Source organism: Ensifer sp. LC11 (assembly GCF_001695835.1).
GTDB lineage: Bacteria > Pseudomonadota > Alphaproteobacteria > Rhizobiales > Rhizobiaceae > Ensifer.
Genome location: NZ_MBSO01000004.1, coordinates 54,292 through 167,834, shown reverse-complemented (window position 1 = coordinate 167,834; position 113,543 = coordinate 54,292). Strand labels below are relative to the sequence as shown.

Annotated in this window: 107 protein-coding genes, 1 tRNA gene and 1 other RNA gene (2 of these 109 only partly in view); 61 read left to right on the top strand and 48 right to left on the bottom strand. The window is 63.0% G+C overall.

All coding sequences use genetic code 11. The annotated features are described in order from the left end of the window. The 6 genes in view from BBX50_RS03565 to BBX50_RS03540 are tightly spaced (at most 56 nt apart) and all read left to right on the top strand, a layout consistent with a single transcriptional unit that may run on beyond the window. Nucleotides 1–105: the final stretch of a type II and III secretion system protein family protein gene (locus BBX50_RS03565; protein WP_065773946.1), read on the top strand. The gene continues 1,431 nt to the left of window position 1, outside the view; only the last 105 of its 1,536 coding nucleotides appear in the window; its start codon lies off the left edge, out of view; the stop codon is at nt 103–105. A gap of 56 nt (nt 106–161) precedes the next feature. After that, a complete protein-coding gene (locus BBX50_RS03560; RefSeq protein WP_065773978.1) occupies nt 162–854 on the top strand; it encodes a CpaD family pilus assembly protein in 693 nt (230 codons plus the stop codon). Between the two features lie 18 nt (nt 855–872). After that, nucleotides 873–2,162, top strand: coding sequence for a CpaE family protein (locus BBX50_RS03555; protein ID WP_065773945.1), 1,290 nt, complete (start codon nt 873–875; stop codon nt 2,160–2,162). Nucleotides 2,163–2,183: 21 nt separating this feature from the next. Next, nucleotides 2,184–3,650: an ATPase, T2SS/T4P/T4SS family gene (locus BBX50_RS03550; protein WP_065773944.1), complete on the top strand. Its 1,467-nt coding sequence runs from the start codon at nt 2,184–2,186 to the stop codon at nt 3,648–3,650. 8 nt (nt 3,651–3,658) lie between these two features. After that, nucleotides 3,659–4,669 carry a type II secretion system F family protein gene (locus BBX50_RS03545; protein WP_065773943.1) on the top strand — a complete coding sequence of 337 codons (1,011 nt, stop codon included), beginning with the start codon at nt 3,659–3,661 and terminating at the stop codon, nt 4,667–4,669. Nucleotides 4,670–4,678: 9 nt separating this feature from the next. Next, the gene (locus tag BBX50_RS03540) at nt 4,679–5,665 is read left to right on the top strand and encodes a type II secretion system F family protein (protein ID WP_065773942.1); all 987 of its coding nucleotides are present in this window, start codon (nt 4,679–4,681) and stop codon (nt 5,663–5,665) included. 204 nt (nt 5,666–5,869) lie between these two features. Here BBX50_RS03540 and BBX50_RS03535 read toward each other — a convergent pair whose 3' ends face one another. Further along, nucleotides 5,870–6,694, bottom strand: a complete 825-nt coding sequence (locus tag BBX50_RS03535; RefSeq protein WP_065773977.1) for a tetratricopeptide repeat protein — start codon at nt 6,692–6,694, stop codon at nt 5,870–5,872. A gap of 131 nt (nt 6,695–6,825) precedes the next feature. On the opposite strand from BBX50_RS03535, the gene BBX50_RS03530 reads away from it, so the two are divergent. From BBX50_RS03530 to BBX50_RS03520, 3 genes are all read left to right on the top strand, one after another. Then, nucleotides 6,826–8,217, top strand: coding sequence for a M17 family metallopeptidase (locus BBX50_RS03530; RefSeq protein ID WP_065773941.1), 1,392 nt, complete (start codon nt 6,826–6,828; stop codon nt 8,215–8,217). Between the two features lie 95 nt (nt 8,218–8,312). Next, nucleotides 8,313–8,663 carry a MarR family winged helix-turn-helix transcriptional regulator gene (locus BBX50_RS03525; RefSeq protein ID WP_065773940.1) on the top strand — a complete coding sequence of 117 codons (351 nt, stop codon included), beginning with the start codon at nt 8,313–8,315 and terminating at the stop codon, nt 8,661–8,663. 10 nt (nt 8,664–8,673) lie between these two features. Next, entirely contained in the window at nt 8,674–9,528 is an 855-nt protein-coding gene (locus BBX50_RS03520) for an NlpC/P60 family protein (RefSeq protein WP_065773939.1), read from the top strand. Nucleotides 9,529–9,579: 51 nt separating this feature from the next. Here the strand turns inward: BBX50_RS03520 and BBX50_RS03515 are convergent, their stop codons facing one another. The 5 genes from BBX50_RS03515 to BBX50_RS03495 form a co-directional block, all read right to left on the bottom strand. Beyond that, on the bottom strand, nt 9,580–10,539 hold the full coding sequence (locus BBX50_RS03515) for a glyoxylate/hydroxypyruvate reductase A (protein ID WP_065773976.1): 960 nt from the start codon (nt 10,537–10,539) through the stop codon (nt 9,580–9,582). A gap of 9 nt (nt 10,540–10,548) precedes the next feature. After that, entirely contained in the window at nt 10,549–12,177 is a 1,629-nt protein-coding gene (locus tag BBX50_RS03510; protein ID WP_065773938.1) for an ABC transporter ATP-binding protein, read from the bottom strand. 8 nt (nt 12,178–12,185) lie between these two features. Beyond that, nucleotides 12,186–13,331: an ABC transporter permease gene (locus BBX50_RS03505; RefSeq protein WP_065773937.1), complete on the bottom strand. Its 1,146-nt coding sequence runs from the start codon at nt 13,329–13,331 to the stop codon at nt 12,186–12,188. Further along, nucleotides 13,331–14,413 carry a microcin C ABC transporter permease YejB gene (locus BBX50_RS03500; protein WP_065773936.1) on the bottom strand — a complete coding sequence of 361 codons (1,083 nt, stop codon included), beginning with the start codon at nt 14,411–14,413 and terminating at the stop codon, nt 13,331–13,333. Before BBX50_RS03500 ends, BBX50_RS03505 begins: the two co-directional genes overlap by 1 nt. A 183-nt stretch (nt 14,414–14,596) precedes the next feature. Continuing rightward, nucleotides 14,597–16,453 carry an extracellular solute-binding protein gene (locus BBX50_RS03495; protein ID WP_065773935.1) on the bottom strand — a complete coding sequence of 619 codons (1,857 nt, stop codon included), beginning with the start codon at nt 16,451–16,453 and terminating at the stop codon, nt 14,597–14,599. Nucleotides 16,454–16,663: 210 nt separating this feature from the next. Here BBX50_RS03495 and mepA point away from each other — a divergent pair, with 210 nt between their 5' ends. The 6 genes from mepA (at nt 16,664) to BBX50_RS03465 (ending at nt 22,855) form a co-directional block, all read left to right on the top strand. Then, complete coding sequence (gene mepA, locus BBX50_RS03490; protein ID WP_065773934.1) at nt 16,664–17,734, top strand: penicillin-insensitive murein endopeptidase; 1,071 nt, start codon at nt 16,664–16,666, stop codon at nt 17,732–17,734. 104 nt (nt 17,735–17,838) lie between these two features. After that, nucleotides 17,839–18,225 carry a methylglyoxal synthase gene (locus BBX50_RS03485; protein ID WP_065773933.1) on the top strand — a complete coding sequence of 129 codons (387 nt, stop codon included), beginning with the start codon at nt 17,839–17,841 and terminating at the stop codon, nt 18,223–18,225. Between the two features lie 167 nt (nt 18,226–18,392). Continuing rightward, nucleotides 18,393–19,412, top strand: coding sequence for a glucokinase (locus BBX50_RS03480; protein ID WP_065773975.1), 1,020 nt, complete (start codon nt 18,393–18,395; stop codon nt 19,410–19,412). 112 nt (nt 19,413–19,524) lie between these two features. Then, nucleotides 19,525–21,345 (top strand): ABC transporter ATP-binding protein, encoded by a 1,821-nt coding sequence (locus tag BBX50_RS03475; RefSeq protein WP_065773932.1) that lies wholly within the window; start codon nt 19,525–19,527, stop codon nt 21,343–21,345. Nucleotides 21,346–21,366: 21 nt separating this feature from the next. Then, a complete protein-coding gene (dapB, locus tag BBX50_RS03470; protein WP_065773931.1) occupies nt 21,367–22,185 on the top strand; it encodes a 4-hydroxy-tetrahydrodipicolinate reductase in 819 nt (272 codons plus the stop codon). A gap of 34 nt (nt 22,186–22,219) precedes the next feature. After that, the gene (locus BBX50_RS03465) at nt 22,220–22,855 is read left to right on the top strand and encodes a 2,3-bisphosphoglycerate-dependent phosphoglycerate mutase (RefSeq protein WP_065773930.1); all 636 of its coding nucleotides are present in this window, start codon (nt 22,220–22,222) and stop codon (nt 22,853–22,855) included. Nucleotides 22,856–22,975: 120 nt separating this feature from the next. Here BBX50_RS03465 and BBX50_RS03460 read toward each other — a convergent pair whose 3' ends face one another. Both BBX50_RS03460 and BBX50_RS03455 read right to left on the bottom strand, forming a co-directional pair. Further along, nucleotides 22,976–23,863: a bifunctional helix-turn-helix domain-containing protein/methylated-DNA--[protein]-cysteine S-methyltransferase gene (locus BBX50_RS03460; protein WP_065773929.1), complete on the bottom strand. Its 888-nt coding sequence runs from the start codon at nt 23,861–23,863 to the stop codon at nt 22,976–22,978. Nucleotides 23,864–23,970: 107 nt separating this feature from the next. Next, a complete protein-coding gene (locus BBX50_RS03455) occupies nt 23,971–24,468 on the bottom strand; it encodes a DUF2244 domain-containing protein (RefSeq protein ID WP_065773928.1) in 498 nt (165 codons plus the stop codon). A gap of 22 nt (nt 24,469–24,490) precedes the next feature. Here BBX50_RS03455 and nth point away from each other — a divergent pair, with 22 nt between their 5' ends. Further along, the gene (gene nth, locus BBX50_RS03450) at nt 24,491–25,255 is read left to right on the top strand and encodes an endonuclease III (protein ID WP_065773974.1); all 765 of its coding nucleotides are present in this window, start codon (nt 24,491–24,493) and stop codon (nt 25,253–25,255) included. 46 nt (nt 25,256–25,301) lie between these two features. On the opposite strand, the gene BBX50_RS03445 is transcribed toward nth, so the two are convergent. Further along, complete coding sequence (locus tag BBX50_RS03445) at nt 25,302–25,895, bottom strand: TetR/AcrR family transcriptional regulator (protein WP_065773927.1); 594 nt, start codon at nt 25,893–25,895, stop codon at nt 25,302–25,304. A 68-nt stretch (nt 25,896–25,963) separates the two neighbouring features. On the opposite strand from BBX50_RS03445, the gene BBX50_RS03440 reads away from it, so the two are divergent. Further along, entirely contained in the window at nt 25,964–26,392 is a 429-nt protein-coding gene (locus tag BBX50_RS03440; RefSeq protein ID WP_065773926.1) for a VOC family protein, read from the top strand. A gap of 88 nt (nt 26,393–26,480) precedes the next feature. Beyond that, a complete protein-coding gene (locus tag BBX50_RS03435; RefSeq protein WP_065773925.1) occupies nt 26,481–27,473 on the top strand; it encodes an adenosine kinase in 993 nt (330 codons plus the stop codon). A 39-nt stretch (nt 27,474–27,512) separates the two neighbouring features. Here BBX50_RS03435 and BBX50_RS03430 read toward each other — a convergent pair whose 3' ends face one another. Further along, complete coding sequence (locus BBX50_RS03430; RefSeq protein ID WP_065773924.1) at nt 27,513–28,064, bottom strand: SH3 domain-containing protein; 552 nt, start codon at nt 28,062–28,064, stop codon at nt 27,513–27,515. A gap of 182 nt (nt 28,065–28,246) precedes the next feature. On the opposite strand from BBX50_RS03430, the gene BBX50_RS03425 reads away from it, so the two are divergent. Continuing rightward, nucleotides 28,247–29,251: a D-glycerate dehydrogenase gene (locus BBX50_RS03425; RefSeq protein ID WP_065773923.1), complete on the top strand. Its 1,005-nt coding sequence runs from the start codon at nt 28,247–28,249 to the stop codon at nt 29,249–29,251. Between the two features lie 63 nt (nt 29,252–29,314). Here BBX50_RS03425 and BBX50_RS03420 read toward each other — a convergent pair whose 3' ends face one another. The 3 genes from BBX50_RS03420 to recF form a co-directional block, all read right to left on the bottom strand. Beyond that, nucleotides 29,315–29,782, bottom strand: coding sequence for a GNAT family N-acetyltransferase (locus tag BBX50_RS03420; protein WP_065773922.1), 468 nt, complete (start codon nt 29,780–29,782; stop codon nt 29,315–29,317). 62 nt (nt 29,783–29,844) lie between these two features. Then, nucleotides 29,845–30,606 carry a molybdopterin-synthase adenylyltransferase MoeB gene (locus tag BBX50_RS03415; protein WP_065773921.1) on the bottom strand — a complete coding sequence of 254 codons (762 nt, stop codon included), beginning with the start codon at nt 30,604–30,606 and terminating at the stop codon, nt 29,845–29,847. 47 nt (nt 30,607–30,653) lie between these two features. Beyond that, the gene (recF, locus tag BBX50_RS03410) at nt 30,654–31,778 is read right to left on the bottom strand and encodes a DNA replication/repair protein RecF (RefSeq protein ID WP_065773920.1); all 1,125 of its coding nucleotides are present in this window, start codon (nt 31,776–31,778) and stop codon (nt 30,654–30,656) included. A 203-nt stretch (nt 31,779–31,981) separates the two neighbouring features. On the opposite strand from recF, the gene BBX50_RS03405 reads away from it, so the two are divergent. Next, the gene (locus BBX50_RS03405) at nt 31,982–32,626 is read left to right on the top strand and encodes a DUF47 domain-containing protein (RefSeq protein WP_065773919.1); all 645 of its coding nucleotides are present in this window, start codon (nt 31,982–31,984) and stop codon (nt 32,624–32,626) included. Then, a complete protein-coding gene (locus BBX50_RS03400; RefSeq protein ID WP_065773918.1) occupies nt 32,626–33,630 on the top strand; it encodes an inorganic phosphate transporter in 1,005 nt (334 codons plus the stop codon). Before BBX50_RS03405 ends, BBX50_RS03400 begins: the two co-directional genes overlap by 1 nt. A gap of 48 nt (nt 33,631–33,678) precedes the next feature. Here the strand turns inward: BBX50_RS03400 and BBX50_RS03395 are convergent, their stop codons facing one another. Beyond that, a complete protein-coding gene (locus tag BBX50_RS03395; RefSeq protein WP_201723449.1) occupies nt 33,679–35,070 on the bottom strand; it encodes a serine hydrolase in 1,392 nt (463 codons plus the stop codon). Nucleotides 35,071–35,213: 143 nt separating this feature from the next. Continuing rightward, a complete protein-coding gene (locus tag BBX50_RS03390) occupies nt 35,214–36,113 on the bottom strand; it encodes a LysR family transcriptional regulator (RefSeq protein WP_065773917.1) in 900 nt (299 codons plus the stop codon). 143 nt (nt 36,114–36,256) lie between these two features. Here BBX50_RS03390 and BBX50_RS03385 point away from each other — a divergent pair, with 143 nt between their 5' ends. The 3 genes from BBX50_RS03385 to BBX50_RS03375 all read left to right on the top strand — a co-directional run bounded on the left by BBX50_RS03385 (nt 36,257) and on the right by BBX50_RS03375 (nt 38,742). Continuing rightward, on the top strand, nt 36,257–37,006 hold the full coding sequence (locus tag BBX50_RS03385) for an SDR family oxidoreductase (RefSeq protein WP_065773916.1): 750 nt from the start codon (nt 36,257–36,259) through the stop codon (nt 37,004–37,006). A 204-nt stretch (nt 37,007–37,210) separates the two neighbouring features. Beyond that, complete coding sequence (locus BBX50_RS03380; protein ID WP_065773915.1) at nt 37,211–37,846, top strand: DUF1326 domain-containing protein; 636 nt, start codon at nt 37,211–37,213, stop codon at nt 37,844–37,846. Between the two features lie 5 nt (nt 37,847–37,851). Then, on the top strand, nt 37,852–38,742 hold the full coding sequence (locus BBX50_RS03375) for a DUF2182 domain-containing protein (protein WP_139108553.1): 891 nt from the start codon (nt 37,852–37,854) through the stop codon (nt 38,740–38,742). 63 nt (nt 38,743–38,805) lie between these two features. On the opposite strand, the gene dnaJ is transcribed toward BBX50_RS03375, so the two are convergent. The 4 genes from dnaJ to BBX50_RS03355 all read right to left on the bottom strand — a co-directional run bounded on the left by dnaJ (nt 38,806) and on the right by BBX50_RS03355 (nt 45,212). Next, nucleotides 38,806–39,936, bottom strand: a complete 1,131-nt coding sequence (gene dnaJ, locus BBX50_RS03370; RefSeq protein ID WP_065773913.1) for a molecular chaperone DnaJ — start codon at nt 39,934–39,936, stop codon at nt 38,806–38,808. A gap of 256 nt (nt 39,937–40,192) precedes the next feature. After that, a complete protein-coding gene (dnaK, locus tag BBX50_RS03365; RefSeq protein WP_065773912.1) occupies nt 40,193–42,115 on the bottom strand; it encodes a molecular chaperone DnaK in 1,923 nt (640 codons plus the stop codon). Nucleotides 42,116–42,374: 259 nt separating this feature from the next. Next, entirely contained in the window at nt 42,375–44,630 is a 2,256-nt protein-coding gene (locus BBX50_RS03360) for a transglycosylase domain-containing protein (RefSeq protein ID WP_065773911.1), read from the bottom strand. Between the two features lie 231 nt (nt 44,631–44,861). Further along, complete coding sequence (locus tag BBX50_RS03355) at nt 44,862–45,212, bottom strand: hypothetical protein (protein ID WP_065773910.1); 351 nt, start codon at nt 45,210–45,212, stop codon at nt 44,862–44,864. Nucleotides 45,213–45,621: 409 nt separating this feature from the next. Here BBX50_RS03355 and BBX50_RS03350 point away from each other — a divergent pair, with 409 nt between their 5' ends. Together BBX50_RS03350 and BBX50_RS03345 are read left to right on the top strand one after the other, a co-directional pair. Continuing rightward, complete coding sequence (locus BBX50_RS03350; RefSeq protein WP_065773909.1) at nt 45,622–46,536, top strand: DMT family transporter; 915 nt, start codon at nt 45,622–45,624, stop codon at nt 46,534–46,536. Between the two features lie 87 nt (nt 46,537–46,623). After that, nucleotides 46,624–47,112 (top strand): hypothetical protein, encoded by a 489-nt coding sequence (locus tag BBX50_RS03345; protein WP_065773908.1) that lies wholly within the window; start codon nt 46,624–46,626, stop codon nt 47,110–47,112. 26 nt (nt 47,113–47,138) lie between these two features. On the opposite strand, the gene BBX50_RS03340 is transcribed toward BBX50_RS03345, so the two are convergent. The 3 genes from BBX50_RS03340 to BBX50_RS03330 all read right to left on the bottom strand — a co-directional run bounded on the left by BBX50_RS03340 (nt 47,139) and on the right by BBX50_RS03330 (nt 50,614). Further along, on the bottom strand, nt 47,139–48,098 hold the full coding sequence (locus BBX50_RS03340; RefSeq protein ID WP_065773907.1) for a YbhN family protein: 960 nt from the start codon (nt 48,096–48,098) through the stop codon (nt 47,139–47,141). A 477-nt stretch (nt 48,099–48,575) separates the two neighbouring features. Beyond that, entirely contained in the window at nt 48,576–49,967 is a 1,392-nt protein-coding gene (locus tag BBX50_RS03335; protein ID WP_139108551.1) for a M20/M25/M40 family metallo-hydrolase, read from the bottom strand. A gap of 203 nt (nt 49,968–50,170) precedes the next feature. Then, on the bottom strand, nt 50,171–50,614 hold the full coding sequence (locus BBX50_RS03330; protein ID WP_065773905.1) for a MarR family transcriptional regulator: 444 nt from the start codon (nt 50,612–50,614) through the stop codon (nt 50,171–50,173). 519 nt (nt 50,615–51,133) lie between these two features. On the opposite strand from BBX50_RS03330, the gene polA reads away from it, so the two are divergent. After that, the gene (gene polA, locus BBX50_RS03325; protein ID WP_065773904.1) at nt 51,134–54,142 is read left to right on the top strand and encodes a DNA polymerase I; all 3,009 of its coding nucleotides are present in this window, start codon (nt 51,134–51,136) and stop codon (nt 54,140–54,142) included. Between the two features lie 310 nt (nt 54,143–54,452). Next, complete coding sequence (gene purU / locus BBX50_RS03320; RefSeq protein ID WP_065773903.1) at nt 54,453–55,307, top strand: formyltetrahydrofolate deformylase; 855 nt, start codon at nt 54,453–54,455, stop codon at nt 55,305–55,307. Between the two features lie 53 nt (nt 55,308–55,360). Here the strand turns inward: purU and BBX50_RS03315 are convergent, their stop codons facing one another. The 9 genes from BBX50_RS03315 to BBX50_RS03275 all read right to left on the bottom strand — a co-directional run bounded on the left by BBX50_RS03315 (nt 55,361) and on the right by BBX50_RS03275 (nt 67,123). Then, nucleotides 55,361–56,005 (bottom strand): TetR family transcriptional regulator, encoded by a 645-nt coding sequence (locus BBX50_RS03315; RefSeq protein WP_065773902.1) that lies wholly within the window; start codon nt 56,003–56,005, stop codon nt 55,361–55,363. Nucleotides 56,006–56,058: 53 nt separating this feature from the next. Beyond that, nucleotides 56,059–59,199: an efflux RND transporter permease subunit gene (locus BBX50_RS03310; protein WP_065773901.1), complete on the bottom strand. Its 3,141-nt coding sequence runs from the start codon at nt 59,197–59,199 to the stop codon at nt 56,059–56,061. Nucleotides 59,200–59,208: 9 nt separating this feature from the next. After that, complete coding sequence (locus BBX50_RS03305; protein ID WP_065773900.1) at nt 59,209–60,429, bottom strand: efflux RND transporter periplasmic adaptor subunit; 1,221 nt, start codon at nt 60,427–60,429, stop codon at nt 59,209–59,211. A 257-nt stretch (nt 60,430–60,686) separates the two neighbouring features. After that, nucleotides 60,687–61,688, bottom strand: a complete 1,002-nt coding sequence (locus tag BBX50_RS03300; RefSeq protein ID WP_065773899.1) for an ATP-binding cassette domain-containing protein — start codon at nt 61,686–61,688, stop codon at nt 60,687–60,689. Nucleotides 61,689–61,700: 12 nt separating this feature from the next. Then, the gene (locus BBX50_RS03295; protein ID WP_065773898.1) at nt 61,701–62,765 is read right to left on the bottom strand and encodes a Gfo/Idh/MocA family oxidoreductase; all 1,065 of its coding nucleotides are present in this window, start codon (nt 62,763–62,765) and stop codon (nt 61,701–61,703) included. Beyond that, a complete protein-coding gene (locus BBX50_RS03290) occupies nt 62,762–63,601 on the bottom strand; it encodes a carbohydrate ABC transporter permease (protein ID WP_065773897.1) in 840 nt (279 codons plus the stop codon). The genes BBX50_RS03295 and BBX50_RS03290 overlap by 4 nt, the downstream gene beginning before the upstream one ends. An 11-nt stretch (nt 63,602–63,612) precedes the next feature. Then, complete coding sequence (locus BBX50_RS03285) at nt 63,613–64,563, bottom strand: sugar ABC transporter permease (RefSeq protein WP_065773972.1); 951 nt, start codon at nt 64,561–64,563, stop codon at nt 63,613–63,615. A 347-nt stretch (nt 64,564–64,910) separates the two neighbouring features. After that, the gene (locus BBX50_RS03280) at nt 64,911–66,170 is read right to left on the bottom strand and encodes an ABC transporter substrate-binding protein (RefSeq protein WP_065773896.1); all 1,260 of its coding nucleotides are present in this window, start codon (nt 66,168–66,170) and stop codon (nt 64,911–64,913) included. 56 nt (nt 66,171–66,226) lie between these two features. After that, on the bottom strand, nt 66,227–67,123 hold the full coding sequence (locus BBX50_RS03275) for an N-acetylmuramic acid 6-phosphate etherase (RefSeq protein ID WP_065773895.1): 897 nt from the start codon (nt 67,121–67,123) through the stop codon (nt 66,227–66,229). Between the two features lie 199 nt (nt 67,124–67,322). Here BBX50_RS03275 and BBX50_RS03270 point away from each other — a divergent pair, with 199 nt between their 5' ends. The 4 genes from BBX50_RS03270 to nagA are packed head-to-tail and all read left to right on the top strand — an operon-like array spanning nt 67,323 to nt 71,176. Next, nucleotides 67,323–68,207: an N-acetylglucosamine kinase gene (locus tag BBX50_RS03270; protein ID WP_065773894.1), complete on the top strand. Its 885-nt coding sequence runs from the start codon at nt 67,323–67,325 to the stop codon at nt 68,205–68,207. Then, nucleotides 68,204–68,968, top strand: a complete 765-nt coding sequence (locus tag BBX50_RS03265; protein ID WP_065773893.1) for a GntR family transcriptional regulator — start codon at nt 68,204–68,206, stop codon at nt 68,966–68,968. The genes BBX50_RS03270 and BBX50_RS03265 overlap by 4 nt, the downstream gene beginning before the upstream one ends. A 28-nt stretch (nt 68,969–68,996) precedes the next feature. Then, nucleotides 68,997–70,019, top strand: a complete 1,023-nt coding sequence (locus BBX50_RS03260) for an SIS domain-containing protein (RefSeq protein WP_065773892.1) — start codon at nt 68,997–68,999, stop codon at nt 70,017–70,019. Then, nucleotides 70,016–71,176 carry an N-acetylglucosamine-6-phosphate deacetylase gene (gene nagA / locus BBX50_RS03255; RefSeq protein ID WP_065773891.1) on the top strand — a complete coding sequence of 387 codons (1,161 nt, stop codon included), beginning with the start codon at nt 70,016–70,018 and terminating at the stop codon, nt 71,174–71,176. The genes BBX50_RS03260 and nagA overlap by 4 nt, the downstream gene beginning before the upstream one ends. Before the next feature lie 74 nt (nt 71,177–71,250). Here the strand turns inward: nagA and BBX50_RS03250 are convergent, their stop codons facing one another. The 3 genes from BBX50_RS03250 to BBX50_RS03240 are packed head-to-tail and all read right to left on the bottom strand — an operon-like array spanning nt 71,251 to nt 74,242. After that, nucleotides 71,251–71,976 (bottom strand): copper homeostasis protein CutC, encoded by a 726-nt coding sequence (locus BBX50_RS03250; protein WP_065773890.1) that lies wholly within the window; start codon nt 71,974–71,976, stop codon nt 71,251–71,253. After that, a complete protein-coding gene (locus BBX50_RS03245) occupies nt 71,973–72,884 on the bottom strand; it encodes an ROK family protein (protein ID WP_065773889.1) in 912 nt (303 codons plus the stop codon). The genes BBX50_RS03250 and BBX50_RS03245 overlap by 4 nt, the downstream gene beginning before the upstream one ends. Then, nucleotides 72,881–74,242, bottom strand: coding sequence for an amidase (locus BBX50_RS03240; protein WP_065773888.1), 1,362 nt, complete (start codon nt 74,240–74,242; stop codon nt 72,881–72,883). Before BBX50_RS03240 ends, BBX50_RS03245 begins: the two co-directional genes overlap by 4 nt. 230 nt (nt 74,243–74,472) lie before the next feature. Between BBX50_RS03240 and BBX50_RS03235 the strand changes: the two genes are divergently transcribed. Both BBX50_RS03235 and BBX50_RS03230 read left to right on the top strand, forming a co-directional pair. After that, complete coding sequence (locus BBX50_RS03235; RefSeq protein ID WP_065773887.1) at nt 74,473–75,210, top strand: sulfate transporter family protein; 738 nt, start codon at nt 74,473–74,475, stop codon at nt 75,208–75,210. An 80-nt stretch (nt 75,211–75,290) separates the two neighbouring features. Further along, the gene (locus BBX50_RS03230; RefSeq protein WP_065773886.1) at nt 75,291–75,500 is read left to right on the top strand and encodes a SlyX family protein; all 210 of its coding nucleotides are present in this window, start codon (nt 75,291–75,293) and stop codon (nt 75,498–75,500) included. Between the two features lie 81 nt (nt 75,501–75,581). On the opposite strand, the gene BBX50_RS03225 is transcribed toward BBX50_RS03230, so the two are convergent. The 3 genes from BBX50_RS03225 to BBX50_RS03215 all read right to left on the bottom strand — a co-directional run bounded on the left by BBX50_RS03225 (nt 75,582) and on the right by BBX50_RS03215 (nt 77,959). Continuing rightward, complete coding sequence (locus BBX50_RS03225) at nt 75,582–76,574, bottom strand: BMP family ABC transporter substrate-binding protein (protein WP_065773885.1); 993 nt, start codon at nt 76,572–76,574, stop codon at nt 75,582–75,584. Between the two features lie 372 nt (nt 76,575–76,946). Further along, a complete protein-coding gene (msrA, locus tag BBX50_RS03220) occupies nt 76,947–77,600 on the bottom strand; it encodes a peptide-methionine (S)-S-oxide reductase MsrA (RefSeq protein WP_065773884.1) in 654 nt (217 codons plus the stop codon). Between the two features lie 41 nt (nt 77,601–77,641). Then, nucleotides 77,642–77,959, bottom strand: a complete 318-nt coding sequence (locus BBX50_RS03215; protein WP_065773883.1) for a hypothetical protein — start codon at nt 77,957–77,959, stop codon at nt 77,642–77,644. A 384-nt stretch (nt 77,960–78,343) separates the two neighbouring features. On the opposite strand from BBX50_RS03215, the gene BBX50_RS03210 reads away from it, so the two are divergent. The 5 genes from BBX50_RS03210 to BBX50_RS03190 all read left to right on the top strand — a co-directional run bounded on the left by BBX50_RS03210 (nt 78,344) and on the right by BBX50_RS03190 (nt 80,939). Continuing rightward, a tRNA-Ser gene (locus BBX50_RS03210) sits at nt 78,344–78,433 on the top strand. Nucleotides 78,434–78,725: 292 nt separating this feature from the next. Then, nucleotides 78,726–79,364, top strand: a complete 639-nt coding sequence (locus BBX50_RS03205) for a class I SAM-dependent methyltransferase (RefSeq protein ID WP_065773971.1) — start codon at nt 78,726–78,728, stop codon at nt 79,362–79,364. A gap of 128 nt (nt 79,365–79,492) precedes the next feature. Further along, nucleotides 79,493–79,825: a metalloregulator ArsR/SmtB family transcription factor gene (locus BBX50_RS03200; RefSeq protein WP_065773882.1), complete on the top strand. Its 333-nt coding sequence runs from the start codon at nt 79,493–79,495 to the stop codon at nt 79,823–79,825. A 1-nt stretch (nt 79,826) separates the two neighbouring features. After that, entirely contained in the window at nt 79,827–80,306 is a 480-nt protein-coding gene (locus BBX50_RS03195) for an SRPBCC family protein (protein ID WP_065773881.1), read from the top strand. A 9-nt stretch (nt 80,307–80,315) separates the two neighbouring features. Then, on the top strand, nt 80,316–80,939 hold the full coding sequence (locus BBX50_RS03190) for a dihydrofolate reductase family protein (RefSeq protein WP_065773880.1): 624 nt from the start codon (nt 80,316–80,318) through the stop codon (nt 80,937–80,939). A gap of 148 nt (nt 80,940–81,087) precedes the next feature. Here BBX50_RS03190 and BBX50_RS03185 read toward each other — a convergent pair whose 3' ends face one another. From BBX50_RS03185 to BBX50_RS03170, 4 genes are all read right to left on the bottom strand, one after another. Further along, on the bottom strand, nt 81,088–82,017 hold the full coding sequence (locus BBX50_RS03185) for a hypothetical protein (protein WP_065773879.1): 930 nt from the start codon (nt 82,015–82,017) through the stop codon (nt 81,088–81,090). A 42-nt stretch (nt 82,018–82,059) separates the two neighbouring features. Further along, nucleotides 82,060–82,866, bottom strand: a complete 807-nt coding sequence (locus BBX50_RS03180) for a MerR family transcriptional regulator (RefSeq protein WP_065773878.1) — start codon at nt 82,864–82,866, stop codon at nt 82,060–82,062. Nucleotides 82,867–82,985: 119 nt separating this feature from the next. After that, on the bottom strand, nt 82,986–84,188 hold the full coding sequence (gene cml / locus BBX50_RS03175; protein ID WP_065773877.1) for a CmlA/FloR family chloramphenicol efflux MFS transporter: 1,203 nt from the start codon (nt 84,186–84,188) through the stop codon (nt 82,986–82,988). A 248-nt stretch (nt 84,189–84,436) separates the two neighbouring features. Then, on the bottom strand, nt 84,437–84,730 hold the full coding sequence (locus BBX50_RS03170) for a BON domain-containing protein (protein ID WP_065773876.1): 294 nt from the start codon (nt 84,728–84,730) through the stop codon (nt 84,437–84,439). A 159-nt stretch (nt 84,731–84,889) separates the two neighbouring features. Here BBX50_RS03170 and BBX50_RS03165 point away from each other — a divergent pair, with 159 nt between their 5' ends. Further along, complete coding sequence (locus BBX50_RS03165; RefSeq protein WP_065773875.1) at nt 84,890–85,834, top strand: AEC family transporter; 945 nt, start codon at nt 84,890–84,892, stop codon at nt 85,832–85,834. 208 nt (nt 85,835–86,042) lie between these two features. On the opposite strand, the gene BBX50_RS03160 is transcribed toward BBX50_RS03165, so the two are convergent. Further along, nucleotides 86,043–86,711 (bottom strand): cytochrome c family protein, encoded by a 669-nt coding sequence (locus BBX50_RS03160; protein WP_065773874.1) that lies wholly within the window; start codon nt 86,709–86,711, stop codon nt 86,043–86,045. 156 nt (nt 86,712–86,867) lie between these two features. Between BBX50_RS03160 and BBX50_RS03155 the strand changes: the two genes are divergently transcribed. From BBX50_RS03155 to BBX50_RS03145, 3 genes are all read left to right on the top strand, one after another. After that, on the top strand, nt 86,868–87,626 hold the full coding sequence (locus tag BBX50_RS03155; protein ID WP_065773873.1) for a 3-deoxy-manno-octulosonate cytidylyltransferase: 759 nt from the start codon (nt 86,868–86,870) through the stop codon (nt 87,624–87,626). A gap of 22 nt (nt 87,627–87,648) precedes the next feature. Further along, nucleotides 87,649–88,503 (top strand): prephenate dehydratase, encoded by an 855-nt coding sequence (locus BBX50_RS03150; RefSeq protein ID WP_083213522.1) that lies wholly within the window; start codon nt 87,649–87,651, stop codon nt 88,501–88,503. A 417-nt stretch (nt 88,504–88,920) separates the two neighbouring features. Continuing rightward, a complete protein-coding gene (locus tag BBX50_RS03145) occupies nt 88,921–89,058 on the top strand; it encodes a DUF1127 domain-containing protein (RefSeq protein ID WP_064817013.1) in 138 nt (45 codons plus the stop codon). Nucleotides 89,059–89,119: 61 nt separating this feature from the next. Here the strand turns inward: BBX50_RS03145 and BBX50_RS03140 are convergent, their stop codons facing one another. From BBX50_RS03140 to BBX50_RS03125, 4 genes are all read right to left on the bottom strand, one after another. Then, on the bottom strand, nt 89,120–89,488 hold the full coding sequence (locus BBX50_RS03140) for a VOC family protein (RefSeq protein WP_065773872.1): 369 nt from the start codon (nt 89,486–89,488) through the stop codon (nt 89,120–89,122). Between the two features lie 78 nt (nt 89,489–89,566). Then, the gene (locus BBX50_RS03135; RefSeq protein ID WP_065773871.1) at nt 89,567–90,274 is read right to left on the bottom strand and encodes a YafY family protein; all 708 of its coding nucleotides are present in this window, start codon (nt 90,272–90,274) and stop codon (nt 89,567–89,569) included. 21 nt (nt 90,275–90,295) lie between these two features. Continuing rightward, on the bottom strand, nt 90,296–91,276 hold the full coding sequence (nudC, locus tag BBX50_RS03130) for an NAD(+) diphosphatase (RefSeq protein ID WP_065773870.1): 981 nt from the start codon (nt 91,274–91,276) through the stop codon (nt 90,296–90,298). 2 nt (nt 91,277–91,278) lie between these two features. Continuing rightward, nucleotides 91,279–91,728 carry an HIT family protein gene (locus BBX50_RS03125; RefSeq protein WP_065773869.1) on the bottom strand — a complete coding sequence of 150 codons (450 nt, stop codon included), beginning with the start codon at nt 91,726–91,728 and terminating at the stop codon, nt 91,279–91,281. Nucleotides 91,729–91,792: 64 nt separating this feature from the next. On the opposite strand from BBX50_RS03125, the gene ffs reads away from it, so the two are divergent. The 6 genes from ffs to BBX50_RS03095 all read left to right on the top strand — a co-directional run bounded on the left by ffs (nt 91,793) and on the right by BBX50_RS03095 (nt 97,137). Further along, nucleotides 91,793–91,889: signal recognition particle sRNA small type (gene ffs, locus BBX50_RS03120), an RNA gene on the top strand. A 45-nt stretch (nt 91,890–91,934) separates the two neighbouring features. After that, the gene (locus BBX50_RS03115; protein WP_065773868.1) at nt 91,935–93,803 is read left to right on the top strand and encodes a DNA polymerase III subunit gamma/tau; all 1,869 of its coding nucleotides are present in this window, start codon (nt 91,935–91,937) and stop codon (nt 93,801–93,803) included. Nucleotides 93,804–93,840: 37 nt separating this feature from the next. Next, nucleotides 93,841–94,164, top strand: a complete 324-nt coding sequence (locus BBX50_RS03110; protein ID WP_065773867.1) for a YbaB/EbfC family nucleoid-associated protein — start codon at nt 93,841–93,843, stop codon at nt 94,162–94,164. 212 nt (nt 94,165–94,376) lie between these two features. Continuing rightward, nucleotides 94,377–94,988: a LysE family translocator gene (locus tag BBX50_RS03105; RefSeq protein WP_065773866.1), complete on the top strand. Its 612-nt coding sequence runs from the start codon at nt 94,377–94,379 to the stop codon at nt 94,986–94,988. A gap of 75 nt (nt 94,989–95,063) precedes the next feature. Beyond that, entirely contained in the window at nt 95,064–95,669 is a 606-nt protein-coding gene (recR, locus tag BBX50_RS03100; RefSeq protein WP_065773865.1) for a recombination mediator RecR, read from the top strand. 196 nt (nt 95,670–95,865) lie between these two features. Continuing rightward, nucleotides 95,866–97,137 carry a lytic murein transglycosylase gene (locus BBX50_RS03095; protein ID WP_244513273.1) on the top strand — a complete coding sequence of 424 codons (1,272 nt, stop codon included), beginning with the start codon at nt 95,866–95,868 and terminating at the stop codon, nt 97,135–97,137. A 109-nt stretch (nt 97,138–97,246) separates the two neighbouring features. Here the strand turns inward: BBX50_RS03095 and BBX50_RS03090 are convergent, their stop codons facing one another. Next, a complete protein-coding gene (locus BBX50_RS03090; RefSeq protein ID WP_065773863.1) occupies nt 97,247–98,881 on the bottom strand; it encodes an MFS transporter in 1,635 nt (544 codons plus the stop codon). 274 nt (nt 98,882–99,155) lie between these two features. On the opposite strand from BBX50_RS03090, the gene rimP reads away from it, so the two are divergent. The 12 genes from rimP (at nt 99,156) to BBX50_RS03030 (ending at nt 113,081) form a co-directional block, all read left to right on the top strand. Further along, complete coding sequence (gene rimP, locus BBX50_RS03085; protein ID WP_065773862.1) at nt 99,156–99,776, top strand: ribosome maturation factor RimP; 621 nt, start codon at nt 99,156–99,158, stop codon at nt 99,774–99,776. Nucleotides 99,777–99,821: 45 nt separating this feature from the next. Beyond that, nucleotides 99,822–101,441 carry a transcription termination factor NusA gene (gene nusA, locus BBX50_RS03080; protein WP_065773861.1) on the top strand — a complete coding sequence of 540 codons (1,620 nt, stop codon included), beginning with the start codon at nt 99,822–99,824 and terminating at the stop codon, nt 101,439–101,441. A 5-nt stretch (nt 101,442–101,446) separates the two neighbouring features. Next, complete coding sequence (locus tag BBX50_RS03075; protein WP_065773860.1) at nt 101,447–102,154, top strand: RNA-binding protein; 708 nt, start codon at nt 101,447–101,449, stop codon at nt 102,152–102,154. A gap of 105 nt (nt 102,155–102,259) precedes the next feature. Next, nucleotides 102,260–104,959 (top strand): translation initiation factor IF-2, encoded by a 2,700-nt coding sequence (gene infB, locus BBX50_RS03070; RefSeq protein ID WP_065773859.1) that lies wholly within the window; start codon nt 102,260–102,262, stop codon nt 104,957–104,959. Nucleotides 104,960–105,031: 72 nt separating this feature from the next. Then, nucleotides 105,032–105,439: a 30S ribosome-binding factor RbfA gene (gene rbfA, locus BBX50_RS03065; protein WP_065773858.1), complete on the top strand. Its 408-nt coding sequence runs from the start codon at nt 105,032–105,034 to the stop codon at nt 105,437–105,439. Nucleotides 105,440–105,447: 8 nt separating this feature from the next. After that, complete coding sequence (gene truB / locus BBX50_RS03060; protein ID WP_065773857.1) at nt 105,448–106,383, top strand: tRNA pseudouridine(55) synthase TruB; 936 nt, start codon at nt 105,448–105,450, stop codon at nt 106,381–106,383. Nucleotides 106,384–106,614: 231 nt separating this feature from the next. Then, nucleotides 106,615–108,270 carry a sensor histidine kinase gene (locus tag BBX50_RS03055; RefSeq protein WP_065773969.1) on the top strand — a complete coding sequence of 552 codons (1,656 nt, stop codon included), beginning with the start codon at nt 106,615–106,617 and terminating at the stop codon, nt 108,268–108,270. 22 nt (nt 108,271–108,292) lie between these two features. Further along, on the top strand, nt 108,293–108,643 hold the full coding sequence (locus BBX50_RS03050; RefSeq protein ID WP_201723448.1) for an SH3 domain-containing protein: 351 nt from the start codon (nt 108,293–108,295) through the stop codon (nt 108,641–108,643). A gap of 169 nt (nt 108,644–108,812) precedes the next feature. After that, on the top strand, nt 108,813–109,082 hold the full coding sequence (rpsO, locus tag BBX50_RS03045; RefSeq protein ID WP_029742369.1) for a 30S ribosomal protein S15: 270 nt from the start codon (nt 108,813–108,815) through the stop codon (nt 109,080–109,082). Between the two features lie 355 nt (nt 109,083–109,437). After that, nucleotides 109,438–111,591 (top strand): polyribonucleotide nucleotidyltransferase, encoded by a 2,154-nt coding sequence (pnp, locus tag BBX50_RS03040; protein WP_065773855.1) that lies wholly within the window; start codon nt 109,438–109,440, stop codon nt 111,589–111,591. Between the two features lie 81 nt (nt 111,592–111,672). Then, entirely contained in the window at nt 111,673–112,689 is a 1,017-nt protein-coding gene (locus tag BBX50_RS03035; RefSeq protein WP_065773854.1) for a class I SAM-dependent methyltransferase, read from the top strand. Nucleotides 112,690–112,859: 170 nt separating this feature from the next. Continuing rightward, complete coding sequence (locus BBX50_RS03030; RefSeq protein WP_065773853.1) at nt 112,860–113,081, top strand: hypothetical protein; 222 nt, start codon at nt 112,860–112,862, stop codon at nt 113,079–113,081. A 78-nt stretch (nt 113,082–113,159) separates the two neighbouring features. Here BBX50_RS03030 and BBX50_RS03025 read toward each other — a convergent pair whose 3' ends face one another. Further along, nucleotides 113,160–113,543 carry the end of an MFS transporter gene (locus BBX50_RS03025; protein ID WP_244513272.1) on the bottom strand. Its footprint extends 729 nt past the window's final position, so the window shows 384 of its 1,113 coding nt (coding positions 730–1,113); its start codon lies off the right edge, out of view; the stop codon is at nt 113,160–113,162.

Genomic DNA, 113,543 nt, shown 5'->3' with positions numbered 1-113,543 from the left:
CTCGACAGTTACTTCCTTGGCCGCGTGAACCGCATCTATGGCCGTCCGGAGGCAGCTGCGCCAGCCGGCCAGTACCACGGCAACGTTGGCTTTATCTACAAATAGGGTGGGTCATGACGCTTCGAACCGATTCCCACGTGAATTCTGAAAGGCCGAATGCCATGTCCGCGAGCCCCAGCGCTTTCATTCTGTGCACGAGCCGTGCAGCCATCTTGGCCATTGCGGGCATGCTGCTTGCAAGCTGCGGCACGAAGGACAATCTCGCGACCGGCTCCATCCCCGATGACTACCGCACCCGGCATCCGATCGTGCTTGCCGAAGGCGAGCGCAGCATCGATATCCCGATCGCTTCGGGAGACCGGCGCCTGACCCAGGGCACGCGCGACGTCATCGCCGGTTTCGCTGCCGACTATCGCAACTCGGCAAGCGGTGTCGTGCAGATCATGATGCCGCGTGGCGCGGCCAACAGCCACGCCGCGCAAGCGGCACGCAGGGAGATCCGCAGCGTTCTGGTCGCCGCCGGCGTTCCCGCCAAACGGCTGCTGGAAACGAGCTACGACGCCGGACCCTATGGCGACGCAGCGCCTGTCCGCCTGAGCTACGTGGCCATCACCGCCCAGGCCGGGCCTTGCGGCAACTGGCCGGAGGACATGACCCTCAACACGATGGAAAACAAGAACTACTACAACTTCGGCTGCGCCTCGCAATCAAACCTGGCGGCCCAGATTGCCAATCCGACAGACCTGCTTGGGCCGCGCCAGATGTCGCCGATCGACGCAGAGCAGCGTGGTCAGGTGATCAAGGATTGGCGTGGTACCGAGAAGAGTGACGGCCCCGTCATCGTCTTTAACTGATAGCGGCGGGATGAAGAGATGAGTACCATCAACTACAGGATCGAGACCGGTAACGAAGGGGACGATTCTTCCTTCGATCCGGTGCGCGCGGGCGATCTGGAGCAGGTGCGTCCGCTGCCGCGAATATCGATCCATGCGTTCTGCGAAAGCAACGGGATGCTGCAGCTGATGGAGCGTTGCGGACAGGACCGACGCATGGCGAAGGTCAGCCTGCGCATCAACAGCGGCAGCATTGATGCGGCCGCAAACATGTTTTCGACCGTATCCACACCCAATCTCATCATTCTGGAGACATCGACGGAGCCGCGGTCGCTGCTGGCGGAACTGGCCCCTCTGGCGCAGGTCTGCGACCCGAGCACCAAGGTCATTCTTGTCGGCAAGCACAACGACATCGGGCTTTATCGCGAGCTCATCCGCAACGGCATTTCCGAATACATGGTTGCGCCGGTGTCGATGCCGGAGATTCTCACCGCCGTTTCGGCAATCTTTGTCGATCCGGACGCCGAGCCCCTGGGTCGAAGCATTGCCTTCATCGGGGCAAAGGGTGGCTGCGGTTCGTCGGTGATCGCGCACAATTGTGCCTGGGGCATCTCCAGCCTGTTCACGACCGAAACCATTCTTGCGGACCTCGATCTGCCTTACGGTACCGCCAATATCGATTTCGACCAGGACCCGCCGCAGGGCATTGCCGAAGCGGTCTTTGCGCCCGAGCGCCTGGACGAGGTGTTTCTCGACCGTCTGCTGACCAAGTGCTCCGAACACCTGTCGTTGCTGGCCGCGCCTTCCATGCTCGATCGCGCCTATGATTTCGAGACCGGTGCGTTCCATCCGATCCTCGAGATCCTGCAGCGTAGCGCGCCCGTGTCCGTTCTCGACATTCCGCATCTGTGGACGGACTGGACGCGTTCGGTGCTCGGCGAGGCCGATGAGGTGGTGATCACCGCGGTTCCCGATCTGGCGAGCCTGCGCAACACCAAGAACCTGCTCGACGCCATGAAGAAGCTGCGTCCCAACGACAAGGTGCCGCACCTGGTGTTGAATCAGGTTGGTATGCCGAAACGTCCGGAGATTCCGGCAAACGAGTTCTGTGAATCGCTGGAGATCGAAGCGGCCGCCATCATTCCTTTCGACGCGGCCCTCTTCGGCAACGCGTCGAACAGCGGCCGAATGATCGCGGAGATCGACAAGAAGGCACCCGCGGCCGAGACGTTCTCCCAGCTTGCCCATCTCCTGACCGGCCGCGTGACGATGAAGAAGGCTCGGCGCGGCGGACTTGGCAAGATGCTGGCAGCACTCGGTCGGAAATAAGCAGGACGTAGGATTACGCATATGTTTGGCAAACGCGGAAACGAAGGCTTCGGCAAAGGCGGTACCCCAGGTTCCGCTCCTGCGCTGCCCGTGGCTGCTGTGCAGCCGCCGGCGATGGAACGGGCTGTTCCGGTGCTTGCCGAAACGCCGTCCATGAGCCCGAGGCCGCAGCCGGCCGCCGCGCCGCAGGCCAGGCGACGGCAGGCGCGAACGGAGGACTACTACGATACGAAGTCGCAGGTCTTTTCCGCGCTGATCGACACGATCGACCTGTCCCAGCTCGCCAAGCTCGACACGGAGAGTGCGCGGGAGGAAATCCGCGACATCGTCAACGACATCATCACGATCAAGAATTTCGCGATGTCGATTTCCGAGCAGGAAGAGCTGCTCGACGATATCTGCAACGATGTGCTCGGCTACGGCCCGCTCGAACCTCTTCTTGCCCGCGACGACATTGCCGACATCATGGTCAACGGCGCCGGCCAGACCTTCATCGAAGTCGCCGGCAAGGTGCAGGAATCGGAGATCCGCTTCCGCGACAATGCGCAGCTCCTGTCAATCTGCCAGCGTATCGTTGGTCAGGTCGGCCGTCGCGTCGATGAATCGAGCCCGATCTGCGACGCGCGCCTGCCTGATGGATCGCGTGTCAACGTCATTGCCCCGCCGCTTGCCATCGATGGCACGGCGCTGACCATCCGCAAGTTCAAGAAGGACAAGCTGACGCTGGAGCAACTTGTCCGCTACGGCTCGGTAACTGCGGAGGGTGCCGTCCTTTTGCAGATCATCGGCCGCGTGCGCTGCAATATCGTCATTTCGGGCGGTACCGGCTCGGGCAAGACGACGCTGCTCAATTGTCTGACGCGTTACATCGACGCTGACGAACGGGTCATCACCTGCGAGGATACGGCCGAACTGCAACTGCAGCAGCCGCACGTGGTGCGGCTGGAAACGCGCCCGCCGAATATCGAAGGCGAAGGCGAGGTCACCATGCGCGAGCTCATCAAGAACTGCCTGCGCATGCGCCCCGAACGCATCATTGTCGGCGAAGTGCGCGGTGCCGAGGTTTTCGATCTGTTGCAGGCGATGAACACCGGCCACGACGGGTCGATGGGAACCATCCACGCCAATACGCCGCGCGAATGCCTGAGCCGTATGGAATCGATGATCGCGCTTGGCGGCTATACGCTGCCGGCCAAGACCGTGCGCGAGATCATTGCCGGATCGGTCGACGTGATCATTCAGGCTTCGCGCCTGCGCGACGGTTCTCGTCGCATCACCCACATTACCGAAGTGGTGGGGATGGAAGGCGACGTGATCATCACGCAGGATCTCATGCGCTACGAGATCGACGGCGAAGACGCCGGCGGGCGCATCATCGGCCGCCATGTCTCGACCGGCATCGGCCGGCCGCATTTCTGGGATCGCGCCCGCTACTTCAACGAGGACAAACGCCTGGCCGCGACCCTTGATGCCATGGAAAAGAACTAGGAGCTGCGATGTTCGGGATAGACATCACCGTTCTGGCGCTGGCCGCCCTGGTTGCGGTGTCGGTGGCAGCACTTGCCTACGGCCTGTTGTTCTCGCGCATCGAAAGCGAAAAGAAGACAGAAGGCCGCGTGCGCAAGATCAGCGCGGCGGAAACAGACCACGCCAAGCTCAAGGCCGCGCGGGACCGCGTGAACGAACTGTCGAAACGGCGCAAATCCGTGCAGGATTCGCTGAAGGAGCTCGAAAAGAAGCAACAGGAGCGTTCGGCAAAGTCCTCCCCCTCCATGAAGCTACGATTGGCCCAGGCGAACCTGACGATCTCTGTGGGGCGTTTCTATGCGTTCAGCGCGCTATTCGGCGTTTTTGCCTTTCTCGTCGTCCTGATCATGGGGGCAGGCCCCGCAATCGGCGCCGGTGTCGCAGTGATCGCTGGCATAGGCGTCCCGCGCTGGTTGGTCGGCTTCCTGATCAAACGGCGCTGCAAGAAGTTCCTCGAGGAGTTTCCGAACGCGCTCGAGGTGATGATCCGCTCGATCAAATCGGGTCTGCCGCTCAATGACTCGCTCCGTCTCATTGCCTCCGATGGGCAGGAGCCGGTCAAGACCGAGTTTCGCCGCGTGGTGGAATCCCAGCAGGTCGGCTTGAGTGTCACCGAGGCCTGTGCCCGCATGGTCAACAGCATCCCCTTGCCGGAGGTGAACTTCTTCGCGATTGTGATCGCCATTCAGGCGCAGGCGGGCGGCAACCTGTCGGAAGCCCTCAGCAACCTGTCGCGGGTTCTGCGCGAGCGCAGGAAGATGAGGTCGAAGGTCAGCGCCATGTCGATGGAGGCCAAGGCATCGGCCTGCATCATCGGCTCCCTGCCATTCATCGTTGCCTTGCTGGTCTACCTGACATCGCCGGCCTACATGATGGTTCTCTTCACCGACCCGCGTGGCCACCTGATTATCGGTGGGGGCCTCTTCTGGATGAGTGTCGGCATCCTGGTAATGCGCAACATGATCAATTTCGATATCTGAGGGGCGTCGATGAGCACGGGCCTGATCAAGACACTGACCGATCCGAACGTCATCGTTGCCGTTTTGGTCTCGCTTGCCGTGCTTGCGACCTTCTATTCGCTCGTCGTGCCGTTCTTCGAGCGTGGCGATCTCGGAAAACGGATGAAGTCGGTTGCGAGCGAGCGGGAGCAGATCCGGGCGCGCGAACGCGCGCGGCTCGCCGCCGATATGCAGAACGGCAGGGCAAGTCTGCGCGGACAGAACAATGCTTCCATCCGCCAGATCGTCGAACGCCTCAACCTGCGTACGGCCCTTGTGGACGACAAGACGGTCAACCGGCTGAAAATGGCCGGCTTCCGTTCGCAAAACGCCCTCAACACCTTCCTGTTTGCGCGTTTCTGTCTGCCGTTCCTCTTTCTGCTTGTCGCGCTCATCTACATCTTCGTTCTCGGCAACTTCGCCGACAAGCCACTGATGGTGCGCCTCTTCTTCGCGATCGGTTTCGCCTATGTGGGTTTTTACGCGCCGAACATCGTCGTCGCCAACGCCGTCTCCAAACGCCAGACATCGATCCGCCGTGCCTGGCCGGATGCGCTGGATCTCCTCCTGATCTGCGTTGAATCCGGTGTATCGATGGAATTGGGGATGAAGCGCGTCGCCGATGAAATCGCGGCCCAGTCGCAGCCTTTGGCGGAAGAGCTGGTGCTGACGACAGCCGAGCTTTCCTTCCTGCCCGACCGTCGCGTGGCACTTGAAAACCTCGGTCAGCGCACCGGCCTCGAAGAGGTCAAGTCGGTGGTTCAGGCGCTCATTCAGGCGGACCGCTATGGCACGCCGATCGGACAGGCTTTGCGCGTCCTTGCGCAGGAAAGTCGCGACCAGCGCATGACCGCGGCTGAGAAAAAGGCCGCGGCATTGCCGCCGAAGCTGACGGTGCCGATGATCCTCTTCTTCCTGCCCGTGCTGGTCGCCGTCATTCTCGGCCCAGCCGGTATCCAGGTCGCTGACAAATTTTAGAGCTGAAAGCGTGCTTTAAACAAAGCTCGGAGCGCCCTTTGCGCGTTCACATGAACGTAGGGCGCTCTCATATGGGCTCGCGTCGCCGGGATGTCGCCTTGGCGCGACGGTCGAAAATGCGCCCTGCGAAATGCGGGCTGTGACACGCGGGCGATCGCCCCATGCCTTTCGTTGCGCGTTGCCGCTTCGCAAGCGCGTCCTCGATTAGTTGGCGGCCTTCGCCTCGTCGGCCTTGGCGAGCTGTTTCCACGCCCCTTGCTGGGAGAGCATGGAGCGCAGATAGGCGACATTCGCTTCCGCCTGTTCGCTGGCAAGCTCCTGGCGAGCGATCGTCTCGGCTTCCTGGAAGCGCCCCTGGAGCCCAACAGCAAGCGCGAGGTTCTGGCGCACGCTGCTGTCGGCGCCCGGCTGGCTCGCTGCCGATTTGAGATAGGTTTCGGCCGTGCGGAGGTCCTTCGTCAACAGATAGGACATGCCGAGATTGGAGAGAACCGACGGCTCGTTTGGTTTGAGGTCCAGCGCCTCGCGGTAGCGCGTCCGCGCCTCCTGCGGGCGACCAAGCTGATCGAGGATCGCGCCCTCGGCCGATTTCAGCTTCCAGTCCGGACGGTCCGGGGTTTGCGCGCGGCCGATCGTCGCCAGCGCCTGGTCGAGCTGGCCCGCCGCTGCCTGCGCCTTGCCGTAGGCGCCGAGCACCTCGCGATCCGTTGGATGGTTGATGGCGACCTGCTGCATCACCGCCAACGCCTGTTCGTTGCGACCGGTCATGCGCAGCAGGTTGGCGTAGTTGAGGCCCGCTTCGCGATCCCTGGGGTTCTTTTCGTAAGCCTGGCCGATGCTTTCGGCGGCAGACGAAAGCTCGGTGGCGGTCATCGACTGCACAGGCTTCGACGTCCTCGAAATCGAGCCGGTCGTCAGCTCCTTCTTCGGTTGATTGGCGCAGCCCGCAAGCGAAAGTGCCACCAGCGCTATCGCTGCGCCCTGGAGAAAATCAGCGGCTTTCAAGGGTGAGGTCGTGCGTTTGGCCATGAGGGTCCCCAGCATGCATTCGCGCACCTGAACTTCAGACAACACCGGCGCAACTTTCACTCCAGCAATAATCTGTTAACCCTAACAGAGCGTTAATGACGCGATTCCATCTCTGTCAGCGAAGGACTTTCATGGCTCCCTATCAGTTCATCGAGCGGCCATCGCCGTTCAACACCAGCGCCGGCAAGACCCTGCCGATCTTCGCCGTTACCCCGGCGCATATCGAGACGGGGACGATCGATCCGATCGCTTTGGACTGGGCGCGCAAGGCTGGTTTCACCGCTGAATCCGGCGCGGTGCTGTTGATTCCGTCGGCCGATGGTCATCTTGGTGGCGCGCTGTTCGGCCTCGGCAGCAATCCTTCCGAGGCGCCGTTCCTGGCCGGCAAGCTCGCGCGAGCGCTGCCGGCAGGCAAATGGCACGTCGAAACCGCGCCGCTCACCGCCAACCGGCTGGCGCTCGGCTATGGTCTCGGCTCCTACCGCTTTGAGCGTTACAAATCCGCCAAGGGTGAACCGCCGACCCTTCTGATCCCCGCCGACGCGGATGCGACCGACATCAAGCGACAACTCGCCGGCGTATTCCTCGCGCGTGACCTCATCAACACGCCGACCAACGACATGGGCCCTGAGGCGCTTGAGGCCGCGTTCCGGGGGCTTGCCGCCCACTACAAGGCCGATGTCTCGGTCATTACCGGCGAGGCGCTGCTGACGCAGAATTTTCCGCTGGTCCATACCGTCGGTCGTGCCAGCGCCGAGGCGCCGCGCCTGCTGGAGCTGCGTTGGGGCAAGAAGGGCCACAAGAAGGTGACGCTGGTCGGCAAAGGCGTCTGCTTTGATACCGGCGGCCTCGATATCAAGCCGTCAGCTTCCATGCTGCTCATGAAAAAGGACATGGGCGGTGCCGCCAACGTTCTCGGCCTCGCGCTGATGATGATGGACGCCAAGCTCAAGGTCGATCTGCGCGTCATCGTGCCGGTGGTCGAAAACTCGATCTCGGCCAACGCCTTCCGCCCCGGCGATATCTATCGCAGCCGCAAGGGGCTGACGGTGCAAATTGACAACACCGATGCCGAGGGCCGGCTCATCTTGGCCGATGCGCTCGCCTATGCCGACGAAGAGAAGACGGACCTCTTGGTCGACATGGCAACGCTCACCGGTGCGGCCCGCGTCGCGCTCGGCCCAGATTTGCAGCCGTTCTTCACCGACGACGCCGACCTTGCCCACGACCTCTCGGAGGCGAGCCTCGAGGTGGACGACCCCATGTGGCGCATGCCGCTCTATTCGGGCTACGACAAGGACGTCTCGGCACGCATCGCCGATCTCACCAATGCGCCTGCGGGCGGTATGGCCGGTTCGATCACCGCGGCACTCTTCCTCAGGCGCTTCGTCACCAACGCCAAGAGCTGGGTGCATTTCGACATTTTCGGCTGGGCACAGTCCGAGCGGCCACATTCGCCGGTGGGCGGTGAAGCGCAGGCGATCCGGGCGCTCTACCACCACATCCAGAAGATGGCGAAGTAGGCAGGCACTGCCGGCCAAGTCGGCCGACGAAAGAAACGCTTGCGTAACGATCCGCCGCTATCGTGGCGGATCATCTTCCCACGCAGGAGCTGCCATTGCCGGTCGAGCTTACACCTTCGCAAGCCCTCGGGCTCTGGCATTCGGTGTCGCTCGCCCAGGTACGCGTCGACAGCCGCGACCTGACCTTGCGCCAGCTCGCGATCCTCCTGCATGTCTACCTCGTACCGCCGCCACACACCGTTCGTGGCCTGGCGGCGACCCTCGGTGTCACCAAGCCCGTCATCACCCGCGCGCTCGATACCATGGGTGCGCTTGGCCTCGTTGACCGGGTGCGCGATGATCGGGATCGGCGCAACGTCATCATCAAGCGCACCGTCGAAGGTGCGCTTTACCTTGAAAAACTCGGCGATCTGATCATTCTTCAGGGCCGCCATTTGTCTCTGTGAGTCTCAAGCCATGCCGCAACTGCCGGATCGTCGTCTCAACGCCTATCGCAGCGACCTCGCGGAGATCGCGCTGCGCGGCCTCGTCGAGGCGGAACGTTACGTCGAAGGCGTGCCGGCGAGGCTGTCTGCCCCGGTCACGCCGCTGCGCGCCCGTCCGGACGTCGCCTGTGGCACCGACACGGAAGGGCTCTACGGCGAGAGCGTTCGGGTCCTTGACACGGCTGACGGCTGGGCCTGGGTCAAGGCGGATCTGGACGGTTATGTCGGCTACATTCCGCAAGCTGCCCTCGTGGAGCAGTCGCCGGCGCCGACCCATATCGTCACCGTGCCCCGGACCTTCGTCTACATTGGCGCCGATCTCAAGTTTCCGCAGGTCTTCGCTCTGTCGATGGGAAGCCGTGTCGCCGTCACCGGCGAGACGGAAACGCGCGGCACGCGCTATTTCCTTCTTCAGGGCGGCCACGCGATCGTTGCCAACCATTGTGCACCCGTTGGTCAGGCCGTTAGCGACGACTATGTGGCCGTTGCCACGCGCTTCCTCGAAACGCCCTATCTCTGGGGCGGCCGTTCCGGCTTCGGCATCGATTGCTCGGGGCTTGTGCAAACGTCGATGCTGCTGGCCGGCCGCACGGTCGAGCGCGACTCCGACATGCAGGCCGCCCGTCTCGGCTCACCAATTGACCGCGACGAGCTGCGGCGCGGCGACCTCGTGTTCTGGAAGGGTCATGTGGCGGTCATGGAAGACGAGCGCACGCTGATCCACGCCAACGGCCACACCATGACCGTTGCGCATGAGGGTCTCGAAGAGGCGATCGCCCGCATCGGCTGGCTCTACGGTCAGCCGACCGGATACCGTCGCCCCTGACGCTTCCGCGTCGGACCAGACGGATCCGCTCGAAACGCGTTCCGTCCTAAATCAGTAGCCGGCTACTTTGTCGACGACATGTTCGAGCGACTGCCCGCTCTCGTACCGCGCGATCTGCTGCTCGACATGGCGGAACAGCGCCTTGACGTCGGAGGATGCCGCAACATGCGGCGTCACATAGACATTCGGCATGGTCCAGAAGCGGCTGTCGCGGGAAAGCGGCTCCTGCTCGAACACGTCGAGCGAGGCACCACCGAGCACGCCACTATCGAGCGCGGCGAGAATATCAGATTCGACCTGGCTTCCCCCACGGCCGGCATTGATGAAGACAGGTGCGCCGAAGGGACCGTTGCGGCTCAGTTTTGCAAACAGGCGCAGGTTGAAGATGCCGCGGGTATCCGGCGTCAGTGGCAGCAGGCCGACGAGGAAATCGGTGCGGGCGAGAAAGGCGTCGAGCTCGTTGCCGCCGAAGGTCTCGACGCCGGCGACGTCGCGCTTGCTGCGTGACCAGCCCACCACCTTGAAGCCCATGGCGGAGAGCTTGCGCGCGGCGTCCTGGCCGAGCACGCCCATGCCCATGGTGCCCACGGTGATGTCGGCTGCTTCCGGCTGGGTCAGGTCGCGCCATTCGCGCTTTTCCGCCAGCGCCTCATAGGCGCGATGCTGACGCAGATGCATCAGGCACTGCATGACGACCCATTCGCTCATGCGCGTCGTCAACGTCTGGTCGACGAAGCGCACCAGCGGCACTTCTGGAAGCCCAGGAAGCGTCAGCACGTGGTCGACGCCGGCGCCACCGGAGAAGACCACCTTGAGGTTCGGCGCCCGGTCGAAGAGATCCGGTGCGGATTTCCAGACCACCGCGTAGTCGATATCAGAGAGATCGCGATTGTGCTGCGCCGCATCGGCGCGGTTGATCACCTCGCGATCAGGGAAGGCGCCGCGAAGGGCCGCCTGCACCTCCTCCGGGATGAACTTCAGATCGACAATGACGGGGCTCTTTGCGGACATGGCGGACACCTATTGGCGGATCGCGGTGAGATTGACGGCTTCGAGGTTGAAGGCGGCCGCCATCAACGCCTTGGTATAATCTTCGCCGGGTGCGTTGAAGATACGCTCGGCTGGTCCCTGTTCCACCACCTTGCCCATGCGCATGACGATCATCTCGTTGGCGAGCGCACGCACGACCTTCAGGTCGTGGCTGATGAACAGATAGGCGAGGTCGTGTTTGCTCTGCAGGTCGCGCAGGAGGTCGACCACCTGGGCCTGCACGCTCATGTCGAGCGCCGAGGTTGGCTCGTCGAGCATGACGAATTGCGGCTTCAGCACCATGGCGCGGGCAATGGCGATGCGCTGACGCTGACCACCGGAGAACTCGTGCGGGTAGCGCCAGCGGGTCGCCGGATCGAGACCGACCTCTTCGAGAGCGGCGGCGACTCGGGCGTCGCGCTCGTTCTCCGAAAGCGCTCGTTCGTGGATCTTCAGGCCCTCGGCAATGATGTCGGCCACCGACATGCGCGGGCTGAGCGAGCCGTAGGGATCCTGGAAGACGATCTGCATCCGGTTCCGAAGCGGTCGCATCTCGTTGAAGCTGTACCGGTCGATATCCTTGCCGATGAAGGCGATGCGACCCTTCGACGAGATCAGCCGCGTCAGGGCGAGACCCAGCGTCGTCTTGCCGGACCCGGATTCACCGACGACGCCGAGCGTCTGGCCGGCGCGAAGCTTGAGGTCGATGCCGTCGACCGCCTTCACATGATCGACCACCTTGCGCAGGAAGCCGGCCTTGATCGGGAACCAGACCTTCATGTCGGAGGCTTCCATCACGATCGGCTTCGACGCGTCTGATGGCGGCGGATTGCCCTTCGGCTCGGACGCAAGCAGGTGGCGGGTATAGGCGTGCTGTGGATTGGCGAAGATCTCGGCGGTCGGCCCGGTCTCGACGATCTCACCCTTGGTCATCACGCAGACCCGGTCGGCGATCTTGCGCACGATGCCGAGGTCATGGGTGATGAACAGCATCGACATGCCGTGCTCGTCCTTGAGCGTCTTCAGAAGCTCGAGGATCTGGGCCTGCACGGTCACGTCGAGCGCGGTCGTCGGTTCGTCGGCGATCAGCAGTTCGGGCCGGTTGGCGAGCGCCATGGCGATCATGACGCGCTGGCGCTGGCCGCCGGAAAGCTCGTGCGGATAGGCGCTGAGGCGCTTCTCCGGCTCGCGGATGCCGACCTGGTTCAAAAGTTCGAGGATGCGCGTGCGCGCCGCCGCTCCTTCGAGCCCCTGGTGCAGTTCCAGGATCTCGCCAATCTGCCGCTCGATCGAGTGCAGCGGATTGAGCGAGGTCATCGGCTCCTGAAAGATCATGGTGATATCGTTGCCACGCACGTTGCGCAGTTCCGCATCGCTCGCCTTCAACAGGTCCTTTCCGTTGAACAGGATCTCGCCGCTTGGATGGCTTGCGGACGGGTAGGGCAGGAGCTTCAGGATCGAATTGGCCGACACCGATTTGCCGGAACCGGATTCGCCAACGAGCGCCACCGTTTCCCCGCGTTTGATCTCGAAGGAGATGTGGTCGACGGCAACGGATGTGTTGCCGCCCTGATGGAAGGCAACCGAGAGGTCGCGGACGGAGAGAATTGGGTCTGTCATCGTCGCGCTCACCGGAACGTCTTTCTCGGGTCGAAGGCATCGCGCGTCGCTTCGCCGACGAAGATCAGCAGCGACAGCATCAGCGACATGACGCAAAAGGCCGTCAGCCCCAGCCAGGGCGCCTGCAGGTTGGACTTGCCCTGGGCGATCATCTCGCCAAGGGAAGGTGACCCCGGTGGCATGCCGAAACCGAGGAAGTCGAGCGAAGTCAGCGTCGTGATCGAGCCGGAGAGGATGAAGGGCAGGAAGGTCAGCGTCGCGACCATCGCGTTCGGCAGCAGGTGCCGATACATGATCGTGCCGTTGCCGACGCCGAGCGCGCGCGCTGCGTTCACATATTCGAAATTGCGCGCGCGCAGGAACTCGGCGCGCACCACGCCGACGAAGCCCACCCAGGAGAAGAGCAGCATGATGCCGAGCAGGATGAAGAAGCCCGGCGGCAGGATCGCAGCGATGATCAACAGGATGTAGAGCACCGGCATCGACGACCAGATCTCGATGAAGCGCTGCATCAAAAGATCGGTCCAGCCGCCGAAGTAGCCCTGCACGGCACCGGCCGTCACACCGATCACCGCCGACGCAATGGTCAGCGTCAGGCCGAACAGCACCGAGATGCGGAAGCCGTAGATCATGCGCGCGAGCACGTCGCGGGCCTGGTCGTCGGTGCCGAGCCAGTTGAGGTTGCCGACGATGCAGTTTCGGTCGTTCGTCCCTTCGGGATAGGCCGAGCAGCGTTCTTCCTTGTCCATCAGCCAGAAGGGCCTGGTCGGCGCCGAATGCGGGATGTTGGAATTGACCGTCTGATAGGAATAGCGGACCGGCGGCCAGAGCATCCAGCCATTGGCTTCGATCTCGTCGCGAATGAAGTCGGAGCGATAATCGGTCTCTGCCAGGAAGCCGCCGAATTTTTCCTCCGGATAGTCGATGACAACGGGGAACAGCATCTCGCCCTTGTAGGAAGCGACGATCGGGCGGTCATTGGCGATGAGCTCGCCAACCAGGCTCAGTCCGAAGAGCGCCAGGAAGAGCCAGAGCGACCAGTAGCCGCGCCGGTTCGCCTTGAAATTCTGCCAGCGCCGCTGGTTGACCGGCGAAAGCCAGCCGCGCTTCGGCACCGGGCTGAGGCTCGCGGGAGAGGTCGTCACATCAGCCATCAGACATCCCTCCGCTCGAAGTCGATGCGCGGATCGACCCAGGTGTAGATGAGGTCTGACAGCAGACTGACGAGCAGGCCCATCAGCGAGAAGATGAAGAGCGTCGCAAAGACGATCGGATAGTCGCGCTTGACGACCGAATCATAACCGAGCCGGCCGAGGCCATCGAGCGAGAAGATGTATTCGATCAAAAGCGAGCCGGTGAAGAAGGCGGAGATGAAGGCGCCGGGAAAGCCGGCGATGATGATCAGCATGGCGTTGCGGAACACGTGGCCGTAGAGCACCTGGCGATCGTTGAGACCCTTGGCCCGCGCCGTCGTCACATATTGCTTCTTGATCTCGTCGATGAAGGAGTTCTTGGTCAGCAGCGTCGTCGTCGCAAACGCGGAGAGCAGCAGCGTGATCAGCGGCAGCGTCATGTGCCAGATATAGTCGAGGATCTTCTGCCACCAGGGCAATTGCCAGAAATTGTCCGACACGATGCCGCGCAGCGGAAACCAGTCGAAGAACGATCCGCCGGCAAAGACGACAATCAGCAGAATGCCGAACAGGAAGCTCGGCACCGCATAGCCGATGACGATGATGCCGGAGGTCCATACATCGAAGGCTGAGCCGTCGGAAACGGCCTTCTTGATCCCGAGCGGGATCGAGATCGCGTAGGAAAACAAGAGAATCCAGAGGCCGAGCGAGATCGACACCGGCATCTTCTCCTTGATGAGATCGATGACCGAGGTGTTGCGGAAGAAGCTCTCGCCGAAATCGAAGCGCAAATAGTTCCACATCATTGTGGCGAAACGCTCGAGCGGCGGTTTGTCGAAGCCGAACTGCTTTTCGAGCTTGGCGATGAATTCCGGATCAAGGCCTTGGGCGCCGCGATAGCGCCCGCCTTCGTCGCCGCCGGCCTGCATCAGGTCGCCACTGGTGCCGCTCAAGCGATCCGAGCCGCCGGCATTGGTGAGATCCGAGATTACCTGTTCGACCGGCCCACCGGGCGCGAACTGCACGACGATGAAGGAGATCGCCATGATCCCGAAAATCGTCGGGATCATCAGGAGCAGGCGGCGCAGGATATAGGCACCCATCAGGCGAGCCTCTCGATCGACGTGTGGGCGCTGGCCCGGACCCGCGAAACGTCGGCATGCCGTCTATGGTGTCTCAATCCCTGCGTCTCCTTGCTGCTGTCAGGCTCGCCTGGAGCCTTTTGCGTGTTTCAGTGATTCGTTTTTTTGCATTTGGAATCGAGACGCCATCGGAGTGCAAGGATTTCATTTGGCTGCGGCGTTTTTCGACCACCAGGCATCCGGGAAGCCCGTCCCGTAATAGGGAAGCTCCTGAGGATGGGCGAGCTGGTTCCAGTAAGCAACGCGCACCGACCTTGAATAGAATAGGGGCACGACAAAGTGATGGGCGAGAAGGACGCGGTCGAGCGCTCTCGTCGTTGCAACCAGTTCCTCGCGATTCGGCGCGAAGATGATCCTGCGGATCAGCTCGTCGATCGCCGGATCGGCAATGCCGGCATAGTTTCTCGATCCCGTCTGATTGACCGAGCCGGAGCCCCAGTAGTCGATCTGTTCGTTGCCGGGCACCAGTGTCTGCGCCCAGATGCCATAGATCATGTCATAGTCGAAGCTTCTGACACGGTTGGTGTATTGCGAGTCGTCGACGGTGCGGATGCGCGCGTCGATGCCGATCTTCTTGACGCTGTTTATGAACGGCGTGACCGTGCGCTCGAAAGACGGGTTGGACAGAAGCAGTTCGAAGCCGAAGGGTTCGCCGGTCTTCGTGTTGACCAGGCGGTTGCCCTTGAGTTCAAAGCCCGCCTCCTTGAACAGCGCGAGCGCCTTGCGCAGGTTGTCGCGCACCTTCTGCGGGTCGCCGTTGACCGGGTTCGTATAGGGCGTGGTGAAGACTTCGGCGGGAACCTTGTCCTTCAGTTCTTCGAGGATTGCCTTCTCGCGCCCTTCGGGCAAGGCCTTGGAGGCAAGCTCGGTGCCCCAGAAATAGCTGTCGACACGCTGGAAGGCATTGTAGGCGAGGCTGCGGTTGAGATCCTCGAAGTCGAAGGCGTAGTTCAATGCCTCGCGCACCCGCTGATCCTTAAACTTCTCGCGGCGCATGTTCGGCACGAAGGCCTGCATGATTCCGGTCGCGCGCAACGGGTTCTCGATTTCCTCCCGGATCACGCGACCGTCCTTCATGGCCGGGAAGTCATAGGCCGTCGCCCAATGGCTGGCGCTGTTGTCCTGGTAGAAATCGACATTGCCGGCGCGGAAGGCTTCGAACTGCACATTCCTGTCGCTGAAGAAGGCGTAGGTGATCGTACCGAAATTGTACTGGCCGACATTCACGTTGAGGTTCTTGCCCCAATAGTCGTCCCTGAGTTCAAAGCGGATCGAGCCGCCAGCCTGGAACGAGGCGATCTTGTAGGGGCCGGAGCCCATGACCGGCTCCAGCGTCGTGCGGCTGATGTCGCGCTTGTTGCCCTTGTCGTCCATACCTTCCCACCAGTGCTTCGGCAGGATGGGAAACTGACCGAGAATGTTCGGCAGTTCGTGGTTGTTCTTTTCGTCGAAGCGGAAGGTGACGTCGCGATCGCCGGTCTTTTCAGCCGAAGTCACGTGGCGGTAGTAGTTGGACAGGAGCGGATTGTGCTCCTTCACCTTTTCGAAGGAGAAGATGACATCCTCCGGCGTCACCGGCTGGCCGTCCGCCCACTTGGCCTCGGCGCGCAGACGAAAGGTGGCGGACGAAAAATCGTCGGGATAGGAGACGCCCTCGGCCAGCAGGCCGTAGGCCGTCGTGATCTCGTCCTCGGCGGATTTCAGCAGCGTATCGAAGACGAGGGATGAAACGCCGGTCGCCGCCTCGCCCTTGGAGAGGATCGGGTTGAACGTGTCGAAGGTACCGCTTTCCGAGAGCCGCAATTCGCCGCCTTTGGGCGCATCCGGATTGACATAGTCGAAGCGGGCGAAGCCAGGCTTGTATTTCAGTTCACCGATTGACGACGTGCCATGATGCCAGACGGGCTGTTCTTCGGCATTCGATGCAGGAGGGAAGAGAAGAGAAGCCGTCAGAAGTGAAGCGGCAAGGCCAGGTTTCACGGTCCTGCAGAAGTTTGGCATCCAGCCGGTACCCCTTATATTTCAATCTTCTTGTTCAAGAGCATAGGCGAAATCGGGGCAATTGACAGGCACTGCCGCAAATCAGGCAAATTTTTTGAGTCACATCCCGGTGATGCGCGTGAATCACAAGGCTGAGGCAAACACAGGGCCTTAGGATAGGGGCTCGTCGGACTTGGCGCGCGACTCGGCGCCAGCGTCGACGGGACAGGAATGGGACGAAATTCGATGATTGCTGCACTTCGACGTTGCGGCTCGGTGCTTCTGGCGCTGACGCTTGGAACAAGCCTTCTGATTGCTGACAACGCTGCCGCGGACGACACGCCTGCCAAGGCGTTGTTCGGCGCCAAGGCACTGCCGGCCGAGATGGCGGCGAACTCCTACGGCTTCTACGCGAAGGGTTGCCTTGCCGGCGGCGTCGCCATCCCGACAGACGGCCCGACCTGGCAGGCGATGCGGCTATCGCGCAACCGTCGCTGGGGCCATCCGCAGATGATCGCGCTGATCGAGCGGTTTTCCCATGATGCGGCCGAAAAGGTCGGCTGGCCGGGTCTGTTGCTCGGCGACATCTCGCAACCGCGCGGCGGCCCGATGTTGTCTGGTCACGCCTCGCACCAGATCGGCCTCGATGCCGATATTTGGCTGACGCCGATGCCGCAGCGCACGCTGACCTCTCGCGAACGCGAGGATATCTCGGCGACCTCGATGTTGCAGAAGGACAAGTTTCTGACGATCGATCGTTCTGTCTGGACGCCGAAACACGCGCAACTGATCATGTTGGCGGCGAGCTATCCGCAGGTGGAGCGGGTCTTCGTCAATCCGGCGATCAAGAAGAAGCTCTGCGACACCTGGACGGGCAATCGTTCGGCGCTTGGCAAGGTGAGGCCGATTTACGGCCACGACTACCACTTCCATATCCGCATCAAGTGCCCGGCCGGTTCGGCCACCTGCAAGGACCAGGCGGCGGTGCCGGAAGGCGATGGCTGCGACAAGTCGCTTGCCTGGTGGTTCACCGATGAGCCCTGGGCGAAGCCGACGAAGAAGCCGGGTGAAAAGCCCGTGAAACCGAAGCTCACCAGGCTTGCCGATTTGCCGAAGGCCTGCGCCTTGGTGCTGAACGGTCCTGCGCCTGCATCGGAAGCGGCCGCCACGTTTGGCACGGCCTATCGGGCGGCGGCACCTGCCGCGTCGGCTCAGGGCATCGAGCAGGTGATCGGCGCTGCCGAAGGCGACGTGCCGCCGGCCGATATTCCGGTGCCGCTGGCTCGTCCGACTTTGCAATAGCGCATGACCTGCGCGAGCGGGATGGGTGGGCGTCAATCTTTCCATTCCCGCGGCGTTGATGTATAGGGCGATCAAATCGATTTAAATATTGATGCGAGGCCCAAATGGCGGATCGGAAATGCATTGCCCTGATCGCACATGATCAGAAGAAGGACGATCTCGCCGCCTTTGCCAAGGCGCATGAAGCGGTTCTGTCCGACTGGCGCATCGTTGCGACCGGCACGACAGGCGGCCGTGTCCTCGATGTCTGCCCCGGGCTCGACATTACGCGGCTGAAGAGCGGGCCGCTCGGCGGCGACCAGCAGATCGGCGCGCTGATCGCCACCGGTGAGGTGCAGCTGTTGATCTTCTTCGTCGATCCCCTGACGGCGATGCCGCACGACGTGGACGTCAAGGCGCTGATGCGCCTCGCGATCGTCTATGACATCCCGATGGCGCTCAATCGCGCGACGGCCGAACGGTTGATCGACTTCAACCATGGATCACGATGATTTTGGGATCACGATGATCTTGGGTTGGCTCGACCCAAATCATAGGCGTGATCTCTTCTCATAGGTTAGAGCGGGATGTGGGCGGAAAACCGCACGCACTTTTCCTCATCCCGCTCTAGCTGATAGACAACAACACACCTGTCACGACCATCAGGATGGATCTTGCGATGCCCGTCACCAGTGAAAACGCCTTCCCCTTTCCGATCCTGATCGGCGATATCGGCGGTACCAACGCGCGCTTTGCCCTGCTGCTCGATGCCTTTGCCGAGCCGAAGCAGCTTCCGCCGATCAAGACGGGCGACTTTGCGACCATCGAGGAAGCGATGCAAAAGAGCATCCTCGACAAGACCTCGGTTCAGCCGCGATCGGCGATCCTGGCGGTGGCCGGGCCGATCCGGGGCGACGAGATCCCGCTGACCAATGCCGGCTGGGTGATCCGGCCAAAGGACATGCTTTCGACGCTCGGCCTGGAAGACGTACTGATCATCAACGACTTTGAAGCGCAGGCGCTCGCTGTTGCCGCTCCGGCCGACGAAGATCTGGTGCAGATCGGGGGCGGCAGCGTTCGCCCGCTGACGTCGCGTGTCGTCCTTGGCCCGGGCACGGGCCTCGGCGTCGGCGGACTGGTCTTTGCCCAGCACACCTGGATCCCGGTGCCTGGCGAAGGCGGCCATGTCGACATCGGTCCGCGCACCGAGCGCGATTTTCAGATCTGGCCCTTCCTTGAGCCGATCGAGGGCCGCATGGCCGGCGAGCAGATCCTTTGCGGTCGCGGCATCATGAATCTCTATCGCGCCGTCTGTGCGGCCGATGGCGTCGACCCGGTGCTGAGCGATCCGGCCGAAGTGACGACCCACGCGCTCGCCGAAAGCGACACGGCGGCGATCGAGACGATCTCGTTGTTCTGCACCTATCTGGGCCGCGTTGCCGGCGATATGGCATTGATTTTCATGGCCCGCGGCGGCGTTTTCCTGGCTGGGGGCATTTCGCAGAAGATCCTGCCGGCCCTGTTGAAGTCGCCGTTCCGCGCGGCCTTCGAAGACAAGGCGCCGCATACGGCGTTGATGAAGGCGATCCCGACTTTCGCCGTCATTCATCCGATGGCGGCCCTTTCCGGCTTGGCCGCCTTTGCCCGCACACCGAGGGATTTCGGTGTTGCAACGGAGGGACGCCGCTGGAGAAGCTGAGCCCCCGGCGCGCGCAAAGACTCGCCAAAGCGACATCAAACCACTATAGAGCCCCGGGAAAGATCGGGCCGGACACCGGCTCGCCAGGTTGGTTCCAGGGAAGACGGGCTTTTTGAGCGCCAGCAATAGAAAACAGCACGCGGTCGACTCCGATACGATCAGCGGTATCCTCAAGCGGGTCATTGCCGAAAACGGTCGCGACCATATTCGCGGCTACGTCTTTGCCATTGCTTGCCTCGCGGTCGTTGCTGCGACAACGGGTTTTACTGCCTCGATCATGGAAACCGTGATCAACGAGGCCTTCGCCAACAAGCGGGCGGACATCGTTCTCCTCGTCTGCGGCGCGATCCTCGGCGCGTTCGTGCTGCGCGGCTTTGCCACCTACGGGCAGGCCGTTGCCCTGTCAAAGATCGGCAACAACATCGTCGCGCGCTATCAGCGTCGGCTCTACGCTCACCTGATGGCGTTGAGCGTCGGCTATTTCAACGAGACGCGCTCGGCCCAGCTCGCCGCCCAGATCAGCCAGAATGTCAGCGGCATTCGCGACGTGCTCAATCTGACTGTTACCTCGATCGCCCGCGATCTGTTGACCCTCATCGGTCTGGTCGGCGTCATGTTCGCCAAGGACTGGCTGCTGTCGATCATCGTCTTTGTCGCGGCGCCGCCCCTGCTTCTCGGCCTGCGCTATGTTTCGAGGCGCTTGCGCTCGGCAACGCGCGAGGCGATCGAAGTCAACAGCCGCGTTCTCGGCGCGATGCAGGAAACGATCCAGGGCATCACCATCGTCAAGGCCTTCACCATGGAGAGTGAGCTCCGCGGCAAGGTCGAGACGATCATCGATCGTGCCGAAAACCGGGCAAACCGCATCGCCCGCTTGAGCGAACGCACCGCACCGATGACCGAAACCTTTGCCGGCCTCGCGATTTCCGCCGTGCTCGCCTATTCGGCCTTCCGCGCGATCTATGCCGACGTGCCGCCGGGCGCTTTCTTCGCTTTCGTTGTGGCCTTGTTGATGGCCTATGATCCGGCCCGCCGTCTGGCGCGGCTTCAGGTCTCGCTCGAGCGTGCCGCCGTCAACGCCCGCATGGTCTATGAGATCCTCGACACCGTGCCGCACCAGCGCGACAAGCCCGACGCCAAGGAATTGGTGGTCAAGGATGCGGCGGTGGAACTGCGCGACATCCGCTTCCAGTACGCCAATGGCGACGAGGTGCTGAAGGGGGTCAGCTTCATTGCCGAAGGCGGCAAGACAACCGCGCTCGTCGGTCCTTCGGGCGCCGGAAAATCGACGGTCATCAGCCTCATCCCGCGGTTCTATGATCCTTCCTCCGGGCAGATCCGGATCGATGGCCAGGACATTGCCGACGTCACCAAGCAGTCGCTGCGCAAGGGCATCGCCTATGTCTCGCAGCAGCCCTATCTCTTCGAGGGGTCGATCCGCGACAACATCCGCTACGGTCGCATCGACGCGACCGATGACGAGATCGAGGAAGCAGCCCGCCTCGCCTATGCGCATGATTTCATCCTGGCGCAGCCGCAGGGCTACGACACCGCGGTCGGCGAGAACGGCATGACGCTTTCGGGCGGCCAGCGCCAGCGCCTGTCGATTGCGCGCGCGCTGGTGCGTAACGCACCGATCCTGTTGCTCGACGAGGCCACCTCGGCGCTCGACACCGAATCGGAAGCGGCCGTACAGAAGGCGCTCGATCACGCCATGGATGGCCGCACCGTCATCGTCATCGCGCACCGCCTTTCGACCGTCGTCAACGCTGACAAGATCATCGTCATGAAGGACGGGTCCGTCGTCGAGGAAGGCACCCATGCCGAACTTGCACGGCGACCGGACGGTCTCTACGCTCGGCTCCACAATCTCCAGGGCCAGTCTCCTGAAGACCAGTCTCCCGAAGCGCCGGCCGGCGTCGAAATCCAATAGCGGACAAGAAGGAAGTCACCGATGGGCGCAAACGATATGAAGCTCGTGGTGGTGGGTGCGGCGGGCCGTATGGGCCAGACGCTGATAAGGACGGTTCACGCGATGGATGGCGTCCGCCTGCATGCGGCCGTCGAGCGGCCGGGTTCTCACTTCATCGGCCGGGATGCCGGCGAATTGGCCGGTCTTGGCCCGATCGGCGTGCCGGTCACTGATCAGCCGCTCGAGGCTTTCGTCGAAGCCGAAGGCGTGCTCGATTTCACGGCACCGGCCGGCTCCGTTGAGTTTGCCGGGCTCGCCGCCCAGGCCCGCATCGTCCACGTGATCGGCACCACCGGCTGCACGGCCGACGACGATCAGAAGATCCGCGCCGCTTCGCGCCATGCCCGTATCGTCAAGTCGGGCAATATGAGCCTCGGCGTGAACCTGCTCGGCGTTCTCACGGAAAAGGCAGCGCGCGCGCTCGCCCCCGCCGACTGGGACATCGAAATCCTCGAAATGCACCACAAGCACAAGGTCGACGCGCCGTCGGGCACGGCGTTGCTTCTCGGCGAGGCGGCGGCGAAAGGACGTGGCATCGGCCTTGCCGAACATTCGGTGCGGGTGCGCGACGGACACACGGGCCCGCGCAAGGCGGGGACGATCGGTTTTGCAACCTTGCGCGGCGGCTCCGTCATTGGCGAGCATTCGGTCATTCTCGCCGGCGAAGGCGAGCAGGTGACCTTGTCGCACAGCGCCACCGACCGCTCGATCTTCGCGCGCGGTGCGGTTACCGCCGCACTCTGGGCGCGCGGCCAGAAACCCGGTTTCTATTCGATGCTCGACGTTCTCGGGCTCAACTGACCTTCTCACTCTCAAGTCTCAAGGGGAATTCGACATGAGCGGTACTCTCGTCCTCGTTCGGCATGGCCAGAGCGACTGGAACCTGAAGAACCTGTTTACCGGCTGGCGCGATCCGGACCTGACGGAACTCGGCGTCGAAGAGGCCAAGGCCGGCGGCAAGGCGCTTGCCGACTACGGCATCAAGTTCGACATCGCCTTTACCTCGGACCTCGTCCGCGCCCAGCGCACCTGCCAGTTCGTGCTCGATGCCGTCGGCCAGTCCTCGCTCGAAACGATCCGCGACCAGGCGCTCAACGAGCGCGACTATGGCGACCTCTCGGGCCTTAACAAGGACGATGCGCGCGAGAAGTGGGGCGAAGAGCAGGTGCATATCTGGCGCCGCTCCTATGACATTTCGCCTCCGGGCGGCGAAAGCCTGCGCGACACCGGTGCCCGCGTCTGGCCTTATTATCTGACCGAGATCCTGCCGCGCGTGCTTTCGGGCCAGAAGGTTCTGGTCGCCGCTCACGGCAACTCGCTGCGTTCGCTGGTCATGGTGCTCGACCGCCTGAGCAAGGAGGAGATCCTCAAGCTCAACCTCGCGACCGGTGTACCGATGGTCTACAAGCTCAACGCCAATTCGACGGTCGCTTCCAAGGAAGTGCTGGGCGACATGTCCGCCGCCCATTGAGGCGACATAAGGACGAATGAAAAAAAGGGGCGCTCGGCAGGCGCCGCTTTTGTTTTGCCCGAGCAATTCCGGGAAAGGTGTTCAGCGGTTTTCCGTCCGCAATTGCGCAACTTCGAAATTTCAGATCGTACCGTCGGCCGCCTTGCCAGCTTCCCAGCCGAGGATCGCGCGCTTGCGCGTCAGCCCCCAGTGATAGCCGGTAAGATCGCCGCTTTTGCCGAGCGCGCGATGGCAGGGCACCACGAAGGAAATCGGATTGCGGCCAACGGCAGCACCGACCGCACGCGATGCTGTCGGCTGGCCGATGTTTCCGGCGATGTTCGAATAGGTGGTGGCGCAGCCGAGCGGGATCTTCAGCAGCGCCTGCCACACCCGGATCTGGAAATCGGAGCCGATCAGGAAGATGCGCAGCGGTTCGTCCTGGCGCCAGCGCGACGGGTCGAAGATGCGCGCGGCATAGTAGGCAGTGGCGGCGCTGTCTTCGATGTAGCTGGCGTTCGGCCAGCGCTGCGCCATGTCCTCGAAACTCGCCTGTTCGCCGCCGGCATCGTTGAAGGCAAGGCCGGCCAATCCCCGATCGGTGATCATGACAAGCGCCGTGCCGAAGGGCGACGGGTGGTAGCCATAGCGGATCGTGAGACCCTCGCCGCGCGCCTTCCATTCGCCCGGTGACATCGCCTCGTGGGTCACGAACAGGTCATGCAGACGGCTCGGTCCGGAAAGCCCCACCTCGATGCTGGTTTCCAGAAGCGGCATGTCCTCCTGACGGAGCAGGCGTTTGGCATGGTCGAGCGTCACCGCCTGCAGGAAGGCTTTCGGCGAAAGTCCGGCCCAGCGGGTAAAGACCTTCTGGAGCTGCGTCGGCGACTGCTTCAGGCGTTGGGCGACCGCTTCCAGCGACGGCTGATCACGATAGTCCTCTGTGAGCATTTCGATCACGCGGCTGACCGTATCGTAGTCGGTGCCCTTGGGCGTGATGTCGGTGGGTACGGATGTCGCGATGTTCATGGCTCATCTCCTGTCATGCCACAGGTAACCACTTGGAGAGGCTCGCAGCCACCCGAAACTTGAGTGAATGCGAGGATTTCGGGACCCGTTTCAGCCGATCGCACGCGTCAGCGACGGCGAACGGTCGCAAGCGCGCCCGATAGCGCCAGCGCAAAGGTCTCGCGGTCGTCGCGGTTCAAAAACGAACCGATATCGGTCCTCCGCCCGCCGCCGCTGATCGTCATCGAGACGATGCCGATTTCCTGGTGGCGCGCGACATTCAAGCGCGCCCAGAAGGGGTTGAAGCGGTGTTCGGTGATCTGTCCCGACGGCGTGAACTTGCGCACGGAGACGTCGGTCCTGGAAACGCTGACTTCCTCGCGACTGAGCGCCGAGCGGTAGTTCAGCCAGAAGGCACCGAAGAGCAGCACGTAGTCGAAGCCGAAGAAAAACACGATCGGCCAGGCGCCAACGATGAGGAAGACGAAAGCATGCACAAGGCTCAAGAGCCCGGCGATCAGGAAAAAGATCTTGAAGCCGCGGCGTCCGAGCGAGCGATAGGGAGTGAGCTCGGCGGTGAAGACCGGCGTCTCCTCGGGTGGGGTGGTGGCGTTGCCATTGATCATGACCTTTGACTATAGATGCATCATGAAAAACGTGAAGCCGAAATTGCCTGTTGGTTCCGCAAAGCCGAAGACGGCAGGCCGCGGCACCACGCCACGGGTGAAGAGCCTCTATACCCACGAAGAGCTCAGGGAGATCTTTCGCCGTTTCTCGATCCAGCGCCCCGAGCCCAAGGGCGAATTGGAGCACGTCAATCCGTTCACGCTTGTCGTCGCCGTGGCGCTTTCGGCCCAGGCGACGGACGCCGGCGTCAATAAGGCGACGCGGGCGCTCTTTGCCATCGCCGACACGCCGGAAAAGATGCTGGCGCTCGGCGAGGAGAGGGTCCGCGACTACATCAAGACGGTCGGTCTTTTCCGCAACAAGGCGAAGAACGTTATCGCGCTCAGCGAAAAGCTGATCCGGGATTTCGGCGGCGAAGTGCCCCGTACGCGGGAAGAGCTGGTGACCTTGCCCGGCGTTGGCCGCAAGACCGCCAATGTGGTGCTCTCGATGGCTTTCGGTCAGTCGACGATCGCGGTCGATACCCACATCCTGCGCATCGCCAATCGCCTCTGTCTGGCGCCGGGCAAGACCCCGGACGAGGTGGAAGACAAGCTCATCCGGATCATCCCCGATGAGTATCTTTACCACGCGCATCATTGGCTGATCCTGCACGGGCGCTACTGCTGCAAGGCACGCAAGCCCGAATGCGAGCGCTGCGTCATTGCCGACATCTGCAAGTCGCCGGAAAAGACCTGCGACATCCCGGCACCGCTCGTCGAGTTGCCGCCGCAGATTGTCGCTTGAGCGAGCTGAGACCAGGCGTCCGGCCTAGCCATCAGCACCGGTGGCCTCAGGCCGATACCATCCGGTCGATCAGCGTGCCGATCGTTTCTGCATAAAGCTCGCTCGACGCTCCCTCGGCGATGTCAAGCGCCGCGCGATCGAAGGCGGCAGAAAGCAGCGAGGCCATGGCCGAGAGTTTTTCGGGAGCGGGCGCTCTCGGCGCCATCGCTTCGGCGATACCTTCCTCAAGCGTTCTCTGCGCATTGGCCGCGTCGATGGCGACCATCTCGTGCTTGCCGAGCACAGCCGGCCCGTCGAGCAGCAGGAGGCGGATCCGCCCCGGTTCGCGCATCGCATCGAAATAGGCGTGGGCACCGGCTTTCAATGCATCCCGCGGCGGCAGGTCGCCGGTCGTCGCCTTCTCGATCGCCGTTGCCACGGCAGCCGCTTCCCGTTCCGCCACCGCACGGAACAGCGCCTTCTTGTCTTCGAAATGATGATAGAGCGCGCCGCGGGTCAGTCCGGCGGCCGCGACGATGTCCGGCGTCGAGGTATCGGCGTAGCCGCGGCTGACGAATAGATCGCGGGCGGCATCGAGGATCGCGGCGCGCGTCGTGTCGGATCGCTCGCGGTTGGAGCGGCGGGAGTTTTCTTGTTGCATACATACAGCCTGTATGTTAATTGAAGAAACATACAGATTGTATGATAATGCCAGAGCGAGGAAAAGCCATGAAATCGACGAGCTACTATCCTGTCCTGATGACGTCAGACGTTGCCGCCACCGCCGCCTTCTACATCCAGCACTTCCGCTTTGAGGCGCTCTTCAGCAGTGACTGGTACGTGCATCTTCAGTCGGTCGAAGATGAGCGCGTGACGCTGGCCTTGCTCGACTACCGCCATGAGACGATCCCCGAGGAGGCGCGCTCGCCGTCCCGCGGCGTGCTCCTGAATTTCGAGGTCGAGGATCCCGATCGCATCTACGCGCAAGCGGTTGCCGCCGGTCTGCCGATCCTCAAGAGCCTGCGCGATGAGGATTTCGGCCAGCGGCATTTCATCACAGCCGACCCGAATGGCGTGCTGATTGATGTCATCAAACCGATCCCGCCGAGCGCCGAGTTTGCTGCCGCCTACACAGAAAGCGCGCTTCCGAGCGCGTGATGGCGGAAACCTCGCGTCTTTTGTCTTCCAAATGGCCGGAAAACCGGTATTAACGAACACCGGCCATCACGGAGACCGGACGAGGTTCATGACAAAATACGACGTGCTGACGATCGGCAACGCCATCGTTGATATCATCGCGCGCTGCGACGACGCCTTCCTCAACGAAAACGGCATCATCAAGGGCGCCATGAACCTCATTGATGCCGACCGGGCCGAGTTGTTGTACTCGCGCATGGGACCGGCGGTGGAAGCATCCGGCGGCAGCGCCGGCAACACGGCGGCGGGCGTCGCCAGCCTCGGCGGCCGCGCGGCCTATTTCGGCAAGATTGCCAGCGATCAGCTCGGCGAGATCTTTGCCCACGACATTCGCGCCCAGGGCGTCTATTTCGAGACCAAGCCGCTCGAAAGCGTGCCGCCCACCGCCCGCTCGATGATTTTCGTCACCGAAGACGGCGAGCGTTCGATGAACACCTATCTTGGCGCCTGTGTCGAACTCGGCCCCGAGGATGTGGAAGCCGACGTTGTCGCCCAGTCCAAGGTCACCTATTTCGAAGGTTATCTCTGGGATCCGCCGCGCGCCAAGGACGCGATCCGCGAGACCGCAAGGATCGCCCACGAGAACGGGCGCGAAACCGCGATCACTCTGTCGGACAGCTTCTGCGTTCACCGCTATCGCGACGAGTTCCTCGAGCTCATGCGTTCCGGCACGGTCGACATCGTCTTTGCCAACAAGCAGGAAGCGCTGGCGCTCTACGAAACCGAGGATTTCGACCTGGCGCTGGAAAAGCTCTCGAAGGATTGCAAGCTTGCCGCCGTGACGCTCAGCGAAGAAGGCTCGGTCGTCGTGCGCGGTAAAGAGCGGGTCCGCGTCGGCGCAACGCCGATCGCGCAGGTGGTCGACACGACCGGTGCCGGTGACCTCTATGCCGCCGGGTTCCTGCATGGTTACACCACTGGGCGCTCGCTCGAAGACTGCAGCAAGCTCGGCAATCTTGCGGCCGGCATCGTCATCGGCCAGATCGGCCCGCGACCGATGGTCTCGTTGGCCGTCGCCGCAAAGCAGGCAAGCCTCGCCTGATCGATCCGGAGGCGGAAACGTGTGAAAGTCGGCGCGGCCTTACTTGAAGGCCTCGCCCGGATAGGCGCCCCAGATTTCGCTCTGGGCGATCCAGCCTTCGACGCCCTGCGTCTCCGCATGGCACCAGTCGCCGTTGCATTCACCGACATGCACGATGACGCCGGGCTCCATGCGGGCGACGATCGGGGCCGTGCCCTGCGGGTCGCGGCGCATGTTGACGAAGACGCCTTCGCCCTTGCCGCGCATCCATGGGGCGGCGACGGCGGTGCGGTCGCCCGAAAGCAGCGCCTGGTTGACCCAGCCCTCGGTACCGTCGGCGTCACGGATGCGGCGCCAGTTGTCGTATTCCTGAATGATTTCCACGGGAACGCCAGGCTTCATGTAGCGGAAGGCGACCGCATAATCGACGCTCGGGCCGATCCTGAGATTGACGCTCTTGGACTTGAGGCTGACGAAGCGCGGCAGCGGCAACCCGCTGGCGCCTTTGGCGGCTTGAGCGTAAGCCGCCGATGCCATGATCCCGGCGCCCAGGCAGGCGGCGAGCAGCGAGAGCGAGATTCTGGAAATGACGTGACGCATGACGAAGCTCATCTTCCGTGGCAACAGCTTTTGCAGGCGCAGTTCGCTGAAGGTCCAGAGCGCCGGCTGAAATCGCGGGGACGACGACGCGAGTTTTGTTTGTCTTCCCGGTGGGGTCTGGTAGAAATTGCGACTACAGGGAGACAGTATCGCCCAACTTGGTTAAGGACCCGTCAACAAGGCCCGTCGCAGCAATGACAAGCAAGAAGAAGCCCACGGTCTACATCACCCGCAAATTGCCGGACATCGTCGAGACGCGCATGCGCGAACTCTTCGACGCGGAGTTGAACATCGACGACACGCCGCGCAGCCAGCCGGAGCTCGTCGCGGCCGTCAAGCGCGCCGACGTGCTGGTGCCGACGGTCACCGATCGCATCGACGCGGCGCTGATCGAGCAGGCCGGTCCGCAGCTGAAGCTGATCGCCAGCTTTTCCAACGGTGTCGACAACATCGATGTCGATGCCGCCGCGCGCAAAGGCATCACGGTCACCAACACGCCGAACGTGCTGACGGAAGACACCGCCGACATGGCGATGGCGCTGATTCTCGCCGTGCCCAGAAGGCTTGCCGAAGGTGCGCAGATCCTGACCGATCGCAAGGGCGAGTGGGCCGGCTGGTCGCCGACCTGGATGCTCGGCCGGCGCATTGCCGGAAAGCGCATCGGCATTGTCGGCATGGGCCGGATCGGCACTGCGGTCGCGCGCCGCGCCAAGGCCTTCGGCCTTTCGATCCACTATCACAACCGTCACCGGGTGAAGGCGGAAACCGAGGAGATGCTGGAGGCGACCTACTGGGACAGCCTCGACCAGATGCTTGCCCGCGTCGACATCGTTTCGGTCAACTGCCCGTCGACGCCTGCGACCTACCATCTGCTCTCGGCCCGGCGCCTCGCGCTGATGCGGTCGGACAGCTACATCGTCAACACCGCCCGCGGCGGCATCATTGACGAGACGGCGCTGATCAAGTCGCTGCGCGAGGGCAAGATAGCCGGCGCCGGCCTCGACGTCTTCGAGAACGAACCGGCTGTCAATCCGAAGCTGATCAAGCTTGCCGGTGAAGGCAAGGTCGTGCTCCTGCCGCATATGAGCTCGGCCACGCTCGAAGGCCGGATCGACATGGGCGACAAGGTGGTGATCAATATCCGCACCTTCTTCGATGGCCATCGTCCCCCGGATCGCGTACTGCCAGGCCGCGACTGATCGCGAAGGCGGGATTCACCGCATCGCCTCATGGAACGAAGCAGCGCCGGCGGCGCTGCCGGTTCAAAGCGCCTTGCGCATCTCGATGGCCGTCGGCCGACTGAAGCCCGGATGGCACATCTTGCCGGTTTCGATGAAACCCCAGGCGCCGAATGCGCGGTGGTTCTCGACGAGTTCGACCCGGGTCAAGAGCCGTAGCGCCGGAAGTTTCAGTGCGCGCGCTGTGGCTTCCGCTTCAGTCAGAAGCAGGCGGCCGATGCCCTTGCCCTGGGCGCCGGGTGCGACCGCGAGCTTGCCGATATAGAGACAATCGGCCTCTGGCTTCAGGAAAACGCAACCGAAGAGCCGTTCGCCGTCGCGGGCGCCGAAGGCGATCTCGTCTGCAATCTTCTGTTGCAGCGATTCGACCGTGAGCTCATGTGCCGAGGAGGGCGGATCGATGCGTCCGTCCATGGAGGCGAAGGCGTGAAGGATCAGCGCCAGGAGTTCCTCATGCTGGCCGAAGTCCTGATCGATGCGAAAGATCTGCATGGCGAGGCCCCAGAAATTCCGTGAAAAGTGTGAGGCGGTCCCCGGTCCGGAGCCGCGTAAATCTAGGCTCTTCGACAGTAGCGGATCGTGTTGAACCGCGCCGTCAGCGCGTCGTACATCAACAGCCGGCCGACCAGCGGTTCGCCGAAGCCGGCGATCACCTTGATCGCTTCCATCGCCTGCAACGTGCCGATGACGCCGGTGAGCGCGCCGACAATGCCGGCCTCGGCACAGGAGGGCACGACGCCGGCCGGCGGCGGTTCGGGAAAGAGATCGCGATAGGACGGGTTCGGCCGTCCGTCGGCCGCGGTGCGGTAGGGCATCAGCACCGTTAGCGATCCGTCGAACCGGCCGACCGCGCCGGTCACCAGCGGAATGCCGACCGTGGCAGCCGTGTCCGCCGCGAGATAGCGCGTATCGAAATTGTCCGAACCGTCGATCACCAGGTCGTATTGGCGGAACAGTGCCTCGGCATTGTCAGGGGTGAGCCGGAGCCTGTGTTCGTCGACGCTGACATGCGGGTTGAGCGAGCCGATCGCTTCGGCCGCCCTTTCGACCTTGGCGCGTTCGATGTCCTCGGTTCGATGAATGATCTGGCGCTGCAGATTGGAGAGCGCGACGGTGTCATCGTCGACAATGCCGATCCGGCCGACGCCGGCGGCTGCGAGGTACACGAGCACCGGGGCACCAAGCCCGCCGGCGCCAATCACCAGCACGCGTGCCGCTTTGAGCTTTTGTTGCCCGGCGCCGCCGATCTCCGGCAGCACGATATGGCGGGCGTAGCGGGCAATCTCCGATTGGTCGAGCTTGTTCTCACCGGTCATGACCACATCCTCCTCATCCCGCCGCGCCTTGGCGGTCACTCTCTTGCTTAGCCCGTAACGCTGCCGTGCGAAACGGTCAGGAACCGGCCGCGATCGCCAAGCGCGTCGAACATCGCCTGGTCCGTACCGGTCATGAAGGCCTGGCCACCAAGCCCGTCGACGAGATCGAACAGGGCCGCGCGTCTGTTGACATCGAGATGGGCGGCAATCTCATCGAGCAGCAGCACCGGTGCGTGGCTGGTCATGTCGCCGACGAGGCGGGCATGCGCCAGCACCAGGCCGACGAGCAGCGCCTTCTGTTCACCGGTCGAACAGCGTGCTGCTTCCATGTCCTTCTTGCGGTGGCGAACCAGCAGGTCGCTGCGGTGCGGTCCGTCGAGCGTGCGGCCCGCCGCCGCGTCGCGCGGCCGTCCGTCGCGCAGCATCGTCAGATACTGCTCTTCCAGATCATAGGCCGGGCGATGGCCTTCGTCGTCGAGAAAACCGGAAAGCGCCAGTCGCGCCGAGGGAAAGACGCTTTCATCGACATTTCGTTCGACGAGTGCCGTCAACAGGCCGAGCATCTCCTGCCGCGCCAGCGCCATGGAAACACCGAGGCCGGCCATCTCCTTCTCGATCGCCGTCAGCCAGGCCGGATCCGGGCGAAACTCGCTGAGCAGGCGATTGCGGCTGCGCATCGCGCGGTCGAACTCGCTTGCGCGTCGGCCATGTTCGGGATCGAGCGAAAGCACCAGTCGGTCGAGGAAGCGGCGGCGATCGGAGGACGAACCGGTGAACAATCCATCCATCGCCGGCGTCAGCCATAAAACGCGCAAATGATCCGTCAGCTCGTCGACGGTCGCTGCCGGCGTCCCGTTGAGCCGCAGCCGCCGGGATTGCCCCTCCGTTACGCCCGCCGTGCCGGTGCCGATCTCGACCGGCCCCTCCATGCCCTCGACTTCGGCAAAGACGGAGAAGCCGTCGTTTGCGCCGACCCGCGTCACGTCCGCATAAGCCGCGCGCCTCAAGCCGCGGCCGGGCGACAGGAAGGAGACCGCTTCCATCAAATTGGTCTTGCCGGCACCGTTCTCTCCCGTCAGCACCACATGGCGCTGGTCAAGCTCCAGCGCGAGGGCCGCATAATTGCGGAACTCCGTGAGCTTCAAGCGGTTGAGAAAGACCTTGTGTGGCATCGGGCAGTCCGGATTCGACGTAGGGCGCCAGCTAGGACGAAAGCGCCTACCAAGGCAAGGCGAAACGGTGGGCGCCCATATCGTCAAGGATAGGGCGATATCGGCAGGGGAAAGGCGGAAAACCCCTTTGATTCGGTGCTTTTCTTCAGGGGCCTAGTGAAATATGACAGCCGCATGACAATCCACAGATGGATATACGTGTGATGCTGGCCTGGTTCCGCAAACTTCTTCCCCGTGAGGATCGCTTCTTCGACCTCTTCGCAAAACACTCGAAGACCGTTGTCGGTGCCGCCGATGCGCTCGACAAGCTGCTCGCCGGTGGCGACGATCTCGAGAAACATTGCGACAGGATCGTCGCGCTCGAAGATGAAGCGGACCACATCACCGCCGAAGTGCTGCTGGCGGTGCGCCGCTCGTTCATCACCCCCTTCGACCGTGGCGACATCAAGGACCTGATCCAGTCGATGGACGATGCCATCGATATGATGCACAAGACGGTGAAGACCATCCGGCTCTTCGAGCAGAAGAGCTTTGATCCCGGCATGCGCGAAATGGGCACGACCGTCGTCAAGGCCGCCCATCTGATCGCCGAGGCCATCCCGCTGCTCGATCGTATCGGCGCCAATCACGCTCGCCTCATTGCCATCGCCGAAGAGATCACCCGCATTGAGGGCCGCTCCGACGAACTGCACGACCAGGGCCTCAAGGACCTGTTCCGCCGCCACGGCGCCGAGAACCCGATGGCCTATATCATCGGCAGCGAGATCTACGGCGAGCTGGAGAAGGTCGTCGACCGCTTCGAGGACGTCGCCAATGAAATCAGTGGCATCGTGATCGAGAACGTCTGATGGATGCGACGCTCGCCTTTCCGTTGCTCGTCGGGCTGATCGGCATCGCGCTGTTCTTCGACTTTCTGAACGGTCTGCACGACGCTGCCAATTCCATCGCGACGATCGTCTCGACGCGGGTTCTCAGGCCGCAATATGCGGTCATGTGGGCGGCTTTCTTTAACTTCATCGCCTTCCTGTTCTTCGGCCTGCACGTGGCCGAAACACTCGGCAAAGGCATCATTAATCCGGGCATCGTTACGCCGCTGGTGATCTTTTCAGCGCTGATCGGAGCGATCGTCTGGAACATCGTCACCTGGCTCTTCGGCATCCCGTCGAGCTCCTCGCACGCGTTGATCGGCGGCCTGGTCGGCGCCGGTCTTGCCAGCACCGGCTTTGACAGCATCGTCTGGACGGGTCTGCTGAAGACCGTCGGCGCCATCTTCATGTCGCCGGCGATCGGCTTTTTCCTGGCGCTTCTGCTGGTGCTGATCGTCTCCTGGATTTTCGTGCGGCAGACGCCCTTTGCCGTCGACCGCACTTTCCGCGTGATGCAGTTCATCTCGGCCTCGCTCTATTCGCTCGGCCATGGCGGTAACGATGCGCAGAAGACCATGGGCATCATCGCGGTGCTCCTGTTCTCGCAGGGTTATCTCGGCTCGGAGTTCTACGTGCCGTTCTGGGTAGTGATCACCTGCCAGGCGGCGATCGCGCTCGGCACGCTGTTTGGCGGCTGGCGCATCGTCCACACCATGGGTTCGAAGATCACCAAGCTCAATCCGATGCAGGGCTTCTGCGCCGAAACCGGCGGGGCGATCACGCTCTTTGCCGCCACCTGGCTCGGCATCCCGGTCTCGACGACGCACACCATCACCGGTGCGATCATCGGCGTCGGTGCGGCGCGGCGCGTCTCGGCGGTGCGCTGGGGGCTTGCCGGCAACATCGTGATTGCCTGGTTCATCACCATGCCAGCCGCAGCGGCGATCTCGGCGCTCGCCTATTTCACCATCGATCTGCTGTTCTGATCAAAGCAAGGATCGTCTCCCGCCTTCATGCGCAGGCGGGAGACAGCGTCATTTCCCGACCCGTGGCGCAGGACTGTCCTGTCCGCCCTGATGCAAGGTCAGGCCTTCGGCGCGCGCGCCTTTGAGGGTGAAGCTGATCTGCGCATCGATGAGCTTCGCAAAGAAACGGTGCTCTGCCTCCGGAAAGATCTCGATCCGATCCTGGCCGGTCGCCTGGGCAAACAGCCGCTCGCCATCACGAACGATGGTAAGCTCGAACCCCGGCGCCAGTCGGTAGGTGCCGAGATAGGCATCGTAGCTTGCCGGATCGACCGCTATGGCGACACGTCGCGTGACGGCCGGCGCGAGCGGCGCGTTGCGATTGAGCAGGTGCCGACCGATATCGTCGGCGCCGACCTCGGTCGACGTATTGGACAGGGCGACGACACCGACGCCGGTCGACGGACGGTAGCCGACGAAGGATCGATAGCCGCCGGTCCCGCCATTGTGCCAGATAAACTGTTCGTCGCCCTTGCCTGAGATCACCCAGCCGAGCGCCTGCTGATCGTTATCGCCGTTGCCGAGCGGTTCTCGGGTCGCCAGCAGGGTGGCGAAGGCGGGAGCGAGAGGCGATGGCGTCTTTCCCATGGCCGCCTCGAGGAAAACCAGGAGGTCATCGACGGTGGAGCGCAGGGCGCCTGCGCCCTGCAGCGCGTCGAGATCCCAGTCTCTCACTGGCTCCAGTGCTGCGTCGTGGCCCTTGCTCCGGCGTTCGGCCCAGTCGGGCCGCGGCGTGATCGCCGTGTCCTTCATGCCGAGAGGCGCGGTGATACGGCTGATGACGAGATCTTCATAGGAAAGCCCGGCCTTCAGGGCGAGCGCATGACCGAGGAGCCCGGTGCCAAGATTGGAGTATTCATGTTCGACGCCCGGGCGCCGAACCGGCTTGTGGCTGGAGAGGAAGGCATAGAGCTTCGCGGCGTCGTAGTCGGCATAGGGATTGCTCATATCTGCCGGCACCAGATTGGTCGGCAGCCGTGGCAAACCGGACATGTGCATGGCGAGGTCGCCGAGCGTGATCGGGGTCTGCTGGTCCTCAGGCATGATCACGCTGGACGGAAGCAGCGTAGAGACGGGCGTGCCGAGATGCACGGTGCCTTTTTGGACCGCATCGGCAAGCAGCAGTGCGGTGAAGACCTTGGTGACCGAGCCGATTTCGAACACGGTGCGTCCGTCGACGGGACGCCAATCGTCCTTGGCCTGATGGCCGTGAGCGATGACGCGCCGGCCATTGGCGTCGATGACGCCGACGACGATGCCGATCGCCTGCTGCTGCTTGTCGATCCGGTCGGTCAGAATCTCCTGAATTTCGGCATCGATGGGGGCAGGGGAAAGGGGGCTTGCATGAACGGTGGTGCCAAGCGTCATGAGGACGATCCAGTTCAGAAAGAGGTTCCGCATGATGAAAGATAGGAATCCAATTTTTGGTTGTAAGGGGCACGTTGACGATGCCAGCCGGTTTCGATCAAGCCTTTGTCAAGACTTGATCGGCAATCGGCGCGATACGGTCGGCTGGAATGATTGTCGCGAATTGCAGGAACGCTTCACGGATCCCAATAGGGCGGATCGCCGAAGGCTTGCCTCAGGTGCTGCGCGATGGCTCGGGGCTTGGCGGAGGCGCGCCGGCCTTCCGGGTGCGCCATGTAGATGAATTCCGGCTCCGGACGTAAGCCGACGTCGATCTCGCGCAACTGCCCCTCTCGCACGGCGGGACCGGCGATGAAAGCGGGCAGCAGCGCGATCCCGAGACCGGCAACGGCGGCATCGTGCAGCATGTCGCCATTGTTCATGCCGAGCGCCAGCCGTGCCCGAACGACCGTTGCGCCGGCCGGCCCCTCGAAGCGCCAGTCGGACACACCACGATTGGTATAGAAAATGCCGCGATGGCCTTCGAGCTCATCAAGGGTTGCGGGCGTGCCGCAGCGGTCGAGATAGTCGGGCGAAGCGACGAGCAGGCGCCGGCTTCTGGCAAGCTTCCAAACCACCAGGCGGGAATCGGCGATGATGCCGTGACGCACGATCGCGTCGTAACCCTCCGAGGCCGCGTCCACCCGTCGGTCGTCGAGGTCGAGCGTCAATTCGATATCCGGGTGCTCTGCCAGGAACGGGTAGAGCGCCGGGCCGAGATGCCGCCGGCCGAAACTGACCGGCGCGGCGATCCTGAGCGGTCCCGTCAGCAGTCCGCGGCGTTCGGCAAGATCGCTCGCCGCCGCCTGCACTTCGCTGACGATCCGAACTGCGCGCTCGCGAAAGGCGATACCGTCTTCGGTCAGTGTCAGCTTGCGCGTCGTGCGGTGGAGCAGAGTGGCGTTCAGCCCCCGTTCCAGCTCCGCCACCCGCTCGCTGACGACGGATTTCGATAGGCGCAGGCGTCGCGCCGCTTCGCTGATCGAGCCGGCTTCGGCCACGGCGACAAAGGCGGCTATGCCCTCGATCTTCATCATCGTTCGGCAATCCCGAATTCGAGTTCCAGGATTGGAAGACTAATCCGAACGATCGTTTTCCGCCATATGTTTGGGCAACGGAGGACGGCGGTTCCAGCCTATCGAACCGGGCTCCTCTTCAACCCAACAAGAGGATTTTCATCATGTCACGTTTAGAGAGCAAGACCGCACTCATCACCGGCGGCACCAGCGGCATCGGCCTTGAAACCGCCCGCCAATTTATCGCCGAAGGCGCACGCGTTGCCGTCACCGGCACCAATCCGAAGAATATCGCTGAAGCCCGCGCGGTCCTCGGCGAGGCTGCTTTGATCATCGAGGCCGATGCCGGCAATGTCGCAGGCCAGGCAGCGGTTGCCGAAAAGGTCCGCGCCGCCTTCGGCACGCTCGATATCCTGTTCGTCAATGCCGGGATCGCCAAGCTGCAGCCGATCGAGCAATGGGACGAGGCAAGCTTCGACCGTTCGATCGCGATCAACGTCAAGGGGCCGTATTTCCTGATCCAGGCACTGCTGCCGGTGTTCTCGAAGCGTGCCTCGGTCGTGCTCAACACCTCGATCAACGCCCATATCGGCATGCCGACGTCGAGCGTCTATGCGGTGACCAAGGCGGGGCTGCTGTCGCTGGCGCGCACGCTTTCCGGCGAGCTCATCGGCCGCGGCATCCGCGTCAATGCCGTCAGCCCCGGCCCGATCCGCACGCCGCTCCACGACGGCCATGCCCCGACGCCGGAGGAAAACAAGCAGGTGGTCGATGCCATCGCCGCGCAGATCCCGCTCGGCCGCTTCGGCGATGCGAGTGAAATTGCCAAGGCCGTCGTCTTCCTTGCTTCCGATGAAGCCACCTTCACCGTCGGTGCCGAGCTGATCGTCGACGGCGGCATGGCGACGCTCTGAGCCGCATTGCGGCCGGGGATCCCAAAAGCCTTCGCACCTTCCAAGCGCCGCGGATCCCAGCCGATCTGCGGCGCTGTCGCGTTCCCGTCCTCTCCGCCGCCGTTGGCATCGGCGGTGGAGAGGAGTATATTTTTGCAATCTAATAAAAGGCATCCGTTCCCAGGTAGCCGCGAGACGAGCACCGATCAGATCCCGGAGGAGACGATGACGAGTGTCAGATGGATGATGAAGGGGCGCGAATTCATTCATTGCAATTGCGCCTATGGTTGCCCCTGCCAGTTCAATGCCCTGCCGACACAAGGCCATTGCAGTGCCGTCGGCGCCTTCGAAATCGAGGAAGGTTATCACGGCGACACGCGGCTCGATGGACTTCGTGGCGGCTTGATTGCCGCCTGGCCGGGCGCCATTCACGAAGGGAGGGGGCAGGTGGTGCCGATCGTCGATAGCCGCGCCTCGGAGGAGCAACGTGGCGCGCTGCTGCGCATCATGAGCGGCGAGGATACGGAGCCCGGTGCCACATTCTTCCAGGTCTTTGCGACGACCTTTGAAACCATGCACGATCCGGTCTTCGCCGAGATCGATTTCGAGGTCGACATCAGCGCGCGCACGGCGCGGCTGAAGGTGCCGGGCTGGATCGACGCGCGCGGCGAGCCGATCCTCAATCCGGTAACCGGTGCAGCCCATCAGGCGCGCATCAATCTTCCGCACGGTTTCGAGTACGACCTCTGCGAGGTCGGGCGGGGATGGGCCGATACGACCGGACCGGTGACGCTGGCGCTTGCGGATTCGCACGCCCATTTCGCTCGGATGCACCTGACTGAAAGCGGCGTGATCCACTGACGCCGATGAACGACACGGCGCTCGAAACCCTGCTCAAGCGCGATCGCATCATCGTCGCGGCGGCGCTGGTCATCCTGACGGCAGCGAGCTGGCTTTATGTCCTGTGGCTCGCCTCGGCCATGGACATGGCCGCCGCACCTGTGTCCTCCGGCGACATGAACAACATGGGCTCCGGCATGGACATGGATATGCCCATGGACATGCCGATGGACATGCCCACGGAGCAACAAGCAAATTCGATGACATCGATGATGACCGCGGCCGCCGGTCCCTGGACCACGGCGACTTTCACCTATGCCTTCGTCATGTGGGCGGTGATGATGGTCGGCATGATGGTACCGTCGGCAACCCCGATGATCCTGCTCTATGCCCGTGTCGGAAGGCAGGCGCAGCAGCAGGGGAAACCCTTTGCCGCCACCGGTTTCTTTGCCGCCGGCTATCTGTTGGCCTGGACCCTTTTCGCGTTCGTTGCCGTTTTCGGGCAATGGCTGCTCGATCGGGCCCTGCTGCTCACCCCCACGCTTTCAAGCGCCAGCCAGGCCTTGAGCGGCGCCGTGTTGATCGCCGTCGGGCTATTCCAGTTCACGCCTCTCAAGGACCGGTGCCTCAGCCAATGCCAGGCGCCATTGCACTTCATCCAGAACCATGGCGGCTTTCGCAAGGAAGCGGGCGGCGCCTTTGGTCTCGGTGTGCGACACGGCCTCTATTGCGTCGGCTGCTGCTGGGCGTTGATGGCGCTTCTGTTCGTCGGCGGAGTGATGAACGTGTTGTGGATCGCCGCCATCGCCATCTTCGTACTCGCGGAGAAAGTGGTTCCCGGTGGCCGGATCCTGTCCCGCATCGCCGGTGTGGCGCTCGTCATAGCGGGGCTCTGGCAGCTTGCAGCGGTGACCTGATACGAGCGCGCCGCGCAACCGTATCCGGCGCGCGGCGCTGTAGCAGCCGAATGGCTGGGAGCCTTAGTCGCTCAGCGTGTCGAAGAAATCCTTCATCCGGGCGAAGAAGCCGGTCGATTCCGGGTTGTTGTCTTTCGACGAGATCTGCTCGAATTCCTGCAGCAGCTCGCGCTGGCGCTTGGTGAGCTTCTGCGGCGTTTCGATCTGAATCTGGATATAGAGGTCGCCGGATTGCGCCGAGCGCAGCACCGGCATGCCCTTGCCTTTGAGGCGGAACTGCTTGCCGGCCTGGGTGCCCTCGGGAACCGTGACGCGCGACTTGGTGCCATCGAGCGTCGTCACGTCGAACTTGCCGCCAAGGGCGGCCGTCGTCATCGAGATCGGCACGCTGCAATAGAGATCGGCGCCGTCGCGCTGGTAGAACTCATGCGGCCTGACCGAAAGGAAGATGTAAAGGTCGCCCGCGGGTCCGCCGCGAAGTCCCGCTTCACCCTCGCCCGAAAGGCGAATGCGAGTTCCGTCCTCGATGCCGGCCGGAATGTTGACCGAAAGCGTGCGCTCCTCGGTGACGCGGCCCTGGCCGTGGCACTTGCCGCAGGGATCGGAGATCGTCTGGCCGCGCCCGCCGCAGGTGGGGCAGGTGCGCTCGATCGAGAAGAACCCTTGCGCGGCACGCACACGGCCCGATCCGTGACAGGTGCCGCAGGTCTTCGGGCTGGTGCCGGGCTTGGCGCCGGAGCCGCTGCAGGCGTCGCAGGTGATCGAGGTCGGGACCCGGATCTGTGCGGTCTTGCCGGAAAACGCTTCCTCGAGCGAGATCTCCATGTTGTAGCGAAGATCCGCGCCACGTTCGCGGCCGCCCGACGACCGCCGCTGGCGCCCGCCACCCATCATCTCGCCGAAGATGTCCTCGAAGATATCTGAGAAGCCGCCGGCGCCACCGCCGCCGAAGCCGTTGCCCATGCCGCCCTGCTCGAAGGCCGCGTGACCGTAGCGGTCATAGGCCGCGCGCTTCTGCGGGTCCTTGAGCATCTCATAGGCTTCGTTGATTTCCTTGAAGGTCTTCTCCGCGGCTGCGTCACCGGGGTTCTTGTCCGGATGATACTTCATCGCGAGCTTGCGGAAGGCGCTCTTCAGCTCCTTTTCGTCGGCGTTCTTCGCAACACCAAGCGTTTCGTAGAGATCACGTTTCATTCGTCGAAGATTGTCCTGTTGGCAGGCGTGCCAGCGCGGGGGGCTCGGCGGCTGCCTGATTACCTTGCCACCGATTTAGTAAACCTTGAAGCGGGATACCATAGCCCGAACGGTGGCAGATGCGGTTTTTTGTCGGAAAAGTAACGTTTGCAGCGGGTCACGGCCGCCGCTGCCGTCGTCGCCGGGTTCGCCGGGCCCTTCAGGCAATAAAAAAGCCCGGGCGAACCCGGGCTTTTCGACTGATCGTTGGAACGGATTAGGCCGAACGCTTGCGGTCGTCCTCGTCGTTGACTTCTTCGTAGTCGGCATCGACGACATCACCGTCGCGCGCTGCATCAGCGGCGGCGTCCGCATGCGCGGCTTCCGTCTGCTGGGCTTCGTAGATCGCCTGGCCAAGCTTCATGGAAACTTCCATGAGGGTGTTGGTCTTGGCCTTGATGTCCTCGGCGTCCGGCTCGGAGGCTTCGACGGCGGTCTTCAGCGCGGCAATCGCGTCGGAGATCGCCTTGCGGTCGGCTTCCGAAACCTTGTCGCCGTAATCCTTCAGCGACTTCTCGCTGGAGTGGATCAGGCTTTCGGCCTGGTTCTTGGCTTCGACGCCTTCGCGGCGCTTCTTGTCGGCTTCCGCGTTGGCTTCGGCATCCTTGACCATCTTCTCGATGTCGGCGTCGGAGAGACCACCGGATGCCTGAATGCGGATCTGGTGCTCCTTGCCGGTGCCCTTGTCCTTGGCCGAAACCTGCACGATGCCGTTGGCGTCGATGTCGAAGGTCACTTCGATCTGCGGCATGCCGCGCGGTGCCGGCGGAATGCCGACGAGGTCGAACTGGCCGAGCAGCTTGTTGTCGGCGGCCATTTCGCGCTCACCCTGGGAAACGCGGATCGTCACGGCCGACTGGTTGTCGTCGGCGGTCGAGAAGGTCTGCGACTTCTTGGTCGGGATCGTCGTGTTGCGTTCGATCAGGCGGGTGAAGACGCCGCCGAGCGTTTCGATGCCGAGCGACAGCGGGGTGACGTCGAGCAGCAGAACGTCCTTGACGTCGCCCTGCAGAACGCCGGCCTGGATGGCAGCGCCCATGGCAACCACTTCATCCGGGTTCACGCCCTTGTGCGGCTCCTTGCCGAACAGCTGCTTTACGGTTTCCTGAACCTTCGGCATGCGGCTCATGCCGCCGACGAGAACGACTTCGTCGATCTCGGCAGCCGAGACGCCGGCATCCTTGAGGGCGGCCTTGCACGGTGCAACGGTGCGCTGGATCAGGTCGTCGACGAGGCTTTCGAACTTGGCGCGCGACAGCTTCATCGTCAGGTGCTTCGGACCGGAAGCGTCAGCCGTGATGAACGGCAGGTTGATTTCGGTCTGCTGCGACGAGGACAGCTCGATCTTGGCCTTTTCAGCGGCTTCCTTCAGGCGCTGAAGCGCGAGCTTGTCGTTCTTCAGGTCGATGCCCTGCTCCTTCTTGAACTCGCCGGCAAGGTATTCGACAAGACGCATGTCGAAGTCTTCACCGCCAAGGAAGGTGTCGCCGTTGGTCGACTTCACTTCGAAGACGCCGTCGCCGATTTCCAGAACCGAGATATCGAAGGTACCGCCGCCCAAGTCGTAAACGGCGATCGTCTTGCCGTCCTTCTTGTCGAGGCCATAGGCAAGCGCTGCCGCGGTCGGCTCGTTGATGATGCGCAGCACTTCAAGGCCAGCGATCTTGCCGGCATCCTTGGTTGCCTGGCGCTGGGCGTCGTTGAAATAGGCCGGAACGGTGATGACGGCCTTTTCGACCTTTTCACCGAGGTAGGATTCGGCCGTTTCCTTCATCTTCTGAAGGATCATGGCGGAGATCTGCGACGGGGAATAATCCTTGCCGTGCGCTTCGACCCAGGCGTCGCCATTGTCGGCCTTCGTGATCTTGTAAGGCACCATGGCCTTGTCTTTTTGCGTGGTCGGGTCCTGGAAGGTACGGCCGATCAGGCGCTTGATCGCAAAAAGCGTGTTTTCCGGATTGGTGACGGCCTGGCGCTTGGCCGGCTGGCCGACGAGACGTTCGCCGTCGTCGCTGAATGCCACCATCGAGGGGGTCGTGCGCGCGCCCTCGGCATTTTCGATCACCTTCGCGTCTTTTCCGTCCATGACGGCGACGCAGGAGTTGGTCGTTCCCAGGTCAATACCAATAACTTTAGCCATGTCGTTCTCTCCTTGCAGCGGACTGTCGGAACCCGGTCAGGCATTCGTGAGACAGCCCCTAACGGGATGGTCTTTGGATTTCTTCGCAGCTGAGACTGCGCCGATGCGGCGTATATAAGGACCGGCGTTTCGGACTGCAAGGCATTCTGCGGGGCGTTTGGGGGCAAATGCAAGCCCGGGATTTGTCTAGCCGGAATTGGCCCCTTGCCGATGGCGGCGCGCAACGCGGTCCTCCCGTCAAAAAGCGGCTGGCATCGGCTCAACCGCCGGTCAGAATGTCGAAGAGCGTCGTGCGGCGGGTTGCCCCGGTCGTCTCGCCGACATCGGCCGGTGGCACCAGCCCGCCATTGCCCTGGTCGGTGCCCTGTCCACCCCATTGATCGCCCCCCTGGTCGATTGGGCGTTGTCCGACGGCGACCGCGCCATCGACGCCGACAGGCGCCTCCGGGAAGGCTTCCGGATCGCCGGACATCATGTCGCCGGGCGGCGTTTGCACACCTTCGTCGAACACCGGTTGCACGCCCGTCGTCCCGAAGAGCGGCGAGGGCGAGAGGCCTTCGTGGGCGGCCATCATGAAATCGTGCCAGGCCTTGGCCGGCAGGCCGCCGCCGGTGACCTTCTTCATCGACTTGCCGTCGTCGTTGCCGAACCAGACGCCGGTCGTGAGGTTCGAGGTATAGCCGACGAACAGCGCGTCACGGAAAGACTGCGTCGTGCCGGTCTTGCCGGCCGCCTCCCAGCCCTTGAGCTGCGCCTTCTTGCCGGTGCCCTTGGTCAGCACCCGCACCATCATCTGGTTCATCTCGCTGACAACAGCCGGATCGAGCACGCGTGGCGGGTTGTCATAGGTGTTTTCGTAGAGCACCGTACCATCCGCTTTGGAGATGCGGCGGATGACGTGCGGCGTCGCCTTGAAGCCGCCATTCATGAACGGCGCATAGGCCGAGGTCAGTTCGACCAGGCTCACTTCGGAGGTGCCGAGCGCGATCGAGGCATTCGCCTGCATCTCGGAATCGATGCCGAGGCGATGGGCGACCTTGACGACGTTCGCAGGGCCCACCTCCATCACCAGCTGTGCAGCGATGGTGTTCAGCGAATTGGCAAGTGCGTCGGCGATCGTCACCTCGCCCCGATACTTCTGGTCGTAATTCTCGGGCGTCCAGTTTCCGATCCGGACCGGTCCGTCATTGCGGATCGACATCGGCGTGCGGCCGATTTCGAGTGCGGCGGCATAGACGAACGGCTTGAAGGCCGAACCGGGTTGACGCTTCGCCTTGGAGGCACGGTCGAACTGGCTCTCGGCATAGTCCTTGCCACCGACCAGCGCCCGGATGGCGCCGGTGCCGTCGATCGAGACGAGGGCGGCCTGCGAGGCGTCGAGCTTCTTGCCGTCGCCGTCGAGCGTGGCGCTGATCACCTCTTCGGCCTTCTTCTCAAGGTTGAGGTCGATGGTGGTGTCGATGATCAGATCTTCCTTGATCTCGCCGATCATGCCGGGAAGCTGATCCATCACCATGTCGGCGACATAGTGCTCGGCGCCGGACCAGTAGCTCTTGGCCTTGGTTGGCGTCTGCGACATCGCCGTCTTGATTTCGCCGTCGGTAACGTAGCCTTCCTCGCGCATGGCGCCGAGAACGATCTGGGCGCGTTCTTCCGCTGCCTTGGGGTCGCGCGCCGGCGACAGCCGGGACGGGGCTTTCAGCAGGCCGGCAAGCACCGCCGCCTCGCCGAGGTTCACGTCGCGCGCCGACTTGTTGAAGTAGCGCCGGGACGCCGCCTCCACACCATAGGCGTTGGAGCCGAAGAACACCCGGTTGAGATACATCGCCAGGATCTGGTCCTTGGAATATTTCTGCTCGAGCCAGAAGGCGAGCAGCACTTCCTGCACCTTGCGCTCAAGCGTGCGCTCCGGCGACAGGAACAGGTTCTTGGCGAGCTGTTGCGTCAGCGTCGAGCCGCCCTGCACCATGCGGCCCGTGGTGACATTCGTCAGCATGGCGCGCGCCAGACCCAGCGGATCGATGCCGAAATGCGAATAGAACCGGCGGTCCTCGATGGCGATCACGGCCTGGGGGATGTAGGGCGACATGTTTTCGAGCGACAACGCTTCGCCGCCGGTCGTCCCGCGATTGGCGATGATGTCGCCTGCGACCGACAGGATCTTGACGTTCGGCGGCCGGTCGGGGATCGACCAGCTTTCAGCACTCGGCATGCGCGCGCCGTAATAGAGCACCAGGCCGCCGACGCCGATCGCGCCCCAGATGCCGAGCACGATGCACCAGTAAAACAGAGTGCGGACAAGGCCGATGAAGCCGCCACCGCCGCCGCGTCGGCTGCCACCGCGCTTGCCGGTCGCCGTCTTCTTTTTGCTTTTGCCCGGGGGCTTGCCGCGAGGCGCTGCCTTGCGGCTGGCTGTCACGCGATCGCTGGCCTCGACGCGGAAATCATCATCATCGTCCTCGTCTCTACCGAACGAGGGCTCGATCCGCTGTCCTGACCTGCCGTTTGGTGCCATGCCGTTTGGATTATCCCTCTGCGGATGGCCAAGCGCCCGACCGCTACGGTGAATTCGATCTCGAAGGCGGGCATGGCGCTTTGCGCCCATCCGCCACGGCGACCCGGTGAACTTTAAATGCGGCAATTTAAGGGGGAGTTAAGAAAGTCGCTGTGAAAAAGCCTGACGGTTCAAAACCTTGACCGCAGCGGACCTCCCGCTCCCCCCTCTCGGCTCGCAACGGCCAATGTTCTACTGAACGGAATTGCGCAACGGCGTATCTTCAACGGAAGCCGTGGGGCGCAGCGCGGAAGGTTCGGTGAAGTCGTAGAGCCATTGGCTGTAGGGCAGCCGCAGCAGAACCCGGTTGGCCAGGTGGTTCATGGCGACCTGTTCGCAGTCGTCGGTCGGGTAGACCTGCCGGCCGCACATGGCAAGCGGGCTGTCGATCAGGCGATAACCGTGCCCCTGATAGACGAGTGCGGTCATCGCCCTCAGCTTGAAGGAGCCAGGCGGCAGCACGACGAGGCGCAGGCTGGCAAGCCATACGGCGAAGATCAGGACGACGATGATTGCCGTGGAAATCTGGAGCAACAATTTCATCTTAAAATGCCTGCAATTATCGGGAGAAAATATTGGGTCTGCGTACAAATGGTCGTATATTTGGAACGGTGAAGAAAAGCAAAACGCCATCAAGAGTTGTGGTTTCCATGTGGTTACAGCGACGTGATGCGCGCGACTTCACGATTTTGTGCAATGCAAAATAATTGCTTGAAATTGCTGCGACGCATAATTATTATATGACTTATCGAAGCGCTGCACCTCCTCCCGCGGCGCCCGATGCGGGTCGATGGCACTCCTCCTCCCAGTCATCGATCAAGTTCGAGAGCCCCGTGTACCTCCTCCCACACGGGGCTCTTTTCATGTCTCGAATGCGCCCGTGTTTCCATGTAAGTGGCGTTCGTCGCGCGCGACCGGCGGTGCGGCAGGTTCATGCAGGTATCGGCGTGCCATGACGTCCACGGCTTCCCAAGCTTTCAAGCCTTCAAAAGCAAACGGTTACGTTTTCATACTTCTGGCGATCGTGATTTTCTCGATCCAGGACGGCATCTCCAAGCATCTGGGCGCAATCTATCCGCCGGTCTTCGTGGCGATGATTCGGTACTGGGCCTTCGCGCTCTTTGCGATCGCGCTTGCCGCGCGCACCAAGGAAGGCCTGAAAGTCACGGCGACAACCAAGAGACCATGGCTTCAGATTTTGCGTGGCGTGTTGCTGCCGACCCAGATCGTCATGGTCATCACCTCGTTTACATGGGTGGGGCTTGCCCATTCGCAGGCGATCCTTGCGGCGACGCCTTTGTTCGTAGCGCTGCTTTCGATGCCGTTGCTGGGCGAGCGGGTCGGCTGGCGGCGTTGGCTGGCGATCTCGGTTGGCCTCGGCGGCGTGCTTCTCATCCTGAAGCCTGCCGAAGGCGCGTTCGAGCAAACCTTCCTGCTGCCACTCGGAGCGGCCCTCCTGTTTGCGCTCTACGTCATCGTCACGCGGCTCGTCAGCCGGCAGGATTCGGCGATGACCAGTTTCTTTTACACCGGCGTCGTCGGTGCCGCGGCGATCAGTCTGGTCGGCCCTTTCTTCTGGGTCACGCTTTCGCCCGCAGATTGGGGCTGGATGCTGCTGCTCTGCATCACCGGCTCCTCCAGCCATTACTTCCTCATTCGTGCCTACGAGGTCCTCGATGCGGTGGCCGTCCAGCCGCTGACCTATCTGCAGCTCGTCTTCGCTTCGATCATGGGCGTGACGCTCTTCAGCGAGACGCTGACGGTCAACATGATCGCAGGCTCCGTGCTGGTGGTCGCCGCCGGTATCTTCACCGTGTGGCGCGAGCGCGTCGTCGCCCGCCGCCGGGCCGGCTTGCCGCCCGCCTGACCTCCGATCGACGATATTTCCGCGAATCCTGCTATGGCTTCGCCTTATTGTTGTGCTCGGGTGCGAGCCGACGCGAAGGAGGGCCGCATGAAGCTACGATCCACCGTCATCGCGCTCAGCGCCTTCGCAGCGCTGAACAGCGGTGCCGTGGCACAGGACAGCGTCGGCTATATCGACGACCGCTCCGATGGCGCTGCCCTCGTTCGCTCGCTTTACAACGCCATCAATCGCAAGGAATTTGCCCGCGCCTATGGCTACTTCGGTGAATCGAAACCGGTCGGCGGTTTCCAGACCTTCACCCGTGGCTATGCGCGCACCGTCTCCGTCGAGGTGAAGATCGGCAAGGTCAGGACGGAGGCTGGCGCCGGCAGCATCTATGCGGCTGTCCCGGTCGCGGTGAAGTCCGTCGAGAAACGATCGCGGGTTCGGTTCTTCGCCGGTTGCTACGTCGCGCGCATCATCAATCCGTCCTTGCAGGTACCGCCGTTTACGCCCTACCAGATCGAAGCCGCGCGGCTTCGGGAAGTGAAGGGACCGCTCGAGCAGGCGGTGCCCGGCGTCTGCAACGCACCCTGATTGCGCAAGATCGCTGAGCCGCCTTCTTAATGAAGATCAGTTCCGCCGGGGTGATGTCGCTGCGCGACGAAGCGCGCCCGTTCGAAGACGAGGATCACTACCAGCGCCAGGATGAAGGGAATGATCAGGTAGAGCAGCCGGAAAATCGCAAGTGCCGCAAGAACGGCGGCCGGGTCCATTTCCGGCAATGCGGCGATGAAGATCAGTTCGAGCACGCCAAGCCCGCCAGGTGCATGCGAAAGAAGGGCGGCTGAAAAGGAGGCGAGGAAAATCCCGAGGATGACGATGTAGCCCGGATTTCCGGCTTCCGGCAGCGCGAAATAGATGATCCCGGCGGCGCCGATCAGTTCCACTGGCGCGATCACCAATTGCCGGAACACGATCTTCGGCTTCGGGTAGTGAAGCTGGAACCAGCGCGTGCGGAACGAGGGAAGGCCGACGAGACTGCCGATGACGTAAAGCCCGATGACGATGAGGATGAGCACACCCGTCGTCAGCGACATTTCCACCGGCAGGAATTCCGCGAAGCGCTCGATGATGTCGGGCCGCACCAGCAGCACGACGGCCGAAAGCACAAGCGTGCCGAGCGTGAAGGTAAAGGAGCAGAAGGCGACGAGCACGCCGACTTCGCCCGGCGACAACCCCTTGGATCGGTAGGCGCGGTAACGCACGACCGCGCCGGAAAAGACCGAGGCGCCGAGATTGTGCGAAAGCGCGTAGGTGGTGAACGAGCAGAGCGTGATGAACCACAGCGAGATGCGGTGGCCAAGATGGTCGAGCGCCAGCCGGTCATAGGCGGCAAGCGCTGCATAGGCGACCAGCGTCGAGCCAATCGCAAGCAGCCAGCTTTCGAGCGAAATCGCATTGAAGCTCGCGAGGAACTCGTCGAGCGACAGGCCGCGAAGCTCATGATAGAGCGCGTTTACCGAAAAGAGGATCGCCAGAAGCCCGACGACAGGCCAGAAATAGGTCTGCAGCCTCTTCATGCCGGCATCGCGATCGACGTGAGGGGGAGGACGCGGCGCTCGGCGGACAGCTTGGTTGCTGCCGCCCTTGAGGTTCCCAGAGCGAAGAAGCCCTTTCTGCCAAACCGCCTTGTCATAGCGTCACGCCCGCAGCGCGCCGCTTCGGTCCTTACCCTTGCCAACGATCCGATTTCCCTTTGTGATGTGTTTCACAAAAAGGAAGCACCTGAGACCCCGGAGGTCAAGGATTGAAGGTCATTCCAGGGTCGAGAAACGGCCGGGAAACGGTGAAGGGGAAACGGTAAACCGCCGGCTTGGCACCGACCGGGCCACAAGGCGCACGTACCGGCAGACCTGATGCGCGAAAGGGTTGCATCTTTGGCGGCGGTGCCGCCGTGGTCGAAGGGCCGCAGCGGAGCGTTCCGCCGCGGCTTGTCGAGTTGAGCGGGAGGTGAGCGGAAAACCGCCCACACTTTCTCTCATCCCGCTCTGACCGCCTCAGGCCGCAAGCGCGTCCAGGATGCGGATCCAGGAGCGGATGCCCTTGTGATAGGACTGCAGCTCGTATTTTTCGTTCGGCGAGTGGATGCGGTCGTCGGAGAGACCGAAGCCGACGAGCAGCGATTCCATGCCGAGCATCTTCTGGAAATCGCCGACGATCGGGATCGATCCACCCATGCCGATGATGACGGCGGGCTTCGGCCATTCGTCGGAAAGTGCCGTCTTCGCCGTGTTGAGCAGCGGCGATTCGTAGGGCAGGTGGATGGCCGGAGAGCCGCCGTGAGCATGGAACTCCACCGAGCAATCCGCCGGCACCTTGGAGCGGACATAGGCGCGGAAGGCCTCGCGGATCTTTTCCGGGTTCTGGTTGCCGACGAGCCGGAAGGACACCTTCGCGGAAGCCTCCGCCGCAATCACCGTCTTGAAGCCTTCGCCGGTATAGCCGCCGGTGATGCCGTTGACTTCGGCGGTCGGGCGCGCCCAGGTCAGTTCCAGCACCGAGCGGTTCTTTTCGCCCGACGGGATCGACAGGCCGATTTCGCCAAGGAATTTTTCCGCCGTTTGACCGAGCGTCTCCCAGGCGGCCTTGATCTGGGCCGGGGTTTCTTCGACGCCGTCGTAGAAGCCGGGGAGCGTCACGCGGCTGTTTTCGTCGTGGAGGCCGGCGAGAATGGTCGTCAGGATACGGATCGGGTTTGCGGCGGCACCACCGAAGTAACCCGAATGCAGGTCACGGTCGGCAGCCTTGATGATGACTTCCTCACCGACGAGGCCACGCAGGCCGGCAGAGATCGCGGGCGTGTCCCGGTCCCACATGCTGGTGTCGCAGACCAGCGCATAGTCGGCCTTAAGCTCAGCGGCATTGGCTTCGAGGAAGGGCTTCAGCGACGGCGAGCCGGATTCCTCTTCGCCTTCGAAGAGAATGGTGACGCGGCAGGGCAGGGCGCCATGAACGTCCTTGTAGGCGCGAACCGCCTCGACGAACGTCAAAAGCTGACCCTTGTCGTCGGCCGTGCCGCGGCCGGTGATCACCTTGCGACCGGGCTCGATTTCCTTGATGCCGGGCTCGAAGGGATCGGTGTCCCAGAGGTTCAGCGGGTCGACCGGCTGGACGTCGTAGTGACCGTAGAAGAGGACGTGCGGCGCATCGGGCCTCGCGCCGTCGTGATGGGCGACGACCATCGGATGACCGGGCGTGTCGCGCACCGACGCGGCAAAGCCGAGGGTGTTGAGTTCCGCCACCAGCCATTCGGCTGCCTTGCGGCATTCGGCCTTGAAGGCCGGGTCGGTCGAGATCGACTTGATCCGAACGAGATCGAACAGCCGGTCGAGGCTGTCAGGCAGGTTGGCGTCTGCGCGTTCAAGTACGGAGGTGATGTGTGCCATCATGCATATCCTTGCTTCGGTTTTGCCGGAACCTACTGCAAGTAGCGGCAAATCGAAATCGCTTTTGCGCGCAAAATCATCCAGTGGCTTCACAGCGCCGCATGCCTTCACGCCCGCTGGCTCGCTCGGCGCGGCTGCTCTGGTTTAGAGCCAGACGCCACCGGCTTTAAGCCAAATTTTTTGATGGAACGATCAGAGCAGGGAGTTCAGACGCGGCCGTCGCCGCGCGCCATGCTGGCGAGCGCCATGCGCATATATTCAAGCATCAGCTCGCGCTCGAAGTTTCTGAGGCCGGAAAGCAGCGACTGGTCGGCGGCAAGCGCTGCTTCTTTCGCGGCTGCCTCCATCTCCTTCGCCCGTTCGGTGAGGAAAACCTGCTGCGAACGCTTGTCCTGCGGGTGTTTGCGGCGGACGATGAGCCCGTCGCGCTCCATGCGCGCAAGTGTGTTGGCCATCGTCGCCTGTTCGATATCGAGCCGATCGAGCAGTTGCTTCTGAGTGAGGCCTTCTTCGGCCCAAAGCTCGAGCAGGATGGGAAATTGTCCGGGCGCGAACCCAAGCTTCTGGCCGCGCTCGTGAAGCGCGCGCGAAAAGCCCTTCGCCAAAAGGCTGGCCAGGTAGGTCGCAGATTCCATACGATTGAAGGCCATGCCTATCGGTACGCTCGAACCGCCATGAAGACAAGTTACAATGCAGGCGATGTACCTTGGTTCCAGCCGCACTCACTCCGATTTGAGCGGGCCTGATTGGACCCTGCCCCGGCAAAACAAAAAACCGCCACGGCGCGGAGGCGGCGCCGTGGCGGCTTCCTGAAAACGGGACAAAGGCCCGGAGAGGGGGATAAGGCCTTTGTCCTCATCTGGTGCGGGCGGGGGACAGGCCAATCACCAGAAGACGGCATCACTCGGTGCCGTTGACTAGGATTTGAGGAGTCAAATGTGGCTTTTCAAGGATAGGTCGGGCGAATCGGACATTACAAATGCGTAACGTTTGCGTGAAAGCCGGGCCGGCCCCAGCCGTCGCTCAAATGCCGCTCCGACAGCGCGAAAGAGGACCGTCAGTCACCATCGCCGGTGGTGATCAGGCGCTTTGCTTTCCGGCTCGAAATGTAGTGTTGCGCGGGAAAACCGCAATGGACCTTTGTCTCACCCCGCGCTATCCATTTGCCCATGAAAAACGGTGATCATCTCTTCCTCGTCGACGGCTCAGGATTCATCTTCCGGGCGTTCCACGCCATTCCACCGCTCAACCGCAAGTCCGACGGCCTTCCCGTCAATGCGGTATCGGGTTTCTGCAACATGTTGTGGAAGCTGCTCACCGATGCGCGCGACACGTCGGTCGGCGTCACGCCGACGCACTTCGCGGTCATCTTCGACTATTCGTCGAAGACCTTCCGCAATGCGCTCTACGATCAGTACAAGGCCAACCGTACCGCCCCGCCGGAAGACCTCATTCCGCAGTTCGGCCTGATCCGCCATGCGACCCGCGCCTTCAACCTGCCTTGCATCGAAAAGGAAGGCTATGAGGCCGACGATCTGATCGCGACCTATACGCGCCTTGCCGAAAAGGCGGGCGCCAGCGTCACCATCATCTCGTCCGACAAGGACCTGATGCAGCTCGTCACGCCGAACGTCTCGATGTACGACAGCATGAAGGACAAGCAGATCTCGATTCCTGACGTGATCGAGAAATGGGGCGTGCCGCCGGAGAAGATGATCGATCTCCAGGCGATGACCGGTGACTCGACCGACAACGTTCCCGGCATTCCCGGCATCGGCCCGAAGACGGCGGCACAGCTGCTGGAAGAGTACGGCGATCTCGACACGCTGCTTGCCCGCGCCGGTGAAATCAAGCAGGCCAAGCGCCGCGAAAACATCATCGCCAATGCCGATCTCGCGCGCCTGTCGCGCCAGCTCGTAGAGCTGAAGACCGATACGCCGCTCGATGTCCCGCTGGAAGAGCTGGGCCTGGAACCCCAGAACGGACCGAAGCTGATCGCTTTCTTGAAGGCGATGGAATTCACGACGCTGACCCGCCGTGTCGCGACGGCAACGGGCACCGACACAGACGCCGTCGATGCCGCCAATGTACCGGTGGAATGGGGCGCGGAGGCGCGTGGTCCGGACCTTGACAAGGGAGAGGCAGCAAAGACCGTCAGTAACGGTTCCGCCGCCAAGGCAGTCGTCCGCGGTGAAGCGGCCGAAGCGGCTGCCGTTCTGTCGCGCTCCGGCGAAACGGACGCAGGAGACGCCACGCCGCAGGCGCTGGCCGCCGCCCGCGCGGAAGTCTTCGCCAAGGCGCCGTTCGATCACAGCGGCTATGTGACGATCCGCGACATCGCCACCCTCGACCAGTGGATATCAGCTGCGCGAGAAGCCGGCGTCGTCGGTTTCGACACGGAGACGACGTCGCTCGATGCGATGCAGGCCGATCTCGTCGGGTTCTCGCTGGCGATCGCCGACCATCGACCCGATCCGACGGGTGCCTCGATCCGTGCGGCCTATGTTCCGCTGATTCACAAGACCGGCGTCGGTGATCTGCTTGGTGGCGGGATGGCCGAAAACCAGATCCCGGTCGGCGAGGCCTTGAGCCGGCTGAAGCGGCTGCTGGAGGATCCATCGGTCCTCAAGGTCGCGCAGAACCTGAAATACGATTACCTCGTGATGAAGCGGCACGGCATCACCGTGGAGAGCTTCGACGACACCATGCTGATGTCCTATGTCGTCGACGCCGGCAACGGCACGCACGGCATGGACTCGCTCTCCGAACGCTGGCTCAATCACAAGCCGATCCCCTACAAGGACATCACCGGCAGCGGCAAATCGTCGGTCACCTTCGATTTCGTCGACATCGACCGGGCAACGGCCTATGCCGCCGAGGATGCGGACGTCACGTTGAGGCTATGGCACATCCTGAAGGCGCGGCTTGTCGCCAAGGGACTGACACGCGTCTATGAGCGGCTGGAGCGACCGCTGGTCGCGGTGCTCGCGCGCATGGAAGACCGTGGCATCACCATCGATCGCCAGATCCTGTCGCGGCTTTCGGGTGAACTGGCGCAAGGGGCAGCGGCGCTTGAGGACGAGATCTACAAGCTCGCCGGCGAAACCTTCACCATCGGTTCGCCAAAGCAGCTCGGCGACATCCTGTTCGGCAAGATGGGCTTTGCCGGCGGCTCGAAGACCAAGACCGGGCAATGGTCGACCTCGGCGCAGGTGCTGGAAGATCTCGCCGCCGAAGGCCATGAACTGCCGCGCAAGATCGTCGACTGGCGGCAGCTGACCAAGCTCAAGTCCACCTATACCGATGCGCTTCCGGGTTTCGTCCACCCGCAGACGAAGCGGGTGCACACGTCCTATGCGCTCGCCGCCACGACAACCGGCCGCCTGTCGTCCTCGGATCCGAACCTTCAGAACATTCCGGTGCGCACCGCCGAGGGCCGCAAGATCCGCACGGCTTTCATCGCCACACCCGGCCACAAGCTGGTCTCGGCGGACTACAGCCAGATCGAACTGCGTGTGCTCGCCCATGTCGCCGACATTCCGCAGCTGCGCCAGGCCTTCGCCGACAGCGTCGACATTCATGCGATGACGGCGTCCGAAATGTTCGGCGTGCCGGTCGAGGGCATGCCGAGCGAAATCCGCCGGCGCGCCAAGGCCATCAACTTCGGCATCATCTACGGCATCTCGGCCTTCGGCCTTGCCAATCAGCTGTCGATCGAACGCTCCGAAGCCGGCGATTACATCAAGCGCTACTTCGAGCGCTTCCCCGGCATTCGCGATTATATGGAAGGCACCAAGGCCTTTGCTCGTGAGCACGGCTATGTCGAGACCATCTTCGGTCGTCGCGCGCATTATCCCGATATTCGCTCGTCCATCCCGTCGCATCGTGCCTTCAACGAACGCGCCGCGATCAACGCACCGATCCAGGGCTCGGCGGCCGACATCATCCGCCGCGCCATGGTGAAGATGGAGCCGGCACTGGCGGAGGCGAAGCTTTCGGCCCGCATGTTGCTGCAGGTGCATGACGAACTGATCTTCGAGGTTGAGGAGGCAGAGGTCGAAAAGACCATTCCGATCGTCGTCTCCGTGATGGAGAACGCCGCGATGCCGGCGCTCGACATGAAGGTGCCGCTCAAGGTCGATGCGCGCGCCGCGACCAACTGGGATGAGGCGCACTGAAGCAATTCCAGGAAAAGTGTGTAGCGGTTTTCCGTCCGGAATTGCGAGGGGGAAAAAGTGCGCAGCGGTTTTCTATCCGGCGCTGCGCCTGGTTTTCTGATGGAATCCTCTCAGAAAACCTCAAAAGTCACATGCGATGAATCTTGCAGCGCCCGGGGGCATTTTATGCCCCCGGGCGCCTTTCCATCAGGATGAGAGAAAGCGCCGGCCGTCGCTGCCGGAATGATTGCCGGCGCGTTCGATACCTCATAGGCAGCGGTTGGGAAGGGGCCCGAAGCCCCGTCCGAAACGGCTGCAATCGGAGGAGATCATGGCGCCGAAGACCTTCATTCTTGTCCTGTCCTGCGACGACAAGCCCGGCATTGTCGCCGCCGTCACCACCGAGCTTGCCGGCCTCGGCGCCAACATCGCCGAGAGCAACCAGTTCTGGGATACAAAGACGAACAGCTTCTTCATGCGCATCGCTTTCCAGGTGCCGGAAAATGTTGTTGCAAGCGACGTTGAGCGCGCCCTGCGCCCGGCCGTCGAGCGCTTCCAGATGCGGACCACTCTTGCCGATGCAGGCGTGAAACCGAAGATCCTCGTCCTCGTTTCCAAGTTCGACCATGCGCTGCTGCACCTGCTCTACCAGATCCGCGTCGGTTGGCTGAATGCGGAGGTCGTTGCCATCGTCTCCAACCATGAGGACAGCCGGCGTACGGCGGAAGCCGAGGGGCTCGCCTATCACTGTTGGCCGGTATCGAAGGAGAACAAGGCCGAGCAGGAGGAGCGGCTCTTGCGCCTGGTGCAGGAGACCGGCGCCGACCTCGTCATCCTCGCCCGCTACATGCAGGTTTTCTCCGACAGCCTGTCGAAGCGCCTCTACGGCAAGGCGATCAACATCCACCATTCCTTCCTGCCGAGCTTCAAGGGCGCCAGGCCCTACCATCAGGCGCACGAGCGCGGCGTGAAGCTGATCGGCGCGACGGCGCATTACGTTACGCCCGATCTCGACGAAGGCCCGATCATCGAACAGGAAACCGAGCGCGTCAGCCATGCGCTGACGGCCGAGGATTTTGTCGCGACCGGCCGCGACATTGAAAGCCGCGTGCTTGCCCGAGCCGTCAAGCTGCACCTGGAGCGGCGCGTGATGCTCAACGGTCACAAGACGGTGGTGTTCAGCTAAGAGGGCCCGAAAGGCATCCGAGCCGGTACCCGCACGGGCGCCGGCTCAGGATGTTAGGGGCGTGCGGCAACGGCGGTTGCTGTGATCGCCGGCGCGCGAAAGCTGGCAAACAGGCGGCTCAGACCTTCGCGTCCGTCGGCCGTCAGATCAAAGCGGCGGCCAAAGAGCAGCCATTCGGTACAGAGGCCGAGCATCATCCAGTGCAGTGTCCGCGTCGCCGAGGCCGGCGTCCAGCTCTCGTGCATCTGACCCTTGGCGAGCGCGCGCGAGAAGGCGAGTTCGAGCAGGACATTGTGGCGCTCGTCGAGTTCTTTCTGGCGGGTCAGGACCTCGCTCATGTCGCCGTCGTAATTGGTGCGCAACATGATCGTCAGAATGCGCTGGCGCTGCTCGTCGGCGGCCAGAACATCCAGCCAGTCGCCCATGGCGCCTTCGAGAATGGAAAGGGTATCGGCTGCTTCCGCCTCGATTTCGCGGGCGACCATGTCTTCCTGTGGCAGAGGCACGGCGTCGTGCAGCGCAAGGAAAAGGTCGGTCTTGTTGGCAAAGTGCCAATAGATGGCGCCGCGCGTGACGCCTGCGACCTTGGCGATTTCGTCAAGCGTGGTGTTGGACACGCCCTTTTCATAGAAGACGCGCTCTGCGGCGCCTAGGATCTTCTGCCGGGTTGCTTCTGCGTCGGCCTTTGTTCGGCGCATTCATTCCTCCTCAGGCGACGGCCCGCCGAATGGGCGGGCCGTCCAATGTCAGCTTACTCGGCTGGTGTCGGGTTTTCTGCGGCTGTCGGTGTGTTTTCCACCTTCTTGCGACCGAAGATCTTCGTGACGAACACGAAGAACACCGGGACAAAGAAGACCGCCAGCACCGTTGCCGAGATCATCCCGCCCATGACGCCGGTGCCGATGGCGCGCTGGCTGCCCGAGCTGGCACCCGTGGCGATCGCCAGCGGCAGAACGCCGAGCGTGAAGGCCAGCGACGTCATCAGGATCGGACGGAAGCGCAGATGCGCCGCCTCCAGTGTCGCATCGATCAGCGATTTGCCCTGCTCGCGCAGTTCTTTGGCAAACTCGATGATCAGGATCGCGTTCTTGGCCGACAGGCCGATGATCGCGATGAGACCGACCTTGAAGTAAACGTCGTTCGGCATGTCGCGCATGGTGACCGCCAAAACGGAGCCGATGACGCCGAGCGGCACCACCATGATGACCGCGACCGGGATCGACCAGCTCTCATAGAGTGCGGCCAGGCACAGGAATACCAGAAGGCACGACAGCGCGATCAGGAGCGGTGCCTGGGTGCCCGACTGGATTTCCTGCAGAGACTGGCCGGTCCACTCGTAACCGAAGCCAGCAGGCAATTGCCCCGCCAGCCGTTGCATCTCGGCAATCGCGTCACCCGAGGAGTAGCCGTGGGCGGCTTCACCGCTGATACGGACGGATGGGTAGCCGTTATAGCCGATCGTCTGGGTCGAAGCCTTCACCCATTCCACGGTCGCGAAGGCTGACAGCGGTACCATGCCGCCATTGGTATTGCGGACGTTCAGGTTCAGGAGGTCGGCGGTCTGCATGCGCTGACCTTCGTCCGCCTGCACCGTCACGCGCTGCATGCGTCCGGCGTTGGGGAAGTCGTTGACGTAGGACGAGCCGAGGTTGGTCGAGATCGTCGAGTTGATGTCGGCGAAAGTGACCCCGAAGGTATTCGCCTTCTCGCGGTCAATGGTCACGCTGACCTGGGCCGCATCCGGCATGCCTTCGAAGCGAACGCCCGTGAGCACCTTGCTCTCCGCGGCCATTCCGAGAAGCTGGTCGCGGGCCTGCGACAGCGCCGCTTCGCCGAGACCGCCGCGGTCCTGCAGGCGGAAGGAGAAGCCGCCCGTGGTGCCGAGGCCCTGGATCGCCGGCGGCGACAGCGCGAAGCTGATCGCATCCTTGATCTGGCTCATGGCCATCGTTGCGCGCATGGCGATCGACTGGGCCGCATTGTCGGCGTCGCGTTCCTTCCAGTCTTTCAGCGTCACGAAGGCGAGCGCTGCGTTCTGGCCGGTGCCGAAGAAGGAGAAGCCGTTGATCGCGATGATGCGTTCGACAGCGCCCTCCTGGGCGAAGATCTTCTCCGTCTGCTCGACGACTTCGGTGGTCCGGTTGCCCGTGGCTTCCGACGGGAGCTGCATCATCACGATGACATAGCCCTGGTCCTCATCCGGCAGGAACGACGACGGCAGCTTCATGAACAGCCAGCCGAGACCGGCCAGCACCGCCAGATAGACGATCATGTAGCGGCCCGAGCGGTTGACGAGGCCCTTCACCAGGCCGCTATAGCCGTGCGAGGTCTTGTCGAAGGTCCGGTTGAACCAGCCGAAGAAACCGCGCTTGGCGTGGTGATGGCCCTTCGGAACCTGCTTCAGGAAGCTCGCGCAAAGTGCAGGCGTCAGCGACAGGGCAAGCAGCGCCGAGAACAGGATCGACACGACCATCGTCAGCGAGAACTGGCGATAGATCACGCCGACGGCGCCGGGGAAGAAGGCCATCGGAATGAACACCGAGGCAAGCACCAGCGTGATACCGATGACGGCGCCGGTGATCTGCTTCATTGCCTTGCGGGTCGCTTCCTTCGGCGTCAGCCCTTCCTCCGACATGATGCGTTCGACGTTTTCGACGACGATGATCGCATCGTCGACGAGAATGCCGATCGCCAGCACCATGCCGAACATGGTGAGCACATTGATCGAGAAGCCCATCGCCAGCATGACGGCGCAGGTGCCGAGCAGAGCGACCGGCACGACGAGCGTCGGGATGATGGTGTAGCGGATGTTCTGCAGGAACAGGAACATCACGATGAAGACGAGCGCAACGGCTTCGACGAGGGTCGAAAGCACCTTCTCGATCGAGACGGCGACGAAGGGCGAGGTGTCGTAGGGGATCGAATACTCGAGGCCCTGCGGGAAGAACTTCGCCAGTTCGTCCATGCGTTCCTTGATCGCAGCCGAGGTCGACATGGCGTTGCCGCTCGGCGAAAGCTGGACGGCGATGGCCGCGGACGGCTTGCCGTTGAGCCGCGTCGAGAAGGCGTAGCTCTCGCCGCCGATCTCGAGACGGGCGACGTCGCGCAGGCGAACCGAAGAGCCGTCCGGATTGGCGCGAAGCACGATGGCGCCGAATTCCTCGGCGCTCTCGAGCTGACCCTTGACGACGACGGGTGCGCTGATCTGCTGGGTGATCGGGTTCGGCTGCGCGCCGATCGAGCCGGAGGCGATCTGGGCGTTCTGCGCCTGGATCGCAGCCGTCACGTCGGCAGCCGTCAGGTTGAGACCCAGCATCTTGTCGGGATCGAGCCAGACGCGCATCGAGCGTTCGGTGGCAAACAGCTGCGCGCGGCCGACACCGGGCACGCGCTGCACTTCGCTCAGAACGTTGCGGCTGAGGTAGTCGCCGAGGCCGATCGCATCCATAGAGCCGTCGGTCGAGGTCAGCGCGATGATCAGCAGGAAGCCGGAGCCGGCTTCATCAACCTGCACGCCCTGGCGCTTGACCGAATCGGGCAGGCGCGGCTCGACGCGGCGAACACGGTTCTGGATGTCGACCGCCGCCTGTCCCGGATCGGTGCCGGGCGCAAAGGTGGCGCTGATTTCAACCGAGCCGGAAGCGCTCGACGTCGATTCGAAGTAGAGCAGGCCTTCGACGCCGTTCAGCTCGTCTTCGATCAGTCGCGTGACGCTCTGATAGGTGTCCTGCGACGAAGCGCCGGGATAGCTCGTGTTGATGGAGATCTGTGGCGGCGCGACGTCAGGATATTGCGAGACCGGCAGAAGCGGAATCGCAATGACGCCGGCGACCATGATGAAGATCGCCACCACCCAGGCAAAAATAGGCCTGTCGATGAAAAAACTAGGCATCAATCAAACTCACTTTGTAGCTTCGGCAGGCTTCTCGCCGGCAGATGCCGTCGTTTGCGCCGCTTCGGCCGCAGGCTTTGCGTCCGGGTTCCAGTCCGTCGGCTCGACCGGCGCACCGGGGCCGATCTTCTGGAAGCCTTCGACGATGACTTTCTCGCCGGCCTTGAGACCGGAGGTTACCTGCCAACGGGTGCCGATCGTACGGCCGAGCGTGACATTGCGGAACTCGACCTTGTTGTCGGCGGCAACGACATAGACCTGCGACTGGCCGGCATTGTTGCGCTGGACGGCTTGCTGCGGAACGGTGATCGCGTCCTTCTCGACGCCCTGCTGAACGAGCACGCGCACGTACATGCCCGGAAGCAGGTCATTGTCGGGGTTCGGGAACTCACCGCGCAGCGTCACCTGGCCGGTGGTCGCATCAACGGCCGCTTCCGAAAACAGGAGCTTGCCCTTGTGTTCGTAAGCGGTGCCGTCGTCGAGCACGAGCTGGACTTCGGCCTCCTCGTCACCGCTCATCATCTCGCCTTCCTCGAGCGCCTTGCGCAGGCGGATGAGGTCGGTCGCCGACTGGGTGAAGTCGGCATAGAGCGGATCGAGCTGCTGGATCGTCGCGAGATTTTCCGAGCTGTTGGCGCTGACCAGTGCGCCTTCGGTAATCAGCGCGCGGCCGATGCGGCCGCTGATCGGCGCCGTGACGTCGGCATATTGCAGGTCGAGTTGCGCTGCCGCCAGACCCGCCTGGGCAATCGCGACGTCCGCGTCGGCGGCGGCCAGCAGGGCGGACGCGTCGTCGAAACTCTGGGCGGCAACGACGTTCGCCTTCTTCAGCTGCTCCTGGCGGTCAGCCTTCTGCTGGGCCTGCAGGCGCACGGACTGGGCACGCCTGAGCGTTGCCTCGGCCTTTTCGACCTGCACGCGGAAGGGGGCCGGGTCGATGCGGTAGAGCACGTCGCCCTCGTTGACCTTGGAGCCCTGCTGGAAGACACGCTCGACGACGATGCCGGAGACGCGCGGGCGCACTTCGGCGACGCGTGTCGCGGTGATGCGGCCGGGAAGCTCGTTGGTGATCGGCAGCGTTTCGGTCTTGGTGGTGAAGACGGCGACCGCGGACGGGGGAAATGCGGCGGCTGCCGGCGCCTCGTCCTCTTTCTGGCAACCGGAAAGAAGAATCACGGTTGCCAAGGCGGCGGCCAGTGTCGGTCGGTTCATGCGCATAGCGATGTCCATATTCGGTGACCGCAGGCGGCCGGTGCATCTCGCAAGAGGCCCGTGCGGTCCGGAAGTGAAGGGAAGCGGAACCGGTATCAGGGTCGGCAAATACCGGAAAGCTAATATACAAACACAAATGTATGTTAATTTGCTTTGCAGCGCAACAGCAGGATGCGGTGCGTCGAGCCAAAAAATAACTTAGCCGCCACAGGGGTTTATGCTCCATGGCGGCTTAATTTCACGTAGCTGTGATAGGGCGTGGCCCTAAGAACGGCTCAGTCGAGGATCCGATCGTCGGCGCCGAAACGGTGCATGCTGCCGACCATCGGCGTCGCATAGACGATGTCGTCGGGCGCGTAGCGATGTTCGCCAAAGAGCCGCACGGTGATGGTGCCGGCCTGTTCGGATTCGAGATAGACGATGGTGTCGGCGCCGAGATGCTCGACGTGAACCACCTTACCCTTCCAGTCGCCGCTTTCGCGCGAAAGCGCCATATGCTCAGGGCGGATGCCGATCGTCTTGGCGCGGGTGTCGCCAAGGCGCGCGCCGTCGATGAAGTTCATCTGCGGCGAGCCGATGAAGCCGGCGACGAAGACGTTGGCGGGCCGGTTGTAGAGATCCATCGGCGAGCCGATCTGCTCGATCTTGCCGGCGTTGAGCACGACGATCTTGTCGGCGAGCGTCATTGCCTCCACCTGGTCGTGGGTCACATAGATCATCGTCGCCTTCAGGCTGCGATGCAGCCTTGCGATTTCGAGCCGGGTGTTGACGCGCAGCGCCGCATCGAGGTTCGAAAGCGGCTCGTCGAACAGGAAGAGCTTCGGTTCGCGCACGATGGCGCGGCCGATCGCCACGCGCTGACGCTGGCCGCCCGAAAGTTCGGCCGGGCGACGGGCGAGGTAGGGGTCGAGCGACAGCATGCTCGCCGCTTTGCCGACCTTGTCGTCGATCTCCGCCTTCGGCTTGCCGGCCTGCTTCAGGCCAAGCCCCATATTGTCCTTCACCGTCAGGTGCGGATAGAGCGCATAGGACTGGAACACCATGGCGATGCCGCGCTTGGCGGGCGCCACGTGGCCGACTTCGGTGCCGTCGATCTGCACGCTGCCCGAGGTCGCGTCCTCGAGGCCGGCAATGGTGCGCAGCAAGGTCGACTTGCCGCAGCCGGATGGTCCGACGAAGATGACGAACTCGCCGTCCTTCACCTCGAGGTCAATGCCCTTCAGCACCTCATGGCTACCATAGGCCTTGCGGATGGATTTGAGTTGAAGCGATCCCACCTGGTTGCCCCCTTAGAGTTTGACTGGTCTGCCGGTCCGCACGCTTTCGTCCGCCGCAAGGCAGATGCGCAGGGACTGGACGGCGTCGTTCATGTGACGGTCGAGGTTGATGTCTTCGCGAATGGCCTTCAGCACATAGGCCTGTTCGCGGTCGCAGAGTTCCTGGTGACCGGGTTCACCGTCCATTTTCAGGTCCTCGTCGGGTTTGAGGAAACGGCCGTCTGGGCCGGTCTCGGCATTGTGCAGCCGGATGACAGCGGTCTTGGTGTGCATGTCGATGTCATCGGACTTGGCGTTCTGGTCCATGACGATCGACACGGATCCCTTTGGCGACATCACGTCCTTCACGAAGAACGCGGTTTCCGAGATCATCGGGCCCCAACCGGCTTCGTACCAGCCGGCGGAACCATCCTCGAAGATCACCTGCAGGTGACCGTAGTTATACATGTCGGTCGCGATCTCGTCGGAGAGGCGAAGCCCCATGCCACGCACTTCCACCGGCTTGGCGTCGGTGATCTGGCACATGACGTCGACATAGTGCACGCCGCAATCGACGATCGGCGACGTCGTCTTCATCAGCGACTTGTGCGTTTCCCAGGTCGGTCCGCTCGACTGCTGGTTCAGGTTCATGCGGAAGACGTAGGGACCACCAAGCTTGCGGGCTTCGGCAATCAGCCGGATCCACGAGGGATGGTGGCGCAGGATGTAGCCGATCACCAGCTTGCGGCCGTGCTTCTTGGCCGCCGCGACAACGCGCTCTGCGTCGGCGACGGTGGTTGCGAGCGGCTTTTCGACGAAGACGTCGGCACCCGCTTCAAATGCCATGACCGCAAAGTCGGCATGGCTGTCGGAATAGGTGCAGATCGAGCAGAGTTCCGGCTTCAGTTCGGCAAGCGCCGTTTTGAAGTCGGGATGGATCTCGTAGCCGCTCAGCTCCTCCGGCAGCGGCACCTTCGAACGGTTGACGAGGCCGACGATCTCGAAGCCGGGATTGTTGTGATAGGCGAGCGCATGGCTGCGCCCCATGTTGCCGAGCCCTGCAACGAGGACCCGGACCGGTTTGCTGCTTGCACTCACTTGACTGCTCCTGCCGTGATGCCGCGGATCAGCTGCCGCGAGAAGATGACGTAGAGGACGAGTACGGGAAGGATGGCGAGCGACAGCGCCGCAAGCACCGCATTCCAGTTGGTGACGAACTGGCCTATGAAGATCTGCGAACCGAGCGTCACGGTCTTGGTCGCTTCGGCCGGAGCGAGGATCAGCGGGAACCAGAGGTCGTTCCAGATCGGAATCATCGTGAACACCGCGACGGTCGCCATCGCCGGCCTGACCAGCGGCAGCACCAGGCGGAAGAAGATCGCGTATTCCGATAGCCCGTCGATGCGCCCGGCATTTTTCAGGTCATCCGAAACCGTGCGCATGAATTCCGAGAGGATGAAGATCGCGAGTGGCAACCCTTGCGCCGTGTAGACCAGGATCAGCGCCGTCAGCGTGTTGACCAGGTTGGCGGCGACCATGCCCTGGAGGATGGCGACGGTGCCAAGCCGGATCGGGATCATGATGCCGATCGCCAGATAGAGGCCCATGACGGTGTTGCCGCGGAAGCGGTACTCCGACAGCGCGAAGGCGGCCATCGCCCCGAAGAGCAGCACCAGCGCGATCGAGACGATCGTGACGATGAAGCTGTTCTGGAAATAGGTGGCGAAGTCGCCCTGGCCGAGAACGGTTTCATAACCGATCAGGCTGAAGGTTTGCGGCGTCGGGATCGTCAGCGGTGCCCTGAAGATCGCGTTGCGATCCTTGAACGAGTTGATGATCGTCAGGAACACCGGAAACAGTGACACGAGCGTGTAGGCGATCAGTGCCACATGGACGAAGCCGGTGCGGAAGATGGAATCGCGTGCTTTCGACATCTCCGGTCTCCTCAGAACTGGTAGCGGCGCATGCGGCGCTGGATGACGAAGAGGTAGAGCGACACGCCGGCGAGGATGATCAGGAACATCACCGTGGCGATTGTCGCGCCCATGGAGCGGTCACCGAGCTGCAGCTGGAAACCGAAGAAGGTGCGGTAGAGCAACGTGCCGAGAATGTCGGTCGAGCCGTCGGGGCCGGCAAGCGCGCCCTGCACCGTGTAGACCAGGTCGAAGGCGTTGAAGTTGCCGACGAAGGTTAGGATCGAGATGATGCCGATGGCCGGCAGGATCAGCGGCAGCTTGATTTTCCAGAACTGGCTCCAGCCGGTGACGCCGTCGCATTCCGCAGCCTCGATCACCTCATCGGGAATATTGAGCAGCGCTGCGTAGATCAGCATCATCGGGATGCCGACATATTGCCACACCGAGATCAGCGACACGGCGATGAGCGCGGAACCCGGCTTCCCGAGCCAGGGTGCAAACAGCGACTTCAGGCCAACGAGGTCGAGGATCCAGGGCGACACGCCCCAGATCGGCGACAGGATCAGCTTCCAGATGAAGCCGACGATCACGAAGGAGAGCAGTGTCGGCAGGAAGATTGCCGTGCGGTAGAAGGTGACGAATCGCAGCTTCGGGATCGACAGCATGGCGGCGAGCGCCACGCCGATCGGGTTCTGTACGCACATGTGAATGATGAAGAAGATGACGTTGTTCTTCAGTGCGTTCCAGAAGTCGTGGGCCCAGCGCTCTTCTCCAAACAGCGTCTGGAAATTGGCAAGGCCGACGAAGGCCGGCTGGCCGTCGACCGTGTTGAACAGAGAGAGCCTGAGCGTCTCGATCAGCGGCAGGATCATCACCGCCGAATAGACCAGGAAGGCCGGGAGCAGGAAGACGAGGATGTGCCAGCGCTTCGGCCGCCTTGCGGTCGGCTTTCCGTCTTGCACTGAAAGAGCGTCACTCATTGATCCATCCGTTTCTAGAAGACCGGTTCCCCAGACAATCACGATGCGCACCGACGCCACACGGCCGGTCTCGCCGTATGCCATCTGCCCCTTTTTAAGGGCTCATGACGAAGGTTAAGTCTATCGCGTTCTTTTGCAAACGACTGCGTCGGTGGCCCCCCACTAGGGGAGGCCGGTGACGCTTCGGCTGGGGGAGTGCCTCTTGCGGCATGTCGCCCCGCCCGGTCCCTACGGCATCCTTAAATTCCATCCGGTTCAAGGTGCTCTTTGCGCGTCTGAGACGCGCGGCGCTGTAGGGCCGACCCTCCCCCAAAAGGGGAGGGAACCTGTTGCGCTTACGTCTCTTCTTACTTCGCCGGCTTGTACCAGGCGTCGAGGCCCTTCTGCAGCTTCTCGGCCGCAACCTCCGGCGTATCCGTGCCGTTGATGACGTTGGCCGATTCGACCCAGGTCTCGTTTTCGAGGCTCGGCGTGCCGCGCGCCAGGATCTGGTAGGTCGAGCGGATCGTCGGCTTGCACTTTTCGCGCCAGGAGACGAATTCCTGAGCGAGCGGATCGGTCATCTTCACCGGGGTCGAGTTGAGGCTGAAGAAGCCCGGCAGCGCATTGGCGTAGATGTCGGCGAATTCAGGCGAAGCGACCCAGGTCAGGAAGGTCTTGGCCTGTTCGGCATGGGCGCTCTTGGTATTGAGGCCGATGCCGATGTCGTTGTGGTCCGAGATGTAGCAGGTGTCGCCGGCGTTCTTCACCGGCGGCGGGAAGGCGCCCATCTTGAACTGGGCCTGGGTGTTGAACAGGCCGATTTCCCAAGAGCCGGCCGGATAGATCGCGGCGCGGCCGAGCGTGAAGAGGTTCTGGCTGTCCGGATAGGTCTGGGCTTCGAAGCCGTCGCCGAGATAGTCCTTCCACTTGGCAAGAACGCGGTAGGGCTCGACCCACGGCTCGTCGGTCAGCTTCTGCTCGCCCTTGATCAGCGCAGCGCGACCTTCTTCACCCTTCCAGTAGTTCGGGCCGATGTTCTGGTAGCCCATGGTCGCGGCTTCCCAGAGGTCCTTGGTGCCCATCGCCATCGGGATGTAGTTGCCGTCGGCCTTGATCTTGTCGAGGGCGGCGAAGAATTCGGCTTCCGTCGTCGGGATCTGGATGCCGAGCTGGTCGAAGGCGTCCTTGTTGTAGATGAAGCCGTGGATGACCGATGCCATCGGCACGCAGAAGGTGGCCTTGCCGTCATCGGTGGTCCAGGCGGACCTGGCGACCGGCGAGAAGTTTTCCATGCCCGGCAGCGCCGTCAGGTCGGCGAGATGCTTCTTGTTGTAGAGTTCGAGCGAAACGTCGAACGGACGGCAGGTAACGAGGTCACCCGCGGAGCCGGCATCGAGCTTGGCGTTGAGCGCGGCATTGTATTCAGTCGGCGCCATCGGCGCGAACTTGACCTTGATGCCCGGGTTCTTGGCTTCGAAGGCCGGGATCAGCTTTTCCTGCCAGATCGCCAGGTCGTCGTTGCGCCAGCTTTCGATGGTCAGCGTCACGTCCTCGGCGTGCGCCAGCCCGGCCGTGCCGAGAATGCTCGAAGCGAGCAGCAGGCCTTTGATTGTTGTACGGGTCATGCAGGTTCTCCCTTTTTATGGGCGCCGCTTCGGCGCGGTTTGGATCCCGAAATTGTTCAGGCCGAGACGATATCGATCGCCCGGCGCAGGTTCTGCTTGGCTTCTTTGAGTGCGGCCTCCGCTGCCGCGACGTCCTTCGCGCCGGAAGCGAGAAGGATCGCGACCTTGACCGAGCCGGCAGCCATGGTGATCAGTCGGCCGGCCTCGGCGGCGCTGATGCCGGTGACATCGGTGACGATGCGAATGGCGCGGCCGTGCAGCTTGATATTGTCGGCCCGCAGGTTGACCATGTGGCCGTCGAGCACGTGGCCGAGGTGGATACCGACCAGTGTCGAGAACATGTTGAAGGCGATCTTCTGCGCCGTGCCGGCACCCATGCGGGTCGAGCCGGAGATCACTTCCGGCGGTGTCTGCAGTAGGATCGAAACATCGGCGTCGTTGAAGAGGGCGGCACCCGGGTTGTTGGCGACAGCAATCACCTTGGCGCCGAGCTTGCGTGCCTCGTCGGCAGCGGCAAGGGCGTAAGGGGTGGAGCCGCTGGCGGAAACGGAAACCAGACAGTCGCCCGCACCGATGCCGGCCTTGCGCACGTCGTCGCGGGCAAGGTCCATATCGTCTTCATAGCCACCTGCCAGATCGCTGAGGCTGGCAGCGCCACCGGCGAGCAGGATAACGATCTGCTCCTGGGCAATGCCGTAGGTGCCGGGCAGTTCGAGCGCATCGGCCATTGCCATCAGCCCGGAGCTGCCTGCGCCAGCATAGGCGAGACGCCGGCCGGAAGCGAGGCTTTCCGCGGCGATCGAGGCGGCTGCGGAGATCGACTCAATCGCGCCGTCAACCGCCTTGGCGGCGGCTTGCTGCCCGGATGCGAGCAGTCGAAGCGCCAGCGCCGGATGCATAAGATCCAGGCCCTTGGCGTTGTCGTGACGCTCTTCGGTCTTCACTGACGGCATGGGTCGTGTCTCCTCTCGGTTGAAATTAATGCCAAAAAAATACCAATTGTCCAGAAGAATTTAACTTTTGGCGCCGGAAAAAATAGATCAGCTAAATTAGCTTATAAAATTCAATGTATTGCAACGAAATCGAAAGTGCAGATGGATTCAGGCTTGGTTATTGGTATTTTTTTGGTATCCTCAGTGGCCGGAGGTGCTCATGACAAATTACCTGATTGGAATCGATGGTGGCGGAACGAGCTGCCGGGCGGCCGTGGCGTCGCTGGACGGGCGTATACTCGGGCGCGGCAAGGCCGGCGCCGCCAATATCCTGACCGATCCGGAGACGGCGCTTTCCAATATCGGTGAAGCCTCCCGTGCCGCCTTCCAAGAGGCGGGCCTCGATCCCCAGGGTATCGCGGACGCCAAGGCGATTGTTGGTGTGGCCGGGCACAATGTCGGCGATGCCGTGCATTACGTAAAGCGCCGTCTTCCCTTCGCTGCCGCCGAAATCGAATCCGACGGTCTGATCGCGTTTCAGGGCGCGCTCGGCAACCAGGACGGCGCCGTCGCCATCCTCGGCACCGGCACCATCTATATCCTGCGCCAGGGCGAGACTGTCAGCTATGTCGGCGGCTGGGGCTTCACCATCGGCGATCATGGCAGCGGCGCCCGCATCGGCCACGCGCTCCTGCAGGAAAGCCTGCTCGCCTTCGACAACATCCACGAAGGCTCCGCGGTCACCGCATCCGTCATGGCGGAGTTCAACAACGATCCGCGCGACGTCGTCGATTTCGCTCGGCTTGCCAAACCAGGCGAGTTTGGTCGCTATGCGCCGCGCGTTTTCGAGGGTGCTGCAGACGGCGACCCCGTCGCCGTACGGCTGCTGAAGGCCGCAGCGCTCACGGTGGATGAGGCGCTTGACGTCGTGGTCGCAAGGGGAAGCGCCAGGCTGTGTCTGCTCGGCGGACTGGCGCCGCTCTATCGCCCATGGCTTGCCGAACGGCACCAGGCGCTCATCGTCGAAGCGGAAGCTGACGCATTGACCGGCGCCGTTGCGCTTGCCGCCCAGCGTTTTGGCTCACAGGCGAGGGCCGGCGCATGACGCACCAGCTCGCATCCATTCTGCCGCTCGAGGGCTTGCAGGCCGGAGGCTCGGGCCCGCTCTATCTGAAGCTTCGGCAATCACTCGAAGAGGCGATCCAATCGGGAAAGCTCAATCATGGCGACGCGCTGCCGCCCGAGCGTGATCTTGCCGACTACGCCAACATCAGTCGTGTCACTGTGCGCAAGGCGGTCGACGATCTTGTGCGCGACGGATTGCTGGTTCGCCGCCATGGCTCCGGCACCTTCGTGGTCAAGCCGGTCTCCAAGGTGCAGCAGTCGCTGTCGCGGCTGACCTCGTTCACCGAGGATATGGCGCGCCGTGGTCTGAATACGCACGCCCGTTGGCTTGAACGCGGCCTGTTCCATCCCTCGCCGGACGAGATGATGGCGCTCGGCCTGCCGGCCGACGCGCTGGTTGCCCGCCTCGGCCGCCTGCGCATCGCCGACGACATGCCGCTCGCGATCGAACGCGCCAGCATTTCGGCGGAGTTCCTGCCCGATCCGCAGACCGTTACCTCGTCGCTCTATTCCGCGCTCGACAAGACCCGCGCGCGCCCGGTTCGCGCCGTGCAGCGCATCTCCGCCTGCAACATCAAGGATCCGGATGCCTCGATGCTCGGCGTTGCCGTCGGCTCGGCCGGCCTTTCCATCGAACGCGTCTCCTATCTCGCATCGGGACGCGTCGTCGAATTCACCCGCTCGCTCTACCGGGGCGACGCCTATGACTTTGTCGCGGAACTGACGCTGTCGGAATCCTAAAGCGACGGCCCGCAGAAAGGAATTGACCATGCAGACCAATATGCGCCGAGAAATCGACGAGATCCCCGAAGCCGCCCAGCGTTTGCTGGAGCGTTCCGCCGACCAGCTGAAGGCAGCCGGTGCTGCCTTGCGCGCCAAGGATCCGGCCTTCCTGGTAACGATCGCCCGTGGCTCCTCCGACCATGCGGCACTCTTCCTGAAATATGCGATCGAACTGCAGGCCGGTCGGCCGGTTGCCTCGCTCGGTCCTTCGCTCGCCTCGATCTACGGCGCCAAGCTGAAGCTCGGCGGGGCGGCGGCCATCGCAATTTCGCAATCGGGCAAGAGCCCGGATATCGTCGCCATGGCGCAGGCCGCGACCGATGCCGGTGCGGTCTCGATCGCGCTCACCAACACGCTGCCCTCGCCGATTTCCGAGGCCTGCACGCATCCGCTGGACATTCTCGCCGGCCCTGAAATCGCCGTCGCTGCGACCAAGTCCTACGTCAATTCGATCGTTGCCGGCCTTGCCGTGCTCGGGGAATGGACCGGAGATGCCGCGCTTAAGCGGGCGGTCGCGGATCTTCCGAACCAGTTTGCCAAGGCCGTTAAGCTCGACTGGCAGACCTTTGCCGACGATCTCGGCGAGGCGGAATCGCTCTACGTGCTCGGCCGCGGCCCGGCGCTGGCGATCGCCAGCGAAGCCGCACTGAAGTTCAAGGAAACCTCGGGCATGCATGCGGAAGCCTATTCCGCGGCAGAAGTGCTGCATGGTCCGGTGGCGCTGGTCGGCGCCAAATTCCCGGTGCTGACGCTTGCCGCGCGTGACGCGGCGGAAACTTCGGTTGCCGGTATCGCCGACGGTATGGCGGAAAAGGGTGCTGTGGTTCATGCTACCTCGAGCCGCGCGGCCAAGGCCAAGCGCCTGCCGTTCGTCGAGACGGGCCATCCGATCACGGACGCGCTGACGCTGATCCTGCCGTTCTACGGTTTCGTCGAAGCCTGGTCGCGCTCGCGCGGTCTTAACCCCGATGCGCCGGCAAGCCTCAAGAAGGTAACGGAGACGAGATGAGCGAGAGGAAGGCAATCACCGGCGCCCGGCTGTTCGACGGCGTCGAATGGCACGACGGCTGCGCCCTTGTCATCGAGGGCGGCCGCGTCAAGGCGATCGTCGCCGCGGCGGATGTCCCAGCCGATGCCGAAAGGATCGATGCGCATGGCATGCTTCTCGTGCCGGGCTTCATCGACCTGCAGGTGAACGGCGGCGGTGGTGCGCTTCTGAACGAGGAGCCGACCGTCGAGGGCATCCGACAGATCTGTTCGGCGCATGCCAAGTTCGGCACCACGGCGCTGCTGCCGACGCTGATCACCGACACGCGCGAAGTGAGAACGGCGACCATCCAGGCCGGACTTCAAGCCAAGGCCGAAGGCGTGCCCGGCTTCCTCGGTCTGCATCTCGAAGGTCCGCATCTTTCGGTGGCGCGCAAGGGCGCCCACGATCCGAAACTCATCCGCCCCATGGATGACGCCGACCTCGCCGAAATGCTCGCCTGCGCCAAGGCGCTCGGCGTGCTGATGGTCACCGTGGCGCCGGAAAACGCCACCAAGGAGCAGGTGCGGGCGCTGGCCGATGCCGGTGCCGTCGTCAGCCTCGGCCACACGGACGTCGGCTATGAAACCGCCGTTGCCTACGCCAAGGCGGGTGCCCGCACGGTGACCCATCTCTTCAACGCCATGAGCGGCCTCGGTCATCGCGAACCGGGCGTTGTCGGCGCGGCTTTGGCCACCGGCACGCTCCATGCGGGCCTGATCGCCGACGGCTACCATGTCGAGCCGGCCTCGATGGGCGTGGCGCTGCGTGCGAAGGTGGGCCCGGGCCAGATCTTCCTGGTGACCGACGCCATGTCGCCGATTGGCACCGACATGACGAGCTTCCAGCTGAACGGTCGCGAGATCCTGCGTGAGGGCGGACGTCTGACGCTTGCCGACGGCACGCTTGCCGGCGCCGACATCGATATGCTCTCGTCGGTCCGCTTCGTGCACGAGAAGCTCGGTCTCCCGGTCGAGGAAGCGTTGCGCATGGCCTCCGCCTATCCGGCCGATGCCATGGGGCTTGCCACCCACAAGGGCCGGCTGAAGGCGGGCGCGGATGCCGATTTCGTGCTCTTGACGCCGGAGCTCGCCATGGGCTCCACATGGATCGCCGGCACGCAGGTCTACGCGGCCTAATCTTCAGGCTACCAAGCAAAAGCCCCGGACGGCGCAATCGCTCCGGGGCTTTTCAATTTCAGGCAGCACCCGTGTCAGCGCTGTGAAAGCTTCGCCTTCATCGCCCGGACCGTTGCCACATCCGTGCGTCGGCGATCGGCCGAAACGAAACCCATGTCGACCATCCGCTGATCTTGAGCCGGCTCACGAACGGAACACGAGGAATGCACTTCGCCGACCGTCAATCGGTCGAGCAGCGCATCGACCGTCTCAAGCGTGACGCCGGATCCAGGCATGACCGACAGCCGGCCCTTGGCGAGAGAGACGATTTCAGCGAGCTGATCGGCTGCTTGCGGCGCGCTTCTGGCGCCGCCCGAGGTCAGGATCCGCTCGAAACCGAGCTCGACCGCAACCTCCATCGCCTCGGCGAAATCCGGCACCAGATCGAAGGCGCGATGCAGCGTCATTCCGAGCCCGGCCGCATGGCCCGTGAGCTTGGTGAGCATCGAGGTGTCGAGGCGGCCACCAGCGAGCGAGGCACCGAGCACGACACCGGCGAGGCCGGCTGCGCGTGCCGCGTCGATATCGCGGCGCATGACGTCGAGGTCCGCAGCGGAGAAGACGAAATCGCCGGGACGCGGACGGATCATGGCGTAAACGGGCACCGCTGGCGGGCCGGCCAGCGCCATCAGCCCCGGATTGGGCGTCAGACCGCCGACGGAAAGGGCCGCACAAAGCTCGATGCGGTCGGCGCCGCCTTCGATTGCCGCGTACAGGCCGTCGGCGTCGTCGACGCAGACTTCAAGCTTGATGCCGCTCATACTCTCTCTTCCCCCAATCCAAGCAGTGCCGCGCCGATCAGGCCGGGCTCGACTCGGCATTCGCCACGCACCACCAGGGGTCGGTCGAATTGCCTCAGAATCCGGCTACGAACCGCCCTGTCGATCTCGGCAAGCAGCTCCTCGGAATTGGAAAGGCCGCCGCCGACAGGCACAATGGTCGCGCCTGATATGTTGATGACGAGCGCCAGCGGTGAGCTGACAAGATCGACGAGAAGTTCGACCGTGCGCTTCGCCTCGGTATTGCCTGCTTGCCAGGCCTCGATGATCTCGTGGCTCGAAAGTGTCTTGCCATGGGCGGTCTGGTGCAGGCGCTCCAGCCCACGGGCGCCGCCGACCGTATCGACGCAGCGCCGCTGGCCGCAGCCGCATTCATAGGCGGGAATGGCAATCGGCGGATTGCCGGCTTCGGCCGCGATCGCCGGGCCGTGCCCCCACTCGCCGGCAAAGCCGCCATCGGCATTGATCAATCGGCCGTCGATGACCAGGCCGCCGCCGACACCGGTGCCAAGGATCGCGCCGAACACGATGCGGTGGCCGCGCCCGGCACCGGCACCGGCTTCGGCCAGTGCAAAGCAGTCCGCATCATTGGCGATCCTGACCGGCAGATGCAGCGCCGCCTCGAGTTCGGCCACCAGTTCGCGGCCGTCGATACAGGGGATATTGGCGCATTTGATCCGCCGCGTCTCCGGATCGATGACGCCGGTGATCGAGATCGCCACGCAATCCGGGTGCCCACCGGCTTCGTCGAGCACCGATTCGAGCACCTGCACGAACTGGCGGAAGTTGGTGAGCGGGGTCGTTCGACGTGGCAGCGGAAAGATCCGCTCGCGCGAATGGACGATCGCACCCTTGATCGCCGAGCCGCCGATATCGAAACAGACGATCATGCCTCACCCCAGATGATCGCCTCGGCAGAGAGCGCGACGGCGAGCAGCCGGTCGTCCTGGTGATGCGGGGCGGCCAGCTGGAAACCGACGGGCATTTCGGCAGCGCCCAGCCCGCACGGGATGGAGATGCCGCAGAAATCCAGGAAATTGCCGATCGAGGTGTTGCGCAGCGTCTTGGCATTGGTTTTGAAGAACAGCTCGTCGTCTTCGATGAGCGGCGCGATCGGCGGCGCCACATGCGGCAGCGTCGGATGGGCGATGAGCTCGTTCGGCCTCAAGCCTTCGACCGTCTCGTGGATCAACTGATCGCGGGCGTCGAGCAGGGCGATATAGTCCGGCATGGTGATCTTTTCGCCGAGCCGGGTGCGGGCGACGACGCGCGGGTCCATGGCATTGGCTTCTGGACCGGCCAGCCGCTGGCGGTGAAGCGCATAGGCCTCGGCCGTCACCAGTGCGCCGTGCCGCGCCATGAGCCCGAAGATCGCCGAAAAAGTCGGGAAAGCGCGCCGGCTGACGGTGACGCCGGCCTTCTCCAATCGCCTGATCGTATCTTCGAAGGCTTCGACGACCTCCGGCTCCGCATCGTCAAAGACAATCGTTTCCGGGACGACCAGCGCGACGCCCGAGAGATCGGCGCGGCGCACGGTCGGCGCCGTCAGCCCGTGCATGGCGGCATCGACCCAAACGACGTCCTGCACCGTATGGCAGAGCGGCCCAAGCGAATCCAGACTTTCGGCCAGCGGAAACACGCCCTTCATCGCATAGCGGCCGCGGGTTGCCTTGTAGCCGACGATGCCCGTCAGTGCCGCAGGGATGCGGACGGAGCCACCGGTATCGGTACCAATAGCCGCTGGTACCAGCCCGGCTGCGACCGCAACACCTGAACCGGAGGAGGACCCGCCGGGGATGCGCTCGACGTCGGTGGCGGCCGGGTTTCTCGGCGTGCCGTAATGCGGGTTGATGCCGAGGCCGGAGAAGGCGAACTCGCTCATGTTGGTGCGCCCGATGCTGACCATGCCGGCAGCCGAAACGGCGGTGACGACAGGAGCGTCTTTCGTTGCCGCGGCGCTCGTCCGCAGCACCGTCGAGCCGGCAGTTGTCACGCTGCCGGCCATGTCGAACAGGTCCTTCCAGGCAAGCGGCAGGCCGTCGAGCAGACCAAGAGACCGCCCGGCTCTCAGCCGCCGCGACGCGGCTTCTGCATCGCGCCTTGCGCGGTCGCGCGTAAGTTCCGTGAAGATCGCATAGTCGCCATGCGCATCGATCGCGGCATAGGTTTGGTCGACGAGATCGACGGGGTCCAGCTTGCCCCCTTGGACGAGCACCGAGAGGCTGGCGAGTGTTGTTGGTCTTGTCATGTCATCCTCCGTGCGGCGCCGTCATTGTCTGTCGGCGGGGTCTGTCGCCGGGGCCTGTCGCCGGCAATCGCGCATTTCTTCTAGAATATCGCCACTATCGGCGTTTTCCATGCTCGACATAGACCAGCTGGATGAATCTTGCATAAAGACGAGGCGCATGGCGGGCTTGTCGCCGGTGGCACCTCTGCCTACATGCGTTGTCGAACCTTGGCCGACACTGGAGAGTGATGATGATATTGGACGCGGCACGGCTTTCGCTTGCCAATCTGCTTGCGCCCGAGACCCGGTCAGTCTTCTGGAAAGTGCTTGGATTGACGGTCCTCGCACTTGTCGCGCTCTGGCTTGCCGTGCGCGAACTGTTCATCTGGCTGGCGCTTCCATGGATCGATACGCTGATGCCGGGCACGCCCGTCTGGGCCGGCTGGCTCACCTTCGTCGTCGGCATCTTTGCGAGCCTCGGCCTGGCGCTGGCGCTCGCCTTGCTTCTGGCTCCCGTCACCGCGTTGATTGCTGGCTTCTTCCTCGACGATGTCGCAGAGGTCATCGAGAAGCGGGACTATCCACACGAGCCGCCGGGCAGGGCGCTGCCGCTCGGCGAGGCTATCGCCGGATCGCTGAAGTTTTTGGGCGTCGTCATCCTCGGCAACCTGCTTGCACTTTTCCTGCTGCTTGTTCCCGGCGTCAACCTCGTCGCCTTCTTTCTCGTCAACGGCTACCTGCTCGGACGGGAGTTCTTCGAGTTTGCGGCAATGCGCTATCGCCCGCCGGCAGAGGCGCGGCTTTTTCGCGCAAAGCACCGCTCGACGGTGTTCCTTGCCGGTCTTCTGCTCGCAGCCTTCCTGGCGGTGCCCTTCGTCAACCTGTTGACGCCGCTTTTCGCCGCCGGACTGATGGTGCATCTGCACAAGCGTCTTTCGGCAAAGGATCCAGGATTTTCACTGACGGGCGGCGCGGCGGTAAAGGCCTGAGAGGCCATCGCTTGACATGGGGGCCGCCGTGGCCAATCTGCCGGCAAATGGCGCGACGCGTCGATAGGGAGAATGCAGACATGAGCAAGGCGGACGAGCGGATCACCCACCTTGAGGAAACGGTGGCCCACCAGGCAAAGACAATCGAAGAGCTTTCCGATCAGCTTGCCGAGCAGTGGAAGGTGGTCGAGCAGACGCGCGCCAAGCTCGACCGGCTGACCGAGCGCTTCCTGTCGCTCGAAGAGCAGTCGCTCGATGCGCCGGCGATCACCCGGCCGCCGCACTATTGAGTGCCTGCAAAGGCAGAACGGAAAATGAAAAGGCCGCCGGTCCAACGAACCGGCGGCCTTTCTGTTTCCTGACGGCGAGCCTTAGTAGGGGCAGGCCTCGTCGCTCATGTAGTCGTGAACCTGGACCTTGCCGGCAATGATTTCGGCTTTCACCTTTTCCACGGCGTCGAGCATTTCAGGCGTGATCAGCGCCTTGTTGTTGTCGTCGAGGGCGTAGCCGACGCCATCTTCCTTGAGGCCGAGGTTGGAGATGCCGAATTCGAACTTGTCGTTCTTGGCCGCCGTGAAGGCTTCGTAGACAGCGACGTCGACGCGCTTCAGCATCGAGGTCAGAACCTTGCCCGGCTGCAGGCCGTTCTGGTTGGAATCGACGCCGATGCCGAGCTTGCCGGCATCTGCAGCTGCCTGCAGGACGCCGACGCCGGTGCCGCCGGCAGCGTGGTAGACGACATCCGAGCCCTGGTCGATCTGCGACTTGGCGATTTCGCCGCCCTTGACCGGGTCGTTCCAGGCGTCCGGCGTCGTGCCGGTGTAGGCTTCCAGAACCTTGATGTCAGCGCCGGTCGACTTGGCGCCGCCAACGTAGCCACAGGCGAACTTGTGGATCAGCGGAACGTCCATGCCGCCGATGAAGCTGACGGTCTTCGACTTCGAAGCGAGGCCGGCGAGAACGCCGACGAGGTAGGAGCCTTCCTGTTCCTTGAAGACGACCGATTTGACGTTCGGCTTCTCGACGACCATGTCGATGATGGCGAACTTGATATCAGGATATTCGGGCGCGATCTTCTCGAGCGAGGCCGCCCAGTTGAAGCCGGCCATGACGATCGGGCTGTTGCCGTCGCTGGCAAAGCGGCGCAGCGCCTGTTCGCGCTGGGCGTCATTGGCGATTTCGAACTCGCGGTATTCGACGCCCGACTCCGTCTTGAACTTCTCGGCGCCGTTAAAGGCAGCCTCGTTGAAGGATTTGTCGAACTTGCCGCCGAGATCGTAGATGATCGCCGGCTTGATGTCGGCGGCCAGAGCCGTCGCGGACATCATCGAAAAGGCAAAGAGACCGAGAATGGTTTTTTTCATCGTGCAGCCCTGTTGTCGCTATTGATCTTATTGGGTCCTCCCGCCGGCTCCTTGCGGAACCTGTCTGCGGAACCCACCCCCTTCTCCTTGGGGCTAGGGTGGCGCATCCTTGCACGGTCACGGCAAAAAAACACTCAAAATTTTTCGGATGGTAAAAATACAAGCCACAGATGCCGGTGCTCGTAAGGCACCGGTTCTGTTGTGCTTTTGCGATCGCGGCGACGTGTCGGCGCCTCTCGGGTGCGGCCTCAGGGTTGTGGGTGGTGCGCAGCCGTTCCGGGCATCCGGATGCGGAGGGGCCAGGCAGCGCGGAACGAAGAAAAGAGCGTGCGGTCTTCCGCCGGCCTCCCGCTTTGACGTGTGGGGCGCGATCTAGTGGCCGATCGGGCAGCTCACGCCTGTGCCGCGCAGTCCGCAATAGCCGTTCGGGTTCTTCGCCAGATATTGCTGGTGGTAGTCCTCGGCGAAGTAGAACGGGCCGGCTTTGCTGATCTCGGTGGTGATCTTGCCGCCATGGTTGGAATACTTCAAGGCCGCCTGGAACGCGGTGCGTGCGGCCTTGGCTTCCGCCAGTTGCTCATCGTCATAGGCATAGATCGCCGAGCGGTAGGTGGTGCCGATATCGTTGCCCTGGCGCATGCCCTGGGTCGGGTCGTGCTCCTCGAAGAAGGTCTTGAGCAGCACGGCAAGCGGAACCTTTTGCGGCTCATAGACGACCAGCACCACTTCGGCATGGCCGGTGAGGCCGGTGGTTGTCTCCTGATAGGTCGGGTTCGGCGTCAGCCCTCCCGCATAGCCGACAGCGGTGACATGGACCCCCTGAATGTTCCACAGCAGTCGCTCCGCACCCCAGAAGCAGCCCATGCCGAAGAGGATCGTCCTGGTGCCGTCGGGGTAGGGGCCTTTCAGCAGCCGCCCGGAAACGAAATGCGTTTCGGCCGTCGGGATCGCCTCTTGGCGGCCGGGCAGCGCCGTCTGCGCATCCGGCATGATCGTCTTCTTGTTGAACATGTCGATCAGGAACATCAGCATACTCCTTTCATCGGGAGGAGATCGGCGCGGGGAGGTCAGGCGGCGAAGCGTCCCGCCGCCGGCCGCTTCTTGTATCCGGCCATCCACAGGATGAGGGCGACGAGAGCCAGCACGGCGAAGGCCGGCTGCATCAGCACCCAGTGCAGGATCGAGTGCCAGATCGTCGGCGCCGCGTCGCTGCGCTGCGCGAACTGGACCCAGCTTGCCGTATCGGCGCCGAGCGCCTCCAGATCGTCGCCGAGCGACGTCATCACCAGTTCCGACGCGGCAACCGATTGGATCGCGTCGACGGCGCCGGCAAGCACGGCTGCAAACAGGACGACGGCGCTTGCCAACCTCAACACAAACCGCATCGGTCCATATTCCCTTCATGTCACGGGCGCACGCCTTGCTCTTGACCGGGCGCATTGTTCAGAACCGCATCTTCTTCGATCGCGTGGGCCTCGGACAAGGCCCGACGGAAAAATATGCGGGTGATCTGAACAGCGCCGAGGCGGCACCGGCAGCGGGTCGGAGGCGTCACGCTCGTCCCGGCGCCAGAGATAGGCGCACCCGCCGACATGCACAATGGGGGCCGTGGGCCGTCCGGTTTCACAAGATGTCAACAATCTGTCAGAAAGCAGTTGATCCCAAGCAAATCATCGGTATATAGACGCGCGTCCGCCGGTTCACACCAGCTGACAAGAAGGGCCTCGCCCTTCCCATCCAGCCGGGTTGACCATCGGCTGCTGACGGATGGACAGGTGGCCGAGTGGTTGAAGGCGCACGCCTGGAACGCGTGTATACGTGAAAGCGTATCGAGGGTTCGAATCCCTCTCTGTCCGCCATCTTTTCTCCGCAGGTTCTCAATCTCTCGCCTCTGTTTTCGGGTGTTTCTGCCCCGTCACGGTTGCAGTTGAGAGTACCCTATATGCTTGAAGCCGTCGGTTGGGTTCGCCTGGGATGAGGCGGAGGAGGCCCCTTGCCGATTGACGGTTCTTTCTCCGCCATTTGTTGATAATCGTGCGGTACTGCCGATGGCATCGATAGTTGCACTTCGGCAGGACATCCTTGACCGGTGCGGCCTCGGCCCGACGATTCTGCCGAGGAGACATGGCCGCGTTCTGGGGAGCAGGCAGCATGAGCACAGCGAGCGACGCGCGTTTCTGGGACCGGACGTCGCGCAGATACGCCAAGGGCGCCATCGCGGATCCCGCCGGATACGAGCGCACACTGGAGCGCACCCGCGCCTTGCTTCTGCCGGATGATCGGGTCCTGGAGCTCGGTTGCGGCACCGGAACGACGGCATTTCGGCTCGCAGGCGACGTTCGAGATTACCTTGCGACCGATATTTCCACCGAGATGATTGCGATCGCGAGGGAGAGATACGCTCCCGATCTGATGCCGCACCTTGCCTTCCGTACCACGGTAGCGGAAACGCTTGCGGTTGAGCGGGCGCAGTACGACGTGGTTCTCGGCTTCAATTATCTCCATCTCGTGCGCGATCTCTCGGGCACGCTCGGCACCATCCACGCCTTGCTTGCATCGCGTGGACTGTTCATCACCAAGACACCCTGCGTCGGTGATATGAATCCGCTGATCCGGCTGGTCTTGCTGCCGGCGATGCGCGCGATCGGATTGGCGCCCTATGCGGGCACGTTCGGAGTGGCGGAACTGAGCCGGCAGATGACTGTCGCTGGCTTCGACATCCTTGCCACCGAAAGTCATGCAACGAAGGACAATGAGAACCGTCCCTACATCGTCGCCCGCAAGCGGTGACGCGATTGTTGTTCGACCGAGCCAAAGAGAGCATGCGGGCTAAGATGCCAAAGGCGCCCTGATCCCGGTGGATCCGTGCTCTAATAGTTAGCTGTTGCGCTAAGTATTCGCCCGTGATACTTAGCCTTATGGAACAGTATTCAGATCGATTGGACGTAATCTTTCAGGCGCTCGCCGATCCGACGAGGCGCGCCGTGCTGGCTCGGCTTGGTGGCGGGCCGGCGAGCATCAGTGATCTCGCCAGGCCCTTCGACATGGCGCTGCCATCCTTCATGAAGCACATCCACTTCCTGGAAGGCAGCGGGCTCATCCGCACGCGCAAGCACGGCCGGGTGCGCACCTGCGCCATCGAGAAGGCGCAATTCTCCGTGGTCGACGCCTGGCTCGCCGCGCAGCGCGCAGTCTGGGAGGGTCGCGCCGATCGGCTGGAACAATTTGTCACCGAAAACGAGGAGGAATGACATGACCCGCTCGCCCGATCCCGAACTCGACCTGGCGATGTCGCGCATCATCAAGGCGCCCCGTTCTGCTGTCTGGCGCGCCTGGACCGATCGCGCACGGTTCGAAAAGTGGTGGGTTCCGGCGCCGGCCAAATGCAGGGTGGTCGACATGGATCTGAAGCCCGGCGGCGCGCTTGTCACTCATATCAGCGAAGCTGGCGGCGAATTCGTACCGCATCTCGATGCCTGCTTTCTCGCCGTCGACGATCTCATGTGCATCGTCTTTACCGATACGCTGGTTGGCGGCTGGCGCCCGGCCAAAAATCCCTTCATGACGGCGGTCATCACGCTTAGTGATCATCCGCAAGGCACGCACTATGCCGCCCATGTGATGCACCGGAGCAAGGCCGATCGGGACATGCACGAGGAGATGGGTTTCCACGACGGCTGGGGAACGGTGGCCGAGCAACTGGCCCGTCTCGTCGAACAGCAAGTCCACTAAGGAGGCGATTTGCGCAACATCGTCCTGCAGATGATGACGACGCTCGATGGCCGGCTGGACGACCCGCTTGCCTGGATGGGTACGGTCGTCGAGGAGCAGTACCGGGCGATCGACCGGCTCTATGCCGGCTACGACACTGTGCTTGTCGGTCGAACGACCTACGAGGAGATGGTCGGCTACTGGCCGGGCGCTCTCGCCGATGACGCGAATGGCGAGACCAATCGTATCATGGCCAAACGTATGCACGACTATCGTAAGATCGTGTTTTCCCGCGCCGGCGAACAGGCGATCAGCCCATGGAACAACGCCGAAAAGGTCGTGGCGCTCGATGACGCCGCTTTGTCGCGCTATCTGATGGAGCTGAAGGCTGCGCCCGGCGGTGATATTCACCTCTCGGGCGGCGCCAGCCTGGCGCAGACGGTGATCGGCCTGGGTCTGGTCGATCGCTATCATTTCTTCGTCTATCCGGTCGTTTCACCGGGCGAACCATGGTTCGCCCGGCTCAGGGAAAAGAACGAACTGCGGTTGATGGGTAGCGAACACTACAGCAACGGTGTGGTCGGCGTTCACTATGCCGCGGTGCGCGGTCCGAAGTCGGAGCGCCCAAGGAGTTTCTCCGAGCTTATTGCCTAGAGTATCCCGCTCTCAAGTGGAGGTGAGGCGGAAAGATGCTCCAGGATCAAAGTGCTAGAGTGTCCTGGTGCGTTCACATGAACGCGCGGCGCTCCGGAGAAGCGTCCGAATTGGTTTCTGCCTGGAATACGGCTTTGCAACCGTCGCCTTACTCGCCGCCGCGGAGGGCGGCGAGTAGCCGATCGTAGGTCGGAGCCAACCTGCGCAGCGCTTCTGCAGCTTCGCCATCCTTTCGAACGACCAAGGGGTACTGCAGCGCGCCGATCAGTCGGGCCTGCTCGCCGGCGATGGCGGCAGATTTCAAAAGCCCGACGCGCGACAGGCAGGTTGCGGCGTCGGCGGCGCGGCGGGTGCCGACGCGAACGGCGAAGTGGATCAGATGCGCCCGCAGGTCTTTGTCGCAACCACCCTCGATCAGCGCCGCAAGTGCTTCGGCAGCGTCTGCGTTGCCGAAGCTGCCTGCAGGCATCGGCCGGTCCGTCCGCATCGACAACCAATGGATCGCCGCCGGTGTCGAGGCCCGGATCGCATCAGGCTCCGAGACGTCTGCGACGCGACGGAAGCCCCACCGCATCGTAAACGGCTCTCCATAGGTAAGCGTCTTCGCTTCCCAGGCTGCCATGAAATCGCCGATTGGCAGCGCCGCGTAGGGATAACCTTGCGGATCGTGCATGAGCACCCGTTCTTCGTCGAGCGTGAGCGCCACAACGTAGTGGTCGGCCTCGATCGGCCCGGTCATGCCGGGCTGATGCCGCAGATGGCCCATCTCCACCGGCCCCACCCAGACAGGGCCGTCCTTCAGTGCCGAGCGGAGGCGGGAAAGCGCGTCTTCGGCATCGCCGCCCTTGCTGATCTCGGACGTCCAGCCGAGCGCCTCGAGCGCGCCGTCGAACCCGGCCTCCGGGTCCCAGCCATAGGGATCGAAGAACGGCAGCGAGCCGCCGATGAGCTGCATGCCGAAGGGGCTGCTGGTGGAAAATTCGATCACGGCGGTGGAGGGCGCCGCATCGCCGAACATCATGGCGAAGGAATTGGCATAGCAATAGGGGCCGGAGCCCACATAGGGAACGTGCTGCATCGGATGGAATCCTTGAATGGTCGGGGAAAGAAGTGGCTTACGCTAAAGCACGATGGGATAGGCGACGTCGAAACGGGCGTCGCCGCTGCCGGGATAGGTTTCGTAGGGGCTGCCGAAGCAGTTGAGATCGCTGCTTTGTTCGAACCAGGTCTCGATGGCGTCGTAGACGCGAAGCACCATCGGGAAGGTTTCGAGCGTTTCCGGCACCGCCAAATACGCTTCGCGCCCTTCCGGCTGAAACCGGATGCGCAGATCGCCCGATGGTTCGAGGCTGCCGCTATAGGGAAGCGCGACTTCGACGAGACCTTTGCCGTCGTGGTTGACCGGTTCGTGGAAGTGCAGCGTCATCGGTCCGCTATCGCTTTTCCCGCATCGCGCGAGATAGGCGCGGATCTCCGCCTCGGCGCTTTGCGTGAAGGCCTCGAGCGCATCAACGCTCACATGACCTTGCCGGTAGACGAGTTTCGAAGCGGCAACGTCTCGCACACGGACAGCGCCGATAAGCGGATCATCGCCGCCACTCGATTGCCTGACGATCGCCTCCACCAGCTCGGACTGCTCTTCGAGCCGCTTGGTCTGCACCTCCAGCCAGGCGTGCAGCTCGGCGAGGCGAGCTTCGGGCGGGAGCTCGATCAGGCGTGCGATCCGCGCGATCGGCAGGCCCAGTTGCCGCAGCCGGGCGATCAGTCGCGCGCGGCCCGCTTGCGCGGCCGCGTAGTAGCGATAGCCCGTCGCCGGATCGACATGGGCGGGAACGAGCAAACCTTGCTCGGCATAGAGCCTGAGGGCCTTCGGTGACAGTCGGGTGGCGGCGCCGAAGCGGCCGGGGAGGAAGTAAGAATCGGTCATGAGGCAAGTCTGAGGCCTGCCCCATGGGCGAGGTCAAGGGGCGTTGTTTGGCTTGTCGGGCGATATCGCCTTTCGGCGGGTGGGATCCCCGGAACAGAGGGCCTGTTCCGGGGCCGGTTTTAGGCAGGTTGCCTTTCGCGCCAGTTCAGCCGTGCCAGCGCGGCAAGCGTGACCGTGGCCATGATCAGGCAATAGCCGACCAGCGGCCAGGCCGTGTCACCCCCGAGCAGCAGCACGGCGCCGGTGCCGATGAGGCCGACGATCAGGCTCTGGATCGAGAAGTAAAGCGCCACAGCGGTTCCCGCGATTGCGTCGAAGGCCTTGAGCGCGCCGTTTGCGGTCACAGACGCCGTCATGACGATGCCGACGGCAATCACCCACATTGGCAGCACGAAGCTCGCAAAGCAGGGCGTGGTGACGACTTCGCCGGCCGCAAGCAGCAGGCCGCCTGACATCAGGAGCGCCATGCCGCGAGCGAGGCAGCCGGCGGTGCCAAAACGGGCGACGAAGCCCTTGGCGAAACGCGTGGTCACGATCATCACCATTGCGGCTGTGGCAAAGGCCAGGCTGAAGCCCAGCTCAGAATAGCCGGCGCGATCGATGAGCAGGCGCGGCGCCGTCGAGAAGAACACGAAGAACGCGCCCATCGCCGTGCTGGAGCCGAGTGTATAGGTCCAGAATGCGCCATTGCTCAGAATGGGCGCGAAGCCTGGCTGCACGTTTCTCGAGGTGGCGGGCCGCGTTTCGGGCCAGCGCAGCAAAGCTTGGCCGAGCGCGGCGAGGCCGATGATACCGAGCGTCAGAAAGATCGCCTGCCATCCAAGCGCCCCTGATATCAATGCACCGGCAATCGGCCCAAGCGCCGGCACGAAGGAGAGCATGGCGCTGAAAAGGCCATAGATCGTCACGCCTTCCGGACGCGTGGCATAGACGTCACGTACGGTCGCGAAGGTCGCGACCAGCGCGGCAGAGGCACCGGTTGCCTGCGCGAGACGGAGCGCCACGAAGACGGGCGCCGAGCTCGTGACTGCCAGTCCCAGCGACGAGAGGGCAAACAAGGTCGCGCCACCGAGAAGCACCGGACGGCGGCCGAAGCGGTCGGAGAGCGGGCCGAAGAGGACCTGGCCAAGACCCAACAGCAGCATATAGAGGCTGAGCGTCAACTGCACGATTGCAGGAGACGTGCCGAGAATATCGGGCATTTCAGGCACGACAGGCAGATAGATGTCCATCGCAAGCGACGCCAGGATATCGAATGGCGCCATCAGCAGCAGCGCTGCCGGAAGCGAATAGGGCCAGGTAAGGTGGTTGTGATCGGGCATGATAAAACATCCGCGCAAATGGGTAACATTCGGCGGCGACCTGCCACGTTCTCACAATACTCTGGGATATGAGCCGACAGACGCCGCAACAACTTTCAACAGTCGTTGCGGCTTACCTGGTTGCTGACTTGTCAGTCCTCATGGGCGGCTCCCTGGGCGTGCTGCTGGCGATATCGCCAGCCGTGTCGTCGGCCAATGGTGGGCTGTCCTATCATCCGGCCTTGCGCGCGGCAACCGTCGGATGGGGGTTAGCCATCCCCGGCCTCGTCTGGTCTGGTTTGGCCCGGCTTGACCGTGAGCCGGTTTTCGACGCTGGAGACGCCGCTCACCGATGCCGCCGCGTCGCCGGCGCAGCGGATGTCCGTTTCGCTCGCGACCTCGCCGGAAAGAACCACGATCTCGCCGAGCGCGATCACCGAGATTTCGCTCGTGTCGATCAACGTCGCATAACCGATGAAGCGCAGGACCTTGTCGGCAAGCGCGTCATCCGTGAGATGCGGATCGTCGTCCCGATGGGCATAGATGGGTTTTTCTGGCGGCATGGTCGCTTTCCTTAAGCCTTTCGGACCACAAGTCTTGCCATGTCTGAACTTATGTCTTTCGGGAACGCCTGCGGTTGCTGATGGTTCCCTCTTTCGCACGCGCTTGCGGCGCACGTGTGAAGGCGGCTATTGCTGAGAGGACCATCCCAAGGCCCGCGCATGTCCGACATCTTCCAGAACGTTCTGCCCATCTTCATCCTGATCCTCGCCGGCTGGCTGCTGGTTCGGTCAGGCTATCTGAAACCTGCAGTCGGCGAGGCGCTCGGGGAATTCGTTTTTCGCGTCGCCGTCCCCATCCTGTTGTTTCGCACGATCGCCGAGGCGGATTTCAAGGACGGTTCGCCCTGGCCGCTCTGGGTCGCCTATTTCTCCGGCGTTGCGGTGACCTGGGCGGCGGGGCATCTGAGTGCACGGTTCCTGTTCGGCCGTGACGCGCGCGTCGGCGTGCTGGCCGGTGTTTCCTCGGCCTTCGCCAACACCGTTTTCATCGGGCTGCCGCTGGTGTCGCGCATCGTCGGCGAAGACGGCATTGTTGCGATTTCGATCCTGCTCTCCGTGCATCTGCCCGTCATGATGATCGCAGGCACGTTGTTGATGGAACGCGCGGAGCGTCGCACCAGCGGCAAGCCGGGCCAAAGCCGGCTTCACCTTCTCGCCGGTGTTGCCCGCAACCTGGTGCGCAACCCGCTGGTTATCGGTCTGGTGTCAGGCGCGGCGTTTCATCTCGTCGGCCAGCCGCTCGGCGGGCCGGTCAAGACCGTGGTCGATCAGTTGGCGTCGATGGCAGCACCCGCGGCGCTGATCTCGATCGGCATGGCGCTCGACAAATACGGCCTTGCCGGCAATATCGGGCTTGCCTCGGCGACCAGCGCCTTGAAACTCGTGGTCATGCCCGCAGTCGTCTATGCGAGCTGCCATCTGCTCGGGCTTAACGACAATTGGACAACGGCGCTGGTGCTGACCTCGGCGGTGCCGACAGGCGTCAATGCCTGGCTGATCGCCAATCACTTCAACGTCGGTCACGCGCTTGCATCGTCGACCATCACGCTGACGACCGCACTCGGCGTTATCAGCGTTTCGGTGTGGGCCTACCTCTTGGTGTAAGTGCTCCAGGGTTCATAGGCCGGATCTGTTGCTGGACCGCCTTGCCGGTATTTTGAAAGTGTTTCATCCGGAAGCGTGCCTCTTGCTGTTGCCGCTTTGCGCGGAGCAGTCGACGAAGAAGCCTCGACGAAGGGGCAGTTGATCCCGAAAAACGAAAAGGCCCGGAGCGAGCCGGGCCTTTTGAAAAGTCATTGCTTGACCGCTTGGCTCAGTGCGCCGGTGCGGGTTGGCCTTCGGCCGGCTTGACTTCCGTGGCCGGAGCGGCCTGGCCTTCAGCCGGCTTGGCGCCTTCGGCGCCGGCAGCTGGTGCCGCCTCGGCAGCGGCCGCCGCATCCGGAAGTGCCGCCGGCGAATCGGCCTGCTCGCGCAGCCAGGCGATCAGGTTGGCACGCTCGTCAGGCTTCTTGACGCCGGCAAAGCCCATGGCGGTGCCCGGAACGTGCTTCTTCGGTGCTTCGATGAAGTAGCTGAGGTGGTCGTAGTCCCAGACGACCTTGCCGCCTTCGGCAAAGGTCTTCATGCCGGCCGAGTAGCTGAAGCCCTCATGCGAGGCGATCGGACGGTTGACGAGGCCCCAGAGGTTCGGACCGACTTTGTTTGCGCCGCCCTTGTCGGCGGTGTGACAGCTCGCGCATTTCTTGAATACGGCTTCGCCGGCAGCAGCGTCGGCCTTGAGCAGCAGCGGCTTGATATCGACTTCGACTTCTGCGCCACCACCGGCGCCGGCTTCAGACGTGCCTTCTTCGGCAACGATCGCAAAGCCTTCCTTTTCGGGAGCTTCGGAATGGAAAATGCCTTCCGATGCAATGGACACGGACATCAGAACGAAGACCGTCCCCAAAAAGGCACCCACGCCCATGTTCACATATGAATTCATCTGCAAACGCTCCCTTTGCCACCGGCGCAAACAAAAACCCGGCCTATCTTGAAATCGCGCGGAACCTATGTCTTTTGGCTCTGCGTTGCAACAGTGATTATCGGCCCCTAACTGAGACTTATTGACACTTTCAGCGGGGCTTTTGAAGGCCAGATCATGAATCGCGAAAATTCAGGTAGGGCCATCGTGCTCATCCCGGCACGCATGGCCTCGACACGCCTGCCCGGCAAGCCGCTCGCCGATATTTGCGGCCTGCCGATGATCGTCCAGGTGGCAAAGCGCGCCAGCGAAGCGGAGGTCGGCCGCGTGGTCGTCGCCGTCGACAATCAAGAAGTCCTTGACGTGGTGCGCGACGCCGGCTTCGAAGCGATCATGACCCGCATCGATCATCAGTCCGGCTCCGACCGGATCTACGAGGCGCTGCAGAAGGCCGATCCGGACGGCAGGGCCGAGATCGTCATCAACGTGCAGGGCGATCTGCCGACGGTCGAGCCGGCCTCGATCCGCGCGGCGCTGAACCCGCTCGAAAACGCCGGCACCGACATCGCGACGCTGACGGTGGCGATCACCGAAGAGAGCGAGAAGACCAATCCGAACATCGTCAAGGTCGTCGGTTCGCCCCTTTCCGACACCCGGCTGCGTGCGCTTTACTTTACCCGCGCCACGGCGCCCTATGGCGACGGCCCCCTCTATCACCACATCGGCCTCTATGCCTATCGCCGCAAGGCACTCGAGCGGTTCGTTGCGCTTGCCCCTTCCGTGCTCGAACGCCGCGAATCACTGGAACAGCTGCGGGCGCTCGAAGCGGGCATGCGCATCGATGCCGAGATCGTCGACTCGGTTCCGCTTGGCGTCGACACGCCCGTGGAGCTGGAAAAAGCCCGCCGTATTCTGTCCGCCCGAATTCACCCGTAAAGAACCCGAGAAGGAAGAGAACGTGACCGCTAAGACCAACAGGATTTCCTTCCAGGGCGATTATGGCGCCAATTCCGACATGGCCTGCCGCGACATGTTCCCGTCGATGGAGCCGCTGCCCTGCCAGACCTTCGAGGATGCCTTCGTCGCGGTCGAGAACGGTGACGCCGATCTGGCGATGATCCCGATCGAGAACACGATCGCCGGCCGTGTGGCGGACATCCACCACCTCTTGCCGGAATCGCGGCTGCACATCGTCGGCGAATACTTCATGCCGATCCGTTTTCAGCTGATGGTGCTGCCCGGCGTGACCCGCGACGAGGTTCGCACCGTCCACAGCCACATCCATGCACTCGGCCAGTGCCGCAAGATCGTGCGCGCCAATGGCTGGAAGCCGGTCGTCGCCGGCGATACAGCGGGCGCCGCCAAGCTTGTATCGGAAAAGGGCGACCGCACGATGGCAGCACTCGCCCCGCGGCTCGCCGCCGATCTCTACGGGCTCGAAATCATTGCTGAAAACGTCGAGGACACCGAAAGCAACGTCACGCGTTTCGTCGTGCTTTCACGTGAGGAGGGCCGTGCGTCGCGCGCCGCAGACGACGAGGTGATCATCACCACCTTCGTCTTCAACGTCCGCAACATTCCGGCAGCCCTCTACAAGGCCATGGGCGGTTTTGCCACCAACGGCATCAACATGACGAAGCTCGAGAGCTACCAGCTCGGCGGCAAGTTCGTAGCCACCCAGTTCTATGCCGACATCGAGGGACATCCGGATGATATCGGCGTGCGCCACGCGATGGATGAGTTGCGCTTCTTCTCCGAAAAGGTCCGTATCCTCGGTACCTACAAGGCGCACCCGATGCGCGGCGTGCTCTGAAGCGGGCCCGCCCCGCCAGCATCGGTTCATTCTCAATGACAGCGAGGCTCGCGCCGCGAGCCTCTTCATCCCCTTTGCCAAGGGGAGGAGGGGCGGTGTCGTTTGCCTGTCATGCGGCGCAAAGCGCCTGAATTCTCATCAATGCAAATCCTTAAGGTTGTATTGTCACTGAGTGACAAGCCGCCGCACATGCCAGCCGGCTAATTTAATTTTCGACGTAGGTGATACGGTTTCGACAGACCAGACCGTCAAGTCCCCGTGAGAAACATTGGGGTTCGTCGCTACGCCGAATGAAGAAAGTGGCAAAAATTCGTTAACCGGCTACGCGTCTTGCGCATGCCTAATCTGCAATCGCGGCGGTACTCAAATTTTAGGCAAATGCCTATCTAACGCTCGTTCAAGTATGGAGTGTTAAAGATGAAGATCCGTCAGAAGATCATGGAATATGCGAAGACCCGCCGTGCGATCCGCGAGCTGAACGCTCTCGACGACCATGCACTGAGCGATATCGGTCTGTCCCGTTCGCAGATCCAGGCTGCCGTTTACGGCCGCTAATCCGAGCCATTCGCGCATCCCGCCGCTTTAAGCTTGCGGGATGCGCGCCTCTGCCTTCCCGTCACGAATCGTAAAGGCAGACGCGCAACCGGTGATCATCCGGGTCGAGCGCGACGAAGGTGGGACCGAAATCCATCTCGGTCAACTCCTGTGAGATCGGCAGGCCTTCCGCCTTCCATTTCTCATAATGTGCGCGCACCGCGCCCTCGTCTTCCACCATGAAAGCCAGTTCCGAGCGATGGCCTGATGCCGTCGGCTCCGGCGCGACCGTATGTTCGGCCCAGAGCCCGAGCGTGAAGCCGCCGGGCAGCTCAAAGGATGAGAATGTCTGATACTCGACCGTTGGTTCCTGTTCGAGGATCTTGCGGTAGAATCCGACGCTTGCCAGCGGGTCCTTGACATAGAGTACGATGAGATTTGCCTTGGCCATGTCCTGCCTCCTTGTTGCGGGAGTTGCAGGCTAGGCGCGCGCACTGACAATTTCTGTCAGCATGGACCAGGGCCGGCCTCAGGAGCCGACCGTCTGTCGATTGGACGCGGCCATGTTCTGGCTCGCACGCCAATCCTTCATCAGCACCTGTCGGCGGCGGGGATACCGCGCCTCGGTCACCGTCATCTGCCGCATCCGGTCGGCGCGGAAGTGGCGGAAATCCAGGCGAAGTTCACACCACGCCATGACCATGCGGACATTTTCGAAGAAACCGAGGGCAAAGGGCCAGATGGTTCGCTGCGTCGCGCTGCCGTCATTGTCCACGTAATCGAGTTCGACCTTGCGTTCGTTGCGGATTGCCCGCCTGAGTGCGGCGATATCGATGCCGTTGGTGGCCGGCGGGCTCGGCCCGACGAGCAGGGTCGAACTATCAAGTTCTTCGCGAAGCTCGACGGGTAGCACCGCCGCGATCTTCGCGAGTGCATTCGCCGCAGCGCCGGCGAGATCGTCATCGGTGCGCTTGGAGACCCAGCGTGAGCCGAGCACGAGCGCTTCGATCTCCTCGGCTGAAAACATCATCGGTGGCAGCATGAAGCCCGGCTTCAGCACATAGCCGAGCCCCGGTTCGCCCTCGATATGGGCGCCCTGGGCTTGCAGGCTGGCAATGTCGCGGTAGAGCGTTCGGAGGCTGACGCCGGTCTCTTCTGCAAGCCGCTGGCCGCTCACCGGCTGGCGGTAGCGCCTCAGCACCTGCAGAAGATCGAGCAACCGTTCGGAGCGGGACAAGGCCGGTCTCCTCCAGCGCGCTTACGCCCGCTCGCCCCAGGCGAGCCAGTCGCGCATCAGTTGGTGTGCGATCGCGCCCTTCGGCGGTGGAACATGCTCGTCGCCGGTATCGGCAACGCCGGTCGAGCGTTCGAGCATCGCGATCGTTTCCTCGCGGGTGAACCAGCGCACGTCTTCCAGCTCCTGCTCGTCGCGCTTGATGACCGTCGATTTCGCCTCGGCATAGCAGCCGATCATCAGCGTGTGCGGCATCGGCCAGGGCTGCGAGGCATGATAGCGCACCCGGCCCACATGGATGCCGGACTCCTCGTGCGTTTCGCGGCGCACGGCATTTTCGATCGTCTCGCCCGGCTCGACGAAGCCGGCGAGACACGAATACATGCCCGGCGCAAAATGCGGGCTGCGACCGAGCAGACAAAGGTCGCGCTCAAGGTCGATCGTCATCATGATGACGACCGGATCCGTCCGTGGGAAGACCATATGGCCGCAGGCGGTGCAGACCCGGCGGTAGCCGCCGGCCTTGCCTTCCATCGGGCCTGCGCAGCGGCCGCAAAAGCGGTTGCTGGCATTCCAGGTGATGAGGCTCGAGGCCTGCGCAAACTGGCCGAGCAATTCCTCCGGCAGCATCTGTTGCCGGTAGAGTGTGCGGCCGTCGGCAATCTTGAAGGGTTCGGTGATCGTCTCTTCGGTCAGGCCGGTCGGCACCGCAAGCCGCGGTTCGCCGTTGGGCAGGTAGCCGAGCAGGATGGTCTCGTCGAGAACCGGCTCCAGCCCGTCCAGTTCGTAAGGGGCAAACAACGGGTCGATGATCTTCTCGTCGTGTTTGACGATGAGCTTCGGCCCAGAGAAGGTCAGGAAATGGGCACCCGGGTGCTTGAGCGCCAACTCGACGCAATCGTCCTTGCGGTGCTCGGACTGGCGATCCAGATGGTTTTCGGAAAAGGCGACGAGGGTGCTTGGCTCCGGATGCGGACTACGAAGGTCAAAGATCGATTTCGTCATGTTCAGAGGTTTTCCAGAATGCGCGCTGCGAAGGTCTGATGTTCGTTTTCGTCCCACGGCTCCGACTTGCCGAAACCCCAGACTGGTCCCGGCCAGTTGGGGTCGCCGTCGCTGCGGGCGATGATATGCACATGAAGCTGCCGAACGATATTGCCCAATGCGCCGATGTTGATCTTCTCAGCGCCGGTGACTTTCTTCAAAGCGGTCGCTGCCATGTTGGTTTCGAAGGTCAGCATCGTCTGATCGAGCGGCGAAAGGTCGAAAATCTCGGAGATTCCTTCACGCTGCGGAATGAGCACGAGCCAGGGCCAGCGGCGGTCGTTCATCAGCCGCATCTGGCAAAGCCCGATCGAGGCAATGGGGATGCCGTCGCGTTCGAGCCGCTCGTCGAGGGTGAAGGGCATCAAGCAGGTCTCCTCGGGCACAGGCAACGGATTCGCTTTGTTTTGCATATCGATATCAGTTTTTTGACGGCTTGGCTTGCATTTGCTTTCGATATTGCCGATATGGAAGCCGGGAGGTTGGTGGTGGACGAGCCACTCGCCAACCGGGTCAGGTCCGGAAGGAAGCAGCCCTAACGAGCCCGGCACGGGTCATCGTGCCAGCCTCCCACCTTCTCCGTCCTGTCGGGACACGAGTTCGAACAGCGGCAGGGTCGATGAGCGACGACACGTCCATTTCATCCGTTGAGAAACCAGCCGCCTATCGTGTTCTGGCGCGCAAATACCGCCCCAAGGACTTCTCCGACCTGATGGTCGGACAGGAGCCGATGGTGCGCACGCTCACCAACGCCTTCGAGACCGGCCGCATCGCCCAGGCCTATATGCTGACCGGGGTGCGCGGGGTCGGAAAGACCACCACCGCCCGTATTCTTGCCCGGGCGCTGAACTACAAGACACCAGACGTTGACCGGCCGACGATTGATTTGCGCGTTCCCGGCGAGCATTGCCAGGCGATCATGGATGGCCGCCATGTCGACGTCATCGAGATGGACGCCGCTTCACATACCGGTATCGACGATATCCGCGAGATCATTGAGCAGGTGCGCTACCGTCCGGTATCGGCGCGCTACAAGGTCTACATCATCGACGAAGTGCACATGCTCTCGACCCAGGCCTTCAACGGCCTGTTGAAGACACTCGAAGAGCCGCCGGAGCATGTGAAGTTCATCTTCGCCACCACCGAAATCCGAAAAGTTCCGATCACCGTGCTTTCGCGCTGCCAGCGCTTCGATCTGCGCCGGATCAGCGCGTCTGATCTCGTCGGCCTGTTTTCGACGATCCTCGGCAAGGAAGGCGTCTCCTTCGATCCGGAAGCGCTTGCGATGGTGGCCCGCGCTGCCGAAGGTTCGGCGCGTGACGGCCTGTCGCTGCTCGACCAGGCGATCGCCCATGGCGGCGGGACAGTCGAAGTTGAGACCGTGCGCTCGATGCTGGGTCTCGCCGACCGCGCGCGCATCGTCGATCTCTTCGACCATATCGTCAAAGGCGACGTCGCCGCCGCTCTCAAGGAATTTACCGGGCAATACGAGGCCGGCGCCAATCCGACCGTCGTGCTGACCGATCTGGCCGATTTCACCCATCTCGTCACCCGCATGAAATATGTGCCGGAGGCGGTCAACGATCAGTCTCTGAGCGAGATCGAGCGCACGCGCGGCGCCGTTTTCGCCGACAGCATCGCGGTCACCGCCCTGTCACGCATCTGGCAGATGCTCTTGAAGGGCATTCCGGAGGCTGAAGGGTCGTCGCGCCCGGCGGGCGCTGCCGAAATGGTGCTGATCCGTTTGGCGCATGCCGCACATCTGCCGGCGCCGGAAGAGGCTGCACGGCGCCTGCTGGAACTCTCCGGCAACGAAGGCGGCGGCGCTCGTCCAGCGCCCGGTGGAGGCAATGGCGGCGGCGTACAGGCCTCGGCCCCGGTCTCGATATCGGCACAGGCTTCGCAGGCGATGCCGGTGCAGCGCCCGACGAGCAATGGCGCAACGATGTTGCGCGCCGTGCCGGATGCGGCGCCGCAGCCGGTCACCGTCGGCCGCATCGAAGAACGCCCGATGGCAGCCCCTGCCGCCAGGCCGCAGCCTTCGGTGCCGGTCAATTCGATCGCCGACATCGCTGACCTCTGCGCCAAGAACAAAGACATCAAGCTGAAGACGCTGGTGCGCGGCTTTCTGCGGCTGGTGCGTATCGAGCCCGGTCGTCTCGACGTCAACGTGTCGGACGATGCGCCGAAGACGCTGCTTGGCGAATTGGCGGTCAAACTCAAGGAGTGGACCGGTATCCACTGGATCGTCAGCTTCAGCCGTGAGGCCGGTGAGCCGACGCTGATCGAGGCCGAACAGCGGGCGCAGGAGCAGCGCGTCAACGACGCGCGCCAGGACCCGGATGTCGCCGCCATTCTCGCCCGTTTCCCGGGCGCCAAGATCACCGACGTGCGCATTCGCGCCGTCGAAGAAGAGGTCGAGAGCCAGGCTCCGGCCACAGCCGAATCCGCCGAAGGCGATATCGTCCCCGGCGATGATATCGAATAGCCGATCGACGGGCAGTTAAGCAGAACAGGAGACGACGATGCGCGACATCATGGGGATGATGGGCAAGGTCAAGGAAATGCAGGCCAAGATGGAGAAGATGCAGGCGGAGATCGCCGCACTCGAAGTCGATGGCGCCTCCGGTGGCGGTCTCGTGACCGTTCGCCTCGACGGCAAGGGCAACCTCAAGAGCCTGAAGATCGACCCTTCGCTCTTCAAGGAAGACGACGTCGAGATCCTCGAAGACCTGATCGTCGCCGCTCACAAGGACGCCAAGGACAAGGCCGAAGCCGTTCAGGCGGAAAAGACCCGCGAACTGACCGCCGGCCTGCCGATCCCGCCCGGCATGAAGCTGCCGTTCTGATCCTTTCCTGGGGTCTAAAAAACAGGATGCGGGCCGAACGCCGCCCGCATCTGTTCCTGTTCCGCCTCGGCGGTCAGGACCGCCGGATGACGCGCGAGCGGCGATCTTGCGATCAGCGAGAGAGCGGGCCTCGCCCGAATGCATGGCGATCCGCCGCCGCTACCATCGTCACCGATCCATGTTAGGGTGCAGCCCCAAAGAGGAGGCTGTCCATGACATTCGCATCCCTGCTGGTCTTTGCCGGTGCCTTGCTGGTTGCGGCCGGATCGCCCGGACCGAGCGTCGCAGCACTGGTCGCCCGCGTGCTGGCGAAGGGCGCGCGCGACGTCATGCCTTTCCTGGTGGCACTCTGGATCGGCGAGGCCATCTGGCTCTCGTTTGCGGTCGCCGGCCTTGCCGCCATTGCCGAGAGCTTCCATCTGCTCTTCGTCGCGATCAAATGGCTGGGTGTCGCCTATCTGCTTTATCTCGCCTGGAAAATGTGGACGGCGGAGCCCGACATGCCGGCAGACCAGCTGCCGCAGTCACGCTCGGCCGCGAAACTGTTCTTTGCCGGCATCACGGTCACTCTCGGCAATCCCAAGGTAATGATGTTTTATGTGGCGCTGCTGCCGTCCATCATCGATCTTCGCTCGGTGACGGTCATCGGCTGGATGGAGCTGGTGGCGACGATGCTGGTCGTGCTCGTGATTGTCGATTTCGGCTGGGTGGCGATGGCTTCCAGGGCGCGCACCTTCCTGAAAAGCCGGCGGGCGGTGCGCATCGCCAATCGGGCGAGTGCCGCGACGATTGCCAGTGCCGCCGTGGCGATCGCTACGCGCTGATCACCGTCTCGCCGGATCGCAGGACGGTCCGCGAAGACGATTCCGTTCGGGGCCGATATGGGCTAAAAGCGCCGCATGGCAAAACGAGTCACCGGTCCCGAAATCGAAAAACTCATCCAGCTCCTGGCGAAAGTCCCGGGGCTCGGGCCGCGCTCGGCCCGGCGTGCAGCGCTGCACCTCGTCAAGAAGAAGGACCAGCTGCTGGGCCCTCTCGCCGAGGCGATGGGCGAGGCGCACCGCAAGGTCCGGATCTGCTCCTGCTGCGGCAATGTCGATACGATCGATCCCTGCACCGTCTGCGCCGACGAGCGCCGCGACCAGTCGGTGATCATCGTCGTCGAGGACGTGTCCGACCTGTGGGCGCTGGAACGCGCCGGCGCGATGAACGCAGCTTACCACGTGCTCGGTGGCACGCTCTCGCCGCTTGACGGCGTCGGCCCCGACGACCTCAACATCAAGGGGCTCGTCCAGCGCGTCGCCAATGGCGGCGTCCGCGAACTGATCATCGCCGTCAACGCCACTGTCGAGGGCCAGACAACCGCGCACTACATCACCGACCAGCTCGAGGGCATGGAGGTGAAGATCACGCGGCTTGCCCATGGCGTGCCGGTGGGCGGCGAGCTCGACTATCTCGACGAAGGCACGCTGGCCGCCGCCCTTCGCGCCCGCACGTCGATCTGAAGGGATGCCGATGCGTTTTGTTCGCTCATTGTTAGCCGGTCTTGCGCGAGCGGCCACCCCCCTCTGCCCTGCCGGGGATCTCCCCCCTTGTGGGGGAGATCGATCCTTGGCCGGCCACTCGCTCCAACCGGAGCGTCTGGATCGACGCAACGATTGCGTGGGTGCTCGGAGCGAGCCACTTGTAATCTCCCCCCTTGTGGGGGAGATGCCCGGCAGGGCAGAGGGGGGCAAACGCGCTCTCTTCCTCGCAGCCGTCGCCGCCTTCCTCGCCTTCTCCCTTCCCGCCCACGCCGCCACCAAGGCGGATGTCGAGGCTCAGTTCCGCACCTGGCTTCAAAATGACCTCTGGCCGGAAGCCCAGAAGGCGGGCATTTCCGCCGGCTCGTTCAAGGCGGCTTTCGCCGGTGTGAAGCTGAACTGGGATCTGCCGGATCTGGCGCCGCCCGGCTTCCCGAAGCCGAAGGAGCAGAAGCAGAGCCAGGCGGAGTTTTCTTCGCCCGGCAGCTACTTCTCGGAGAAGCGCCTGCAGGGCCTTGCTGCGACTGGAGGCAGCCTTGCTGCCACCCATGCCTCGACCCTGAAGAAGATCGAACGGACCTATGGTGTGCCGTCCTCGGTCATCGTTGCCATCTGGGGCCGCGAATCCGGCTTCGGCCGCGCCAAGATCCCCTATCCGGTCGTCGATGTGCTGGCGACCAAGGCCTTCATGTCGACACGGCCCGACCTTTTCCGGCGTGAGCTGATCGCGGCGCTGCACATTCTCGACAGCGGCGATGTCGATGAGGCGGCGATGCGCGGCTCCTGGGCGGGCGCCATGGGCCAGCCGCAGTTCATGCCGTCGAGCTTCCTGCAATATGCCGTCGACTTCGACGGCGACGGCCGCCGCGACATCTGGAACTCGGTTCCCGACAGCCTGGCCTCGATCGCCAATTATCTCGTCAAGAAGGGCTGGCAGCGCGGCCGTGACTGGGGTTTCGAAGTGTCGATCCCCGAGGGGGTTTCCTGTGCGCAGGAAGGGCCGGATCTCGCCCGTCCGCTGTCGGATTGGGCGAACAACGGCATCACGCGGATTTCCGGCAAGGCGTTTCCGTCGCATGAGCTTTCGGCGTCGTCGATGATGCTGGTTCCGGCCGGACGGCACGGGCCGGAATTCGTCGTGACGCCGAATTTCTACGTGCTCAAGGAGTACAACAACTCCGACCTTTACGCGCTCTTCATCGGCAACCTCGCCGACCGCATCTCGACAGGCGGGGGTGCCTTCCGCGGTGCCTGGGGCGATGTCGGCAACATGCTGCGTTCGGATGTGCTCAAGATGCAGAAGGCGCTGGTTGCCAAGGGATACGACGTCGGCAAGGTCGACGGCCTTCCCGGCTACAAGACGCGCCGCTCGCTCGGCGACTGGCAGGCCAAGAGCGGCCTTGCTGCCACCTGCTTCCCGGACGCCTCGCTGAAGGCGAAGCTGCGCTAGAAATCCAGTCAAGACGAAGAAGGGCTCCGCGTCGCGAGGCCCCTTCGCCATTCTCGGTCATGTCGGCGGCCAGATCACCTCATTTGCAAGTGGCGTCACTGGCGAGGCGCTAGTGCATGTCGACATCGACCTGGCGCTTGTAGCGCTCGTAGTGGGTTGGCACGATCGTCTGGCGCTCGATCATCCGGTGCACGCGCGGCGGCGTTTTACCGCTGTGCAATGCCGTCAGCCTGTCGCCGACGGCGGCGTCTGCGTGGGTGCGGCGCTGGTTGTGGCGCACATATTCGACCCAGGTCGGCACATGATAGGTTTCGGTCCAGGTGGTCGGGTTCTCAAGGTCGCGCATCAGCGCCCAATGCCCGGCGCCATCGCGGATGCGGATGCGGCGGCGCTCGGCCATGGTGGTCAGGAACTCGGGGATGTCGTCATCGGCGATCTCGTAGTCGATCATGATGACGATCGGACCGCTGCGGGGCTTCAGGTCCAGCTCGAGCGGCGGCTCCATGAAGCGGTTGAGCGGGTCGAGGTTGAGTGAGGTGAACTCCGGCAACGGCAGCCTCAGACCGATTGCGACGCCCGCAAACATCAGGAGACAGGAGCCAATCAGCGCGTTGGCGGCGCCATATTGTTCGGCGGCCGTACCCCAGAGCCAGCTGCCGCCGGCGATGCCGCCGAAGGTCATCGTCTGGTAGAGCGAAAGCGCCCGGCCGACGACCCAGCGCGGCGTAGAAAGCTGCACCGTCGTGTTGAAGAGCGACAGCGCCAGCACCCAGCAGGCGCCGGAGACGAGCAGCGCCAGACAGCTTAAGGAGGCGTAAGCGCTGAAGGCCGTGATCGCGGCGCTCGTGGCAAAGCCGGTAAAGGCGATGCGCACGATCGCTTCGCTCGAGAGCTTCTCTCGCAGGCGGGCGCTGAGCAGTGCCCCGCCGATCGCGCCAAGGCCGAAGGCGCCGAGCATCAGGCCATAGGTCAGCGGGCCGCCCTTGACCAGATCGCGGGCCACAAGCGGCAGCAGCGCGAGGATGGCGCTTGCCGAGAGGCCGAAGAGGAAACCGCGCAATAGCACCTTGCCGATATTGGGCGACATGGCGACATAGCGCAGTCCGGCGGAAATTGCGCGTCCGAGCGTCTCGCGCGGCAGGGGACTGGTCGGCACGTCCCGTCGCCAGCGCACCAGTGCGAAGAGGATCGCGAAGTAGCTGAGTGTATTGGCGAAGAAGGCAGCTGCCGCACCCGCTGCCGCAACAATCGCGCCGCCGATCGCGGGGCCGACGCTGCGGGTGATGTTGAAGCCCATGCTGTTGAGCGCGACTGCCGCCGGCAAGTCGTCGCGCGGGACCATGTCGCCGACGGACGCCTGCCAGGACGGGTTGTTGAGCGCCGTGCCGCAGCCGATGAGGAAGGTGAAAAACAAGAGCAGCCAGGGCGTGATCAGGCCGACATAGGCGCAGAGCGTCAATAGCGCCGAGACCGCCAGCATGAAGGTTTGCGCCACCAGCATGATCCGTCGCCGGTCGAAATTGTCGGCAAGCGCGCCCGAAACCACCGAGAACAGCATGATGGGCAGCGAGGTTGACGCCTGCACCAGCGCCACCATGTTTGCTGAAGGTGAGATCGAGGTCATCAGCCAGGCGGCGCCGACCGATTGGATGAGCCCGCCGAAGTTGGATGCAAGGCTTGCAATCCAGATGGTGCGGAAGATGTCGTGCTTGAAGGGGGCCAGCGGCGAAATACGGGTGGGCACCTCGTCGTCTCTCTTGTCTGTTGATTGTCGGGTTCGAAGCGGAACTCTCCTGTTATAAGCCCGGGACCCTGAAGTGCCACCCGCTGAAACTGACCCTGTTGCCAAAAGATGGCCGGCGGCAAAAGACCTGGCGCATTCGCTGCGGTTGGCCCCATGCCTTGCAATTTGCGGCGATGGGGCGTATATGAGCCTCAAATTCTTGATCGGTAGATGAAGAGTGGGCCCGTCAGGACCCGCTCTTTTTTATTAGCCGGTCCGTTGAGGAGATGATCGTTTGTCCGATACGACAACGGCTGAAAATACAAATGAACCCCGCCTGATCACCGAAACCGGTCTCGATCAGCGTGTCGCCGATATCATCGAGCCCGTTCTCGTGCCGATGGGCTATCGCCTGGTGCGCGTGCGCATGTCCGGCCAGAACGGCCTGACGCTGCAGATCATGGCCGAGCGCAACGACGGCACCATGACCGTCGAGGACTGCGAAGAGATCTCCAAGGCCATTTCGCCGGTACTCGATGTGGAAGATCCGATCGACAAGGCGTATCATCTCGAAGTGTCGTCGCCAGGCATCGACCGCCCCATGGTGCGCAAGTCCGACTTCTTCCGCTGGCAGGGGCACCTGCTGAAGTGCGAGACGTCGGTTCTGGTTGATGGCCGCAAGCGGTTCCGCGGCAAGATCGTTTCCGTTGATGACGACGGTTTCCGGCTTGAGCGCGACCAGCCAGCCTACGGCGAGGAGCCCGTCGTCGTGATCCCGTTCACCACGCTTTCCGAAGCGCGGCTGATCCTGACGGATGACCTGATCCGTGACGCGCTGACGGCCGACAAGAAGGCCAAGGCCGAGCGCGCTGCGAACGAGAATTTCGAAGACGAAGATTCACCTATTGAGGAATAAGCCGGGCGGTGCGTAAAGCCCCCTGCAACCCAACGGAGACAAGACATGGCAGTCAGTGCTAACCGGCTCGAGCTTCTGCAGATCGCGGATGCCGTGGCGCGTGAAAAGGTGATCGACCGCGAGATCGTTCTGGCCGCAATGGCCGATGCGATCCAGAAGGCCGCCCGCTCGCGTTATGGGTCGGAATCCAACATCCGCGCCGACATCAACTCCAAGACCGGTGAAATCCGCCTGCAGCGTCTTCTGGAAGTGGTCGAGAAGGCTGACGACTACTCCACACAGATCCCGCTCGAGCTTGCTCGCGATCGCAACCCCGACGCCAAGCTTGGCGATTTCATCGCCGACCCGCTGCCGCCGATGGACTTCGGTCGCATCGCCGCCCAGTCGGCCAAGCAAGTCATCGTGCAGAAGGTTCGTGAGGCCGAGCGCGACCGCCAGTTCGACGAATTCAAGGATCGTGTTGGCGAGATCGTCAACGGCACCGTCAAGCGCGTCGAATACGGCAACGTCATCGTTGATCTCGGCCGTGGCGAAGGCATCATCCGCCGTGACGAGATGATCCCGCGCGAAAACATGCGTTATGGCGACCGCGTCCGCGCTTTCGTCTACGACGTGCGCCGCGAACAGCGCGGCCCGCAGATTTTCCTGTCGCGCACCCATCCGCAGTTCATGGTGAAGCTCTTCACCATGGAAGTGCCGGAAATCTACGACGGCATCATCCAGATCAAGTCGGTTGCCCGTGACCCGGGTTCGCGCGCCAAGATCGCTGTCGTCTCGAACGACAGTTCGATCGATCCGGTTGGCGCCTGCGTCGGTATGCGCGGTTCGCGCGTTCAGGCCGTCGTTGGCGAACTGCAGGGCGAAAAGATCGACATCATTCCGTGGTCGCAGGACCCGGCATCGTTCATCGTCAACGCGCTGCAGCCGGCGGAAGTGGCCAAGGTCGTTCTCGACGAGGATGCCGAGCGCATCGAAGTGGTGGTTCCGGACGAGCAGCTGTCGCTCGCCATCGGCCGCCGCGGCCAGAACGTTCGCCTCGCTTCGCAGCTGACCGGTTGGGACATCGACATCCTCACCGAGCAGGAAGAGAGCGAGCGCCGCCAGAAGGAATTCACCGAGCGCACCAACCTGTTCATGGACGCGCTCGACGTCGACGAGATGGTCGGCCAGGTGCTGGCTTCCGAAGGCTTTGCCGCCGTCGAGGAGGTCGCCTATGTCGACCTCGACGAAATCTCGTCGATCGACGGTTTTGACGAAGAGACTGCGACCGAAATCCAGACCCGCGCTCGCGAGTACCTGGACCGGATCGAGGCGGAAATGGATGCCAAGCGCAAGGAACTCGGCGTCGCCGACGAACTGCGCTCGATCGACGGCCTGACGAGCCAGATGCTCGTTGCCCTCGGCGAGGAAGGCATCAAGACGATCGAAGACTTTGCCGGCTGCGCCGCTGACGATCTCGTCGGCTGGAGCGAACGCAAGGATGGCGAAACCAAGCGTTTCGAAGGCACCTTCTCGAAGTTCGACGTTTCGCGCACTGAGGCCGAAGCCATGATCGTTCAGGCACGCCTTGCGGCCGGGTGGATCACGGAAGAGGACCTGGCAAGCGAAGAGGTCGAAGGTGATGAGCCGATCGACGTTGCCGAAGGCGCCGAGCAGGACGCTTAAGGACGATGATCGCCTCTGATCATGCCGACAGCCTGCCTTCGGACGCCTTGCCCACGGATGGGGGTCCGAAGGATCGCAGCGGCAGCACGCGGACCTGCATCGTCACCCGCGAAAGCGGTTCGCCCGACGAGTTGATCCGCTTCGTTGCAGGCCCCGACGGCCGCGTCGTCCCCGATCTGAAGCGACAGCTTCCGGGGCGCGGCTGCTGGGTGAAGGCCGAGCGGGCGCTCATCGAGAAGGCGGTGGCGAAGAAGTTCTTCGCCCGCGCCCTGAAGGCGGACGTCAAGGCTGACGCGACGCTCGCCGACGACGTCGACCGGCTGCTCTGCGAGCAGCTGGCCGGTATGATGAACATGGCACGTAAGGCGGCCCAGTTCATCTCCGGCGCGACGAAGACGGAGCAGGCCGTGCGCGGTCTTGCAGCGCTTGCCGTGTTTCATGCGGCCGATGCTGCAGCTGACGGCGTGCGCAAGATAGACCAGGCCCGCAAGGCGATGAGCTTCGTGGCCGACGACGAAACGGAAATACCTTCGTTCCGTCCCTTCACCGGGGCGGAAATGGAGGGCCTTTTAGGAAGTAATGCTTTTATCCATGCCGCAGCGCTTGCAGGGCAGGCGGGTGAGGGTGTAGTGAAGCGCGCAATCATGCTCGAAAAGTACCGAGGATCCGTCCCGGTCCGGGCCGAAGGCGGCGCTGGCAAGCCACAGCAATGACACGCGTCACCGGCAGATGCCAGCATCGCGGACATTGTTCGAGACAATTTGGAAGACAGGGTTGGGTGATACGCATCCGGTCCTGATCGCTAGGAACGGAACGGAATGACCGACAACAACGACGACAAGACAGGCAGCGCAGCAGGCAAGAAGACGCTGACCCTGAAACCCCACGGGGTTTCGCAGGGGACCGTGCGTCAGGACATGGGCCGTGGCCGCACCAAGGCGGTCGTGGTCGAAACCAAGAAACGCCCCTTCCACCGCCCGAAGGACGAACGCCCGATCACACCGGTGGCCACGGCTCCCGCCGCACGGCCGGTCGAACAGCGTCCGGCCCAGCCGCAGCCGTCTGGCCGTCCGGCACCGCAGCCGCAGCAGCATCAGTCGCGCCAGGAAGCCAATCAGGCGAACCGTCCGCGCGTCGGCGTTGTTCTGAACCAGCTGTCGGCTGGTGAGATCGATGCGCGCCGCCGTGCTCTGGCGGAAGCTCAGATCCGCGAAGCGGAAGAAGCGGTCGTTCGCGCCGAGAACGAAGCGCGCCGCAAGCGTGAGGAAGAAGCCCGTCTCCTTCAGGAGAAGGAAGAAGCCGCACGCCGCGCCGCCGAGGAAGCAGCCCGCGCGGCCGTCGAGCCCGAAGCCAAGGTTGAAGAGGTTGTCGAAGAGCGCCCCGTGGCTGCTCGCGCACCTGCCGCCACCGAGCGTCGTGTCGACAATCGCCCGCAGGCAGGTCGCCCCGCCGCGCCGGCGGCAGCCGCTCCGACGCCGGCACCGGCCGGTGCGCTGCGCAACCGCAAGGTCGACAACGAAAAGGACGACGATCGTGGCCCGCGCTCCGGCGCTGGTCCGGTACGTGGCAAGGTCGTGCGTCCCGAGCCTGCCAAGGTTCCGGCCCGCCCGAAGGGCGACGATGGTCGCCGCCAGGGCAAGCTGACGCTGACCACGGCTGCCGACGAGGATGGTGGCCAGCGCGCCCGGTCGCTGTCGGCCATGCGTCGCCGCCAGGAGAAGTTCAAGCGCAGCCAGATGCAGGAAACCCGCGAGAAGATTTCTCGCGAAGTCATTCTGCCTGAGACCATCACCATTCAGGAACTGTCGCAGCGCATGTCCGAACGCGCCGTCGACGTCATCAAGTACCTGATGAAGGAAGGTCAGATGATGAAGCCCGGCGATCTGATCGACGCCGACATGGCTGAACTCATCGCCGGCGAATTCGGTCATACGGTAAAGCGCGTTTCGGAATCCGACGTTGAAGAGGGTATCTTCAACGTGACCGATGCCGAAGAGGAAATGCTGCCGCGTCCGCCGATCGTCACGATCATGGGTCACGTCGACCACGGCAAGACCTCGCTGCTCGATGCGATCCGTCACGCCAACGTGGTGGCCGGTGAAGCCGGCGGCATCACCCAGCACATCGGCGCCTACCAGGTCGAGCAGAACGGCAACAAGATCACCTTCATCGACACCCCCGGCCACGCGGCGTTTACCGCCATGCGTGCCCGTGGTGCCCAGGCGACCGACATCGCGATCCTGGTGGTTGCGGCTGACGACAGCGTGATGCCGCAGACGATTGAATCGATCAACCACGCCAAGGCGGCTGGTGTTCCGATCATCGTGGCGATCAACAAGGTCGACAAGCCGTCGGCGAACCCGCAGAAGGTTCGCACCGAGCTGCTGCAGCACGAAGTCTTCGTCGAATCCATGGGCGGTGAAGTTCTCGACGTGGAAGTTTCCGCGAAGAACGGCACCAACCTCGACAAGCTGCTGGAAGCGATCCTGCTGCAGTCCGAAATCCTCGACCTCAAGGCCAATCCGAACCGGACGGCCGAAGGTACTGTGGTTGAAGCCGAGCTTGACCGTGGTCGCGGTGCGGTTGCGACCGTCCTCGTTCAGAAGGGCACACTGCGTCCGGGCCAGATTATCGTTGCCGGTGATCAGTGGGGCCGTGTCCGCGCACTCGTCAACGACAAGGGCGAACACGTCAAGGAAGCGGGTCCGTCGATGCCGGTCGAGGTTCTCGGCCTTTCGGGTACCCCGGCTGCCGGTGACAAGTTCGCCGTCGTCGAGAACGAAAGCCGCGCTCGCGAGATTTCCGAGTACCGCCAGCGTCTCGCTCGTGAGAAGCAGGTTGCTCGCCAGTCCGGTTCGCGCGGTTCGCTCGAGCAGATGATGAGCCAGCTCCAGACCTCCGGTCTCAAGGAGTTCCCGCTGGTCATCAAGGGCGACGTGCAAGGTTCGATCGAAGCGATCGCCGGTGCGCTCGACAAGCTCGGAACCGACGAAGTGCGTGCGCGCGTCGTGCATTCCGGTGCCGGCGGTATCACCGAGTCCGACATCTCGCTTGCCGAGGCGTCGAACGCAGCGATCATCGGCTTCAACGTCCGCGCCAACTCGCAGGCCCGTTCGGCCGCCGAGCGTGCCGGCATCGAAATCCGCTACTACAACATCATCTACGATCTGGTGGATGACGTGAAGGCGGCGATGTCCGGTCTGCTCTCGCCCGAGCGCCGCGAAACCTTCCTCGGCAACGCCGAGATCCTGGAGGTGTTCAACATCACCAAGGTCGGCAAGGTCGCGGGTTGCCGCGTCACCGAGGGCAAGGTCGAGCGTGGCGTCGGCGTCCGTCTGGTTCGCGACAACGTCGTCATCCACGAAGGCAAGCTCAAGACCCTCAAGCGCTTCAAGGACGAAGTCTCGGAAGTCAACGTCGGTCAGGAATGCGGCATGGCCTTCGAGAACTACGAAGACATCCGTGCCGGCGATACGATCGAGTGCTTCCGCGTCGAGCACATCACGCGGACGCTTTAAGTCTCGTCCGATTAGAGATTATGCGGGCGCCGGGTTATCCTTCGGCGCTCGCATTTTTTTGAGGTACCGTCCATGAGCAAAGCCACATCCTCTGCCCCTTCCCAGCGCATGCTGCGCGTTGGCGAACAGGTTCGTGCCGCCATTACCCAGGTTCTGCAGCGCGGCGAGGTTCGCGATCCCGTGATCGAAAAGACGGTCATCGCGATCTCGGAAGTGCGCATGTCGCCTGATCTGAAAATCGCCACGGCCTATGTCACGCCCCTCGGCGTGCCCAACCATGCCGAGGTCATCGACGCGCTGAACCGCAATGCCAAGTACATTCGCGGCCGCCTCGGCCCGCAGCTCAGGCAGATGAAATACATGCCCGACGTTCGTTTCCGCGATGATACGAGCTTCGACAACTACAAGAAGATCGATGCGCTCCTGCGTTCGCCGGAAGTCAGCCGCGATCTCGATCAGACCAGCGAAGACGAAGAATAGTAGATTTCATGTCCAAACCGCGTAAGCCCAAGGGCCGCCCGATCTCGGGCTGGCTGATCCTCGACAAGCCGCTCGACTTCGGCTCCACCGAAGCCGTCTCGAAGATCAAGTGGCTGTTCAAGGCCCAGAAGGCCGGCCATGCCGGCACGCTTGATCCGCTGGCCTCGGGCATGCTGCCGATCGCACTCGGGGATGCGACCAAGACGGTCCCTTATGTGATGGACGGCCGCAAGATCTACGAATTCACCGTTGCCTGGGGCGAGGAGCGCTCGACCGACGATCTCGAAGGCGAGGTCACGCATTCTTCGGCCGAGCGGCCGATCGAAGAGGCAATCCGCGCGCTGCTGCCGAAGTATACCGGCGTCATCAGCCAGGTCCCGCCGCAGTTCTCGGCGATCAAGATCGACGGCGAGCGCGCCTACGATCTTGCCCGTGACGGGGAGACGGTCGAGATACCGGCCCGCGAGGTGGAGGTGCATCGCCTGACGCTGCTGGGTGCTGCTCCCAATCTCGCGCATTTCGAAATCGAATGCGGCAAGGGCACCTATGTGCGCTCGCTCGCCCGCGACATGGGCCGTGACCTCGGCTGCTTCGGCCACATCGCCTCGCTGCGCCGGACCTTCGTCGCCCCCTTTGGCGAAGAGGACATGGTGCCGCTCGCCGATCTCGTGGCGCTCGAGAAAATCGAGAGCGACGAGGAACGCCTGGCCGCGCTCGACGAGTACCTGATCGAGACAGGTGAAGCGCTTTCCAACCTGCCGCATGTCGCCGTCAACGACGATCAGGCGCATCGCCTCAGGATGGGCAATCCGATCATCCTTCGTGGCCGGGACGCGCCGTTGCCGACGCCCGAAGCCTATGCGACGGCGCGCGGCAAGCTGGTCGCCATCGGTGAGGTGGCCGAGGGCGAGTTCCGCCCGAAGCGGGTCTTCGCCGGAAGCTAAGCGTCCGCAAGCATTTGCGTTTGCTCCATCCTTGACGCATGATCCCGGCATGGGTTTCCGCTCCATCAGAGGTGATTCCGTTTCCGTATCGTGCTCCGGTGCCGTGTGGCGATCGCGCCGCCTCCGGCAGCGGGCGGACGTGACCGCCGTGCCGTTGGCGGGGGGCGAAGAGGGCAGGTGACCGGCGTGACGGATGAAGGAAAGGGCAGGGCAACCTATCGCCTGGCGGCGATGGCCGATCGCATCCGCGACCGACTGACCCGGCCGTTCAGCTTCTATCTCACGTCGCTGCTGCTGGTCGCGATCGTTCCTGCCTTCATCTTTTCGCTGGTCGTGCTGAAGCGCAGTGTCGATGCGCAGGAGCAGGTGATCACGGCGCTGCTCCAGGCATCGACCGGTTCGGTGACGCGCATCGTCGAGCGCGACATCGAGGGCATGCTGACGACGCTGAAGGTGCTGTCAACATCGCGGGCGATCGAAGACGGCGACATGAAAGCGTTCTACCAGCGCGCCTCGACGGCGCTTGCCGAGACGGACTCCTATCTGATCGTCATCGACCGCAAGCATGGCCAGTGGCTGAACACACGCGTGCCTTTCGGCACCCCGCTCGCCCAAGCGTCGGATTCGAATTCCGTCGAGCGCGCCTTCACCAACAATGGCGCGCCGCTGATCTCCAATGTCTTCTTCGGCAACACCGCCGGAAAATGGGTGTTCAACGTCTATCTTCCGGCGAAATTTGCGACCGGTGAGGAGTATCTCCTGACCTTGACGCAAAACGCCGAGAGCATGGCCAAGGCCGTCAATCGCGACACGCTGTCACCCGGCTGGAACGCGGCGCTCGTCGATGGCGCCGGCAAGGTCATCGTCTCCTCGGACGCGGCCGTCAAAGCCGGCGAGCCGTTCTTTCTCGACAAGGTGCCGGCGATCAGCATCGGGGTACGCAACATCAACGAGAACGGCACCGAATACCGGGTGGCGACCGAATTCTCGGTGATCACCGGATGGCGGATCATTGCCTGGGCGCCGCGCGCGATCGTTGACGCGCCCGCCGTCTGGTCGTTCCTCTGGCTGTCGCTCGGCGGTATTCTTTTCGCCGCCATCGCGATTGCGGGATCGCTGGCGATCGCACGGCTGTTGTCGCAGGGCGTGAAACTCGTGGCGCAGGACGCGCGCCGCCTCGGCGCCGGCGAACGGATCGAACCGCGCCCGCATATGATCTCCGAAGTCGAGCAAGTCTCGGCGGCGCTGGCGCGGGCGGCGGCGGCGCGCACCAAGGCGGAGGGTGAGATCCGCTTCCTGATGCGCGAGGTCGCGCACCGTTCGAAGAACCAGCTGACCGTGATCCAGTCCATGCTGAACCAGTCGGTCTATTCGGCCGAAAGCGCCGCCGATTTCGCCGATTCATTCCGCAGGCGCATCGCCGGGCTTGCCCGCTCCACCGATCTGATGATCGCCAATGCCGCGCAAGGGGTCGATTTCCGCGAGCTTGCCCAGAACCAGCTGCAGCCGTTCATCCCGGACGATCCCAAGCGCGTGATCCTCTCCGGACCACCGCTCCGGCTCGATACCCAGATCGCCCAGACGCTTGGTATGGCGCTGCACGAGCTTGCGACCAACGCCACCAAATATGGCGCGCTTGCCAACACCAGCGGGGTCGTCAAGTTGAGCTGGTCGCTGGAAGATGACGGTATCGCCATCCGCTGGCGGGAGGAGGGAGCCGACCTGCCGGGCAAGGCGTCCGATCCGGTCCGCAAGGGCTTCGGAACGCTGGTGCTGGAGCGCATGCTCGGCATGGCCTTGAATGCTTCGCTGGAGCGGGTGATGCACGCCGATGGCATCGAGTGGCGGATTTCCATCCCGCGCGAGGCAAAGGAACAAGAGCCATGACGGCGATCGGGGGAGTGAGGCGGTGAATCGGTCTATCGGTCGCTGGGGGATACTTGCCACGGTTCATGTGGCTCTGCTGCTCGGCCACGTCGCGCAGGCACACGGCGCTAAGGTCGAGTGCACGGTCGCCGACCCCACGGGCACGCCGCTCAATGTGCGCGACGCGCCGAACGGGCGTGTGGTGATGACGTTGTCGAACGGCGCGCGGGTTCACCGGACCGCGGAGCGCGAACTCAACGGCAAACGCTGGTCACTGGTCGCAAATGAGGCGGGTACGCTGGGCTGGGTCTTTTCCGCCTATCTCGGCTGTGTCTCCACCGATCGCGACCAGCAAAAATCTGCGCCGATGCGGCCGCGACCGACGAGCAATTAAGGTCATCCGCCGACGCTTGAACGCGCCGGTTCATGACCCTTTCCTTTTTCATCCAATTCGTTTATAGGCACGCCAGCAAAAGGCGCATGCCCGTTGCATTCATGGCCGCAGCTGGACGACATCCCGGCTGACGGCGTCCCTAAATCCTCGAAATCGAAAGGATCATCCGATGTCGATTGCTGCAGAGCGTAAGGCTCAGCTCATCAAGGAATTTGCAACCGTTGAAGGCGATACCGGTTCTCCGGAAGTCCAGGTTGCTATCCTGACGGAACGGATCAACAACCTGACCGAACACTTCAAGGGCCACAAGAAGGATAACCATTCCCGCCGTGGTCTGCTCGCGATGGTTTCCAGCCGTCGTTCGCTCCTCGACTATCTGAAGAAGAAAGACGAAGCGCGCTACACCAAGCTGATCGGTGCCCTCGGCATCCGTCGCTAAGCGATTTGCCCGGCGGGTCATTGCGACCCGCCGGCTTTTTTATGGAGCGCTGGACGCTCAAGGAATAATCTCTCCGGCCGCATAGGAAGCGTGGCACCAGGAGAGATCCAGCGAACCGGATGGGCCGGTCTCGCGGATCAACCGATGGCCCGTCATGGGGCAGGATTGCAGGATGCTTCGGCCCCTGCTTGCCGGTCAGCCGCAAAACAGCGACTGTCCAGGCGAAGCGGATTGCAGCCGATTTCAAGCGTGAAGCCTCCCGTTGTCTTGCCCGTGATGCGCCATTCATGCGGCCCTTCGACCACCCCGCGCTGTAACAGCCGCGGAAAGGTCCGCCGCACATGAAGGACAGAACATGTTCGATACCCACAAGGTTGAAATCGAATGGGCAGGGCGTCCGCTCAAGCTCGAAACCGGCAAGGTCGCCCGCCAGGCTGACGGCGCCGTCATCGCCACCTACGGCGAAACCGTCGTTCTCGCCACCGTCGTTTCGGCCAAGGCGCCGAAGCCGGGCCAGGACTTCTTCCCGCTGACCGTCAACTACCAGGAAAAGACCTACGCCGCCGGCAAGATCCCGGGTGGCTACTTCAAGCGCGAAGGCCGTCCGAGCGAAAACGAAACGCTGGTTTCGCGCCTGATCGACCGCCCGATCCGCCCGCTTTTCCCCGATGGCTACAAGAACGACACCCAGGTCATCGTCACGGTCATGCAGCATGACCTCGAAAACAACCCCGACGTCCTGTCGATGGTTGCCGCTTCTGCTGCGCTGACGCTGTCGGGCATCCCGTTCATGGGGCCGATCGGTGGCGCGCGCGTCGGCTACATCAACGGCCAGTACGTGCTGAACCCGCATCTCGATGAGATGGACGAATCGACCCTCGACCTCGTCGTCGCCGGCACCCAGGAAGCCGTGCTGATGGTTGAGTCGGAAGCCAAGGAACTGGCTGAAGACGTGATGCTCGGCGCCGTCGTATTCGGCCAGAAGGGCTTCCAGCCGGTCATCGACGCCATCATCAAGCTCGCTGAAGTCGCTGCCAAGGAGCCGCGCGAATTCGAACCGGAGGATCATTCCGCTCTCGAAAACGCCATGCTCTCGCTGGCCGAAGACGAACTGCGCATCGCCTACAAGATCACCGAGAAGGCCGCTCGCTACGCTGCCGTCGACGCCGTCAAGGCCAAGGTGAAGGCGCACTTCCTGCCGGAAGGCATCGAGAACCCGGCCCATTCGGCCGAAGAAATCGGCGCCGTCTTCAAGCACCTGCAGGCCAAGATCGTTCGTTGGAACATCCTCGACACCAAGAGCCGCATCGACGGCCGCGATCTGGAAACCGTTCGCCCGATCGTCTCGGAAGTCGGCCTCCTGCCGCGCACCCACGGTTCAGCACTGTTCACCCGCGGTGAAACGCAGGCGATCGTCGTTGCCACGCTCGGCACCGGCGAAGACGAACAGTACGTCGACAGCCTGACCGGCATGTACAAAGAACGCTTCATGCTGCACTACAACTTCCCGCCCTTCTCGGTCGGCGAAACCGGTCGCATGGGCTCCCCGGGCCGTCGCGAAATCGGTCACGGCAAGCTCGCCTGGCGCGCGATCCGCCCGATGCTGCCGGAAGCCGAGCAGTTCCCCTACACGCTGCGCGTCGTTTCCGAGATCACCGAATCCAACGGCTCCTCGTCGATGGCAACGGTTTGCGGCACCTCGCTCGCTCTCATGGATGCCGGCGTTCCGCTCGCAAAGCCGGTTGCCGGTATCGCCATGGGCCTGATCAAGGAAGATGAGCGCTTCGCCGTTCTCTCTGACATCCTCGGCGACGAAGATCACCTCGGCGACATGGACTTCAAGGTTGCGGGTACCGAAGCCGGTATCACCTCGCTCCAGATGGACATCAAGATCGAGGGCATCACCGAAGAGATCATGGGCATCGCGCTCAACCAGGCCAAGGGCGGCCGTCTCCACATCCTCGGCGAAATGGCGAAGGCCATTTCCGAAAGCCGTGGCCAGCTCGGCGAGTTCGCTCCGCGCATCGAAGTCATGAACATCCCGGTCGATAAGATCCGTGAAGTCATCGGCTCGGGCGGCAAGGTCATCCGCGAAATCGTCGAAAAGACCGGCGCCAAGATCAACATCGAAGACGACGGCACCGTGAAGATTGCTTCTTCTTCGGGCAAGGAAATCGAAGCGGCCCGCAAGTGGATCCACTCGATCGTCGCCGAGCCGGAAGTCGGCCAGATCTACGAAGGCACGGTTGTGAAGACCGCCGACTTCGGCGCCTTCGTCAACTTCTTCGGCGCCCGCGACGGCCTCGTCCACATCTCGCAGCTCGCCTCCGAGCGCGTTGCCAAGACGACCGACGTCGTCAAGGAAGGCGACAAGGTCTGGGTCAAGCTGATGGGCTTCGACGAGCGCGGCAAGGTTCGCCTGTCGATGAAGGTCGTCGACCAGGCCACCGGCAAGGAAGTCGCTGCCGAGAAGTCTGAAAAGAAGGGCGACGGCGAAGCCGCCGAGTAAGCCGGCTTCACCCGAGTGCATTCGGGGCGCGGGGCGGATCGCTCCGCGCCCCTTTCTTATAGGAAGATGACGGATAGACCGATGAGCCGAGATGCGTTGAAGACCCTGTTTTACCCGTTCGACAGCGGCGTGATCGACCCGCCGGGCGAGGGCGAGCGCGTGCTCTTTCTCGGCGCCGAAGCGGGCTATAGGCTGCCCCAAGGCTTCGAGGCGCCGATTACGGCCGTTCAGCCGCTTCGGCCGCTCTACCGAGCCCTGGAGGCAGTGCGCGCCGATGTGACGCCCGAGGTTGCCGGTGAGGACTACGACGTCACGCTGGTGCTCGCAGGAAAGCACAAGGGCGAGAACGAGGACCGGATCGCCGAGGCGCTGAAGCGCACCCGCGAGGGCGGCCTGATCGTCGTTGCCGGTGGCAAGGAAGACGGCATCCAGTCCTTGAAGAAGCGGATCGCCAAGTTCGAATGGGACGGCGATCATCTGCCGAAATATCACGGGGTCGCCTTCTGGTTCACCCGCCCCGAAGACGTCACCGACGCCGTGCGCAAGCTTGCCAAGGTGCCGGTACGCGTCGACGGCCTGTTCGAAGCTTCGCCCGGCATGTTCTCGCACGACCGCGTCGATGCCGGATCCGAACTGCTTGCCTCGCGCCTGCCGAACGATTTCCATGGCCATGCCGCCGATTTCGGCGCCGGCTGGGGCTATCTGGCAGCGAAGCTCGCCGAAGCGTCGCCCGGCACCAAGGGCATCGATCTCTTCGAGGCCGATCACGAGGCGCTCGAAGCGGCCCGCGTCAACATGATGGCGAACGCTCCTCGCATGCCGGCGCGTTTCTACTGGTTCGACCTGACCAGCGAAGAGCCGCGCGACAAGTACGACCTCATCGTCATGAACCCGCCTTTCCATGAAAGCCACGCCGCCGAGCCGGCGCTCGGCGTTGCCATCATCAAGACGGCGCTGAAGGCGCTGAAGCAGGGCGGCAAGCTGATGCTGGTCGCCAACCGCGGCCTGCCTTACGAGCAGGTGCTGGCGGAAAACTCCAGGGAGTACGGCGAGACCTGCCGCAACGCCCGCTTCAAGGTTCTCTGGGCCAAGCGCTGAGACCAGCCACCCGCAATACCGCACGCGACTGATAATCGAATGAGAGCCGGGTCACTTGCCCGGCTCTTTCGCGTTGAGGACCGCCCGAAGCGACAGTTTGCCCGTTGCCTTCGCTGCTGATCGGGCTCACGATGGGGATCGTCGGTGTTCCCAGTCGGAGGATGAGTTCCATGACGTCGGGAGTAAACAGGCCGCCTCTGACAGAGGATGCGGCCGAGGCAATCGCCAAGGACATCAAACAGGGCGAAGGACATGGAGCGACCTCCGAGGTGCCCATGTCGTTTCTGAAGAGCCTCTATCATCTGCCCCTGGATCCGGCACGACGCACGCATACGGGGTTCGTCATTCTGGCGATCATAGTCGCTCTGCTCGTGCTTTTTGTTTTGGTTTGAACCTGTCCATCAACGACGATCGCTTGTAGCAGCGGGCGCGCCGATATCACGGTTGCGCAGAGGTGCTGCGCGGCTTCGTCAGCCCCGCCTTCTCGCCGCGATCAGAAGCCCCGCCAATACAATGCACAGCAGGCCAAGCGACAATGGCAGGCCCTGATGTCCCGTCCATTGCATCGCTAGTCCCGCCGCCGGCGAGCCGACGATGCCGCCCGCGCCCCAAGCGAACGCGAAGGCTGCGTTCCCGGCAATCAAGGCCTGGCCGGTGTAGCGCTCGCCGAGCTGGATCAGCGACAGAGTGTAGATCCCGAACGTGACCCCGCCCCAGACGAAGACGAGCGGCCAGATGAGCCATGCCTTGAAGAACCAGGGCAAAAGCAGGCAGCCGGCCAGTGAAGCCAGGACGCAGAACAACATCGTCTGCCTCGAACCCATGCGCTCGGCCAGGCGGCCGAGCAAGATCTG

Coding starts and splice junctions, on each gene's coding strand:
- BBX50_RS03550 (WP_065773944.1), top strand. CDS start 2,184: ATGTTTGGCAAACGCGGAAACGAAGGCTTCGGCAAAGGCGGTACCCCA.
- BBX50_RS03160 (WP_065773874.1), bottom strand. CDS start 86,711: ATGAATTCATATGTGAACATGGGCGTGGGTGCCTTTTTGGGGACGGTC.
- BBX50_RS03335 (WP_139108551.1), bottom strand. CDS start 49,967: ATGATGGCACACATCACCTCCGTACTTGAACGCGCAGACGCCAACCTG.
- BBX50_RS03170 (WP_065773876.1), bottom strand. CDS start 84,730: ATGCCGCCAGAAAAACCCATCTATGCCCATCGGGACGACGATCCGCAT.
- BBX50_RS03285 (WP_065773972.1), bottom strand. CDS start 64,563: ATGAGTGACGCTCTTTCAGTGCAAGACGGAAAGCCGACCGCAAGGCGG.
- BBX50_RS03315 (WP_065773902.1), bottom strand. CDS start 56,005: ATGCGCCGAACAAAGGCCGACGCAGAAGCAACCCGGCAGAAGATCCTA.
- BBX50_RS03330 (WP_065773905.1), bottom strand. CDS start 50,614: ATGGCCTTCAATCGTATGGAATCTGCGACCTACCTGGCCAGCCTTTTG.
- BBX50_RS03225 (WP_065773885.1), bottom strand. CDS start 76,574: ATGAAAAAAACCATTCTCGGTCTCTTTGCCTTTTCGATGATGTCCGCG.
- BBX50_RS03250 (WP_065773890.1), bottom strand. CDS start 71,976: ATGAGCGGCATCAAGCTTGAAGTCTGCGTCGACGACGCCGACGGCCTG.
- dapB (WP_065773931.1), top strand. CDS start 21,367: ATGGGCGCAAACGATATGAAGCTCGTGGTGGTGGGTGCGGCGGGCCGT.
- BBX50_RS03275 (WP_065773895.1), bottom strand. CDS start 67,123: ATGCCGTCAGTGAAGACCGAAGAGCGTCACGACAACGCCAAGGGCCTG.
- cml (WP_065773877.1), bottom strand. CDS start 84,188: ATGCCCGATCACAACCACCTTACCTGGCCCTATTCGCTTCCGGCAGCG.
- recF (WP_065773920.1), bottom strand. CDS start 31,778: ATGCCACACAAGGTCTTTCTCAACCGCTTGAAGCTCACGGAGTTCCGC.
- BBX50_RS03140 (WP_065773872.1), bottom strand. CDS start 89,488: ATGGCCAAGGCAAATCTCATCGTACTCTATGTCAAGGACCCGCTGGCA.
- BBX50_RS03240 (WP_065773888.1), bottom strand. CDS start 74,242: ATGACAAGACCAACAACACTCGCCAGCCTCTCGGTGCTCGTCCAAGGG.
- BBX50_RS03390 (WP_065773917.1), bottom strand. CDS start 36,113: ATGATGAAGATCGAGGGCATAGCCGCCTTTGTCGCCGTGGCCGAAGCC.
- BBX50_RS03380 (WP_065773915.1), top strand. CDS start 37,211: ATGACGAGTGTCAGATGGATGATGAAGGGGCGCGAATTCATTCATTGC.
- BBX50_RS03035 (WP_065773854.1), top strand. CDS start 111,673: ATGAGCCGAGATGCGTTGAAGACCCTGTTTTACCCGTTCGACAGCGGC.
- BBX50_RS03555 (WP_065773945.1), top strand. CDS start 873: ATGAGTACCATCAACTACAGGATCGAGACCGGTAACGAAGGGGACGAT.
- pnp (WP_065773855.1), top strand. CDS start 109,438: ATGTTCGATACCCACAAGGTTGAAATCGAATGGGCAGGGCGTCCGCTC.
- infB (WP_065773859.1), top strand. CDS start 102,260: ATGACCGACAACAACGACGACAAGACAGGCAGCGCAGCAGGCAAGAAG.
- BBX50_RS03510 (WP_065773938.1), bottom strand. CDS start 12,177: ATGACAGACCCAATTCTCTCCGTCCGCGACCTCTCGGTTGCCTTCCAT.
- BBX50_RS03125 (WP_065773869.1), bottom strand. CDS start 91,728: ATGCAAAACAAAGCGAATCCGTTGCCTGTGCCCGAGGAGACCTGCTTG.
- polA (WP_065773904.1), top strand. CDS start 51,134: ATGAAAAACGGTGATCATCTCTTCCTCGTCGACGGCTCAGGATTCATC.
- dnaJ (WP_065773913.1), bottom strand. CDS start 39,936: ATGAAACGTGATCTCTACGAAACGCTTGGTGTTGCGAAGAACGCCGAC.
- BBX50_RS03355 (WP_065773910.1), bottom strand. CDS start 45,212: ATGAAATTGTTGCTCCAGATTTCCACGGCAATCATCGTCGTCCTGATC.
- BBX50_RS03500 (WP_065773936.1), bottom strand. CDS start 14,413: ATGGGTGCCTATATCCTGCGCCGCCTGCTCCTGATGATCCCGACGATT.
- BBX50_RS03165 (WP_065773875.1), top strand. CDS start 84,890: ATGTCCGACATCTTCCAGAACGTTCTGCCCATCTTCATCCTGATCCTC.
- BBX50_RS03485 (WP_065773933.1), top strand. CDS start 17,839: ATGGCGGATCGGAAATGCATTGCCCTGATCGCACATGATCAGAAGAAG.
- mepA (WP_065773934.1), top strand. CDS start 16,664: ATGGGACGAAATTCGATGATTGCTGCACTTCGACGTTGCGGCTCGGTG.
- BBX50_RS03195 (WP_065773881.1), top strand. CDS start 79,827: ATGACCCGCTCGCCCGATCCCGAACTCGACCTGGCGATGTCGCGCATC.
- BBX50_RS03445 (WP_065773927.1), bottom strand. CDS start 25,895: ATGCAACAAGAAAACTCCCGCCGCTCCAACCGCGAGCGATCCGACACG.
- BBX50_RS03435 (WP_065773925.1), top strand. CDS start 26,481: ATGACAAAATACGACGTGCTGACGATCGGCAACGCCATCGTTGATATC.
- truB (WP_065773857.1), top strand. CDS start 105,448: ATGTCCAAACCGCGTAAGCCCAAGGGCCGCCCGATCTCGGGCTGGCTG.
- BBX50_RS03440 (WP_065773926.1), top strand. CDS start 25,964: ATGAAATCGACGAGCTACTATCCTGTCCTGATGACGTCAGACGTTGCC.
- nusA (WP_065773861.1), top strand. CDS start 99,822: ATGGCAGTCAGTGCTAACCGGCTCGAGCTTCTGCAGATCGCGGATGCC.
- BBX50_RS03055 (WP_065773969.1), top strand. CDS start 106,615: ATGGCCGATCGCATCCGCGACCGACTGACCCGGCCGTTCAGCTTCTAT.
- purU (WP_065773903.1), top strand. CDS start 54,453: ATGGCGCCGAAGACCTTCATTCTTGTCCTGTCCTGCGACGACAAGCCC.
- BBX50_RS03545 (WP_065773943.1), top strand. CDS start 3,659: ATGTTCGGGATAGACATCACCGTTCTGGCGCTGGCCGCCCTGGTTGCG.
- BBX50_RS03530 (WP_065773941.1), top strand. CDS start 6,826: ATGGCTCCCTATCAGTTCATCGAGCGGCCATCGCCGTTCAACACCAGC.
- BBX50_RS03360 (WP_065773911.1), bottom strand. CDS start 44,630: ATGGCACCAAACGGCAGGTCAGGACAGCGGATCGAGCCCTCGTTCGGT.
- BBX50_RS03200 (WP_065773882.1), top strand. CDS start 79,493: ATGGAACAGTATTCAGATCGATTGGACGTAATCTTTCAGGCGCTCGCC.
- BBX50_RS03305 (WP_065773900.1), bottom strand. CDS start 60,429: ATGGACATCGCTATGCGCATGAACCGACCGACACTGGCCGCCGCCTTG.
- BBX50_RS03180 (WP_065773878.1), bottom strand. CDS start 82,866: ATGACCGATTCTTACTTCCTCCCCGGCCGCTTCGGCGCCGCCACCCGA.
- BBX50_RS03075 (WP_065773860.1), top strand. CDS start 101,447: ATGATCGCCTCTGATCATGCCGACAGCCTGCCTTCGGACGCCTTGCCC.
- msrA (WP_065773884.1), bottom strand. CDS start 77,600: ATGTTCCTGATCGACATGTTCAACAAGAAGACGATCATGCCGGATGCG.
- nagA (WP_065773891.1), top strand. CDS start 70,016: ATGAGCGAGAGGAAGGCAATCACCGGCGCCCGGCTGTTCGACGGCGTC.
- BBX50_RS03385 (WP_065773916.1), top strand. CDS start 36,257: ATGTCACGTTTAGAGAGCAAGACCGCACTCATCACCGGCGGCACCAGC.
- BBX50_RS03260 (WP_065773892.1), top strand. CDS start 68,997: ATGCAGACCAATATGCGCCGAGAAATCGACGAGATCCCCGAAGCCGCC.
- BBX50_RS03270 (WP_065773894.1), top strand. CDS start 67,323: ATGACAAATTACCTGATTGGAATCGATGGTGGCGGAACGAGCTGCCGG.
- BBX50_RS03155 (WP_065773873.1), top strand. CDS start 86,868: ATGAATCGCGAAAATTCAGGTAGGGCCATCGTGCTCATCCCGGCACGC.
- recR (WP_065773865.1), top strand. CDS start 95,064: ATGGCAAAACGAGTCACCGGTCCCGAAATCGAAAAACTCATCCAGCTC.
- BBX50_RS03430 (WP_065773924.1), bottom strand. CDS start 28,064: ATGAGCTTCGTCATGCGTCACGTCATTTCCAGAATCTCGCTCTCGCTG.
- BBX50_RS03405 (WP_065773919.1), top strand. CDS start 31,982: ATGCTGGCCTGGTTCCGCAAACTTCTTCCCCGTGAGGATCGCTTCTTC.
- BBX50_RS03345 (WP_065773908.1), top strand. CDS start 46,624: ATGAAGCTACGATCCACCGTCATCGCGCTCAGCGCCTTCGCAGCGCTG.
- BBX50_RS03185 (WP_065773879.1), bottom strand. CDS start 82,017: ATGCAGCACGTTCCCTATGTGGGCTCCGGCCCCTATTGCTATGCCAAT.
- nth (WP_065773974.1), top strand. CDS start 24,491: ATGAAAAACGTGAAGCCGAAATTGCCTGTTGGTTCCGCAAAGCCGAAG.
- BBX50_RS03340 (WP_065773907.1), bottom strand. CDS start 48,098: ATGAAGAGGCTGCAGACCTATTTCTGGCCTGTCGTCGGGCTTCTGGCG.
- BBX50_RS03115 (WP_065773868.1), top strand. CDS start 91,935: ATGAGCGACGACACGTCCATTTCATCCGTTGAGAAACCAGCCGCCTAT.
- BBX50_RS03280 (WP_065773896.1), bottom strand. CDS start 66,170: ATGACCCGTACAACAATCAAAGGCCTGCTGCTCGCTTCGAGCATTCTC.
- BBX50_RS03540 (WP_065773942.1), top strand. CDS start 4,679: ATGAGCACGGGCCTGATCAAGACACTGACCGATCCGAACGTCATCGTT.
- BBX50_RS03030 (WP_065773853.1), top strand. CDS start 112,860: ATGACGTCGGGAGTAAACAGGCCGCCTCTGACAGAGGATGCGGCCGAG.
- BBX50_RS03400 (WP_065773918.1), top strand. CDS start 32,626: ATGGATGCGACGCTCGCCTTTCCGTTGCTCGTCGGGCTGATCGGCATC.
- BBX50_RS03230 (WP_065773886.1), top strand. CDS start 75,291: ATGAGCAAGGCGGACGAGCGGATCACCCACCTTGAGGAAACGGTGGCC.
- BBX50_RS03455 (WP_065773928.1), bottom strand. CDS start 24,468: ATGATCAATGGCAACGCCACCACCCCACCCGAGGAGACGCCGGTCTTC.
- BBX50_RS03515 (WP_065773976.1), bottom strand. CDS start 10,539: ATGTCCGCAAAGAGCCCCGTCATTGTCGATCTGAAGTTCATCCCGGAG.
- BBX50_RS03235 (WP_065773887.1), top strand. CDS start 74,473: ATGATATTGGACGCGGCACGGCTTTCGCTTGCCAATCTGCTTGCGCCC.
- nudC (WP_065773870.1), bottom strand. CDS start 91,276: ATGACGAAATCGATCTTTGACCTTCGTAGTCCGCATCCGGAGCCAAGC.
- BBX50_RS03375 (WP_139108553.1), top strand. CDS start 37,852: ATGAACGACACGGCGCTCGAAACCCTGCTCAAGCGCGATCGCATCATC.
- BBX50_RS03480 (WP_065773975.1), top strand. CDS start 18,393: ATGCCCGTCACCAGTGAAAACGCCTTCCCCTTTCCGATCCTGATCGGC.
- rbfA (WP_065773858.1), top strand. CDS start 105,032: ATGAGCAAAGCCACATCCTCTGCCCCTTCCCAGCGCATGCTGCGCGTT.
- BBX50_RS03205 (WP_065773971.1), top strand. CDS start 78,726: ATGAGCACAGCGAGCGACGCGCGTTTCTGGGACCGGACGTCGCGCAGA.
- BBX50_RS03560 (WP_065773978.1), top strand. CDS start 162: ATGTCCGCGAGCCCCAGCGCTTTCATTCTGTGCACGAGCCGTGCAGCC.
- BBX50_RS03310 (WP_065773901.1), bottom strand. CDS start 59,199: ATGCCTAGTTTTTTCATCGACAGGCCTATTTTTGCCTGGGTGGTGGCG.
- dnaK (WP_065773912.1), bottom strand. CDS start 42,115: ATGGCTAAAGTTATTGGTATTGACCTGGGAACGACCAACTCCTGCGTC.
- BBX50_RS03350 (WP_065773909.1), top strand. CDS start 45,622: ATGACGTCCACGGCTTCCCAAGCTTTCAAGCCTTCAAAAGCAAACGGT.
- BBX50_RS03420 (WP_065773922.1), bottom strand. CDS start 29,782: ATGCAGATCTTTCGCATCGATCAGGACTTCGGCCAGCATGAGGAACTC.
- BBX50_RS03505 (WP_065773937.1), bottom strand. CDS start 13,331: ATGGCTGATGTGACGACCTCTCCCGCGAGCCTCAGCCCGGTGCCGAAG.
- rpsO (WP_029742369.1), top strand. CDS start 108,813: ATGTCGATTGCTGCAGAGCGTAAGGCTCAGCTCATCAAGGAATTTGCA.
- BBX50_RS03290 (WP_065773897.1), bottom strand. CDS start 63,601: ATGTCGAAAGCACGCGATTCCATCTTCCGCACCGGCTTCGTCCATGTG.
- BBX50_RS03110 (WP_065773867.1), top strand. CDS start 93,841: ATGCGCGACATCATGGGGATGATGGGCAAGGTCAAGGAAATGCAGGCC.
- BBX50_RS03215 (WP_065773883.1), bottom strand. CDS start 77,959: ATGCGGTTTGTGTTGAGGTTGGCAAGCGCCGTCGTCCTGTTTGCAGCC.
- BBX50_RS03415 (WP_065773921.1), bottom strand. CDS start 30,606: ATGACCGGTGAGAACAAGCTCGACCAATCGGAGATTGCCCGCTACGCC.
- BBX50_RS03395 (WP_201723449.1), bottom strand. CDS start 35,070: ATGCGGAACCTCTTTCTGAACTGGATCGTCCTCATGACGCTTGGCACC.
- BBX50_RS03145 (WP_064817013.1), top strand. CDS start 88,921: ATGAAGATCCGTCAGAAGATCATGGAATATGCGAAGACCCGCCGTGCG.
- BBX50_RS03535 (WP_065773977.1), bottom strand. CDS start 6,694: ATGGCCAAACGCACGACCTCACCCTTGAAAGCCGCTGATTTTCTCCAG.
- BBX50_RS03105 (WP_065773866.1), top strand. CDS start 94,377: ATGACATTCGCATCCCTGCTGGTCTTTGCCGGTGCCTTGCTGGTTGCG.
- BBX50_RS03425 (WP_065773923.1), top strand. CDS start 28,247: ATGACAAGCAAGAAGAAGCCCACGGTCTACATCACCCGCAAATTGCCG.
- BBX50_RS03495 (WP_065773935.1), bottom strand. CDS start 16,453: ATGCCAAACTTCTGCAGGACCGTGAAACCTGGCCTTGCCGCTTCACTT.
- BBX50_RS03460 (WP_065773929.1), bottom strand. CDS start 23,863: ATGAACATCGCGACATCCGTACCCACCGACATCACGCCCAAGGGCACC.
- BBX50_RS03520 (WP_065773939.1), top strand. CDS start 8,674: ATGCCGCAACTGCCGGATCGTCGTCTCAACGCCTATCGCAGCGACCTC.
- BBX50_RS03465 (WP_065773930.1), top strand. CDS start 22,220: ATGAGCGGTACTCTCGTCCTCGTTCGGCATGGCCAGAGCGACTGGAAC.
- BBX50_RS03245 (WP_065773889.1), bottom strand. CDS start 72,884: ATGATCGTCTGTTTCGATATCGGCGGCTCGGCGATCAAGGGTGCGATC.
- BBX50_RS03265 (WP_065773893.1), top strand. CDS start 68,204: ATGACGCACCAGCTCGCATCCATTCTGCCGCTCGAGGGCTTGCAGGCC.